At 71.5% G+C, this 112,640-nt stretch carries 100 protein-coding genes, 1 tRNA gene and 1 pseudogene (1 of these 102 running past the window's edge); 34 read left to right on the top strand and 68 right to left on the bottom strand.

Annotated features, from left to right (window positions below):
• Window positions 1–332: 332 nt before the first annotated feature.
• Entirely contained in the window at window positions 333–1,340 is a 1,008-nt protein-coding gene (locus ACIQMX_RS30310; protein WP_402482829.1) for a stage II sporulation protein M, read from the bottom strand.
• A gap of 119 nt (window positions 1,341–1,459) precedes the next feature.
• Between ACIQMX_RS30310 and ACIQMX_RS30315 the strand changes: the two genes are divergently transcribed.
• The gene (locus ACIQMX_RS30315; protein WP_402482832.1) at window positions 1,460–2,395 is read left to right on the top strand and encodes an RDD family protein; all 936 of its coding nucleotides are present in this window, start codon (window positions 1,460–1,462) and stop codon (window positions 2,393–2,395) included.
• 17 nt (window positions 2,396–2,412) lie between these two features.
• Here the strand turns inward: ACIQMX_RS30315 and ACIQMX_RS30320 are convergent, their stop codons facing one another.
• The 8 genes from ACIQMX_RS30320 to ACIQMX_RS30355 all read right to left on the bottom strand — a co-directional run bounded on the left by ACIQMX_RS30320 (window position 2,413) and on the right by ACIQMX_RS30355 (window position 11,174).
• The gene (locus ACIQMX_RS30320; protein ID WP_363067616.1) at window positions 2,413–3,024 is read right to left on the bottom strand and encodes a hypothetical protein; all 612 of its coding nucleotides are present in this window, start codon (window positions 3,022–3,024) and stop codon (window positions 2,413–2,415) included.
• 213 nt (window positions 3,025–3,237) lie between these two features.
• A complete protein-coding gene (gene ahcY / locus ACIQMX_RS30325) occupies window positions 3,238–4,695 on the bottom strand; it encodes an adenosylhomocysteinase (protein WP_363067614.1) in 1,458 nt (485 codons plus the stop codon).
• A gap of 252 nt (window positions 4,696–4,947) precedes the next feature.
• The gene (locus tag ACIQMX_RS30330) at window positions 4,948–5,982 is read right to left on the bottom strand and encodes a cation diffusion facilitator family transporter (protein WP_363067612.1); all 1,035 of its coding nucleotides are present in this window, start codon (window positions 5,980–5,982) and stop codon (window positions 4,948–4,950) included.
• Between the two features lie 88 nt (window positions 5,983–6,070).
• A complete protein-coding gene (gene manA, locus ACIQMX_RS30335) occupies window positions 6,071–7,315 on the bottom strand; it encodes a mannose-6-phosphate isomerase, class I (RefSeq protein WP_402482836.1) in 1,245 nt (414 codons plus the stop codon).
• A 115-nt stretch (window positions 7,316–7,430) separates the two neighbouring features.
• Complete coding sequence (locus tag ACIQMX_RS30340) at window positions 7,431–8,564, bottom strand: SIS domain-containing protein (RefSeq protein WP_363067608.1); 1,134 nt, start codon at window positions 8,562–8,564, stop codon at window positions 7,431–7,433.
• Window positions 8,565–8,627: 63 nt separating this feature from the next.
• Window positions 8,628–8,810, bottom strand: a complete 183-nt coding sequence (locus ACIQMX_RS30345; protein WP_363067606.1) for a Trm112 family protein — start codon at window positions 8,808–8,810, stop codon at window positions 8,628–8,630.
• Between the two features lie 532 nt (window positions 8,811–9,342).
• Complete coding sequence (locus tag ACIQMX_RS30350) at window positions 9,343–10,716, bottom strand: phosphomannomutase/phosphoglucomutase (RefSeq protein WP_402482841.1); 1,374 nt, start codon at window positions 10,714–10,716, stop codon at window positions 9,343–9,345.
• Window positions 10,717–10,796: 80 nt separating this feature from the next.
• Window positions 10,797–11,174 carry a DUF3499 domain-containing protein gene (locus ACIQMX_RS30355; protein ID WP_402482844.1) on the bottom strand — a complete coding sequence of 126 codons (378 nt, stop codon included), beginning with the start codon at window positions 11,172–11,174 and terminating at the stop codon, window positions 10,797–10,799.
• Between the two features lie 323 nt (window positions 11,175–11,497).
• On the opposite strand from ACIQMX_RS30355, the gene ACIQMX_RS30360 reads away from it, so the two are divergent.
• Entirely contained in the window at window positions 11,498–11,926 is a 429-nt protein-coding gene (locus tag ACIQMX_RS30360; RefSeq protein WP_363067601.1) for a metallopeptidase family protein, read from the top strand.
• Window positions 11,927–12,053: 127 nt separating this feature from the next.
• Here the strand turns inward: ACIQMX_RS30360 and ACIQMX_RS30365 are convergent, their stop codons facing one another.
• The 3 genes from ACIQMX_RS30365 to ACIQMX_RS30375 form a co-directional block, all read right to left on the bottom strand.
• Complete coding sequence (locus ACIQMX_RS30365; RefSeq protein WP_363067599.1) at window positions 12,054–13,568, bottom strand: DUF5719 family protein; 1,515 nt, start codon at window positions 13,566–13,568, stop codon at window positions 12,054–12,056.
• Entirely contained in the window at window positions 13,565–17,515 is a 3,951-nt protein-coding gene (locus tag ACIQMX_RS30370; RefSeq protein WP_402482848.1) for a glycosyltransferase, read from the bottom strand. The genes ACIQMX_RS30365 and ACIQMX_RS30370 overlap by 4 nt, the downstream gene beginning before the upstream one ends.
• Before the next feature lie 343 nt (window positions 17,516–17,858).
• Window positions 17,859–18,122, bottom strand: a complete 264-nt coding sequence (locus ACIQMX_RS30375; protein WP_018103995.1) for a WhiB family transcriptional regulator — start codon at window positions 18,120–18,122, stop codon at window positions 17,859–17,861.
• A gap of 706 nt (window positions 18,123–18,828) precedes the next feature.
• Between ACIQMX_RS30375 and ACIQMX_RS30380 the strand changes: the two genes are divergently transcribed.
• The 3 genes from ACIQMX_RS30380 to ACIQMX_RS30390 all read left to right on the top strand — a co-directional run bounded on the left by ACIQMX_RS30380 (window position 18,829) and on the right by ACIQMX_RS30390 (window position 21,789).
• Window positions 18,829–19,317: a cysteine dioxygenase family protein gene (locus ACIQMX_RS30380; RefSeq protein ID WP_363067595.1), complete on the top strand. Its 489-nt coding sequence runs from the start codon at window positions 18,829–18,831 to the stop codon at window positions 19,315–19,317.
• 199 nt (window positions 19,318–19,516) lie between these two features.
• Window positions 19,517–20,473: a 2-phospho-L-lactate transferase gene (cofD, locus tag ACIQMX_RS30385; RefSeq protein WP_363067593.1), complete on the top strand. Its 957-nt coding sequence runs from the start codon at window positions 19,517–19,519 to the stop codon at window positions 20,471–20,473.
• Window positions 20,470–21,789, top strand: a complete 1,320-nt coding sequence (locus ACIQMX_RS30390) for a coenzyme F420-0:L-glutamate ligase (protein ID WP_363067591.1) — start codon at window positions 20,470–20,472, stop codon at window positions 21,787–21,789. Before cofD ends, ACIQMX_RS30390 begins: the two co-directional genes overlap by 4 nt.
• A 199-nt stretch (window positions 21,790–21,988) precedes the next feature.
• Here ACIQMX_RS30390 and ACIQMX_RS30395 read toward each other — a convergent pair whose 3' ends face one another.
• From ACIQMX_RS30395 to ACIQMX_RS30405, 3 genes are all read right to left on the bottom strand, one after another.
• Window positions 21,989–22,972, bottom strand: coding sequence for a DNA-3-methyladenine glycosylase 2 family protein (locus tag ACIQMX_RS30395; protein ID WP_363067589.1), 984 nt, complete (start codon window positions 22,970–22,972; stop codon window positions 21,989–21,991).
• An 89-nt stretch (window positions 22,973–23,061) separates the two neighbouring features.
• Window positions 23,062–24,153: an NDP-sugar synthase gene (locus ACIQMX_RS30400; protein WP_363067587.1), complete on the bottom strand. Its 1,092-nt coding sequence runs from the start codon at window positions 24,151–24,153 to the stop codon at window positions 23,062–23,064.
• A 150-nt stretch (window positions 24,154–24,303) separates the two neighbouring features.
• Entirely contained in the window at window positions 24,304–25,629 is a 1,326-nt protein-coding gene (locus ACIQMX_RS30405; RefSeq protein WP_363067585.1) for an N-acetylmuramoyl-L-alanine amidase, read from the bottom strand.
• Between the two features lie 138 nt (window positions 25,630–25,767).
• On the opposite strand from ACIQMX_RS30405, the gene ACIQMX_RS30410 reads away from it, so the two are divergent.
• From ACIQMX_RS30410 to ACIQMX_RS30425, 4 genes are all read left to right on the top strand, one after another.
• On the top strand, window positions 25,768–26,517 hold the full coding sequence (locus ACIQMX_RS30410; protein WP_402482855.1) for a TIGR03089 family protein: 750 nt from the start codon (window positions 25,768–25,770) through the stop codon (window positions 26,515–26,517).
• A gap of 222 nt (window positions 26,518–26,739) precedes the next feature.
• Complete coding sequence (locus ACIQMX_RS30415) at window positions 26,740–28,104, top strand: LCP family protein (RefSeq protein ID WP_402482857.1); 1,365 nt, start codon at window positions 26,740–26,742, stop codon at window positions 28,102–28,104.
• A gap of 223 nt (window positions 28,105–28,327) precedes the next feature.
• On the top strand, window positions 28,328–30,094 hold the full coding sequence (locus ACIQMX_RS30420; protein WP_402482860.1) for an LCP family protein: 1,767 nt from the start codon (window positions 28,328–28,330) through the stop codon (window positions 30,092–30,094).
• A gap of 49 nt (window positions 30,095–30,143) precedes the next feature.
• Complete coding sequence (locus ACIQMX_RS30425; protein WP_402482863.1) at window positions 30,144–31,859, top strand: LCP family protein; 1,716 nt, start codon at window positions 30,144–30,146, stop codon at window positions 31,857–31,859.
• A 76-nt stretch (window positions 31,860–31,935) separates the two neighbouring features.
• On the opposite strand, the gene ACIQMX_RS30430 is transcribed toward ACIQMX_RS30425, so the two are convergent.
• Window positions 31,936–32,967 (bottom strand): glycosyltransferase family 2 protein, encoded by a 1,032-nt coding sequence (locus ACIQMX_RS30430; protein WP_363067575.1) that lies wholly within the window; start codon window positions 32,965–32,967, stop codon window positions 31,936–31,938.
• 284 nt (window positions 32,968–33,251) lie between these two features.
• Between ACIQMX_RS30430 and ACIQMX_RS30435 the strand changes: the two genes are divergently transcribed.
• The gene (locus ACIQMX_RS30435; protein ID WP_402482866.1) at window positions 33,252–34,616 is read left to right on the top strand and encodes an LCP family protein; all 1,365 of its coding nucleotides are present in this window, start codon (window positions 33,252–33,254) and stop codon (window positions 34,614–34,616) included.
• Window positions 34,617–34,718: 102 nt separating this feature from the next.
• On the opposite strand, the gene ACIQMX_RS30440 is transcribed toward ACIQMX_RS30435, so the two are convergent.
• The gene (locus ACIQMX_RS30440; protein WP_148018987.1) at window positions 34,719–35,267 is read right to left on the bottom strand and encodes an acyl-CoA thioesterase; all 549 of its coding nucleotides are present in this window, start codon (window positions 35,265–35,267) and stop codon (window positions 34,719–34,721) included.
• A gap of 140 nt (window positions 35,268–35,407) precedes the next feature.
• Here ACIQMX_RS30440 and ACIQMX_RS30445 point away from each other — a divergent pair, with 140 nt between their 5' ends.
• A complete protein-coding gene (locus ACIQMX_RS30445; RefSeq protein WP_363067571.1) occupies window positions 35,408–36,703 on the top strand; it encodes an LCP family protein in 1,296 nt (431 codons plus the stop codon).
• A 63-nt stretch (window positions 36,704–36,766) separates the two neighbouring features.
• Here the strand turns inward: ACIQMX_RS30445 and ACIQMX_RS30450 are convergent.
• The 7 genes and pseudogenes from ACIQMX_RS30450 to ACIQMX_RS30480 all read right to left on the bottom strand — a co-directional run bounded on the left by ACIQMX_RS30450 (window position 36,767) and on the right by ACIQMX_RS30480 (window position 41,222).
• Window positions 36,767–37,571 (bottom strand): annotated as a pseudogene (locus ACIQMX_RS30450) (class I SAM-dependent methyltransferase).
• Complete coding sequence (locus tag ACIQMX_RS30455; protein ID WP_402482869.1) at window positions 37,568–38,044, bottom strand: hypothetical protein; 477 nt, start codon at window positions 38,042–38,044, stop codon at window positions 37,568–37,570. The pseudogene ACIQMX_RS30450 and the gene ACIQMX_RS30455 overlap by 4 nt, the downstream one beginning before the upstream one ends.
• Before the next feature lie 82 nt (window positions 38,045–38,126).
• Window positions 38,127–38,582 carry a hypothetical protein gene (locus ACIQMX_RS30460; protein ID WP_402482872.1) on the bottom strand — a complete coding sequence of 152 codons (456 nt, stop codon included), beginning with the start codon at window positions 38,580–38,582 and terminating at the stop codon, window positions 38,127–38,129.
• A gap of 242 nt (window positions 38,583–38,824) precedes the next feature.
• Window positions 38,825–39,496, bottom strand: a complete 672-nt coding sequence (locus ACIQMX_RS30465) for an enoyl-CoA hydratase-related protein (RefSeq protein WP_363067565.1) — start codon at window positions 39,494–39,496, stop codon at window positions 38,825–38,827.
• Between the two features lie 178 nt (window positions 39,497–39,674).
• Complete coding sequence (locus tag ACIQMX_RS30470; protein ID WP_363067563.1) at window positions 39,675–40,130, bottom strand: hypothetical protein; 456 nt, start codon at window positions 40,128–40,130, stop codon at window positions 39,675–39,677.
• Between the two features lie 7 nt (window positions 40,131–40,137).
• Window positions 40,138–40,347 carry a DUF397 domain-containing protein gene (locus ACIQMX_RS30475; RefSeq protein ID WP_363067561.1) on the bottom strand — a complete coding sequence of 70 codons (210 nt, stop codon included), beginning with the start codon at window positions 40,345–40,347 and terminating at the stop codon, window positions 40,138–40,140.
• Window positions 40,344–41,222: a helix-turn-helix transcriptional regulator gene (locus ACIQMX_RS30480; RefSeq protein WP_363067559.1), complete on the bottom strand. Its 879-nt coding sequence runs from the start codon at window positions 41,220–41,222 to the stop codon at window positions 40,344–40,346. Before ACIQMX_RS30480 ends, ACIQMX_RS30475 begins: the two co-directional genes overlap by 4 nt.
• Window positions 41,223–41,622: 400 nt before the next feature.
• Here ACIQMX_RS30480 and ACIQMX_RS30485 point away from each other — a divergent pair, with 400 nt between their 5' ends.
• From ACIQMX_RS30485 to ACIQMX_RS30495, 3 genes are all read left to right on the top strand, one after another.
• Window positions 41,623–42,630, top strand: a complete 1,008-nt coding sequence (locus ACIQMX_RS30485; RefSeq protein ID WP_402482877.1) for a helix-turn-helix domain-containing protein — start codon at window positions 41,623–41,625, stop codon at window positions 42,628–42,630.
• 52 nt (window positions 42,631–42,682) lie between these two features.
• On the top strand, window positions 42,683–43,270 hold the full coding sequence (locus tag ACIQMX_RS30490) for a Uma2 family endonuclease (protein ID WP_402482879.1): 588 nt from the start codon (window positions 42,683–42,685) through the stop codon (window positions 43,268–43,270).
• A gap of 64 nt (window positions 43,271–43,334) precedes the next feature.
• Window positions 43,335–44,006 carry a DNA alkylation repair protein gene (locus ACIQMX_RS30495; protein ID WP_402482882.1) on the top strand — a complete coding sequence of 224 codons (672 nt, stop codon included), beginning with the start codon at window positions 43,335–43,337 and terminating at the stop codon, window positions 44,004–44,006.
• A gap of 86 nt (window positions 44,007–44,092) precedes the next feature.
• Here the strand turns inward: ACIQMX_RS30495 and ACIQMX_RS30500 are convergent, their stop codons facing one another.
• From ACIQMX_RS30500 to ACIQMX_RS30520, 5 genes are read right to left on the bottom strand one after another with little or no spacing between them, the layout of a single operon-like run.
• Window positions 44,093–45,040, bottom strand: coding sequence for a hypothetical protein (locus ACIQMX_RS30500; RefSeq protein ID WP_402482885.1), 948 nt, complete (start codon window positions 45,038–45,040; stop codon window positions 44,093–44,095).
• A complete protein-coding gene (locus tag ACIQMX_RS30505; protein WP_402482887.1) occupies window positions 45,037–46,287 on the bottom strand; it encodes a protein phosphatase 2C domain-containing protein in 1,251 nt (416 codons plus the stop codon). Before ACIQMX_RS30505 ends, ACIQMX_RS30500 begins: the two co-directional genes overlap by 4 nt.
• Window positions 46,288–46,294: 7 nt before the next feature.
• The gene (locus ACIQMX_RS30510) at window positions 46,295–46,960 is read right to left on the bottom strand and encodes a VWA domain-containing protein (protein ID WP_363067547.1); all 666 of its coding nucleotides are present in this window, start codon (window positions 46,958–46,960) and stop codon (window positions 46,295–46,297) included.
• 25 nt (window positions 46,961–46,985) lie between these two features.
• Window positions 46,986–47,471 (bottom strand): hypothetical protein, encoded by a 486-nt coding sequence (locus ACIQMX_RS30515; RefSeq protein ID WP_363067545.1) that lies wholly within the window; start codon window positions 47,469–47,471, stop codon window positions 46,986–46,988.
• Window positions 47,468–48,736 carry a methyl-accepting chemotaxis protein gene (locus tag ACIQMX_RS30520; RefSeq protein WP_363067543.1) on the bottom strand — a complete coding sequence of 423 codons (1,269 nt, stop codon included), beginning with the start codon at window positions 48,734–48,736 and terminating at the stop codon, window positions 47,468–47,470. Before ACIQMX_RS30520 ends, ACIQMX_RS30515 begins: the two co-directional genes overlap by 4 nt.
• Window positions 48,737–48,936: 200 nt before the next feature.
• Here ACIQMX_RS30520 and ACIQMX_RS30525 point away from each other — a divergent pair, with 200 nt between their 5' ends.
• Window positions 48,937–49,656 carry a tellurium resistance protein TerA gene (locus ACIQMX_RS30525; protein ID WP_402482892.1) on the top strand — a complete coding sequence of 240 codons (720 nt, stop codon included), beginning with the start codon at window positions 48,937–48,939 and terminating at the stop codon, window positions 49,654–49,656.
• A gap of 114 nt (window positions 49,657–49,770) precedes the next feature.
• Here ACIQMX_RS30525 and ACIQMX_RS30530 read toward each other — a convergent pair whose 3' ends face one another.
• On the bottom strand, window positions 49,771–50,928 hold the full coding sequence (locus ACIQMX_RS30530) for an acyl-CoA dehydrogenase family protein (protein ID WP_363067658.1): 1,158 nt from the start codon (window positions 50,926–50,928) through the stop codon (window positions 49,771–49,773).
• A 174-nt stretch (window positions 50,929–51,102) separates the two neighbouring features.
• On the opposite strand from ACIQMX_RS30530, the gene ACIQMX_RS30535 reads away from it, so the two are divergent.
• Window positions 51,103–52,446 (top strand): UDP-glucose/GDP-mannose dehydrogenase family protein, encoded by a 1,344-nt coding sequence (locus ACIQMX_RS30535; RefSeq protein ID WP_363067539.1) that lies wholly within the window; start codon window positions 51,103–51,105, stop codon window positions 52,444–52,446.
• Window positions 52,447–52,483: 37 nt separating this feature from the next.
• Here ACIQMX_RS30535 and ACIQMX_RS30540 read toward each other — a convergent pair whose 3' ends face one another.
• Window positions 52,484–52,996 carry a CGNR zinc finger domain-containing protein gene (locus tag ACIQMX_RS30540; RefSeq protein WP_363067537.1) on the bottom strand — a complete coding sequence of 171 codons (513 nt, stop codon included), beginning with the start codon at window positions 52,994–52,996 and terminating at the stop codon, window positions 52,484–52,486.
• 102 nt (window positions 52,997–53,098) lie between these two features.
• Here ACIQMX_RS30540 and ACIQMX_RS30545 point away from each other — a divergent pair, with 102 nt between their 5' ends.
• Complete coding sequence (locus ACIQMX_RS30545) at window positions 53,099–53,458, top strand: VOC family protein (RefSeq protein ID WP_363067535.1); 360 nt, start codon at window positions 53,099–53,101, stop codon at window positions 53,456–53,458.
• A 27-nt stretch (window positions 53,459–53,485) separates the two neighbouring features.
• Here ACIQMX_RS30545 and ACIQMX_RS30550 read toward each other — a convergent pair whose 3' ends face one another.
• Genes ACIQMX_RS30550 through ACIQMX_RS30560 form a run of 3 tightly spaced genes read right to left on the bottom strand, consistent with a single transcriptional unit; the run spans window position 53,486 to window position 56,363 of the window.
• Window positions 53,486–54,682 (bottom strand): dipeptidase, encoded by a 1,197-nt coding sequence (locus tag ACIQMX_RS30550; RefSeq protein ID WP_402482897.1) that lies wholly within the window; start codon window positions 54,680–54,682, stop codon window positions 53,486–53,488.
• 5 nt (window positions 54,683–54,687) lie between these two features.
• Window positions 54,688–55,227, bottom strand: coding sequence for a 5-(carboxyamino)imidazole ribonucleotide mutase (gene purE, locus ACIQMX_RS30555; protein ID WP_402482900.1), 540 nt, complete (start codon window positions 55,225–55,227; stop codon window positions 54,688–54,690).
• Window positions 55,224–56,363, bottom strand: coding sequence for a 5-(carboxyamino)imidazole ribonucleotide synthase (locus tag ACIQMX_RS30560; protein ID WP_363067529.1), 1,140 nt, complete (start codon window positions 56,361–56,363; stop codon window positions 55,224–55,226). Before ACIQMX_RS30560 ends, purE begins: the two co-directional genes overlap by 4 nt.
• A 201-nt stretch (window positions 56,364–56,564) precedes the next feature.
• Between ACIQMX_RS30560 and ACIQMX_RS30565 the strand changes: the two genes are divergently transcribed.
• Window positions 56,565–57,104: a GtrA family protein gene (locus ACIQMX_RS30565; protein ID WP_363067656.1), complete on the top strand. Its 540-nt coding sequence runs from the start codon at window positions 56,565–56,567 to the stop codon at window positions 57,102–57,104.
• Window positions 57,105–57,108: 4 nt separating this feature from the next.
• On the opposite strand, the gene ACIQMX_RS30570 is transcribed toward ACIQMX_RS30565, so the two are convergent.
• Together ACIQMX_RS30570 and ACIQMX_RS30575 are read right to left on the bottom strand one after the other, a co-directional pair.
• Window positions 57,109–58,374 (bottom strand): ATP-binding protein, encoded by a 1,266-nt coding sequence (locus ACIQMX_RS30570; RefSeq protein ID WP_363067527.1) that lies wholly within the window; start codon window positions 58,372–58,374, stop codon window positions 57,109–57,111.
• 15 nt (window positions 58,375–58,389) lie between these two features.
• Window positions 58,390–59,067 (bottom strand): response regulator transcription factor, encoded by a 678-nt coding sequence (locus ACIQMX_RS30575; RefSeq protein WP_363067525.1) that lies wholly within the window; start codon window positions 59,065–59,067, stop codon window positions 58,390–58,392.
• A gap of 421 nt (window positions 59,068–59,488) precedes the next feature.
• Between ACIQMX_RS30575 and ACIQMX_RS30580 the strand changes: the two genes are divergently transcribed.
• Complete coding sequence (locus ACIQMX_RS30580; protein ID WP_402482904.1) at window positions 59,489–60,985, top strand: peptide MFS transporter; 1,497 nt, start codon at window positions 59,489–59,491, stop codon at window positions 60,983–60,985.
• 106 nt (window positions 60,986–61,091) lie between these two features.
• On the opposite strand, the gene ACIQMX_RS30585 is transcribed toward ACIQMX_RS30580, so the two are convergent.
• The 6 genes from ACIQMX_RS30585 to ACIQMX_RS30610 all read right to left on the bottom strand — a co-directional run bounded on the left by ACIQMX_RS30585 (window position 61,092) and on the right by ACIQMX_RS30610 (window position 66,682).
• Complete coding sequence (locus ACIQMX_RS30585) at window positions 61,092–62,438, bottom strand: hypothetical protein (RefSeq protein WP_402483218.1); 1,347 nt, start codon at window positions 62,436–62,438, stop codon at window positions 61,092–61,094.
• 38 nt (window positions 62,439–62,476) lie between these two features.
• Entirely contained in the window at window positions 62,477–63,598 is a 1,122-nt protein-coding gene (locus ACIQMX_RS30590) for a hypothetical protein (protein ID WP_402482906.1), read from the bottom strand.
• Window positions 63,595–64,638 (bottom strand): hypothetical protein, encoded by a 1,044-nt coding sequence (locus ACIQMX_RS30595; protein WP_402482908.1) that lies wholly within the window; start codon window positions 64,636–64,638, stop codon window positions 63,595–63,597. The genes ACIQMX_RS30590 and ACIQMX_RS30595 overlap by 4 nt, the downstream gene beginning before the upstream one ends.
• Window positions 64,639–64,682: 44 nt before the next feature.
• Window positions 64,683–65,348 carry a peptidase gene (locus ACIQMX_RS30600; RefSeq protein ID WP_363067519.1) on the bottom strand — a complete coding sequence of 222 codons (666 nt, stop codon included), beginning with the start codon at window positions 65,346–65,348 and terminating at the stop codon, window positions 64,683–64,685.
• A 188-nt stretch (window positions 65,349–65,536) separates the two neighbouring features.
• Window positions 65,537–66,085 (bottom strand): ATP-binding protein, encoded by a 549-nt coding sequence (locus tag ACIQMX_RS30605; RefSeq protein ID WP_402482911.1) that lies wholly within the window; start codon window positions 66,083–66,085, stop codon window positions 65,537–65,539.
• A 228-nt stretch (window positions 66,086–66,313) separates the two neighbouring features.
• Window positions 66,314–66,682 (bottom strand): STAS domain-containing protein, encoded by a 369-nt coding sequence (locus tag ACIQMX_RS30610; protein ID WP_363067515.1) that lies wholly within the window; start codon window positions 66,680–66,682, stop codon window positions 66,314–66,316.
• Between the two features lie 281 nt (window positions 66,683–66,963).
• On the opposite strand from ACIQMX_RS30610, the gene ACIQMX_RS30615 reads away from it, so the two are divergent.
• Window positions 66,964–67,947: an RNA polymerase sigma factor SigF gene (locus ACIQMX_RS30615; protein WP_402483221.1), complete on the top strand. Its 984-nt coding sequence runs from the start codon at window positions 66,964–66,966 to the stop codon at window positions 67,945–67,947.
• 97 nt (window positions 67,948–68,044) lie between these two features.
• Here the strand turns inward: ACIQMX_RS30615 and hutI are convergent, their stop codons facing one another.
• Genes hutI through hutU form a run of 4 tightly spaced genes read right to left on the bottom strand, consistent with a single transcriptional unit; the run spans window position 68,045 to window position 73,819 of the window.
• Window positions 68,045–69,232 carry an imidazolonepropionase gene (gene hutI / locus ACIQMX_RS30620; RefSeq protein WP_402482914.1) on the bottom strand — a complete coding sequence of 396 codons (1,188 nt, stop codon included), beginning with the start codon at window positions 69,230–69,232 and terminating at the stop codon, window positions 68,045–68,047.
• 53 nt (window positions 69,233–69,285) lie between these two features.
• Complete coding sequence (locus tag ACIQMX_RS30625) at window positions 69,286–70,848, bottom strand: formimidoylglutamate deiminase (protein WP_402483224.1); 1,563 nt, start codon at window positions 70,846–70,848, stop codon at window positions 69,286–69,288.
• Complete coding sequence (locus tag ACIQMX_RS30630) at window positions 70,845–72,059, bottom strand: allantoate amidohydrolase (RefSeq protein WP_363067646.1); 1,215 nt, start codon at window positions 72,057–72,059, stop codon at window positions 70,845–70,847. The genes ACIQMX_RS30625 and ACIQMX_RS30630 overlap by 4 nt, the downstream gene beginning before the upstream one ends.
• 17 nt (window positions 72,060–72,076) lie before the next feature.
• Window positions 72,077–73,819 carry a urocanate hydratase gene (hutU, locus tag ACIQMX_RS30635; RefSeq protein ID WP_363067511.1) on the bottom strand — a complete coding sequence of 581 codons (1,743 nt, stop codon included), beginning with the start codon at window positions 73,817–73,819 and terminating at the stop codon, window positions 72,077–72,079.
• 263 nt (window positions 73,820–74,082) lie between these two features.
• Between hutU and ACIQMX_RS30640 the strand changes: the two genes are divergently transcribed.
• From ACIQMX_RS30640 to ACIQMX_RS30655, 4 genes are all read left to right on the top strand, one after another.
• The gene (locus ACIQMX_RS30640) at window positions 74,083–74,502 is read left to right on the top strand and encodes a hypothetical protein (RefSeq protein ID WP_402482917.1); all 420 of its coding nucleotides are present in this window, start codon (window positions 74,083–74,085) and stop codon (window positions 74,500–74,502) included.
• Window positions 74,499–75,266 (top strand): transcriptional regulator, encoded by a 768-nt coding sequence (locus ACIQMX_RS30645; protein ID WP_363067507.1) that lies wholly within the window; start codon window positions 74,499–74,501, stop codon window positions 75,264–75,266. Before ACIQMX_RS30640 ends, ACIQMX_RS30645 begins: the two co-directional genes overlap by 4 nt.
• Before the next feature lie 38 nt (window positions 75,267–75,304).
• Entirely contained in the window at window positions 75,305–75,775 is a 471-nt protein-coding gene (locus ACIQMX_RS30650) for a roadblock/LC7 domain-containing protein (RefSeq protein WP_363067505.1), read from the top strand.
• Window positions 75,776–75,873: 98 nt separating this feature from the next.
• Entirely contained in the window at window positions 75,874–76,248 is a 375-nt protein-coding gene (locus ACIQMX_RS30655) for a hypothetical protein (protein ID WP_326661485.1), read from the top strand.
• 25 nt (window positions 76,249–76,273) lie between these two features.
• Here the strand turns inward: ACIQMX_RS30655 and ACIQMX_RS30660 are convergent, their stop codons facing one another.
• Complete coding sequence (locus ACIQMX_RS30660; RefSeq protein ID WP_363067503.1) at window positions 76,274–76,810, bottom strand: hypothetical protein; 537 nt, start codon at window positions 76,808–76,810, stop codon at window positions 76,274–76,276.
• Window positions 76,811–76,950: 140 nt separating this feature from the next.
• The gene (locus ACIQMX_RS30665) at window positions 76,951–77,796 is read right to left on the bottom strand and encodes a MurR/RpiR family transcriptional regulator (RefSeq protein ID WP_363067501.1); all 846 of its coding nucleotides are present in this window, start codon (window positions 77,794–77,796) and stop codon (window positions 76,951–76,953) included.
• A 170-nt stretch (window positions 77,797–77,966) separates the two neighbouring features.
• Here ACIQMX_RS30665 and ACIQMX_RS30670 point away from each other — a divergent pair, with 170 nt between their 5' ends.
• Window positions 77,967–78,395, top strand: a complete 429-nt coding sequence (locus ACIQMX_RS30670; RefSeq protein WP_363067499.1) for a hypothetical protein — start codon at window positions 77,967–77,969, stop codon at window positions 78,393–78,395.
• Window positions 78,396–78,433: 38 nt separating this feature from the next.
• Here the strand turns inward: ACIQMX_RS30670 and ACIQMX_RS30675 are convergent, their stop codons facing one another.
• Entirely contained in the window at window positions 78,434–79,195 is a 762-nt protein-coding gene (locus ACIQMX_RS30675) for an SDR family oxidoreductase (protein ID WP_402482923.1), read from the bottom strand.
• Window positions 79,196–79,344: 149 nt separating this feature from the next.
• On the opposite strand from ACIQMX_RS30675, the gene ACIQMX_RS30680 reads away from it, so the two are divergent.
• Complete coding sequence (locus tag ACIQMX_RS30680) at window positions 79,345–80,208, top strand: helix-turn-helix transcriptional regulator (protein ID WP_363067495.1); 864 nt, start codon at window positions 79,345–79,347, stop codon at window positions 80,206–80,208.
• Window positions 80,209–80,474: 266 nt separating this feature from the next.
• Here ACIQMX_RS30680 and ACIQMX_RS30685 read toward each other — a convergent pair whose 3' ends face one another.
• The gene (locus tag ACIQMX_RS30685) at window positions 80,475–81,887 is read right to left on the bottom strand and encodes a cystathionine beta-synthase (protein WP_363067493.1); all 1,413 of its coding nucleotides are present in this window, start codon (window positions 81,885–81,887) and stop codon (window positions 80,475–80,477) included.
• Between the two features lie 163 nt (window positions 81,888–82,050).
• Here ACIQMX_RS30685 and ACIQMX_RS30690 point away from each other — a divergent pair, with 163 nt between their 5' ends.
• From ACIQMX_RS30690 to ACIQMX_RS30700, 3 genes are all read left to right on the top strand, one after another.
• Complete coding sequence (locus tag ACIQMX_RS30690; protein WP_363067644.1) at window positions 82,051–83,106, top strand: SGNH/GDSL hydrolase family protein; 1,056 nt, start codon at window positions 82,051–82,053, stop codon at window positions 83,104–83,106.
• Window positions 83,107–83,283: 177 nt separating this feature from the next.
• Window positions 83,284–84,504, top strand: a complete 1,221-nt coding sequence (locus ACIQMX_RS30695) for an acetyl-CoA C-acetyltransferase (RefSeq protein WP_402482927.1) — start codon at window positions 83,284–83,286, stop codon at window positions 84,502–84,504.
• Between the two features lie 359 nt (window positions 84,505–84,863).
• Window positions 84,864–85,733, top strand: a complete 870-nt coding sequence (locus ACIQMX_RS30700) for a hypothetical protein (protein ID WP_363067489.1) — start codon at window positions 84,864–84,866, stop codon at window positions 85,731–85,733.
• Window positions 85,734–85,844: 111 nt separating this feature from the next.
• Here the strand turns inward: ACIQMX_RS30700 and ACIQMX_RS30705 are convergent, their stop codons facing one another.
• Window positions 85,845–86,162 (bottom strand): hypothetical protein, encoded by a 318-nt coding sequence (locus ACIQMX_RS30705; RefSeq protein ID WP_402482930.1) that lies wholly within the window; start codon window positions 86,160–86,162, stop codon window positions 85,845–85,847.
• 136 nt (window positions 86,163–86,298) lie between these two features.
• A complete protein-coding gene (locus ACIQMX_RS30710) occupies window positions 86,299–87,186 on the bottom strand; it encodes a Bax inhibitor-1/YccA family protein (protein ID WP_363067485.1) in 888 nt (295 codons plus the stop codon).
• 402 nt (window positions 87,187–87,588) lie between these two features.
• Between ACIQMX_RS30710 and ACIQMX_RS30715 the strand changes: the two genes are divergently transcribed.
• A complete protein-coding gene (locus ACIQMX_RS30715) occupies window positions 87,589–88,524 on the top strand; it encodes an aldo/keto reductase (RefSeq protein ID WP_402482933.1) in 936 nt (311 codons plus the stop codon).
• Window positions 88,525–88,549: 25 nt separating this feature from the next.
• Window positions 88,550–88,894, top strand: a complete 345-nt coding sequence (locus ACIQMX_RS30720; protein ID WP_402482936.1) for a MerR family transcriptional regulator — start codon at window positions 88,550–88,552, stop codon at window positions 88,892–88,894.
• A 92-nt stretch (window positions 88,895–88,986) separates the two neighbouring features.
• Here the strand turns inward: ACIQMX_RS30720 and ACIQMX_RS30725 are convergent, their stop codons facing one another.
• The 15 genes from ACIQMX_RS30725 to ACIQMX_RS30795 form a co-directional block, all read right to left on the bottom strand.
• Complete coding sequence (locus ACIQMX_RS30725; protein ID WP_363067640.1) at window positions 88,987–89,376, bottom strand: DUF4259 domain-containing protein; 390 nt, start codon at window positions 89,374–89,376, stop codon at window positions 88,987–88,989.
• 86 nt (window positions 89,377–89,462) lie between these two features.
• Complete coding sequence (locus tag ACIQMX_RS30730; RefSeq protein ID WP_363067481.1) at window positions 89,463–89,876, bottom strand: DUF3592 domain-containing protein; 414 nt, start codon at window positions 89,874–89,876, stop codon at window positions 89,463–89,465.
• 9 nt (window positions 89,877–89,885) lie between these two features.
• Window positions 89,886–90,335, bottom strand: coding sequence for a hypothetical protein (locus tag ACIQMX_RS30735; RefSeq protein WP_363067480.1), 450 nt, complete (start codon window positions 90,333–90,335; stop codon window positions 89,886–89,888).
• 36 nt (window positions 90,336–90,371) lie between these two features.
• Window positions 90,372–90,962: a hypothetical protein gene (locus tag ACIQMX_RS30740; RefSeq protein ID WP_363067478.1), complete on the bottom strand. Its 591-nt coding sequence runs from the start codon at window positions 90,960–90,962 to the stop codon at window positions 90,372–90,374.
• A gap of 25 nt (window positions 90,963–90,987) precedes the next feature.
• Window positions 90,988–92,568, bottom strand: coding sequence for a hypothetical protein (locus ACIQMX_RS30745; RefSeq protein ID WP_363067476.1), 1,581 nt, complete (start codon window positions 92,566–92,568; stop codon window positions 90,988–90,990).
• A 218-nt stretch (window positions 92,569–92,786) separates the two neighbouring features.
• A complete protein-coding gene (locus tag ACIQMX_RS30750) occupies window positions 92,787–93,932 on the bottom strand; it encodes a PP2C family protein-serine/threonine phosphatase (RefSeq protein WP_363067474.1) in 1,146 nt (381 codons plus the stop codon).
• A 203-nt stretch (window positions 93,933–94,135) separates the two neighbouring features.
• A complete protein-coding gene (locus ACIQMX_RS30755; RefSeq protein WP_363067472.1) occupies window positions 94,136–97,525 on the bottom strand; it encodes a S8 family serine peptidase in 3,390 nt (1,129 codons plus the stop codon).
• Window positions 97,526–97,750: 225 nt separating this feature from the next.
• Window positions 97,751–98,779, bottom strand: coding sequence for a helix-turn-helix domain-containing protein (locus ACIQMX_RS30760; RefSeq protein ID WP_402482941.1), 1,029 nt, complete (start codon window positions 98,777–98,779; stop codon window positions 97,751–97,753).
• 260 nt (window positions 98,780–99,039) lie between these two features.
• Window positions 99,040–99,125 (bottom strand) — tRNA-Leu (locus ACIQMX_RS30765).
• A 248-nt stretch (window positions 99,126–99,373) separates the two neighbouring features.
• Window positions 99,374–101,782: a glycosyl hydrolase 2 galactose-binding domain-containing protein gene (locus ACIQMX_RS30770; RefSeq protein WP_402482944.1), complete on the bottom strand. Its 2,409-nt coding sequence runs from the start codon at window positions 101,780–101,782 to the stop codon at window positions 99,374–99,376.
• Window positions 101,779–102,687, bottom strand: a complete 909-nt coding sequence (locus tag ACIQMX_RS30775) for an ATP-binding cassette domain-containing protein (RefSeq protein ID WP_402482947.1) — start codon at window positions 102,685–102,687, stop codon at window positions 101,779–101,781. The genes ACIQMX_RS30770 and ACIQMX_RS30775 overlap by 4 nt, the downstream gene beginning before the upstream one ends.
• Entirely contained in the window at window positions 102,672–103,613 is a 942-nt protein-coding gene (locus ACIQMX_RS30780) for an ABC transporter ATP-binding protein (protein ID WP_402482949.1), read from the bottom strand. The genes ACIQMX_RS30775 and ACIQMX_RS30780 overlap by 16 nt, the downstream gene beginning before the upstream one ends.
• Before the next feature lie 44 nt (window positions 103,614–103,657).
• Window positions 103,658–104,560, bottom strand: coding sequence for an ABC transporter permease (locus ACIQMX_RS30785; protein ID WP_402482951.1), 903 nt, complete (start codon window positions 104,558–104,560; stop codon window positions 103,658–103,660).
• Window positions 104,557–105,552 (bottom strand): ABC transporter permease, encoded by a 996-nt coding sequence (locus ACIQMX_RS30790; RefSeq protein WP_363067460.1) that lies wholly within the window; start codon window positions 105,550–105,552, stop codon window positions 104,557–104,559. Before ACIQMX_RS30790 ends, ACIQMX_RS30785 begins: the two co-directional genes overlap by 4 nt.
• Before the next feature lie 185 nt (window positions 105,553–105,737).
• A complete protein-coding gene (locus ACIQMX_RS30795; protein ID WP_363067458.1) occupies window positions 105,738–107,474 on the bottom strand; it encodes an ABC transporter substrate-binding protein in 1,737 nt (578 codons plus the stop codon).
• A 223-nt stretch (window positions 107,475–107,697) separates the two neighbouring features.
• On the opposite strand from ACIQMX_RS30795, the gene ACIQMX_RS30800 reads away from it, so the two are divergent.
• The 3 genes from ACIQMX_RS30800 to ACIQMX_RS30810 all read left to right on the top strand — a co-directional run bounded on the left by ACIQMX_RS30800 (window position 107,698) and on the right by ACIQMX_RS30810 (window position 112,330).
• A complete protein-coding gene (locus ACIQMX_RS30800; RefSeq protein ID WP_363067456.1) occupies window positions 107,698–108,717 on the top strand; it encodes a LacI family DNA-binding transcriptional regulator in 1,020 nt (339 codons plus the stop codon).
• Window positions 108,718–108,930: 213 nt separating this feature from the next.
• Complete coding sequence (locus ACIQMX_RS30805) at window positions 108,931–109,701, top strand: ABC transporter ATP-binding protein (RefSeq protein ID WP_363067454.1); 771 nt, start codon at window positions 108,931–108,933, stop codon at window positions 109,699–109,701.
• A 100-nt stretch (window positions 109,702–109,801) separates the two neighbouring features.
• Window positions 109,802–112,330 carry an ABC transporter permease gene (locus ACIQMX_RS30810; RefSeq protein WP_402482956.1) on the top strand — a complete coding sequence of 843 codons (2,529 nt, stop codon included), beginning with the start codon at window positions 109,802–109,804 and terminating at the stop codon, window positions 112,328–112,330.
• 144 nt (window positions 112,331–112,474) lie between these two features.
• On the opposite strand, the gene ACIQMX_RS30815 is transcribed toward ACIQMX_RS30810, so the two are convergent.
• Window positions 112,475–112,640 carry the end of a class I SAM-dependent methyltransferase gene (locus ACIQMX_RS30815; RefSeq protein ID WP_402482959.1) on the bottom strand. Its footprint extends 1,139 nt past the window's final position, so 166 of the gene's 1,305 nt are visible here — the last part of the coding sequence; its start codon lies off the right edge, out of view; the stop codon is at window positions 112,475–112,477.

Raw genomic sequence — 112,640 nt, forward strand, 5'->3', positions numbered from 1 at the left:
CTTTCCAGCGGTTTCAACCTTACCAGAACCCGTGCGTACCGTTTCCGGTCCGAATTTGAATTCCGATGGCCGTTGAAGTGGCCTTGCCTTTCGGCTGATTCGACTTTATCAGAAGCAAAAATGCCGAGCTAATCGGCTTCTTGTTCCGGAGAGTGGGAATCAAATGGCTCTGCGGAAATTGAATTTCCGTTGAGAGCGAGGCAAACCTAACCGTTGGGCTCGGACTTGTCCAGTCCGAGGCAACCGTTCAAATCTACCTCCCCCAGTCCCCCGCGTCAACGGGTTCCTTTGGGGCTTGAGGAGACTAGCAGGTCAGCAGGACCGCTCGCACATCAGGCGGCCACCGGTAGCTCCGCGCTTCGCTCTCCCGCAGCGACGTCGCCTGCGTCGCCCGCTCGGGCCGCCCGGCCGCCCAAGAGGTAGACGTAAGCGAGGAAGGCCAGCTCAGCGGCGATTCCGATGGCGATGCGTGCCCAGGTGGGAAGGCCTGAAGGGGTGACGAAGCCTTCGATGACACCTGACACGAACAGGACGAGGGCAAGCCCGATGGCCATGCCGATGGCTGCCCGGCCCTGTTGGGCCAGGGCAGTACGCCGGGTGTGCGGGCCGGGATCGATGACCGTCCAGCCCAGGCGGAGGCCGGTTCCGGCCGCGACGAAGACGGCCGTGAGTTCCAGCAGTCCGTGGGGAAGGATCAGGCCGAGGAAGGTGTCGAGCCGGCCCGCAGAGGACATCAGGCCGATGCCCACCGCGAGGTTGAGCACGTTGACGAAAAGGATCCAGATCACCGGGACGCAGAGGAACGCGCCGAGCACCAGGCACATGGCGGCGGCCTGGGCGTTGTTCGTCCAGACCTGGGCGGCGAAGGAGGCCGCGGGGTGGCTGGAGTAGTACGTCTCGTACTCGCCTCCCGGGCTGGTCAGGCGGCGGAGGTCCTCCGGCGCCGCGATGGCGGCCTGGACCTCCGGATGGGTACCGATCCACCAGCCCATCAGTGCTGCCAGCAGCGCCGAGAGGACGGCGGTGGGTATCCACCAGTGCCTTGAGCGGTAGACCGCTGCGGGGAACCCCGCCGTCAGGAAGTTGACGGCGTCGCGCCAGGAGGCACGACGGGTGCCGGTCACTGTGGCCCGGGCCCGGGCCACCAGCTGCGTCAGGCGTGCGGTGAGCAGCGGGTCGGGGGCACTGGACTGGATCAGGGAGAGATGGGTGGCCGTGCGCTGGTAGAGGTCGACGAGTTCATCGGCCTCCGCTCCCGTGAGTTTGCGCCCGCGGTGCAGGAGGTGGTCCAGACGGTCCCACTCGATGCGGTGGGTGTTGACGAAGACGTCGAGGTCCATGGTCGGCTGCTGCTCCTGGCAGGGGTGCGTACGGGTCCGTACAACTGCGGCGCGTTGCGGGTCAGCTTGGCAGACTGTGGCCCCGAGGGGCAGGGATGGTCGGCGAAGGGCGGGCGGCAATGAGTGAGCTGGTGACCGGGGACGCGGTCGTGCTGGGGCTGCGGCCGGCGAAACTGCCGAGCCGTGCGCTGGCTCTCGTCATCGATCTGGTGGCGGTGGGGACGGTGTTCGTACTGGTGTCGATCGGGCTGGCCATCGCGACGGTCACGCTCGACGAAGCGGCCCTGGCGGCAGTGGCCGTCGCGACCTTTCTGCTGGTGCTGGTGGGGGTGCCTGTCGCTGTGGAGACGTTCACCCACGGCCGTTCGCTGGGCAAGCTCGCGTGCGGGCTTCGTGTGGTGCGGGACGACGGCGGGCCCATCCGGTTCCGGCATGCGCTGGTGCGCGGGGCAATGGGCGTGGTGGAGATTCTCGCGACGCTCGGTGCGGTCGCGGCCATCGCCTCGCTGGTCTCGGCGCGTGGCCGGCGGCTCGGAGACGTCTTCGCGGGGACGCTCGTCGTACGGGAACGGGTACCGGCGGGCAGGGCCGCGGCCGTTCCGCCGCCGCCTCCCTGGCTCGTCGGGCGGTTCGCCGGACTGGACCTGTCGGCGGTCCCGGACGACCTGTGGCTTGCCGTACGGCAGTACCTGACGCGGATGCACCAACTGGATGCCGCCGTGGGGCGTGCCATGTCGGAGCGGCTGGCCGGTGAGCTCGCTGCCAGGACCGGGGTGCCGGTCCCGGCGGAGGTGCCTGCCGCCGCGTTCCTGGCTGCCGTCGTGAACGAACGTCAGACGCGTGAGGCACGCCGGGCGTTCGCGGCAGCACCTGCTGCGGCGCCTCTGCCCCACCCGGTTCCTCAGCCTCACCCGGCCTCCGTGCCCCACTACGCTCCCCCGGCTCATCCCGCGCCGGTCACGCCTGTCCGGCCCGGCGGGCGGGACGGTGCGGCAGCGGATCCCGGGGCGGATGTGGTGCGGCCGCCCGCGGGCGGCTTCGCTCCGCCCGCGTAGGGATCCGACCGGCAGGCCTACCGGTCCGAGGGCGGGGACTCCAGCTCTTCGAGCTCGATGCCCGGGGCCGAGAGGACGACGTCGCCGGCGATGTGGACGGTGTGCTGTTCACCGGTGTCCAGGGCGCTGACCTGGTACGCGTCCACAGTCAGCGGCCCGTTGTCAGTGGGGTGCGCTTCACTGTTCACCAGGGCCCAGGACTGGTCGACGGTACGGGGGGCGAGCACCGGGTCCGTGAAGGTGACGAGGCGGACCCGGGTGGCCGGAGAAGTGGGGGTGAGACGCAGCAGCCGTGCGGTGGCGATGAGGAACGCGGGGGACGTGCCGCTGAAGCCGTGGGCGCGGACATTGCCTTCGGTGGCGTGGGTGCCGCTCGGGTCGGTGCGCACCCAGGTGACACCTTCGAGGGCTGCGCCGCGGACCTGCCAGCTCGCGGCATGGAGTTCGAGGCGAATGGGGCGGCCGAGCTCGTCGAGGGTGAGGTCGACGGATCCGAGGTGATCGCCGGACGGGGCGGTCGTCCGGGCGACGTAGCGCCAGCCCGAGGGGCCCGGTGCGCAGTGGAAGTGTTCTTCACCGAGGGGGGTGTGGTCGTGGAGATCGTGGAGCGAATATCGGCCGCGTGGCATGGGGTCCTTCGGGTTCCTCGGGCTGTGCGGGTGCGGTACGGCGCAGGCCCCCGACACGGGGGTGCGGGGGCCTGCGTTCGTAGCTGCTGCTGAGTCACCGGGTCTGCGGACGCGCGCGCGTCCGCAGACGATGCGGGGTCTGCCGGTGGCCGGTCCTCATCGACGGGCGGTGAGGTGCCCGGTCACCGGCGGGCCTTCGCGGGTGGTGAGGTCTCAGTACCGGTAGTGGTCGGACTTGTACGGTCCCTCGACCTCGACACCGATGTAGGCGGCCTGCTCGGGGCGGAGCGTCGTGAGCTTCACGCCGAGCGCGGCGAGGTGGAGGCGGGCGACCTTCTCGTCGAGGTGCTTGGGCAGCACGTAGACGTCGGTCGGGTACTCCTCGGGCTTGGTGAACAGCTCGATCTGGGCCAGGGTCTGGTCCGCGAACGAGTTGGACATCACGAACGACGGGTGACCGGTCGCGTTGCCCAGGTTCAGCAGGCGGCCCTCGGACAGCACGATGAGGACCTTGCCGTCGGGGAACGTCCAGGTGTGGACCTGCGGCTTGACCTCGTCCTTGACGATGCCGTCGATCTTCGCCAGGCCGGCCATGTCGATCTCGTTGTCGAAGTGGCCGATGTTCCCGACGATGGCCTGGTGCTTCATCCGGGCCATGTCGGCGGCCATGATGATGTCCTTGTTGCCCGTCGTGGTGACGAAGATGTCGGCCTGCTCGACGACGTCGTCGAGGGTGGCGACCTGATAGCCGTCCATCGCCGCCTGCAGGGCGCAGATCGGGTCGATCTCGGTGATGATCACTCGGGCGCCCTGGCCCCGCAGGGACTCCGCGCAGCCCTTGCCCACGTCGCCGTAACCGCAGACGACGGCGGTCTTGCCGCCGATCAGGACGTCGGTGGCACGGTTGATGCCGTCGATCAGCGAGTGGCGGCAGCCGTACTTGTTGTCGAACTTCGACTTGGTGACCGCGTCGTTGACGTTGATCGCCGGGAACAGGAGGGTGCCGTCACGGTGCATCTCGTACAGCCGGTGCACACCGGTCGTGGTCTCCTCCGTGACGCCACGGATCTCGGAGGAAAGCTGGGTCCACTTCTGCGGGGACTCGCCCAGCGTGCGGTTCAGCAGGGTGAGGATGTACGCGTACTCCTCGCTGTCCGCGGTCGACGGGTCCGGCGCCGCGCCCGCCTTCTCGAACTCCACGCCCTTGTGGACGAGGAGGGTGGCGTCACCACCGTCGTCGAGGATCATGTTCGGGCCGCCGGTGGGGGTGTTCGGCCAGGTCAGCGCCTGCTCCGTGCACCACCAGTACTCCTCCAGCGACTCGCCCTTCCAGGCGAAGACCGGGACACCCGCGGGGGCGTCCGGGGTGCCGTTCGGGCCCACCGCGATCGCCGCGGCGGCGTGGTCCTGCGTGGAGAAGATGTTGCAGGAGGCCCAGCGGACCTCCGCACCGAGCGCGACCAGGGTCTCGATCAGCACAGCCGTCTGCACGGTCATGTGCAGCGAACCGGTGATCCGGGCGCCGGCCAGCGGCTGCGCGGCGGCGTACTCCTTGCGGATCGACATCAGGCCGGGCATCTCGTGCTCGGCCAGGGTGATCTCCTTGCGGCCGAAGGCTGCGAGGGAGAGGTCGGCGACCTTGAAGTCCTGTCGATTGGCGACCGTCGTCATAACGGGCTGCTCCTCGTGATGGGTCGAGGGTGGGTAGGGCGGCTCTGCGGGACGCACGGGGCACACGAATGCCCGGGCGGTTCCGCAGCGCAGTCCGTCGGAGGCCCTCTCTCCCTCGGCCGGTCCGGCGTACGGACCGATCGACCGCCATCAGCAGCGACGTCTGACACTGTCTTCGAATCTACACCGAACGGCCCAGCCGCTCCCAGTCCACCGGGTCCGGAAGCGGCCTCGTCGGCGTATCGGAGGCGGTCAGTGACCGGATTCCGTCGGGTCGGCCGGGGTGTCGGGGGCGTCGCCCGGGGTGCCGTCGGCCGTCGGACCGGCCGGTGTTCCGCCCAGCGCCTTGGCCGGGTTGACGCCGGCCGCGGCCGCCGCCGCGTTGTAGATGTCCGGCTCCAGGTAGATGACACGCGCGATCGGCACGGCCTCGCGGATGCGGGACTCCGCGGCGTTGATGGCGTTGGCGACCTCCGTGGCGGTGTCGTCGTGCTGCACCGCGATCTTGGCGGCGACCAGGAGTTCCTCGGGGCCGAGGTGGAGCGTACGCATGTGGATGACGCCGGTGACGGTGTGGCCGTCGACGACCGCTTCCTTGATCTTGTCGACCTGGTCGGTTCCGGCGGCCTCACCGAGCAGCAGGGACTTGGTCTCGGCCGCCAGGACGATCGCGATGACGATCAGCAGGATGCCGATGCACAGGGTGCCGATGCCGTCCCACACGCCGTTGCCGGTGCCGAGGGCCAGGCCGACACCGGCGAGCGCGAGGATGAGGCCGATGAGCGCGCCGAGGTCCTCCAGCAGGACGACGGGGAGTTCGGGAGCCTTCGCGCGGCGGACGAACTGGGTCCAGGAGAGCGAGCCCCGGGTCTGGTTGGACTCCTTGATCGCCGTACGGAAGGAGAAGCCCTCGGCGATGATCGCGAAGACCAGGACACCCACCGGCCAGTACCAGGCCTCGATCGCGTGCGGGTGCTTGATCTTCTCGTAGCCCTCGTACACCGCGAACATGCCACCGACCGAGAACAGGACGATGGAGACGAGGAAGGCGTAGATGTAGCGCTCGCGCCCGTATCCGAAGGGGTGCTGGGGGGTGGCTTCGCGCTGGGCCTTCTTGCCGCCGAGCAGCAGCAGTCCCTGGTTGCCCGAGTCGGCGAGCGAGTGGACGCTCTCCGCGAGCATCGACGACGAGCCACTGAACAGGAACGCCACGAATTTGGCCACTGCGATCGCGAGGTTGGCGGCAAGTGCCGCCACGATCGCCTTGGTTCCGCCTGACGCACTCATGGGTGCCTGGTGTCCCTTCGTCGGTGCTGCGGCTCCGGCGGCCGCGGTACGGCCGGACATTGTTGCAGCCGCTGATGCGGACGGTACGTCAGGCCACCACAGTGGCACGGAACACTGTGCCCGTTCCGGACACTTCGGCCTTCTCGCCGGCCGGCACGAAGACCGATTCGCCCGGTCCGAGGCCGATCTCGCCCGCCTTCGGCGCACCCGCCGTGCAGAGCAGGATCTGGGGCGTGGCCGCGGTGAGGTCCACCGGGGCCGCACCCGGTGAGAGGTCGAAGCGGGAAAGCCTGAACTCGTCGACCGGCGTCTCGTACAGCTCCTCACCCGACGGGGACGCCTCGGGCCGCAGGATCCCCGGTTCGGTCGCCTCGAAGCGGACGATGCGCAGGAGCTCGGGTACGTCGATGTGCTTGGGCGTCAGCCCGCAGCGCAGCACGTTGTCCGAGTTGGCCATGATCTCGACGCCGAGGCCTTCGAGGTAGGCGTGCGGAACACCGGCGCCGAGGTACAGGGCCTCTCCGGGCTGGAGTTGTACGTAGTTCAGCAGCATGGCCGCGATGACACCGGCGTCGCCGGGGAAGTGGTGGGCGATGCGGGCGTACGGCGCGTAGGCGCCGCCGATCCGCTCGGCGGCGGCCGCCGCGGCCGCGACCGTCTCGGCCATCTGCGCCGGGTCCGCGGTGAGGATCGCGGTGAGGACCTCGCGCAGGGCGGCCTCTTCCGGGTGGGCGCGCAGCAGATCGGCGTACGGCTTGAGGGTGTCGACGCCCAGGCCCTCCAGCACCTCGGCCGCCTCGACGGGACGGCGGAAGCCGCACAGGCCGTCGAAGGGGGTCAGGGCGCAGATCAGTTCGGGCTTGTGGTTGGCGTCCTTGTACGTGCGGTGGGGGGCGTCGACCGGAACGGACCGGCGCTCCTCGTCCGCGTAGCCCCGCTGCGCCTGGGCGAGGTCGGGGTGGACCTGGAGGGAGAGCGGGGCTCCGGCGGCGAGCAGCTTGAGGAGGAAGGGAAGGCGGGGGCCGAACTTGTCGACGGCCGGCCGGCCGAGTTCTCCGGCCGGGTCGGCGGCGATGACGTCGGTGAGCGCTTGTTCGCCGGAGGGCGACGACGACGCGGGGGGCGTCGCGGCGGGTGTCGCGGCGGGCGTCGCGGGGGCAGCGGATGCTTCGGCCGCGGAACCGGTCCGGGTTATCCGGGAAGGGGCTCCGGGATGGGCGCCCATCCACATCTCCGCCTGCGGCTCGCCTGTGGGGGCGACACCCAGCAGGGCCGGAATGAGGGTGGTGGAGCCCCAGGCGTACGGGCGGACGGTGTTGGAGAGCCGGTCCATGGAATTCGTCCTCGTGCTGTGTGGGATGCGTGGGTCATGACGGTCGGTGTGGGCCCCGCCCGGACGCGGAGTGGTCGTGGGGCGGGGCGCCGCGCGGCCTCGGGTGTCACATGGTTCAGCCGCGGGCCGAGGCGAGAGCCACGTAGACGGCGGCGAAGTCGGTGACCGCGAGGAGTTCGGCGAGGGCTTCGAGCCTGGTGCCCTCCTCCGGTTCCAGTTCGCTGATCGCCGTGTCGTGGCCCAGGGCGAGCTCACGGGCCGCGGGGGCCGCGCTCAGGCCGCCGGTGGGCCGGTCGCGGAGCAGGACGACGCGGGCGTGGAGGGGTTCGGACTCCTCGACCCGGTCGCGGAAGAAGTCGTCGGGGTCGGCCCCGGCCGCGAAGGCACCGGCCAGCAGGCCGCCATGGGCGGGCAGTGCCTCGGGGAGTTCGGCCGCCAGGGCCGGGCGGCCGGAGAGCTCGGCCAGGACCGCGGCGAAGCGGCGTCCGACCGGGCCCGCGGCGTCGCCCTCCGTCCAGATGAGCGGCAGGCTGTCCGCGAGTTCGGCGGCCAGGGTCTTGGCCGGGTTGCTGTACGTGGCGATCGCCGGTCCGCAGCGCTCCGCCGTGCGGTCCAGGCGGTCGGCGACGCCCTGGAGCGCCTCGGCGGGCGCGGTGACCAGGCCGACGCGGTCGAGCAGCGCGAGCAGCGGGGTGAACAGGGCCCAGAGGGTGCCGGGGCCCGCGGCCGAGGTCTCGGCGTCGTACTCGCCGTGCGGGGCGGAGGCCATCGGCACGACGAGGCCGTGCACGCCGTCGACCGCTTCGCGCAGGGGTGACTGCCGGGGCGCCACGGCCACGACGGTGCAGCCGCGGCGGTACGCCTGTTCGGCGAGGAGGGCGAGGCCCGGCTCGGAGCCGTCCGCCGTGACGACGAGGAGCAGGTCGACGGAGCCGGCCCAGCCGGGCAGCGTCCACCGCATCGCGCCCGCGGCGGGTGCGACGCCGGTGGGGTGGATACGCGTGACCGGGGCGGAGGCGCCGGCCAGTGCGCCGATGAGGTCGGCGACGCCGGAAGCGGCGGTGCCGGAGCCCGCGACCAGGACGGCGCGTGGGCGGCCCTCCGGGTTCAGCGCGGTGATCCCGGCCTCCGTCGCGTGCCGGGCGGCGGTACGGACTCTGGCCCCGGCCTCGGCGGCGCCGCGGAGCAGGCCGCGGCGGTCGGCTCGGGCCAGGGCTTCCGGGGCGTCGAGCAACGACTCGTCGAGCATGGGGACGGTCCTCCGATCACGTGCCGATCACCGGGCGGGGTGCGGGGCTGGTGTGGGGCCCGGTTACGCGGGGCGGCGGGCCTCGTCGACGAGAAGGACGGGGATGCCGTCCCGTACGGGGTAGGCCAGGCCGCAGTCCGTGCCGGTGCAGAGCAGCTCGGGGCTGTCGGCCGCCGACCGGTCGTCGAGGGGGGAGTGGCAGGCCGGGCAGGCCAGGATCTCCAGGAGGCCGGCTTCGAGCGGCATGGGTGGGTGTCCCTTCGGGCGGACGGGCGGGGTGCGGTGGTGCGGTGCGGGTGGTGTGGTGCGGGTGGTGTGGTGCGGGTGCCGGGTGTACCGGGGTGTTCAGTTGATCTTGTTCGTGCCTCGCGGACGGGCGAGGTCAGCCTACCGCCGGGGTGGCGGGGGCGCGGCCCGGCCGGGCCGCGTGAGCGGTGGGTTCGGAGGGGGTGGGCGAGGTGGTGGCCGGAGGGTGCGCCTGCGGCGGGCCTCTTCCCCTCCCCGCCCCTTCCCGTAACCGGGGGCTCCGCCCCCGGACCCCCGCGCCTCAAACGCCGGCGGGGCTGGGTGTGGGGCCCTGCCCCGGACCCCGCTCCTCAAGCGCCGGAGGGGCTGGAAATACGGGGCGGAGCCGGAAGCACGCTGGGGGCCGGCAGTACGCGCGGCGGAGCCGGCAGCACGCGGGGAAGCCGACAGCACGGGGACCGGTCTGGAAGTAGGCAGGGCGGAGCCGGATGTACCCGGGGCCGGGATGGGCGGGGGGGGGGTGGGCCGGGGGTCAGTGGGGAAGCCTGCGGATCAGGGTCAGGACCTCGTCGCGTACCGCCGTCATCGTCTCCTCGTCGCCGGCCTCGACGTTCAGGCGCAGCAACGGTTCCGTGTTCGACGGGCGGAGGTTGAACCACCAGTCCGGCGAGGTGACCGTGAGGCCGTCCAGGTCGTCGGTGGTCACGTTCTCGCGGGTGGCGAAGGCGCTTCGGACGTCTGCCGTACGGGCCTGCTGGTCGTCGACCGTGGAGTTGATCTCGCCCGAGTCGGTGTAGCGGTCGTACTGGGCCACCAGCGCAGAGAGGGGCTCCTCCTGGCCGCCGAGGGCGGCCAGTACGTGGAGGGCGGCGAGCATGCCCGTATCGGCGTTCCAGAAGTCGCGGAAGTAGTAGTGCGCCGAGTGCTCGCCGCCGAAGATCGCGTTGTGTGCGGCCATCTCCGCCTTGATGAAGGAGTGGCCGACCCGCGTGCGGACGGGGGTGCCGCCGTGCTCGCGTACGACCTCCGGGACCGAGAGGGAGGAGATCAGGTTGTGGATGACCGTGCCCCGGCCGCCGTTGCGGGCCAGTTCGCGGGCCGCGACCAGGGCGGTGATCGCCGACGGGGAGACGCCCTCGCCGCGCTCGTCCACGACGAAGCAGCGGTCCGCGTCGCCGTCGAAGGCCAGTCCGAGGTCGGCGCCCTCGGCCACCACCCGGGCCCGGAGGTCGACGATGTTCGCGGGGTCGAGCGGGTTGGCCTCGTGGTTCGGGAACGTACCGTCCAGCTCGAAGTACATCGGGACGAGTTCCAGCCGCAGGCCCCCGAAGACCGTCGGGACCGTGTGGCCGCCCATCCCGTTGCCCGCGTCCACGACCACCTTGAGGGGGCGGATCCCGGACAGGTCGACGAGGGAGAGCAGGTGGGCGGCGTAGTCGGCGAGCGTCTCGCGTGCGGTGACCGTGCCGGGAGCGGCGGCCGGTCCGGGCGCGCCGGTCTCCGACCACTTCTCGACCAGGGTGCGGATCTCGGCGAGTCCGGTGTCCTGGCCCACCGGGGCCGCGCCCGCCCGGCACATCTTGATGCCGTTGTAGCGCGCCGGGTTGTGCGAGGCCGTGAACATCGCGCCCGGCAGGTCCAGCGCCCCCGACGCGTAGTACAGCTGGTCCGTCGAGCAGAGGCCGATCATGGTGACGTCGGCTCCACGGGCCGCCGCGCCCCGGGCGAAGGCTCCCGACAGGGCGGGGGACGTGGGGCGCATGTCATGGCCGATGACGATCGCGTCCGCGGCGGTCACCTCGACGAACGCCGCCCCGAACAGCTCGGCCATCGCCTCGTCCCACTGGTCGGGCACGACTCCGCGCACGTCGTAGGCCTTCACGAGCTGCGACAGATCTGCGGTCACGGGCCGGTCCTCCTGAGGTTTCTTCGGACCGCCAAACTACCCGGCGGCCCGGAACGCCTCACGCTCCGGGCGGTGGCCTCTCAGGAGTCGGGTGAGCGCAGCACCCGCAGGTGGCCCCTGCGGCCGACCTCCATCGGGTCGGCGGTACGCGGGCCGCCGCCCCTGGTGCCGTCGGCGCGGTCCTGGGGACGCGCGGCCTCCCGTACGGCGTTGGCCAGCGCTTCGAGGTCGTCACCGCTGGGCCGGGCGGGCGCGGAGGGGTCGGCGAGCCGGACGACCTCCCAGCCGCGGGGCGCGGTCAGGCGCTCGCTGTGCTCGGCACAGAGGTCGTAGCAATGGGGCTCGGCGTAGGTGGCGAGCGGGCCGAGGACCGCAGTCGAGTCGGCATAGACGTACGTCAGTGTCGCGACGGCAGGGCGGCCGCACGCGGTGCGCGAACAGCGACGTACAGGGCTCACGATGTTGGACGGTACCGCACTCTTGAGCGGGCTGCGACGACTCTCCCCCGGCTCACCCCACCGTGTCGCCCCGTGAGCCCGGGCACGGGCTCTTCCCGGGCAACTCCCCTGACCTGCACGGGAGGAGAGGCGTCCAGGTCATGACGGCAACGATTCCCGTCACCACTTGGCGCAAAACCTGTCATACGGCAGGGAATCAGCGATCGCCGGCTGGGCCGGAAACGCGCCATCCCATGGCCGGATCGGTCGGGAACGGACAGGCCGGTTTCCGCCCCGGTCGCCCTCGGGCCGCTCGTCCGCCGGAGGGTTACGCTGCGTCAGTGATGGACAGCTCTGTACCGCCCCACCCGTCCGAGCCCCGACCTCGGCGCCGAGACCGCCACGGCCGCGGCATGCGCGGCCCCGTCGCCCCTCCCCAGGTGCCGCTGTCGGTCAGCAGGGCGGACAGTTTCCGCGATCTGGTGCAGGACTCGGTGGAGCGGCTGGAGCGGCGCTGGCCGCAGCTGTCCGAGGTCGACTTCGTGGTCCTCGACGTGCCGGGAACCTCGGAGGAGACCGTGCCGCTGGGCAGCGCGTTGCCCGCGGAGAAGGACCGGCCGGCGCAGATCGTCATCTACCGGCGTCCCGTCGAGATCCGGACCAAGAACCGCGACGAGCGTGCGCTGCTGGTGCACGAGGTCGTGGTCGAGCAGGTCGCGGAGCTGCTCGGGCTCTCGCCCGAGTCGGTCGATCCCCGGTACGGGCAGGAGTAGGCGGAAGCGCGATGGCGGGCCGGGAAGCGGCCCGCCATCGCGGTGTCAGTCATTCAGCCGTGTCAGCCGTCCCGGGCCGTGTCAGTCGTCCCGGACGGTGCCGGCCCTCCCGGACCGCGTCACCGCGTCAGTCGTCCAGGACCGACAGGTCCTGTTCTGCCGCCGGTACCTCGACCGTTCCGCGGTCGTCGGACAGCGTCTGGACCGTGAACATCGGGATGCCGCCCATCGGGACCGTCAGCGTGCGGGCGGCGTGGACCGGGCCGCCCGACTGCGTCTCGACGGTCAGCGCGTACGTGCCCTTGAGCCCCGCCGGTACGGGCGGGACGACCGCGAGGGTCGTGCCGGCGGCGACCTGGTAGGTCTTGCTGACCGGGGTGCCGCCCTGGCTGCCCGCCGAAGCCGTGACCTTCACGGTGCCTGCGGCGCCCGGGGCCGTGAGCGAGAGGACCGACCCCTTCGCCCGGTTGTCGGCGACGGTCGCCTGCGCGCCCACCGGGCCTGTCGCCGGGATGTAGCCGACCTCCTGCTTGTCGCCCTTGCCGCGGACCACCCGCAGGGCGGCCACCACCGGGGTGGCCCTGCCGTCCCCGGTGGGGGTCAGGAGCAGGGAGCCGGGCTCGCCCCGGGTCAGGGCCTTCAGGTCGACGCCCACGGTCATCTGCGACTTCACGTGGAGTTCCTCGTGACCCACCGGTGAGATCGAGCCCGTCTTGCCGAGCAGTTTCACCGTGAGGTCGGCGTCGTCCTCGCCGGGGGCGAAGGCCACCAGCCGCACCGAGGTCGCGTCCGCCGGGATGCCGGGCAGGACGACGGCGCCCGTCGGCTCGGTGGAGGCGGCGAGCCAGTCGCTGCCGGCCTTGTCGTCCGCGGTCCTGACGACCGCCCCGACGCGTCCGCTCCGGGTGGTGACGTGGACGGTCACATCGTCGTCGGCCTTGCTGGTCAGCGTCGAGATGAGGACACGGACACCGGACCGGGCCGGCACCGTGATGTCCTCGCCCACGTCGGACTTGAGCGGGCCTTCCGGGCCGAACAGCTCGATGTCGGCGACGGCGGCGGTGTCGTCCGGGTTGGTGAGGTGGACGTAGTCCTCGCGGGACTTCGCCGTGCTCGCGGCCGGGAACCAGAAGTCGGTGTCGGGCACGGTGCAGCCGACCCCGAGCAGCCCGCGGGAGTCGCCCGCCTCGACGGTGGTGGTCTGCTGGGCGGTCCAGCCGGGGGCCAGCCGGCCCGTGGCGGTGCCGACGAGGGCGGGGGCGTCCGCGCCGGACACCTCTGCGGTGGCGGGCTTGCCGGGTTCCTTGAGGAGGACGACCGGCTTGTCCGGGTCCGCCTTTTCGGTCTTCTTGTCCTTGCTCTTCCCGGTGTCCTTGGCGGCCGTGGACAGGAGTTCGGCCGTACCGGCCGGTCCCGCGGCCGCGCCGCTCTTCGCCGCGGGCGTGAAGGAGGTGTACTCCGTCTCCGCGAGGTCGGACAGGCCGGGCGCCGGGCAGAGCAGGCTGGAGCGTTCGACGGGCAGCCGGGTGGCCGCCTTCGCCGTGGTCGTACCGCCGCCGTCCGGCGCGGTGACCGCGGCGAATCCGGTGACGGCGGCGAGGGCGACGGCCCCGGCGATGAGGGACAGGCTGGTGGACTTCACTCGGACTCGCCTCGCGATGCGTTACGGGTCGGCCACGGGTTCTGGCCCGGGGCCGGGTTCCCGTCGGGGTTCTCGTCGGGATTCTGCGGGTCGTACGCGCCCTGCTCGCCGTAGGCGCCCTGGGTGCCGTACTGGCCCGTGCCGTACTGACCGGCGTCGTACGGGGCGTTGCCGTACTGGCCGTCGGGGTCGTACTGACCGCTGTTGTCCTGCGGAAGGCTGCCGTACTGGCCCTGGGCGTACGGGGGGTACTCGCCCTGCTGCTGCTGTGGGTAGCCGTACGCGTCGTAGCCCGCGGCGCCCTCGGGCTGCTGCGGGGCGGCACCGTACTGGCCGTCCTGGTACTGGCCCTCCTGGTACTGGGGGTAGCCGGCGCCCTGGTACTGCTGGGCGTCCCACTCCCCGTACTGCTGCTGGGGCACCGCCGCGTACTGGCCGGTGTCGGCCTCGGCCTGCTGGGGGACGAAGGCCGTGTCGCCGTCGGCCTGCTGCGGGACCGCCGTGTACTGGCCCGTGTCGCCGTCGGCCTGCTGGGGGACGAAGGCGTCCTGGCCGGCTTCGAGCGGCTCCTGCCCGGTGGGCAGGCCGGTCTGCTGGGCGGGGAAGTGTTCCGCCCGCTCCCCCGCGGCCACGGGCTCGCCGGCGTCGAAGCTCTCGCCGTCGGTGCCCTCGCCCTCCGCCAGCGCGGCCGCTCGCAGCCTGCGGGCCCGGCGTCCCTCACCGGCGACCGGCTCGGCGGGGACCGGTGCGTCCTCCTCGGGCAGGTCGTCGTCGATCTCCCGGCGGCGGCCCGGCAGGGCCAGGACCAGGAGGACCACGGTGAGCGCGGCCTGGACCCAGATCCACACGGAGTGCGTGAAGGACGTCTCGTACGTGAGGTCCAGGCTGCCGCCCTCGGTGGGCAGCTCGAAGCCCTGCGCCCAGCCGTCGACGGTCTTGCGGGTCAGCGGCCGCCCGTCGAGCGTGGCCTGCCAGCCGGGGTCGGCGGCGTCGGCGATCCGCAGCACGCGTCCCGCGCCGCCCGCCGGGATGTCGGTGTGCGCCTCGACGGGCGCGGAGCCCACCGGGAGCTGCTCGTCGGCGGCGGACGACGGGACGATCATGATCCGGGCGACCTGGCGGTCCACCTGCCAGAGCGCGCTGCCGTCCAGCTGGCTGAGGCGCCGCAGGCCCGGGGTCGCGTCGAGGACCCGGCTCATCTGCTTCGGCGCCCCGTCCCGGACGAGGACGTAACGGATCGCGAAGCCGCGGAGCTGGCTGCCCTGGTCGGCGCCGGAGCCCGCGACGAGGTTGGCGACGACCTTGTCGAGGTGGCTGTTGCCCTCGCCCGCCGCGGCCAGTTCGGCGTCGCCCAGTCGCGCGCCGGAGCCGCGGACGAGGGTGTACGCGACGGAGCTGGGCGAGGTGCCGCCGAGCACCAGGGTGCGCGGCTGGTCCCGGGTGCCGCTCTCCTCGGCGACGAACGCGGGCACCTGCACCGGGTCGCGGCGCTCCAGCGGCCCCGCGGCGCCGCCGATCATCCAGCCGGCGGCGGCCAGTACGGGGGCCACCCCGGCGGCCAGCGCGATCAGGACTGCGACCGGCTGGCGCCAGCCGAAGCTGAGCTCGGCGACGCGGATGCGGGCGCCGTCCGCGCCGACCAGCGCGGCGGCGATGAGCGCGGCGCCGTAGACGAGGGTGGCGGGTCCCGCCCAGCCGGAGCCGTTGGCGAGCCCGGCGAAGGCCAGGGCCACCAGGGCGACGGCCCACGCGGTCCGGGCGGCGAACTGCCGCTCCCCGCGCAGCAGCGCGGCCAGGGCCGCGAGGACGATGCCGAGGAGCAGGACGCCACCGGCCGCCTTGGGACCGCCGGGGCTGATCCCGAGCAGGTCCAGCGCGGAGGCCGAGCCCGAACCGCCCTCCAGTCCCGCTTCCTTCAGGAAGGACGAGGGGCTCGCCAGGAGCGAGAGCGACCAGGGCGCCAGGACCAGCAGCGGGGTGCCGACCGCGGCGAGGAAGCGGAGACCGTAGGCCGTGATGTCGCTGCGGCGCAGTGCCAGCACGCCGATGCCGAGGACGACGGCGAGCGGCCAGACGATGGGGGTGAACGCCATCGCGAGGGTGAGCAGCAGGGTGTACGCCCAGGTGGCGCGCCAGCTGCCGCGGCTGTCACCGCCGCCGCTCCGCATGCCGTGCGCGGAGACGGCCGCGCGGGCGATCAGCGGAAGCAGGACGGCGAGGACGGCGGTGCCGAGGCGGCCGGTCGCCAGGGCGCCGGTCGCGGCGGGCAGGAAGGCGTACGCGACGCTGGCCCAGGCCCGCAGCAGCCGGGAGGGAAGCAGCGGGCGGGAGACGAAGTACGCGGTGAGTCCGGCGAGCGGGACCGAGCAGACCAGCAGCAGGGTGAGTGCGAAGCCGGTGGAGCCGAGGAACAGCGCGGACAGGGCCGAGATGACGGCCAGGTAGGGCGGTGCGGTCTGGGTGCCGCCGGTGCCGACGGTGTGCCATCCGTCGGCGTAGCGGCCCCACAGGTCGGAGACGTCGCCGGGCGCGGGCAGCAGGACGCCGCCGGCCAGCGCTCCGCCGCCGAGGAGGCTGCGGCAGGCGACGAGGGAGACGAGGAGCAGGAGGGCGAAGAGCACGGGGCCGGGTTTGCGCCCGACGCGCTTGAGCCTGGCGAACTGGTCGATCTCCAGGAAGTCGGCGTCGTCGCCGCCGGGGCCGGACTCGACGGCGCCGTGCCGGGAGCCGCTGGATTCGGTCTCCGCGCCGCCGCCGAAGTTCCCGGCGACCTGTTCGACGGTCGCGCGGACGGTGGCGCCGGGGGCGGGGAAGAGCCCGCGCAGCTCGGCCGGGTCGACGGCGCCCTTGCCGCGGTCGCGCCGGGCGGTGAGGATCCGGCCGGGGCGCAGCAGGGTGCCGAGGAGGCCGGTGACCTCGTCGAGTGCCTGGCCCGGCACCTTGCCGACGAGATAGGCGAGCGTACGCAGCAGAGTGCCGAGCACGAGCCGGAGCAGTACCCAGGGCAGCCGTTTGCCGGGGGCGTTGACGAGCATCGTGTAGACGGCGCCGGCCTTGTCGACGCGGTGCGGGCTGGAGACCGAGCGGCCCGCGCAGTCGATGGGGCGGCGTTCGCGGGCGGATGCCTCGGCGTGCCGCAGGACGGCGTCGGGGGCGATCAGCACCCGGTGTCCTGCCATGTGGGCGCGCCAGCACAGGTCGACGTCGTCGCGCATCAGGGGCAGCCTGCGGTCGAAGCCGCCGAGCTCCTCCCAGACGTCCCGGCGGATCAGCATGCCCGCGCTGGAGACGGACAGGACGGTGCGGACCTGGTCGTGCTGGCCCTGGTCCTGCTCGCGCCGGTCCAGGCCGGTCCAGCGGCGCCCGCTGTTGGCGATCGATACGCCGACTTCGAGGAGTTGCCGGCGGTCGTACCAGCCGCGGAGTTTGGGGCCGACGATCGCGGCGTGCTGGTCGTTGTCGACGACGCGCAGCATCTCGGCGAGGGTGTCGGGCTCGGGTGCGCAGTCGTCGTGGAGCAGCCAGAGCCACTGCACCGGTTCACCGTGCGGCAGGTCCGGCAGGTCGTAGGCGTCGTCGCGCCAGGACCTGGTGACGGGGTCCCAGCCGCTCGGCCGCTTCAGGTACGGCAGGTCGTCCGGGGTGAGGACGCCGGCGGTACGGCTCGCCTCGTCGACGGCCGTGCCGAAGCCCGTACGCCGCGCGAGGTGCAGGACGCGGTCGGCGCCGAGTGCCTCGGTGACCAGGCGCGCGGAGTCGTCGGCGCTGCCGGTGTCGGCGGCGACGACGTTCTGTACGGGGCGTTCCTGCCCGAGCAGCCCGGCGAGCACGTCGGGCAGCCAGCGTGCGCCGTCGTGGGAGACGAGCACGGCGGTGACGACGTGCCGGGGGAACTCTGGGGCGGCGGCAGCCGCGTACGGCGCCGTTGCTTGGCTGTGCACGGACATCGAGGTACGGGCCCTCCGGCCGGGTCCGGGGGACGTCCCCCGGGGGCTGCATCGGTGTACACGCGCGCCCTGTCGGGTCGTTGGCGCGTCTCGGACGGGGCCCCACACTAACGGTACGGATAACCGGGGTGGCGCGGAGCGGCTGAACGAGAGCGGCGGCACAGCGGTGGAGGGCGGTCGGCGCCCGGCGGCGGAAGGGTCCGGGTACGGCGATGGCCCGCCGCCTGCGGTCAGGTCGCAGGCGGCGGGCCATGGGCGGCGCCGGGCCGGGCGGCGGCCCGCTCCCCCGGCCCCGGCTGCTCGCGGGCGGAACCCGGGGCGGAGCGTTCGCTGAGGGGCCGGGTCAGACCGCGGCCTTCTTGAGACGCCGTCGCTCCCGCTCGGAGAGGCCGCCCCAGATACCGAATCGCTCGTCCTTGGACAGGGCGTACTCCAGGCATTCGGACCGGACTTCACAGGCGAGGCAGACCTTCTTGGCCTCGCGGGTGGATCCGCCCTTCTCGGGGAAGAAGGACTCGGGATCGGTCTGGGCGCACAGTGCGCGCTCCTGCCAGCCGAGTTCCTCGTCCGCGTCCTCGACCAGCAGTTGCTGGAACAGCTCGGTCATGTGCGCCCCTCGTCTGTCTCTTGCGTCCCCGTGATGCAGCCGTTATCGAATCGGCCGAACGACACGAGTGAAATTACAAGTGTGTAGCTTCGGGCCAGTCAAGCTCAGATCTGCTATTGGGCCCGGTATTCACTCTGCGGAACCAAGCGTATGCGTAAAGTGTGCAAATCACCAAAAACCTGACATATGCCAGGGGTCTCGCGGCGCCCCCGCCCGCCACAGGGAAGAACTCCCGGGAGGGTGTGCACGTTGCGATTCGATCACCGAAGCGACCAAGATCACAGTCGGGTCACAGCCGCTCGACCGCGTTTGCCGCAGCGGCTGTTGCGCCACATCTCCGGTGCGGGGGGTGCATAAACCTTTCTCCGCATGGAGTAACCGGATGAGGTGAAACATTAGGCCTAAATCGGGCATTGGGTTGACAGTCGGCGATTCTCCGGCTCTTCTTGATGTCATGCCAGCGACCTCAGCCATGCGCACCACCCACATCCGTGGGTTCCGCAGCGCTGTCCAGGCCCGCTGTTGCTGTTCCAGCTGTCTCAGCTGTTGAAGCCTCCGCGCTCCAGCCCGACACGGCTCATCCCGGACCCCCGGACCCTCCCCCACGCGGCTTCACGCCTCTGCGGTCACCCGGTCCCCCAGGTCCTGCGACACCCCTGCATCCGCACAGCACCACTTGCACCCCTGCCGAGGAACCACCGCACCCATGAACAGCGACAGCGACCTCCAGATCGCCGGAGACCTCCTCGAGGTCCAGCACCTCCTGCGCCCCGCCCGCGAGCACCCCTCCACCGTCGCGGAATTCGTCGGGCTCGCCCGCACCATCGCCGCCGACCGCTCCCAGTGGGCCCACCTCGTCCGGTACGACGCCACCACCCGCTGGTACCACCGGCTCCGCACCGGACCCGGCTACGAGGTCTGGCTGCTCAGCTGGGTCCCCGGCCAGGGCAGCGGCCTGCACGACCACGGGCCGTCCTCCGGCGTACTCACCGTGCTGGACGGCGAACTGACGGAGCGTACGGACCGCGGCCCGCGGACTCTGGACGCCGGTTCCCAGCGTGTCTTCGCCCCCGGCTACGTCCACGAGGTGGCCAACGACTCCCTCGGACCGGCCGTCAGCCTGCACGTCTACTACCCGGGTCTGACCGACATGCCCATGCACGCCACCCAGTGCGCGGCGGCCGTCGCCCTCTGAAGGACCGCCGCCGGCAACCGGGCACCGTCCGCCGGCCCACCCGTCACCCGCCACCACCCCGTCATGGATCAGGCTCCGCCTGACAGTCCCACCCGTCACCCGCCACCACCCCGACAAGGATCAGGCTCCGCCTGACAGTCCCACCCGTCACCCGCCACCACCCCGTCAAGGATCAGGCTCCGCCTGACAGACTGATTGCATGCGCATTGTGGTTCTGGCCGGCGGTATCGGTGGTGCTCGTTTTCTGCGTGGCCTCAAGGAGGCCGCGCCCGACGCGGACATCACGGTGATCGGCAACACCGGTGACGACATCCATCTGTTCGGCCTCAAGGTCTGCCCCGACCTCGACACCGTGATGTACACCCTCGGCGGTGGCATCAACGAGGAGCAGGGCTGGGGCCGTACCGACGAGAGCTTCCACGTCAAGGAGGAACTCGCGGCGTACGGCGTCGGCCCCGAGTGGTTCGGGCTCGGCGACCGTGACTTCGCCACCCACATCGTCCGTACGCAGATGCTCGGCGCGGGCTACCCGCTGAGCGCCGTCACCGAGGCGCTCTGTGCGCGCTGGAAGCCGGGCGTCCGGCTGCTTCCGATGTCCGACGACCGGGTCGAGACGCACGTGGCGGTCGACGTCGACGGCGAGAGCAGGGCCATTCACTTCCAGGAGTACTGGGTGAAGCTGCGCGCCTCCGTACCGGCGCAGGCGATCGTGCCCGTCGGCGCCGAGCAGGCCAAGCCGGCACCGGGCGTCCTGGAGGCGATCTCCGGGGCCGACGTCATCCTCTTCCCGCCGTCAAACCCTGTGGTGTCCGTCGGGACCATCCTCGCCGTGCCCGGGATCCGGGAGGCCATCGCCGAGGCCGGGGTGCCGGTCGTCGGCCTCTCCCCCATCGTCGGTGACGCGCCGGTGCGCGGGATGGCGGACAAGGTCCTCGCCGCGGTGGGCGTCGAGTCGACGGCCGCGGCGGTCGCCCGGCACTACGGTTCCGGGCTGCTCGACGGCTGGCTCGTCGACACCGTCGACGCGGGCGCGGTGGACGAGGTGGAGGCGGCGGGCATCCGCTGCCGCTCCGTACCGCTGATGATGACCGATGTCGCCACGACCGCCGAGATGGCACGGCAGGCGCTGGCGCTCGCCGAGGAGGTACGGGCATGAGCGCGACCGACCCGGCCGCAGCGCCCTCGTACCGGGTGTGGGCGCTGCCCGGAATGCCCGAGGTGCGGGCCGGGGACGACCTCGCGAAGCTGATCGCCGCCACCGAGCCGGGTCTCGCCGACGGTGACGTACTGCTCGTCACCTCGAAGATCGTCTCCAAGGCCGAGGGCCGGATCGTCGAGGCCACCGACCGGGAGGCGGCGATCGACGCCGAGACGGTACGGGTGGTGGCGCGGCGCGGCACGCTGCGCATCGTGGAGAACCGGCAGGGTCTGGTGATGGCCGCCGCCGGGGTCGACGCGTCGAACACCCCCGCCGGGACCGTCCTGCTGCTGCCCGAGGACCCGGACGCCTCGGCGCGGGCGATCCGGGAGGGGCTGCGGGACACGCTCGGTGTCGATGTCGGCGTCGTCGTCACGGACACCTTCGGGCGGCCGTGGCGCAACGGACTGACCGATGTCGCGATCGGTGCGGCCGGGGTGCGGGTGCTCGACGATCTGCGCGGCGGCAGCGACGCGTACGGCAATCCGCTGAGCGCGACCGTGGTCGCCACCGCGGACGAGCTGGCCTCGGCCGGCGACCTGGTCAAGGGCAAGGCGGACGGGCTGCCCGTCGCGGTCGTGCGGGGGCTCGGCCATGTCATGGACCCGGCCGATACCGACGGGGCCCGCGCGATGGTGCGGGTCGCGGCCGACGACATGTTCCGGCTGGGCACGTCGGAAGCGGTACGGGAGGCGGTGACCCAGCGGCGTACGGTCCGCGAGTTCACCGACGAGCCGGTGGACCCGGGGGCGGTGCGGCGTGCGGTGGCCGCGGCGGTGACGGCGCCCGCGCCGCATCACACGACGCCGTGGCGGTTCGTGCTGCTGGAGTCGCCGGAGTCCCGGACCCGGCTGCTGGACGCGATGCGGGACGCGTGGACCGCCGACCTGCGGCGGGACGGCAAGAGCGAGGAGTCGATCGCCCGGCGGGTGAAGCGGGGCGATGTACTGCGCCGGGCGCCGTATCTGGTGGTGCCGTGCATGGTGATGGACGGCTCCCACACGTACGGGGACGCCCGGCGGGACGGGGCGGAGCGGGAGATGTTCGTGGTCGCCGCGGGCGCCGGGATCCAGAACTTCCTGGTGGCGCTGGCGGGCGAGCGGCTCGGCTCTGCGTGGGTGTCCTCGACGATGTTCTGCCGGGACGTCGTGCGGGAGGTGCTGTCGTTGCCCGCGTCGTGGGACCCGTTGGGGGCGGTGGCCGTGGGGCGGGCCGCGGTGCCGCCTTCGGTTCGGGCGGGGCGCGATGCGGAGGGGTTTGTCGCCGTGCGGTGAGGCGGTGGCCTGTGCGGGGGCGCGGTGTGGTGGGTGGTGCGGGGCGCCTGCGGCGGGCCTTGTCCCCTGCCCGCCCCTTCCCGGAACCGGGGGCGCTGCCCCCGGACCCCCGGTCCTCGATCGCCGGACGGGCTTGATTTTCGACCCGGTCCGCGAAGAGCAGCCGGGGCGGGCTTGATGTCGCCTGACGCGGGCCCTGTCACAGACGGGCGATGTTGCGCGGCTGCATGCGCGGGGCCCGGCGGGACGGAGTGTTGTCCGAGAGCATGATCAGGCGGGTGGCCCGGTGGCGTTGGCCCTCGTACGGGGCGAGCAGGGTCAGCATCTCCTCGTCGTCGGCGTTCCGGTTGCCGGCCAGGGCGTGGCCGACGATGCCGGGCAGGTGGAGGTCGCCGACCGTCACCGCGTCCGCCGCGCCGTTCGCCCGTTGCAGGGTCTCGGCGGCCGTCCAGGGGCCGATGCCGGGGATCGCCTGGAGGCGGGTCATGGCCTCGGGCAGGTCCATGGCGGACGCCTCCTCCATGCGACGGGCCACCCGGACCGCGCGCAGGATCGTCGCCGAGCGCTTGCTGTCCACGCCCGCGCGGTGCCACTCCCAGGACGGGATCAGCGACCAGGTACGGGCGTCCGGCATGACGTAGAGGCCGTACTCCTGAGGGCCCGGCGCCGGTTCTCCGTAGGTACGGACCAGCAGCCGCCAGGCGCGGTACGCCTCGTCCGTGGTGACCTTCTGCTCCAGTACCGACGGGATCAGGGACTCCAGCACCAGACCGGTGCGCAGCAGTCGCAGGCCCGGGCGGCGGTGGTGGGTCACGGCGAGCAGCCGGTGGCGGGGGTTGAAGGCCGCGGGGTCGTCCGCCTCGCCGAGCAGGGTGGGCAGCTGGTCCAGCAGCCAGGACGCGCCGGGCCCCCAGGCCGCGGCCCGGATGCGGCCGTCACGCGCGACGACATGGAGCGTGCCGGGGCCCTCGGGGGTGCGGCTGGCCCGCCGGACCGAGCCGTCGGCGGACATCCGGAACGTGGGGTCGGCGGGGCCCCGGCGCAGCGGGCCGAGGACGAGCCGCAGGTCGAGCGGGCCCGGCGGGGTCCAGTCGCGGGTCAGCGGCGCCGGTACGGGCGTCGCCGCCGCCTGGTGCGGGACGGCCGCGCGCGGGGCGCTGCGGGGAGCGAATCGTCCTGCCACGGATGAGGTCCTCGGTAGTCGGGGGTGCCTGTCGAGGGTACGGCGAATTCCGGCCACTCGGGGAGACCACGGCCCGGTGGCCGGTCCGGTCATTCGTCCGAGGAGAACCGCACCGAGGCGGCGGGCAGGCGTGCCCCGCACCAGATGCGGACACCGTCGCGCAGTTCGTTGTCGGCGCCGACCTCGGCCCCGTCGCCGACGACCGCGCCCGCCAGCACCGTACGGCTGCCGATTCTGGCGCCCGCCCCGACCATGGAGTCCGTGATCACGGCGCCCGGCTCGACGACGGCGCCCGCGAGCACGGTGGAGCCGTCGATCCTGGCGCCCGCGCCGATGACGGCGTCGGCGCCGATGACCGTACCTCCGGAGAGTTTGGCGTCGGGGGCGACGGAGGCGGTCGGCAGGACGAGGCGGTCGCCGCAGCGGCCGGGGACGGCCGGGGAGGGCGCGCGGCCGAGGACCAGGTCGGCGGAGCCGCGTATGAACGCCTGCGGAGTACCCAGATCCAGCCAGTACGTGGAGTCGACCATGCCCTGGAGGTGCGCGCCGTCGGCGAGGAGTCCGGGGAAGGTCTCGCGTTCCACGGAGACCGGGCGGCCTGCCGGGATGGTGTCGATGACCGACCTGCGGAAGATGTACGCCCCCGCGTTGATCTGGTCGGTGACGATCTCCTCGGGTGTCTGCGGCTTCTCCAGGAACGCGGTGACCCGGCCGGTGTCGTCCGTCGGCACGAGGCCGAAGGCGCGCGGGTCCTCGACCCGGGTCAGGTGGAGCGAGACGTCGGCTCCGGAGTCGGCGTGGGTGGAGACCAGGGCCCGGATGTCGAGGCCGGTGAGGATGTCGCCGTTGAAGATGAGGACCGGTTCGTCCGGCCCCGAGGTGAGCCGCCGGGCGACGTTGCGGATGGCGCCGCCGGTGCCGAGCGGTTCGCGTTCGGTGACGTACTCGATGTGGAGGCCCAGGGACGAACCGTCACCGAAGTACGGCTCGAAGACCTCCGCCAGGTACGACGTCGCGAGGACGATGTGCTCGACCCCGGCGGCCCGGGCGCGCGCCAGCTGGTGCGTGAGGAAAGGGACGCCCGCTGCCGGAACCATGGGTTTCGGAGTGTGCACCGTGAGCGGGCGCAGCCGGGTTCCCTTGCCGCCGACCAGGAGGATCGCTTCTTTTGCCTCTGTCACAGCACTGTCTCTGCTTCCTGCTGGGGCCGGGCCGTCGAACAACCGCTTCTTTCGGCTGGCCAGTGTATGCAGACCGGTGGAGGGTCCCTCGGTCAGCAGCCCGCAGCAGGTCTCCGGCGCGTCCGGCGCCGGTGCACGGCTCCTTGCGCGTCAGCGGCCCTGCAGCTTGGCCGAACTGGTCCGGGCCGTGCCGAGCTTCTTGTAGAGACGCGCTCCGGGGCATTCGGTTGCGAATCCGTCCCGATGGCCGGAGATGACGTTGAGTTTGACCTTCTTGCCCTTCTTGTACTTGTTGCTGCCGCCCGAGGTCAGGGTGACCTTGCCCTTCGGGTTGGCGCCGAACAGGCCGAGCTTCCAGGCGGTGAGCTTGGAGACGGCGTTGACGGCGGCGGCCGGGGGGTTCGACTTGGAGAAGGTTCCGAGCACGGCGATGCCCATGGTGTTGGTGTTGAAGCCGAGGGTGTGGGCGCCCATGACGGCCTTCGTCACGCCTCCGGCACGGCCCTCGTAGATGTTTCCGCACTTGTCGACGGCGAAGTTGTAGCCGATGTCGCGCCAGCCGCTGCTCTTGACGTGGTAGCGGTAGATGCCGCGCAGGACGGAGGGCGCCTGGGAGCACGTGTAGTTGTTGCCGGTGGCGCTGTGGTGGACGAAGGCGGCCTTGACGCTCTTCGTGTACGCGAAGCCGCTCTCGCGGAGCTTCTCGTCGGCGCCCCAGCCCTTGCGGGTGATGATGCGCGGCCGGGGGCCGATGTACGGCTTGGCGGCGGGCTGGAGCCCGGCGGCCTCCTCGGTCTCGGCCCTGGTCAGGGCGGGGAGAGCGGCAGCGTTCTGCGTGGTGCGGTCGGCGCCCGCCGCGCCCGTGGCGGGGAGTTCCCGGGGGTCCTCGCCGGGGTCGACGAGTTCCAGGCGCAGGCCGGCGGGGAGCGGTACGGGGGCCTCGGCGCTCTCGTCGGGGCCGGGGGTTTCCGGGCGCACCCGGACCTCGACGCCGTCGGAGTCGCCGACCCAGAGCGGGGCGGTGGAGCCGCGGGCCGCGCCCGAGTCGCGCTCGGCGGTCCCGGCGTCGGCCGAGTGCTCGGCGTTGTGCGTCTCCAGGTCCTGCCAGTCGGACCAGTGGTCGGTGCCGGTGGCCCGGGTACGGACCTGGGCGGTCCCGTGGAGCTCGGTGTTCACGTCGTCCCAGACGACGCCGACCAGGGAGAACGGCTGGACGTCGCGCTCGGGCAGTCCTTGTTCGGCTGCCGCGGCGGCTGGTGCGCCGGTGGCGCGTACGGAGGGTGAGGCCTGCGGATTCAGGGCCAGGGACTGCGTCGAACCGGGCATCTGGGCCGGTTCGGACGCCTCGGCGGGGACGGAGCCCGCGGTGGCCGGGTGGGCGGGGGTGTCGGGGGCGGCGCCCGCGGGCGCGGCGAGCGGCAGCATGAGAGCTGCCGCGCAGGTGACACCGATGGAGGATGCAAGGAAGGCACGCATACAAATGATCCTGGGCACAAGCGCGCCACTCCGGCGACCCGGACTTTTCCACCCAATTGACGGCCCGTCTGCCGAACCGGTGTACGCGGCTCCCGCCGCACCCGGCCCCTCCCGGCACCGCCGCGTACCCTTCTGCGAATGAACGCCAGCGACCGCACCCCTGCCGACCTGCTGCGTTCCGCGCTCGCCGCGGACCCGGCCCGCCCCATGGTCACTTTCTACGACGACGCCACCGGAGAGCGCGTCGAACTGTCGGTGGCCACCTTCGCCAATTGGGTGGCCAAGACGGCGAACCTGCTGCAGGGCGACCTCGCCGCCGAACCCGGCGACCGGCTCGCGCTGCTGCTGCCCGCGCACTGGCAGTCCGCGGTCTGGCTGCTGGCCTGCGCCTCGGTCGGCGTGGTCGCCGATGTCCAGGGGGATCCCGCCGCCGCCGACCTCGTCGTCTCCGGGCCGGACAGCCTGGACGCCGCGCGGGCCTGCCGCGGTGAGCGGATCGCGCTGGCGCTGCGTCCGCTGGGCGGGAGGTTCCCGCAGGCTCCCGAGGGCTTCGCGGACTACGCGGTCGAGGTGCCGGGCCAGGGCGACCGGTTCGCCCCGTTCGCGCCCGTCGACCCGGATGCCCCGGCGCTGACCGTGGGCGGTGCCGGGTTCACCGGGGCCGAGTTGGTCGCGCGGGGCCGGGCGGACGGTGCGGCGCTGGGCCTGGGCGCCGGATCGCGAGTGCTGTCGGGGCGTACGTACGACACCTGGGACGGTCTCAGCGCGGGGCTCTTCGCGCCGCTCGCCACCGGGGGTTCGGTGGTCCTGTGCCGGCATCTCGGGGAACTGGGCGAGGACGGGCTGGCGCAGCGCGTCGAGAGCGAGCGGGTCACGCTGAGCGTGTGAGGACCGGCGGGCGGCCGGCCTGCGCCAACACCCCGGTATGACAAGCGGTCCGAGGACCACCCGTCCGGCCCAGCGTGGGCCGAGCCCTCCCGTCGATGCGTCAACTCCGGTACATGATCTGCGGTACAGACCACTCAAGGCACAACCAAGCGTGAGGTTCAGCCGTCTACTTCTGCGACCGGCGGCCCCTCGCGCTGCCGAACGTGAAGGATGGACGCAGACGTGACCGAAAGCGCCGGCTCGCCGGACGGGCCCGACGACGCGGCCACGGGCGGGGACCGGACGCCCGACCACCCGGCCGCGGGCGAGGACCGGGCGCCGGACGGGCCGCCCGGTGCGGGGTCCGGTGACAGCGACGCCCCGAAGGACGCCCCGGGCGGTGAGACGCGCAGCGGCTCCGGCAGCGGGCCCTCGCCGGGAGCTCCGCCACCGGGTCCCGGCGGACCGGACCGGACCGTCGACATCGTCGTCAAGCGCAAGCGTCACTGGGTGCGTTGGACCGCGCTCGGCGCCTCGTTCGTGGTGCTCGTCGCCGCGGGCGCCGGCTGGTGGCTGTACAAGAAGCTGGACGGCAACATCCGGACGGACACCTCCGCGGCCGCCGAACTCCGGGCGTACGAGAAGGAGCGCCCCTCCTCCGTCGTCCACAACGCGCAGAACATCCTGCTGATCGGCTCGGACAGCCGCGCCGGGGACAACCGCAAGTACGGACGCGACAACGGCGGCAGCCAGCGCTCGGACACCACGATCCTGTTGCACCTGGCCGCGAACCGGAAGAGCGCCACGGCCATGTCGATCCCGCGCGACTTGATGGTGAACATCCCGGAGTGCCACAAGCCGGACAAAACTGTCAGCAAACCGCAATTCGCCCAGTTCAACTGGGCCTTCGAGTCCGGCGGAACCGCCTGCACCATCCGCACGGTCGAGAAGATGACCGGCATCCGCATCGACCACCACATGGTCGTGGACTTCAGCGGCTTCAAGAACATGGTCGACGCGGTGGACGGGGTCGAGATCTGCCTCAAGGAGCCGATCGACGACAGCGCCGCACACCTCAAGCTCGCGGCGGGCCGCCACAAGCTCAACGGTGAGCAGGCGCTGGGGTACGTACGGGCCCGCAAGTCCATCGGCAACGGCAGCGACACCGAACGCATGGACCGCCAGCAGCAGTTCCTGGGCGCCCTGGTGAACAAGGTGCAGAGCAACGGGGTCCTGCTCAATCCCACCCGGCTGTATCCGGTGCTGGACGCGGCGACCAAGGCGCTGACCACCGACCCGGGGCTGGACAGCCTCAAGGACCTCTACGACCTGGTGCGCGGCATGCGCAACGTACCGACCGACAAGGTGCAGTTCCTGACCGTCCCGCGGCGGCCGTACTCCGCCAACGCAAACCGGGATGAACTGGTACAGCCCGATGCGGACAAGCTCTTCCGGCAACTGCGCGACGACAAACCGGTCGCCGTTGTGCCCGCAGATCAGCTCAAGGATGACGGCGGAAAAAACACTGACACCGCCGACGCCTCCGGACCGACCCCCACACCCACCTACTCGGGGAACAATGCGGCAACGGACCTGTGTAAGCAGTAAAGCAATGACCAAGTGGACATCAACGTTCGGCGTGCAATGGGAGGAATGCCCGGTTGTAAGGGCCGTGGAATATGTCACGCCCGTCGCTCACCGGCGAACGGGACGGATAGTGTGACGCGATCCGGTGCTTCCGGCCACCCGGCCGCGCACTTCCGGAGCGAAAGACTGAGCGCCTTATCGGGGGAGGCGCCTCGCGTGGCACCGACGGAGGACTCAAGCGACCGTGGATGCACAAGGCCGTGGGCGGGCGGAAGAAATCGATCCCGCAGACCAATGGGTTCTCAACCCGGACACCGGCGACTACGAACTGCGACTGAACAATTCCGGAGGGGATTCAGGCAGTACGTCAGGCGTTTCGGCTCCACGGGGTTCCGGTCGAAGAGGTGCCGGCCGTGAGGGAGACGGCGCGCGTCGCGGTACGCCGGGCGAAGGCGGGCGCCGCAGCCGTGAGGTGCCGCGGCAGGGCGGCCGCCGTGCGGCCCAGGGTGCGCGCGGCCAGGAGGCCGCCGCCGCCGCAGACACCGGCGCGGGCCGGCGCAAGCGCAAGGCCCCCAAGGCGCGCCGCAAGAAGGTCCTGCTCTGGACGGGCGGCGTGATGGCCTTCCTGCTCGTCGCGGTCTCGGCCGGCGGGTACTGGCTGTACCAGCACTTCAACGGCAACCTGAGCTCCGTGGACATCGGCGACCGCGGCAACAAGGACGTCGTCACCGCCAACGCGCCCCTCAACATATTGATCATCGGTACCGACAAACGGACCGGTAAGGGCAACGAGGGCTACGGCGACAAGGGCAGCACCGGGCACGCCGACACGAACATCCTGTTCCACGTGTCCGAGGACCGCACCAACGCCACGGCGATGAGCATCCCCCGCGACCTCATCACCAACATTCCGGACTGCAAGACCAAGCAGGCGGACGGCTCCGAGAAGACCATCCCCGGCACCCAGAACGTCCGGTTCAACACCAGCCTCGGCCAGGACGGGCGCGACCCCGGCTGCACGATGGACACCGTCAAGGAGCTCACCGGCCTCAGCGTCGACCACTTCATGATGGTCGACTTCAACGCGGTCAAGACCCTGTCCACGGCGGTCGGCGGCGTCGACATCTGCCTGGCCCACGCGGTCAACGACGACAAGTCGCACCTCAACCTGTCGGCGGGCCCGCACAACGTCCAGGGCGAGGAGGCGCTGGCCTTCGTACGGACCCGGCACGCCTACGCCAACGGGAGCGACCTCGACCGGATCAAGGGCCAGCAGCAGTTCATCGGCTCGATGGTCCGGGAGATGAAGTCGAACGACACGCTGACGAGCCCGAAGAAGCTGTACAAGCTGGCGGACGCGGCGACCAAGGCCCTGACGGTCGACTCCGCCATCGACTCGGTGCCGAAGCTGACGACGCTCGCCAAGGAACTCACCAAGATCGAGACGAAGAACATCACGTTCGTCACGCTGCCGGTGATCGACAACCCGGCGGAGCCCAAGCCGATCACGGTGGTCGTGGACCCGGTGAAGGCGCCCCAGCTGCTGTCGATGATGCAGGAGGACACCTCGCTGACCGAGGTGGCCGCGCAGAAGAAGGCCGCCAAGAGCAAGCAGGACGCGCTGCTCAAGGGCACGAAGGCGGCGGCGGCCGATGTGCGTGTCGACGTCTACAACGGCGGCGAGGTCCCCGGCGGTGCCCAGCAGACCGTCAGCTGGCTCCAGAACGACAAGGGCGTCCTGAAGTCCACGAACAAGGCCAACGCCCCGGCGAAGGCCGCCAAGACGACACTCGAGTACGCCCCGAACCAGGCAGATCAGGCCCGGGCGCTTGCCGAGATGATGGGGCTTCCTGCCACGGCGATGAAGCCGGGCACCAAGGACGCCGTGGGACTGCAGGCGATGGTGCTGACGCTGGGGGCGGACTTCAAGGGCGCGGGCACCCCCATCACCGGGCCGACGAAGATCGACATTCCGAAGGCCAGTGCCGACAAGGAAGTGTGCGCCAAGTGACACCGGGTCACTGCGCGATACCGCGAGTCTGAACAGCAGGGGGGTCCTGGTGGGACGGAGCAGTACGCCCGGGGAGGGGACGCGACCACGCGTCCGTCATGCCGGCCAACTCGGCTGGGACGACGGCCTCTACGAGGGCGGGGACAAGGACGGGTCCGGGGACGGCGGCGAGGACGCCGCGAGACCCGGGACCGGCGAGAGCGGGCACGGCGGCGGCGGCCGACGGGCAGCGGGCCACGGCGGGCGCCGGGGCCGGCCCCGGCGTGCCGCCAAGAAGAAGCACCGCGTCCTGCGCTGGACAGCCTTCTCTCTCGCGTTCCTCATACTCGGCACCGGCGCGGCCGGTTACCTCTGGTACGAGCACCTGAACAGCAACCTCCGCAAGGGGGAGCGCAGCGCGGGCAACGGCGCGGCGAAGAAGAAGGCGCCGAACGCCGCGGGCCAGACCCCGCTGAACATCCTGCTGATCGGCTCCGACAGCCGCAACAGCGCGGAGAACCTCAAGCTCGGCGGTTCGAAGAAGAGCGTCGGCGGAACCCCGCTCGCCGATGTGCAGATGCTGCTCCACGTGTCGGCCGACCGGAAGAACGCCGCGGTCATCAGCATCCCGCGCGACACCCGCGTGAACATCCCGGCCTGCGAGAACCCCGACACCCACCAGAAGTACCCCGCCAGCAACGGCATCATCAACGAGTCGCTCCGCGGCGGACCCGGCTGCACGCTGGACACCTGGGAGCAGCTCACCAAGGTCTACATCGACCACTGGATGATGGTCGACTTCGCCGGCGTGGTGGACATGGCCGACGCCGTGGGCGGGGCCTGGGTGTGTGTGAAACAGGACGTCAACGACGTGCCCAAGCCGAACGTGCCCGGCGGCTCCTATCTGCGGCTGACGCAGGGCAGGCACAAGATCCAGGGCGAGACCGCCCTGAAGTGGCTGCGCACCCGGCACGCCTTCGAGAGCGACATCGGCCGCTCCAAGGCCCAGCACATGTATCTGAACTCCGTGCTGCGCGAGCTGAAGAGCCAGAACGCGTTCACGGACACCGGGCGCCTGATGAACCTCGCCGAGACCGCGACCAAGTCGCTCCAGGTCTCGGAGGAGATCGGCACGGTGAAGAAGCTGTTCGACCTCGGCATGCAGCTCAAGGACGTGCCGCTGGAGAAGATGAACATGCTGACGATGCCGCGGATCCCCGACCCCCAGAACCCCGAGGCCCACGTCCTGCCGAAGCCCGGCGCCGCCGACAAGCTCTGGGCGCTGATGCGCGACGACCAGTCGCTCGACCCCAAGGACCGCGCCAAGGCGGCGAAGAAGGCCGCGGCCGGACCGAAGGCCGGAGCACCCGCCTCGCTCGGCGTGACCGTCGTCAACGGCACCTCGGGCGACGGCCAGGCGTCCACCGACGGCCGTGCCGGTGCCGTCCGTGACCTGCTGAAGGCCAAGGGCTTCACCGAGGCGGACACCTCGACCGAGCTCGGGTCGGCGCTGACGACCGAGGTGACGTACCCGCACAGCGCCGGCGCTCAGGGCAAGGCGGACGCGCTGTCGGTCGCCAAGGCACTGGGGATGCCGGCCAGCGCGGTGACGGAGACGCCGGACGGGGCCGGGCTGACGCTCACGGTCGGCTCGGACTGGCGGACCGGTTCCACGTTCCCGAAGGTCGTGGAGGACGACAGCGACCCGCTGGAGGGCACCGAGTCGGTCAACGGCGCCAAGACGGACGACTGCATGGACGTGTACTGGCCGTACCGCCAGATGTAGCGGACGCGCCGCACCGACGAGAGGGGGCGCCCGGTTCTTGACCGGGCGCCCCCTCTCGTCCGTCCGTGCCGGCCGCTCAGGCCACCGGCGTGCCCGGCCCGGTGAGTGCCGGCCGCCGGCTGGCGATCACGCGCTTGGCCAGCGAGCGCGGGCTCGTCAGGAAGCCGTAGCCCCACGACATGTGCATGGTCGCCAGGGCCACCGGGATCTGCGCCCGCGCCTTCAGCGACAGGCCCTTGCCGGCCGGGACCGAGCCCGCGACGATCGCCGCGACGTATCCGGCCGGGACGACCAGCGCCCACGGGGTCACCGCCGCGCCCACCACGAGGCCCGCCGCGATCGCGACGACGGCGGTCGGCGGGGCGAGGTAGCGGAGGTTGATCGAGCCGGGGTGGTAGCGGGCGACGACGTGGCGCCAGCGGCCGTAGTCCTTGTACTGCTTGGCGAGCGCCCGGACGGAGGGGCGCGGGCGGTACTGCACCCGCAGCTCGGGCGAGAACCAGATCAGGCCGCCGGCCTCGCGGATACGGAAGTTCAGCTCCCAGTCCTGGGCCCGGATGAACTCGATGTTGTACCCGTCCGCCCGCTCCAAGGCCTCCCGGCGGAAGACGCCCAGGAACACGGTCTCGGCCGGTCCCGCCTCGCCGCCCGTGTGGAAGGCCGCGTTGCCGACGCCGATCTTCGACGTCATGGCCGCGGCGACGGCGTCCTCCCAGGCGTTCTCGCCCTCGGCGTGCATGATGCCGCCGACGTTCTGCGCGCCCGTCTCCTCCAGGAGCCGTACGGCGGTCGCGATGTAGTTCGGCGACAGCATCCCGTGGCCGTCGACGCGCACGACCACCGGGTGGCGGGAGGCCTTGATCGCGGCGTTGAGCGCGGCCGGGGTGCGGCCGGTGGGATTCGGCACGGTCTGGACCCGGGGGTCCTCCGCGACCAGCTCGGCGGCGATCTCGTCCGTACGGTCCGTGGACGGGCCCAGCGCGATCACCACCTCCATCTCGCCGTCGTACTCCTGCTCCAGGATGTGCCGGACGGAGTTCCGGAGATGCCGCTCCTCGTTGAGTACCGGCATGATCACGGAGACGGCGGGGTGCTGCGCGGCAGACATGTGGTCCTCGGGGGGTCCTCGGGGGCGCCGGGGGTCTCGCACCCCACCAGGCGGGCGTATTCGGCCGCCACGTTACCGCGAATGGGGGACAGCGGCGCGCGCCGCCGGCCCGCTGCCCGGGATGGAGATCGTATGGGCCTACCGTGCGAACGGTCCCCCTTGCACCGCGGAGGTGTCCCCCCGTGCCCACGCCGCACCGCTCCCCCCGTCCGCCGAGGCCCCGCGCCGCTCCCCCGCAGCCCAGACGGGCCAGGAGGAAGCGGGACGAGAGGCCGCGCTGGGGCATGCGGGTGGCGACCACGCTCTCCGTCCTCGTACTCGGCGCGGGCGGCATCGGCCACGCCGTGGTGACCAATCTGGAGTCCGGGATCGACCGGATCGACCCGTTCAAGGACATGAAGAACCGGCCCGCGGGCGGCCACGGCATGAATCTGCTGCTGGTCGGCACCGACGGCCGCGACAAGATCACCAAGGACGAGAAGAAGAAGTACCGGCTGGGCGGTGCGCCCTGCCACTGCACCGACACGATCATGCTCGTGCACCTGTCCGCGGACAAGGAGCGCGCCAGCGTCGTCAGCCTGCCGCGCGACAGCTACGCCGAGATCCCCGAGCACCGGGACGCGACGACGGGCAAGGAACACGCGGCCCACCCGGTGAAGCTGAACGCCGCCTATGCCGAGGGCGGGCCGAATCTGACCGTGCGGACCGTCGAACACATGACCGGCGTGAAGGTCGACCACTATCTGGAGGTCGACTTCACCAGCTTCATGACGACGGTCGACACGCTCGGCGGCGTGAAGATCTGCACCGCCCGGCCGATGAAGGACTCCTACACCGGTCTCGATCTCGCGGCCGGCACCCATGAGCTGGACGGCGGCCAGGCGCTCCAGTACGTACGCTCCCGGCACATCGACGGCGCCGCCGACCTGGGCCGGATGCAGCGCCAGCAGAAGTTTATGGCCTCGTTGATCAAGCAGGCGACGAGCAGCGGGGTGCTGCTGAACCCGGTGAAGTTCCGTGAGGTCGCCTCGACGATGCTGAAGTCGGTCCGGGCCGACAAGGGCTTCGGTACGGAGCAGATGCTGGAGCTCGGCCAGGCGATGCGGGGCTTCACCGCCGCCTCGTCCGAATTCACCTCGGTGCCGATGGGGGACGTCGCGTACCAGGTCAAGGGCATCGGCTCGACGGTCAGATGGGACGCGAAGAAGTCGAAGCAGCTGTTCCAGGCGCTGCGGGACGACAAGCCGCTGACCGCCGCGCGGCCCAAGCAGGCCCCGGCGAAGAAGGTCGACGTCCCGCCCAAGCAGATCCGGGTCCAGGTCTACAACGGGACCTCGAAGGACGGTCTCGGCTCCACGGTCGACACCGCGCTGCACGCCACGGGCTTCGACACCACCCGCGCCCCGCTCACCGCACCGCAGCGCGACCTGGAACACACCCTGGTCACGTACGACCCGCGCTGGGACCGGTCCGCGAAGTCACTGGCGGCGGCGTTGCCGGGGGCCGAACTGAAGGCCGTGAAGGGGCAGGGCGGCACGATGAAGGTGACGGCGGGCGCGGACTACCGGAAGGTCGAGCGGGTCCGGGCCGAGGAGCCCGATCCGGGCAGGTTCGGCGCGGTGAAGGGCGACGAGGTGGTCTGCCCATAGGCCCGGGCCCGGGCCCGGTTCCGTTCAGTCCTCGACGCCGTCGAGGGCCGTGCGGACCGGGGCTCAGTCCTCGATGCCGTCGTGGGCCGCGGTCCGGGCGGCTCAGTCCTCGATGCCGTCGGCCGCGCGCTTCTCGCGCAGTTCCTTGATCGCGCGGCGCCGGGCGAGGCGGTGGGTACGGCGGATCTGCGCCTCCTGGTAGCGCCGGTTGTCGCGCTCCGTCTCCGGGATCACGGGCGGCACCCGGCGCGGCCTGCCGTCCGCGTCGACCGCCGCGAACACCAGGTACGCGCTGCCGACCTGCGAGGCGGGGGTCGACTCGTTCCAGCGCTCGGCCATGACGCGGACGCCGACCTCCATGGAGGAGCGGCCGGTCCAGTTCACCTGGGCGCGGACGTGAACAAGGTCACCGACGCGGACCGGCTCCAGGAAGACCATCTCGTCCATCGAGGCGGTCACCGCGGGCCCGCCGGAGTGCCGGCCGGCCACCGCGCCCGCCGCGTCGTCGACCAGTTTCATGATCACGCCGCCGTGCACCGTACCCAGCAGATTGGTGTCGCTGCCAGTCATGATGTGGCTGAGGGTGGTCCGGGAGGCCGCGGTGGGCTTGCCCGGAATGTCGCCCTCCGGGCGTGGGGCCTGATCTGTCATGCCCTCCACCTTATGCGGGCATCATGGGGTCATATGCCGGGGTCGGGAGCGCGTCGCAATGCATCAGCTTCGCAACAGCCCTGGTCCGATTTCCCTTACACCCTGTAAGAGCGGTGGCCCGGACCGGCACACTGGATCGTATGAACGATTGGCCCGAGGGTTGGACCGACGACCAGCGAAGCGGAAACCGTTACGGGCAGGGAAGCGCGAGCGACCGGCCCGAGAGCGCCCGCTCGATGCCGCACGTCCAGCGCCGCCCCGCCCCGCCCCAGCAGCGCCCCGCGCCGCCGAGGCAGCGGCCGGTGCCGCAGCAGTCCAGCGGCTACGGCGACGCCCCTGAGTACGACAGCGGCTACAACACGGGACAGGTCTACGGCGGCGGCCAGGGCGGCCGCGGCGGTGGCGGTCACGGCGGCGGGCCCGGCGACGGCGGATACGTGCAGGGCCGCCCGGGGGCCGCGCCCGACTGGCGCCGCCGGATCAAGATCGGCGCGCTGGCTCTCGTGGTCGTGGTGCTGGCCGTCTCCGTCGGCACGTACTTCTGGGCCGACTCCAAGCTGAAGCGCGACGTCGACCTCTCCAAGGTCATCGAGCGGCCGAAGGCGGGCGACGGCACGAACTACCTGATCGTCGGGTCGGACAGCCGCGAGGGCATGACGTCCGAGGACAAGAAGAGGCTCCACACCGGTTCCGCCGAGGGCAAGCGGACCGACTCGATGATGATCCTGCACGACGGCTCCAACGGCCCGACGCTGGTCTCGCTGCCCCGTGACTCGAACGTCGAGATCCCCTCCTTCGTCGGCTCCGAGTCCGGCAAGAAGTTCCCGGGCACGGGCCGCACGACGAAGCTGAACGCCGCGTACGCCGAGGACGGCCCCGAGCTCCTCGTCCGTACCGTCGAGTTCAACACCGGGCTGCACATCGACCACTACGTCGAGATCGGCTTCGGCGGCTTCGCCAAGATCGTGGACGCGATCGGCGGCGTGGAACTGGACATCCCCAAGGCGTTCAAGGACAAGTACTCCGGCGCCGACTTCCAGGCCGGCAAGCAGACGCTCGACGGCCAGCAGGCCCTCGCCTTCGTCCGGACCCGGCACGCCTTCACCTCGGACCTGGACCGTACGAAGAACCAGCAGAAGTTCCTCGCGGCGCTGGCGAGCCAGACGGCGACGGCGTCGACGATCCTCAACCCGTTCAAGCTCTACCCGACGATGGGCGCCGGTCTCGACACCCTCATCGTGGACAAGGACATGTCGCTCTGGTCCCTGAGCCAGATGTTCTTCGCCATGAAGGGCGTCACGGGCGGTGACGGGGCGTCGCTGAACATCCCGATCTCCGGCTCCACCGGTGGCAACCTGGTCTGGGACAAGGCCAAGGTCAAGCAGCTGGTCGAGCAGCTCAACAACGACGAGAAGGTCACGGTCACCGGCAACTGACCGGGTACGCCGCACACGACAAGAGCCCGGACGGTCGGACCGTCCGGGCTCTTCGCTGTGCGGCTACACCGTGCCGTGAGCGAGCACCGCCACGTGCGGCAGCGCCAACAGCCCGTCCTCGCCCTCGAATTCCTTGCACAGCACGTCGTACTCCCGCTTCGCGGCGGCCGCCCCCTGCGGCCCCCGGCTGTTGACCAGCTGTCCGATCGCGGCGACCCCGGAGGCAGGTCCGGCCCACCAGGCCTCGGCATCGACCCGGTGGTCCCAGGACAGCGACGCGCCGTGTACGTCCCCGAGTCCGGCCGACGTGCAGGGCGCCCAGCCCGGCCGGGGTGCGCGGGAAGTCGTGCTCCCGGTCGACCGTGGCCAGCCAGCCGGGCCGGGTCAGTCCGGCGGCCGCGGCGGCGCGGCCGATCAACGCCTGGCCGGGCGCGTTGGGCACCTGCCAGACCGTGACCGCGATCCGGCCGCCGGGGCGGGTGATCCGGCGCAGTTCGACGAGGGCGTCCAGCGGCCGGCCGACGTGGTTGAGCACGAAGTTCGCCACGACGGCGTCGAACTCACCGTCCGGGTAGGGAAGCTGGGGCAGCGAACCGATGCGGACGTCGACTCCGGGCGCCGCCCGCCGGGTTGCCGCGACCATGCCCGGTTCGGCGTCCACGGCCCGTACGGCGGCGCCCCGTCCGACGCCGGCCACCGTCACGCTTCCGCTGCCGCACCCCACATCGAGCAGACGGGTCCCGGCGGCGGTGGACGCCGCGTCCAGCAGGGCGGGCACCGTGTGGGCGCAGAGCCTGCCGAAGGAACGGGCGTAGCTCTCGGCGCGCCCGTCCCAGATCCGGCGCTCACTCACATCGAACGCGGTCACGCCACACCTCCGGCCGGGCCCTGCGGTTCAACTTCGTCCAGGTCCTCGTGGAGCGCGTCCAGGATCCGCCCGGTCGGCTCTCCCTCCGGGGACAGTTCGGCCAGACACCAGCCGGGCAACTGCGCCTCGGTCTCGGGCGGAAGGTCGCCGTCGGCCGGGTCCGCCAGCCCGTACAGCAGGCCGAACGCGGTCTCCTTCGCGACCTCCCGGGCTATCTCCCCCAGCTCACCGGGCGTCAGTCCGAGCCGCACCGCCCGCTCGACGGCCCCGCTCGCCGGGCCTTCCTTCCGGTAGGCCGCGATCCAGTCGGGAGCCGCCGAGCTCCATGCGTCGATGTCCTGCCAGACCAGGCGCAGGAAGCGGTACCGGGCCAGCTGAGGAATGTTCTCCTCGGCCTCCGACTCGGCCCAGCCCGAGGCGTCCTCGGCCCCCAGCGCCTCGAACAGGCCGGTGAGCTTGTCGATGTCCGTCATGCACAGGCAAGGTACGCCACGGGGCCGCGAGGCCCGCGTCCGGACCGGGTGTTGTGCGCGTGCGCGCCGCCCGTCGTCCGGCTCAGCCGAACATCGAGGCGGCGATCAGCCCCACGACGATGGCCGCGGCACACACCAGGACGGTCGTCCCCCGCCTGCGCCCGGTCTTGCGGGAACCCTGCCGCGGCCGGGCGGCGCGCGTCGGCCCGGGCGCCGGCGCCTCCGCCGCCCTCGCGCCGGCCGTCTCGGCCAGCAGGCCGCGGCAGCAGGCCGCGAGACGGGCGATGTCGCCGTCCAGCGGGACGGTGGTCTCGGCGCGCGCCGGGGCGGTCGTGCCGCCGTCCAGGATGCGCCCCGCCCGCACCCTGACCCGGCCGCGCCCGTGGGACGCGAGGCTGATCCAGCGTCCGGCGTCCTCGCCGCGGATCACCGCGGTGCCGTCGCGCTCCCGGTAGACGGTGTGCTGCCGCCAGAGCAGTTTCGCCAGCGGTACGGGGAGGTCGGCCACCGTCGCGGCCTGCCGTCTGTCGTCGCTCAACGGCACGGGACCGCCCGACGGCCGGTGTCCCGCGCAGCTCGTCTTCGGAACTCCGCGGGAACGTGGGCGTGCGGGTGGATCGGCCGGGGTCCGTGCCCCGGTATGTACGTGGTCAACTCGCCGGTCCTTTCGGGTCGCGCCGGTCGGCGCGATCACCGCAGGATTGTAGAGGCGCGACAACCATGCATGTGTAGAGGGCAGTTGACGGGCCACGCATTCGCCGCCCGCGGCCCGGCGGCGGCTCAGCCGAGCGGGTCGGTGGTGTCGCGCAGGGTGGCCAGGGCCGGTGCGTACATGCGGGCCTTGATGGTGCCGACGGTGTCACCGGCCTTGTTCACCTGCGCCTGCGCGAGCTCGATCGCGGTGGAACGCACGGCGTCCTCGCCGACCGCCCGGTCGACGATGCCGGCCGCCGCCGCCTCGGACCCGCCGTAGCGGTGGGCGGTGAGCATCGCCTCGTGCGCGGTCTGCGGGGCCAGCCGGGACTGGATGAGCGCGGCCATGCCGGGCGTGAAGGGAATGTTGATGTCCGCTTCGGGCAGGCACCAGTAGCCGCGGTCGGCACGCATGACGCGGAAGTCGTGGGCGAGCGAGAACATCGCACCGGCGGCGAAGGTGTGTCCCTGGAGCGCGGCCACCGTGATGACCGGCAGCGACAGCATCCGGGCGAGGAGTCCGTGGACCGAGACGACGTAGTCCTGGTGCTGGTCGGCATGGGCGAACAGCCAGTCCAGGTCCAGCCCGTTCGAGTAGAACTTGCCGGTCGCGGCGGTGACCAGGGCGCGGGGGCCCTCCGCCTTCTCCACCTCGTCGAGCGCGGCGTCGACGGCCGCGAGCCAGTCGGGATGGAAGCGGTTCTCCCCGTCCCCGAGGTCGAGGACGAAAACGTTGTCGTGACGGTCGAGCGAGGGCACGGTGGCTCCTTCGGGCCGAGCGGACGGCGGGAGTGGCTGCGCGCTGCGGCCGGAACGAGGAAGCGGCCCAACCCACGCGAGCTACCTGTCGGTAACTTATGGGGTGGGGCCGGGACAGGCAAGAGGGCCTGGCGTGATCGTTTGCCGGCCGGCCCCCCGGCTCCCGTGAGTGCCGGGCTCAGCTGCGGAAGTTGCGGGCCAGCCAGGGGCTGAGCATCGTGCGCGGGACGAGCTCCTTGTACGTCTCGTCACCGGGCAGCGGAACGACGAGCCACTGGCCGGGCGGGAACAGCCTTCCCTTCACGTACGCGATGCCGCCGTACACGGAGCGGAGGAACGCGGGTACGGAGTCGCGGGGGACGTCCTCGAACTCCACTCCGTCGACGGTGATCTTCGCGTCGTCCTCGGGAAAGACCTGGACGGTGACGGCGGGCGCACCACCCAGCTCGATGAACGCCTCGTGCGGCAGCGAGCCGTCCGTGTCGAGTACGGCGAACGCCCCGGCGGAGGCGCGGCGGGAGGTCTGGTCGGCACCGATGTCGTCGGTGACGGTCATCTCCAGGTTGTACGCGCGCGCGACCTCACGGACCGCGGCGACGGCGGACTCGGTGCTCGGCAGACGAGGATGCCCCATGCGGTCCTCAGCCCTGCGCCGCGTACGCGACGAAGGCCGCCCAGGCGGCCGGGTCGCAGGCGAGGCGGGGGCCTTGGGCGCGCTTGGAATCGCGGACGTGGACGGTGTGCGGGGCGGCGGCGACCTCGACGCAGTCGTTGCCGTCACCGCTGCTGCTGTAGCTGCTCCTGAACCACGACGGCTCGGCCGCATGCACGGCAGAGGGCTTGTCGATCATGACTCTCCCAGCAGTTGCTCGATGAAGGCCAGTGACTCCCTGGGCGAGAGGGCCTGGGCCCGGATCATCCCATAGCGCAACTCAAGGATCCTGAGCTGCTTGGGGTCCGAGACCGGACGGCCACCGAACGCGCCCTCGGAGCGGCCCACCGCACTGCCGTCGGGGAACTTCAGCACCTCGATCAGGCCGCCCGTGCCCGGATGTTCCTCACGGTGGGTCGGCATCACCTGGATCGACACGTTGCGCAACCTCCCTACTTCCAGCAGGCGTTCGAGCTGGCCGCGCCGCGCCGCCGCACCACCGACGGGACGTCGCAGCGTGACCTCCTCCTGTACGAAGCTGAGCGACGGGAGCGGGTCGCGGTCGAAGAGGGACCGTCGGGCCATGCGCGCAGCCATCACGCGCTCCATCTCGTCCACGGTGTACGCCGGAAGCCATGAGGAGAACAAGGCCCGCATATGGTCCTCGGTCTGCAGGAGTCCGTTGATGTTGTGGTGGTGATACGCCTCCACCTGAACGGCTCTGGCTTCCAGCTTCGCCAGATCCCGCACCTTCTTCGGGTACCGGACCTCCGCCACATCCCGCTTCATCGCGGCGATCTTGCCGCCCGCGCCCAGCACCTCGTCCGACCGGTCCAGGAACTCCGGCCGCGGGATGCGCCGCCCGCCCTCCACCTTGTAGACCAGGTCCTCCCCGTACCCGATCGCGGCCCCGAACTCACAGGCCCGCATCCCCGCCGCCTCCCGCCACGCCCTGATCTGGCGTCCCACCGCGGCCACCACCGCGGCGCCCGACTCGTCATCGGGGTCGACCTCCCAGCCTGGCTCGTCCGCCCCGCCGTCACCCTGCTCCGTACCGTCGCCAACCACGGTCATGCGTGCCCCACTTCCGACGTGCGTGCCGTTCTTTCCTCAACGGCATCCGTTGCCCGCGCGTCACTCCGGACAACCGGGACAGCGCCGGACACTTCCCGGACAACTGCCACCGGGTCGCGGATGCCCACGACTTACGCGGCCACGACCCGGTTGCCCACGACGCGGCCGCCCGCGACGCCTAAAGGCTTTTAAAGAACTCAGGGAAATAACCCCACCAAACCCGACCCCACCCCCGTCCTGACCTGCGTCACTCTCGCGAGTGAACAATGGCAACTGGGCTGGATTCGAGGCGGGTTGGCTGGCATATGCTCGCCGCGACAACCCAAGAACTGAGACGGCCCCCGCCGAGACTGAGAATCTCAACCGGGGGCCTGACCACGAGGAAGCAGAGACCTTCCCAATGGATACCCCGCAGATTATCGCGCCCCCGTGCGCCCAGCCCGGCTCCCCCGGCAGCCATGACGTCACGCCGACATCCGGCGTCCTCCACGTCAACACCCGCCACAACTCCGGCTTCGTGATCATCGGCAACCACCTCGCCCAGCACGACGGCCTCTCCCTCATCGCGATCGGGCTCGCCGTCCACATCCAGTCCCTGCCCACCGGGGCGAAAGTCGGCATCAAGGTCCTCACGGAGCGCTTCCCCGAAAGCGAAGCCCGCATCACCGCCGCCCTGCACGAGCTCGAAGCCAAGGGCTACCTCCACCGCAGCCGCGTACGCCTCCCCAGCGGCCGCGTCATCACCCGCACCATCTCCTACAACCAGCCAGGCACCACCGCACCCCCGGCCGCCCCCGCACCGCCACGGCCCCGGCCACGCCGCACCAAACCCCCGACCGTGCCCGCCGCGCCGCCACCTCCCACGCCGCGGCGCGAGGCAGCCGCCCCGCCCCCGCCCCACGTCGAGGCATCGCCCCCGCCCGCTGCCCCGAAGCCCCCGCCGTCGGCCGCTCTCCCGTACGTACCGACCCCCACGGCCCCCAGGAAGCAGCCCCCGCCGCTCCCCCAGCCCCACACACCCACCCCGGAACTCCTCCGAACCGCCGAAGCCGTCCTCACCGACCTCCGCCGCCACGCACCCCAACTCACCCTCGCGGAGGAGGACATCCCGGCCCTGGTCCCCGGCATCGCCGCCTGGCTGGAGCGCGACATCCACCCCGACACCATCCGTCACACCCTCACCGACCAACTCCCCACCCCCGTCAAACACCCCGCGAAGTTCGTCCGCCACCGCATCACCACCCTCCTGCCACCCCCACTCCCCGGCACCACCGACCTCACCCCGCCACCCCGCCGTAAACCCCTCACCATCCCGCTCCAGAACTGCGACACCTGCGACCGAGCCTTCCGCGCCCCCCACCCCGGACACTGCCGCGACTGCCGGACCGATCTCGGACAGGCCGCCTAGCATGAACGTGACGACCCCCCTTGCCTCCGGGCACAGACGAGGAGCGCACGCCATGGCCATCGCGTCGGACGATGCACCGCGGGACTCGGCCCGATACCGGGCCATGCGCGAGATCGTCGAGCAGATGCAGGACAGCGTTCCCGGAAAGCTTGAGATCACCAAGGAAGGGATCGTGCACGACATGATGGCCCCGGGGCGTCCCCACGAGCTGACCACGGCGCGTGTGAGTCGTCGCCTGGAGAAGCTCATGCCGGACGACATCGTCGCGCACACGGGAACTCCGGACGTCGAGGAGGAACCGGCGGGCATCCTGCGTCACCCGGACGTCATGGTGATCGCCGAGGCAGACATGGAGGGGCAGGGATCCTTCGATCCCCGCACACTCATCGCCGCCGTCGAGGTCGTCTCGCAGTCGAACCCGGACAACGACTGGGTGAGCAAGATGCGCGACTATCCACTGCTCGGCATCCCCGTCTACGCCGTCTTCGACCCGCGCTCGGGTACGGGGGCCGTCCTGTCCGACATCCACCCGACGCCGCAGGGCCCTCGCTATGCCACGCGCAAGGACTTCGTCTACGGCGAGGACGTCACCATCGCCGAGTGGACCATCGCGACGACCGACCTGCCCCGTTACGCCTGACGGCGGGCACACCGGGCACGGCCGTACGCTGAAGCCCGTACGCGAGGAGGAACGGGAGGCTCCGGTGACCGGGACGACAGTGGACGAGGTAAGGGCCGAGCTCGCCGCGCTCGACGACCCGAAGGCGCGCGCGGTCAACGAGCGGCACGGCGACGACCACGGAGTGAACCTCGGCAAGCTGCGGGCGATCGCGAAGCGGCTGAAGACGCAGCAGGAGCTCGCGGTCGGACTCTGGGCGACGGGCGACACCGCCGCACGGCTGCTGGCGCTCCTGATCTGCCGCCCGAAGGTGTTCACCCGTGACGAGCTGGACTCCATGCTGCGCGAGGCCCGGGCACCCAAGGTCCACGACTGGCTCGTGAACTACGTGGTGAAGAAGAGCCCGCACGCCGAGGAGCTGCGCCTCGCCTGGTCCGCCGATCCGGACCCGGTGGTCGCCGGTGCGGGCTGGGCACTGACCACCGAGCGCGTGGCGAAGAAGCCCGAGGGCCTCGATCTCGACGCACTCCTCGCCGTCATCGAGGCCGAGATGAAGGACGCCCCGGACCGCCTCCAGTGGGCCATGAACCACTGCCTGGCCCAGATCGGGATCGAGCACCCCGAGCACCGCGCCCGTGCGATCGGCATCGGCGAGCGGCTGGAGGTCCTCAAGGACTACCCGACGTCCCCGGGCTGCACGTCACCGTTCGCGCCCGTCTGGATCACCGAGCTCGTACGGCGGCGCGAGGGCGCGTAGGCGGTGCGGGTGCGCAGTCGCGGGTGTACCGGTCCGCGCCCCCGGCTCCGTTCGGTCCCGTCTGCCCTGCCGGTCCCGTCGTCCCGTCAGTCCCGGAAGTTGATCGTGCCCCGTCGGCGCTCGCCGTCGAACTTCGAGCGGTCGATCGCCGGACGCGGGGCCGGACGGGCGGCGATCAGCCTGATCACCTCGCGGCCGGCCAGCGCGGTGCGCCACTGCCCCATGTCGGGACGCGCACCGCAGGGTCCGTTCGCCTGCTGCCAGAGCCGGCCGACGGCCGCCTGCCGCCGGTCGTCCAGCACACCCGGCACCGGGACCAGCGGCTTCCCGGGCGAGACATAGGCGTCCTGGGCCAGCACCCGGCCGATCACCAGCGCCGCCTTGTAGCGGTCGCTGTCGACCGAGACCGTTCCCGGCGGGGCGAGCGGGTCGTGCCAGTCGGGAGTGTCCGCCTGTTCCAGCACCGGGCGCCGCCCGGAGAGCCGGATGCCGTCGCAGTCCAGGAGGTAGGCGGCGGGGGCAGGGCGTACGGTCCACAGGATGTTGGCCTGGGAGAGGTCGCCGATCACCAGGCCCAGTGCGTGCAGCCACTCGAAGTGGGTCACCAACGCCACGGCCAGCGCGTACCGTTCGGCCGGCGAGGGCTGCTGGACCGCCTGCCAGGCGGCCTTGGGCGGCCTCAGGGCGTAGGAGAGCTCGACGAGCTTGCTCTCGCCCTTCGCCGTCGTCCAGGTCATCGCCTCGGGCGCCCGGTGCATGAGGAAGCCGATGGCCCCGGCCCCGTCCACCACCCTGCACAGCGGCCATGCCGCCTCGCGGTCGAGCCGGTCGCGGTCGGCCGGGCCCAGGGCCTGCCGCAGCGAGACGAGCGCGGCCAGAGCCGCACCGTCGACCTTGCGCGGTTCCCGGTAGCTCTTGTAGAGCAGCGCGCCGGGCCCGCCGATCGCGTGGACCTCTCCCTGTCCGCCGTCGCCGACCTTCTCGAACACCTTCAGGGAGCCGTACGGGACGTCCAGGCCGTCGTGCACGCTCACGCGGGGCACTCCCACAGCACGACGACGCTCCGGTCGTCGTCGTACGACTTGACCCGGAACTGGCTCTGCCACAGGAAGTCGGCGGGGCCCGGCACCGTGCCGGTCCCCCACGCCTCATTCAGGAAGTCGCGCATGCCCTGGTCCCCGGACAGCGGTGTGGACAGCCCGTCCGTGCTGAGCACGAGGACGTCGCCCGGCGCCGCGGGACCGAGCAGCCGCGTGACCGCGGTACGGGCGAGCGGCAAAGCGGCGGTACGGGTGTCGATCATCCCCGACGCCTCCGGGTCCTCCTCCTGCGTGACGTCGAGATACCAGGCCCCGTTCCGCAGCAGCGCCGTTCCGCCGTCGCCCACGGCCATGAACCCGCGGGTGCGGACGGCGGGGTCGAGCGGCACCAGCAGGATCCGCAGCGTGGTCGCGTACGCCTCCGGCCGGAACTGCCCCTCCCGATGGGCCAGATCGGCGAGGAGCACGGCGATGCTGCCGACCGCCTCGTCCGCCCGCGCGGTGAAGGCGGCCAGGTCCTCGGCGCGCAGGGCGTCGAGCAGGTCGCCCGCCACCCGGTCCAGATACACGGCCGCCTGCCGGCACACCTCGTTGGAACCGACATGGGAGCGGGCCGCCGACCCGACGCCGTCGGCGACCGCGAGCAGCAGCAGCTCCCCGCTGTCCGGACTGCCGATCCGGGTGACGCACAGCGCGTCCTGACGGGGCTCGCCCAGATAGCGGTGGGAGTCCCCGCGCACGGACGCGGCCCTGACGACCAGCGGGCCGTAGGCCGCGCCGTCCACCACGATGTCGGGCAGGGTCGCCGCCGCCGGGTCCTCGCCCGCGCTGCGCAGGCCTTGCGGGACCGGGGCGTAGCTCGGCGGCCGCTTCCCGCTGTGCCGCGGGTCCCCGAGCAGCGGAACGGACTGCGCTTTCGGCGCCACGGCCTCCGGCACGGGGTCCGGCACTGGGGCCGCAAGGCGCGGGGAGACGGGTGCGGCGGACACCGGAGCCGCAGCCGCAGCCGCACCATGGGGCTGCTGGGGCTGCTGAGGCGGCAGCGGGCCGGGCAGCTGCTGCTGTGACAGTGGCGGATGCGAATGCGGTGACTGTGACGGATGCGGCGGCTGCGGTGTCTGCTGGTGCCCCGTCGACACCACCGCCTCGACCGAACTCCACGTGTCCCGCAACGGGTCGTCGCTTGCGCCGGGCTCGCCGGATCCGGTCGTCGCCCCGCCCATCCCCTGCTGCTGCATCATCCCGTCCTCAGAGCTTGTCGAGGGACACGGTCGAGAAGCCCGGCACCGTCTCGTCCACCGCCAGCGTGAAGCCGGACCCGCCGTCGACGGAGATGCTGCTCGCCGACCGCACGATGGAACGGGTGAGACTGGAGGCGAACTCGCGCAGCGCCTGGGCCGGTGACACCATCGCGTCCTTCTGCATGAACGCCCGGAAGTTGGCCACCTGGGCGATCGTGGCCTCCTCGGCGTCCCCGATGCCGAAGGCGATGATCTTCGGGCAGAACCGGGAGAGTTCCAGTTCCTTGAGCGCCTGCTCCCAGCCGTCGTCGGTGGGGATCCCGTCGGAGAGGAAGAAGGCCACCGGGCGGTAGACCTCGTGCCCCTGGCCCTTGAGGGCGGCCACGTCGGCCTCGATGCAGCGCAGCAGGGTGCGGAAGGCGTCGCCGTACGACGTCAGGCCGCCGGCCGCCAGCGCCGGGACCTGGTCGATGTCGCTCAGGTCGACGAGCGGCTGCAGCACGGTGGCGTTGTCCGAGAACCCGATCAGGCAGAACCGGGTCTTGTCGGCGACCGTCGGATTGGTGCTGATCTCGTGGTGCAGCTCGGGAAGCGCGTTGTTGATGGCGTCTATCGGTCCGCCGGACATCGAGCCCGACTCGTCGCAGAGCAGGTAGAACGGAAGGATCTGCACGGTCTCGTACCTCCGGTGGTGCCGGTCAGTAGGTGTAGAAGTAGATCTCGATGTCGGCGTGGCCCGAGGAGGACCCGCCCTTCCAGAAGTCGCGCGTGGTGGCTCCCTTGAACATGTCCGGACGCGCCTTCGCCAGGAGGGAGTTGACCTCGTGGGCATAGGCTCCGCCGGCCCCCGGATCCGCGTGGCGTCCGAAGGTGAGGACGAACGCGGCCTGACGGCCCCGGTAGGCGGCCGTCGCGGCGCGCAGCCGCTGCTCGATGCGCTGCCGGTCCCCCGGCGCCGCGTCGATGGAGACCGTCACCGGCTTGTTCCGTACCGCGCGCGGGCCCTTGGGCTTCGGCTTCGCCGAGGGTTTCGGCTTGCCCGACGCGGAGGCCGCGGGCTTCGCCGCCGCTTCGGCGGCCAGCGGGTCACCGCGGTCTCCCATCGCCACGAGGGCGAGCACGAGCAGCATGTCGGCGAACAGCCATCCCGCCAGGTGCAGCGGGTTGAAGCGGGGCGCCCTCATCGTGCGGGTCCGCGCGGCGGGACGGCGTCCTCGGGCTCGGGCTCCTTCTCCAGCCATACCGGTGGACGGTCCCGCCGGCCGGCCGGCGCCGGCACGGTCCGCAGCGCGTCCACGAGTCCGCCGAACCGCTCCGCCACCTCCTGCAGCGCTCCGGCCTGGTCCGCCAGTCCGCGCACGACGTCCTGCGACGCCGCGACGCCGCGGGCCGACTCCTCGGCGACATCGCCGAGCCTGGTCAGTACCTGCGCGGAGACGTCGGAGGCCACCTCGATGCCGGTCGTGAACGAACGCTGGGACGCGGCCAGCGTGTTGACCGAGTCCTCGACGCGGTCGCCGGCCGAGTCGAGCACGTCGCGCACCGCGCCGCTGACGTCCCGGACGTCCTCCAGCGCCTTGCGGACCATGGCACCGCTGCCGCTCACCGCGGACTCGACCTGCTTGCCGCCGTCCCGGACGGCCTCCGCGATACGGTCCGCCGCGTCCTCCAACGGACGTACGGAGCTGTCGATCCCGGCGAGGCGTCCTTCGGCCTTCTCCACCGCGCCGCCCACCACGACCGCCGCGGAGGCGAGTTGCTTCTGCGCCTCGGCCGCGCGATCGCCGAGACGGGTCAGCGTGGCGGCCGCCTCGGTGAGCTCGGCGGCGAACCGTACGGGGGACGACAGCCGGTGGGTGTTCAGCACGAGCTGAGCTCGCGTCAGTACCGGGACGAGGCGCTTGCGGAGCTGCTCGGCGTCGCGCTCGGCGCTCTCCTCGCGGCGGGTGACGGAGGACTTGCGCAGGCCGTGGACCAGCACGAGCGCGAAGAGCAGGGCGATCGCGGACGTCGCCCCCATCGCGACGTGCCCGAAGGTGAACGCACCGGTCAGATGGCCCTCGAAACCGGACTGCCACAGTTGCAGGAAGGGCCTGGAGGCGGCCTTCGGGTCGGCGCCGGTCAGGGCCTGGTAGGCGCTGGACGCCTGCGTCAGGCCGTACCACGTCATCATGAGCGGCACGAAGACCAGCGCCCCGAGCAGCGCCTCCAGCCAGGACCACGCCCGGTGTTCCTCGGTGCCCGCGCCCACGGGCTCGACGCTCTCCGGCCGGGCGTAGGCGTGCAGCAGGTCCAGGTCCGCCCACGGGTCGAGATCCTGCGTCGTGCCGGTGAACGCGTCCGCGAGTGCGGTGAGTTCGGATCTTCTGGGAGTGAGTCCGGGCTCGGAGGCGAGCTCTCGGATCTTCCGCGCAATATCCTGACGGTCCATCAAGGCGCTTACGGACATGCCCATCCCTCTGAGAGAAACTCAGGGGGCCTCCCCACTTCGCGCCGTTCGCTCCCCAGCGATCACAGAACGCCCGCCCCCCGCACGGCGGTACTCACATGCAGTACCTCCGTGGGCGCAGAGCGTACCGCAGGGTCCATCGGCTCAGGCTTACAATCCAGACCCTCGTTCCCGACGGAACACCTGGCGCTGGGGGCCTCATGGGTACCGATGACCGACCGCGTGGCGTGATCCGGCTGGGTGGACCGGCCCGCGTCTCCCGGACCGTTCCCACACGGACGCCCGCGACCGGCGGCGATGCGCGTCCGGCCGAACTGACGCGGGCCGCGCCGGACGGCCGGTTCGGCGGAAGGGGTGCACTTCAGGCCAATCTCAACTGGCTGCCGGGTCCGGGTGCCGATGTGAACCTGTGCTGCCTCGTCTCGTTCAGGGACGGGAGCGTCCAGGTGGTGCAGGCGCTGGGCGACGACTACGGTTCGCTCACCGCGTGGCCGTACGTCGCCCTCGACCAGGACGACCGGACGGGGGAGTCGTCCGACGGCGAGACGCTCCGGGTGAACCCGCAGCACCGCGCGCTCTTCGACCGGCTGCTGTTCTTCGTGTACCTCTACGAGGGCGCCGCCGACTTCCGCCGGCTCGGCGCGGCGGTGACGGTCACCGCGCCGGGCGACGCGGGACGCCGGATCCTGCTCGACGAATCCCCCGCGGGGTCGGTCGCCTGCGCCATCGCCCTGGTCACCCCGGACACCGACGGCTTCCGGGTCCGCCGGGAGGTCCGCTGGTTCCCCGGCTGTCCGGAGGCGTCGCCCCACGAGCAGATCGACCGGGCGTACGGCTTCGGGATCGAGTGGACCAGGATGGAGAAGCCACCCCGCCGGCCGGTGGACCCGCGGCGCGGCGGTCCGGGCCGCACGCGATGACGGCCGCTGCCTCACGCCCCGCCCACGGCCCGGACGGCACGCGACGCGCCCCGCACCCGGAACGGTCCGGGTGCGGGGCGCTGGGCCGTACGGGTGCGCGGGCGCGCGACGCCGTTACGGGAGGTTGCGGGCCATCACGATCCGCTGGACCTGGTTCGTGCCCTCGTAGATCTGGGTGATCTTCGCGTCGCGCATCATCCGCTCCACCGGGTAGTCCCGCGTGTAGCCGTAGCCGCCGAGCAGCTGGACCGCGTCCGTGGTGATCTCCATCGCGACGTCGGAGGCGAAGCACTTGGCCGCGGCGCCGAAGAACGTGAGGTCGCCGTCGAGGCGCTCGGACTTGGCGGCGGCCGAGTAGGTGAGCTGGCGGGCCGCCTCCAGCTTCATGGCCATGTCGGCCAGCATGAACTGGACGCCCTGGAAGTCGCCGATCGGCTTGCCGAACTGCTTGCGCTCCTGGACGTAGCCCTTGGCGTAGTCGAGGGCGCCCTGGGCGACGCCGAGCGCCTGGGCCGCGATCGTGATGCGGGTGTGGTCCAGGGTCTTCATCGCCGTGGCGAAGCCGGTGCCCTCCTCGCCGATCATGCGGTCGGCGGGGATGCGGACGTTGTCGAAGTAGACCTCGCGGGTCGGCGAGCCCTTGATGCCGAGCTTCTTCTCCGGGGCGCCGAAGGAGACGCCCTCGTCCGACTTCTCGACGACGAAGGCCGAGATGCCCTTGGAGCGCTTGGTCGGGTCGGTGACCGCCATGACCGTGTAGTACTCGGAGACGCCGGCGTTGGTGATCCAGCGCTTCACGCCGTTGAGGACCCAGAAGTCACCGTCTCGGACGGCCCTGGTCTTCATGCCGGCGGCGTCGGAGCCGGCGTCCGGCTCGGAGAGGGCGTACGAGAACATCGCGTCGCCCTTGGCGAGCGGGCCCAGGTACTTCTTCTTCAGGTCCTCGGAGCCGGACAGGATCACCGGGAGCGAGCCGAGCTTGTTCACGGCGGGGATGAGGGAGGAGGAGACGCAGGCGCGGGCCACCTCCTCGATCACGATGACCGTGGCGAGCGCGTCGGCGCCGGCGCCGCCGTACTCCTCCGGGACGTGGACCGCATGCAGGTCGGCGGCGGTGAGGGCGTCCAGCGCCTCCTGCGGGAAGCGGGCCTCCTCGTCGACCGCTGCCGCGAACGGGGCGATCTTCGCCTCGGCGAGCGCACGCACCGTCTCACGGAGCATGTCGTGCTCCTCGGCCGGACGGTACAGGTCGAAATCGGTCGAACCCGCCAAGACGCTCACTCCCCATGATGCTAACTACCGTTAAGTAACCCAATTTTAGGCGCCTTCCCCGGCACAGGCATACGTGCTGGGGCCGTGAGCTTCACGACAGCCGGAATGGGACGTTTCAAAGGCAGGACTATGCTCGTTCACCGCACGTCTGTCCGCATCTCACAGGAGCACTACATGGCCCTCAGGATCACTGTGATCGGCACCGGCTATCTCGGCGCCACCCACGCCGCGGCCATGGCGGAACTGGGCTTCGAGGTCCTCGGGCTCGACATCGTGCCCGAGAAGATCGAGATGCTGTCCGCCGGCCGGGTCCCGATGTACGAGCCGGGGCTGGAAGAGATCCTGAAGAAGCACGTCGCGGGAATCGACGGGTCCAGCGGGCGCCTGCGGTTCACCACCTCCTGGGAAGAGGTCGCGGAATTCGGCGATGTGCATTTCGTCTGCACCAATACGCCGCAGAAGCACGGCGAGTACGCGTGCGACATGAGCTATGTCGAGAGCGCCTTCGACTCGCTGGCGCCTCTGCTGACCCGGCCCGCCCTGGTCGTCGGCAAGTCCACCGTGCCGGTCGGCTCCGCGGCCCGGCTCGCGGCCCGGCTCGTCGAGCTCGCGCCCGTGGGCGAGGGTGCCGAGCTGGCCTGGAACCCGGAGTTCCTGCGCGAGGGCTTCGCCGTCAACGACACGCTGCACCCGGACCGGATCGTCGTCGGCGTGGAGAGCGAGCGCGCCGAGAAGCTGCTGCGCGAGGTGTACGCCGGGCCGCTCGCGGAAGGGTCCCCGTTCGTGGTGACGGACTTCCCGACCGCCGAACTGGTGAAGACCTCCGCCAACTCCTTCCTCGCCACCAAGATCTCGTTCATCAACGCCATGGCGGAGGTCTGCGAGGCCGCCGACGGCGACGTGGTGAAGCTGGCCGAGGCGATCGGGCACGACGAGCGCATCGGGAAGAAGTTCCTGCGGGCGGGCATCGGCTTCGGCGGCGGCTGCCTCCCCAAGGACATCCGCGCCTTCATGGCGCGCGCCGGTGAGCTGGGCGCCGACCAGGCACTGACCTTCCTCCGCGAGGTCGACTCCATCAACATGCGCCGTCGCGGTCACATGGTGGAGCTGGCCCGGGAGGCCGTGGGCGGCGGCTCGTTCCTCGGCAAGCGGGTCGCCGTGCTGGGCGCGACGTTCAAGCCGGACTCGGACGACGTACGCGACTCGCCCGCTCTGAACGTCGCCGGGCAGATCCACCTCCAGGGCGGCCAGGTCACGGTCTTCGACCCGAAGGGCATGGACAACGCCCGGCGGCTCTTCCCCACCCTGGGATACGCGGACACCGCCCTGGACGCGGTGCGCGGCGCGGATGTCGTGCTGCACCTCACCGAGTGGAGCGAGTTCCGCGAGCTGGACCCGGAGGCGCTGGGCGAGGCCGCCGGCCACCGCATCATCCTGGACGGGCGCAACGCCCTGGACCCGGTGGTGTGGCGCGGCGCCGGGTGGACGTACCGGGCGATGGGACGGCCGAAGGCCTGAGGGCTTCCCGGCCCCGCCCGAGGGCCGGCGCGGCGCCTCAGCCGCGCTTCGCGCGGTACGTGCGCATCTTCGCGCGGGCGCCGCAGACCGACATCGAGCACCAGCGGCGGCGCCCCGCCGGGCTGCGGTCGTAGTACGCCCAGCGGCAGTCCGCCGCCTCGCACACCTTGAGCCGGACCCAGGTGCCGTCGGCCGCCGCGGCGGCGATCGCCGCCGCGATCCGCGCGGTCAGCCCGGGCGGCTCCTCCACGGGACACAGCGACGCGGCGCCCTGCGCGTCCACGGTGACGCGCAGGGGCGCGTCCGCGAGCAGACCGTCGAGCAGCGGAACCGAGGCGCCTGCGGGCGGGCCGTGGCCGGCGTGGACGAGGCAGACACGGCGCAGGGCCTCGCGCAGGTCGCGGGCCGCCGGGACGTCCGGCCCGGTGATCGCGAGCGCGGCGCGCCCGGCGGCGGTGTCGAGGGCGTCCGCGCCGGTCTCGACGTTCAGGGTGTTGACCAGGGCCTCGACCAGCGCGAGTCCACCGGGTGCGGAATCCCTCTCATTCATGGTTGCGACGTTACCTCCACTGCGGGAGCATGCAGTAACGGTGACCGGTTGGGCCGCTTTACCGGTAACCGCATGCCCGCTACTGCCCGAGGAGGAAACGTCATGGCCGTCGCCAAACTGGGTGCCGTCGTCCTGGACTGCCCGGACCCCGTCGCCCTGGCCGGTTTCTACGCCGAGTTGCTCGGCGGAGAGGTCGAGCAGCAGGAGGACTGGGTGGACCTCGCCGGCGTCACCGGCGCGCCGCTCGCCTTCCAGGCCGCGCCCGGCTTCGTACCGCCGCGGTGGCCGCGCCCGGACGCCTCGCAGCAGTTCCATCTGGACCTGACCGTGGAGGACCTGGACGCGGCGGAGAAGCAGGTGCTGGCGCTGGGGGCGACCGTGCTCGACGCGGAGGACCGGCAGCGGACCTTCCGGGTGTACGCCGATCCGGCGGGGCACCCGTTCTGTCTCTGCGCCTGCTGAGACCCGGCCGGCGGACGCCCCGGGGGTTCAGGCCTTCGGGACGTCCAGCTGTTCGATCGTGGCGTGGGACGGGCCGCGGCGCGTGCGCAGGTCCCGGGCCACGTCCTCGGCGGCGCGCAGGACCCGTACCGCGTTCTGCCAGGTGAGCTTCGCCAGGTCGGCGGCGGACCAGCCGCGGCCCAGGAGCTCCGCGATCAGGTTCGGGTAGCCGGCGACGTCTTCGAGGCCCTGCGGAAGGAACGCGGTGCCGTCGTAGTCGCCGCCGATGCCGATGTGGTCGATCCCGGCGACCTCGCGCATGTGGTCGAGGTGGTCGGCGATCGTGGCCACGGTCGCCATCGGGCGCGGGTTCGCCGCCTCGAACGCGGCATGGATCTTCATCCCGCGCTCGGTGGTGTCCAGGTGGTGCAGTCCCTGCGCGCGCATGTTCTCGTCGGCGGACTTCGTCCAGGCGACGGCCTCCGGCAGCACGAACTTCGGTACGAAGGTCGCCATGGCGATGCCCCCGTTGGCCGGGAGCCGGCCGAGGACGTCGTCGGGGATGTTGCGCGGGTGGTCGCAGATCGCCCGCGCCGAGGAGTGCGAGAAGACCACCGGCGCGGTCGAGGTGTCGAGCGCGTCGCGCATGGTCGTCGCCGCGACGTGCGAGAGGTCGACCAGCATGCCGGTGCGGTTCATCTCCCGTACGACCTCGTGGCCGAAGGGCGAGAGGCCGCCGACGCCCGGGTCGTCCGTCGCCGAGTCCGCCCAGGCGATGTTGTCGTTGTGGGTCAGCGTCATGTAGCGGACGCCCAGGGTGTGCAGGGCGCGCAGGGTGCCCAGCGAGTTGTGGATGGAGTGGCCGCCCTCGGCCCCCATCAGGGAGGCGATCCGGCCCTCGGACCGGGCCGTCTCCATGTCGTCGGCCGTCAGGGCGCGGCGCAGGTCGGCGGGGTGGCGCTCCAGCAGTTCGGCGACGGCGTCGATCTGTTCCAGGGTGGCGCTGACGGCGTCGTCGCCCGCCATGTCGGACCGTACGTACACGGACCAGAACTGGGCTCCGACTCCCCCGGCGCGCAGCCGGGGGATGTCGGTGTGCAGATGGGCCGACTGGTCGGTGGCGATGTCGCGGGCGTCCAAGTCGTAGCCGACCTGTTCGCGCAGCGCCCACGGCAGGTCGTTGTGGCCGTCGACGACGGGGTACTCGGCGAGGAGTTCCCGGGCGCGGTCCAGTCGGTCCGTCACGGTTCCTACTTTCCGAAGCCGAAGGTGTCGGGGTTGCCGACCTTGCTGCGCAGGCGCTTGCCCTTCTCGGTGGCCTGGTCGTTCAGGTCCGAGAGGAACTCGGTCATGCGGGCCCGCAGCTCGGCGTCGTGCGCGGCGAGGATCCGGACGGCCAGCAGACCTGCGTTGCGCGCGCCCGCGATGGAGACGGTGGCGACCGGGATGCCGGCGGGCATCTGGACGATGGACATGAGGCTGTCCATGCCGTCCAGGTACTTCAGCGGGACCGGCACGCCGATGACGGGCAGCGGGGTGACGGAGGCGAGCATGCCGGGGAGGTGGGCGGCGCCGCCCGCTCCGGCGATGACCGCCCGGAGGCCACGGCCGGCGGCCTCCTCGCCGTACGCGATCATCTCGCGCGGCATGCGGTGGGCGGAGACGACGTCGACCTCGTAGGGGATCTCGAACTCGTCGAGCGCCTTGGCCGCCGCTTCCATGACGGGCCAGTCGGAGTCCGAGCCCATGACGATGCCGACGACGGGTGCGGCGGAGGCGGGGGCAGTCATTCGGTGATCGTTCCTCGCAGGTAGTCGGCTGCGTGCCGGGCGCGCTCGCGCACGTCCGCCAGATCGTCGCCGTAGGTGTTGACGTGACCGACCTTGCGGCCGGGCTTCACGTCCTTGCCGTACATGTGGATCTTGAGCTGCGGGTCGCGGGCCATGCAGTGCAGGTACGCCTGGTACATGTCCGGGAAGTCGCCGCCGAGCACGTTGGACATGACCGTCCAGGTGGCGCGGGGGCGCGGGTCGCCGAGCGGGAGGTCCAGTACGGCCCGGACGTGGTTGGCGAACTGCGAGGTGATCGCGCCGTCCTGGGTCCAGTGCCCGGAGTTGTGCGGCCGCATCGCCAGTTCGTTGACGAGGATGTGCCCGTCACGGGTCTCGAAGAGTTCGACGGCGAGGTGCCCGACGACGCCGAGCTCGGACGCGATACGGAGGGCGAGCTGCTGGGCCTCGCCCGCGAGCCGCTCGTCCAGCTCCGGGGCCGGGGCGATGACCGTGTCGCAGACTCCGTCGACCTGGATCGACTCGACGACCGGGTAGGCGACGGCCTGGCCGTGCGGTGAGCGGACGATGTTGGCCGCCAGCTCCCGTACGAAGTCGACCTTCTCCTCGGCGAGGACCGGGACACCGGCCCGGAAGGGGTCGGCCGCCTCCGCCTCGGAGCGGACCACCCAGACGCCCTTGCCGTCGTAGCCGCCGCGCACGGTCTTGAGGATGACGGGGAAGCCCCCGGCCTCCTCGGCGAAGGCCGCGGCGTCGGCCGGGTCCTTCACGATGCGGTGGCGGGGGCAGGGCGCGCCGATCTCGGTGAGCTTCGCGCGCATCACCCCCTTGTCCTGGGCGTGCACCAGCGCGTCGGGGCCGGGGCGCACGGGGATGCCGTCCGCCTCCAGGGCCCGCAGATGCTCGGTGGGCACGTGCTCGTGATCGAAGGTGATCACGTCACAGCCGCGCGCGAAGGCGCGCAGCGTGTCCAGGTCGCGATAGTCGCCGACGACGACCTCGCTGACCACTTGGGCCGCCGAGTCCTGAGCGGTGTCACTGAGGAGCTTGAACTTGATGCCGAGGGGGATGCCCGCCTCGTGGGTCATACGGGCGAGCTGACCGCCGCCGACCATGCCGACTACCGGAAACGTCACTCCTCCAGGGTATCCGCACCCTTCGGGGGCACCGGACGATGCCCCCGGACCCCGGCCCGCGGCGGGCCGGGGAGACGGCTCCGGGTGTCACGGCCCCGCCACACCCGTCCCGGTACTCACGGGCGGCCGACGGGCCGCCTGGTTAGCATGGCTGGGTTGACGGAACCTGAAGCCGAACCGACAGACGGGCTGAGCGATCACATGAGCGAACGGGGCGCACTGCGGGCCCGGCTGGATCTGCTGGCCCGGGAGGTCGCCAAGTTCGGCGTGGTCGGCGCGGTCGGCCTGGTCGTCAATATCGGCGTATCGAACCTGCTGTGGCGCTACACGGACATTCCCACGGTGCGGGCCGGACTGATGGCGACGTTCGTCGCGATCCTCTGCAACTACGTCGGCTTCCGCTACTGGACGTACCGGGACCGTGACAAGAGCGGCCGGACCCGGGAGCTGACGCTGTTCCTGCTGTTCAGCGCGGTGGGTGCGGTCATCGAGACCGGCGTGCTGTACGCGGCGACGTACGGGTTCGGCTGGAACACCCCGGTCCAGAGCAATGTCTTCAAGATCCTCGGAATCGGCATCGCGACGATGTTCCGCTTCTGGTCCTACCGGACGTGGGTCTTCAGGGCGCTGCCTGACAAAGACGTGGCCGTGAGCGCGGAGGACGTCGCCCAGGCCGTTTCCGTACCGGCACCGGCGCCCGCCGCCGCCGTGCGGGTCGAGGCGGATTCCGCCCGGCGGTAGCCGGTCAGCGCACCGGGCGTTCCGGTTCGTCCCTGTCCAGGGCGACCTGGCTGAGGAAGAGCGCGAAGACCGGGGGCTGCTGCTGGAGCAGTTCGAGACGGCCGCCGTCCGCTTCCGCCAGGTCGCGGGCCACCGCGAGGCCGATGCCCGTGGAGTTGCGGCCGCTGATGGTCCGCTCGAAGATCCGCGCCCCCAGGTCGACCGGGACGCCCGCTCCCTCGTCCGTCACCTCGATGACCGCCTGATTGCCGGTGACGCGGGTGCGCAGCGCGACCGTGCCGCCGCCGTGCATGAGTGAGTTCTCGATCAGCGCGGCGAGTACCTGGGCCACCGCGCCCGGTGTGCCGACGGCCCGCAGCCCCTTCTTGCCGGAGCGGACGACGGCACGGCCCTCGCTCCGGTAGGCGGGGCGCCATTCCTCGATCTGCTGCTTGACGATCTCGTCGAGGTCGAAGACGACGGCGGAGCCGGTCCGCGGGTCCCGGGCGTTGGTCAGCAGCCGCTGGACCACATCCGTGAGCCGCTCGACCTGGGTGAGCGCGATGTTCGCCTCCTCCTTCACCGTCTCCGGGTCGTCGGTGACGGAGATCTCCTCGATCCGCATGGAGAGCGCGGTGAGCGGCGTACGGAGCTGGTGGGAGGCGTCGGCGGCGAGCCTGCGCTCGGCGGTGAGCATCCGGGCGATGCGTTCCGCGGAGGAGTCCAGCACGTCGGCGACGCGGTCCAGTTCCGGCACCCCGTAGCGCTTGTGGCGCGGGCGCGGGTCGCCCGATCCCAGACGTTCCGCGGTCTCGGCGAGGTCGGTGAGCGGCGAGGTCAGTTTGTTGGCCTGGCGTACGGCCAGGAGCACGGCGGAGACGATGGCCAGCAGCGCCACCGCGCCGATGATCATCAGGGTGCGGCCGACCTCGCGGGTGACGGAGGAGCGGGACTCCTCGACGGTGACCTTCTCGCCGTGCTCACCCTCCTCCGTGGCGCTGATCACGCTGCCGCTGGGGCGGTCGCCGACTTCGATGGGGGCACGGCCGGGCATCTCGACCAGGGCGTAGCGCGAGTCGTCGATCTGTTCGGCCAGCACGCCGGGGTTGATCCGCTCGGCGCCCAGGAGCCGGCTCTCGATCACGCTGATCAGCCGCAGCGCCTCGGAGTCGACGCTCTCCTGGGCGCTGCTGCTGATGGTGCGGGTCTCGACGATGACGAGGGAGACGCCGAAGACGGCGATCACCACGAGCACCACGGCGAGGGTGGAGTTGATCAGGCGTCGGCGCATGACTGCTTCTGTACGTCAGCTCTTCTCGAAGCGGAAGCCGACGCCCCGGACGGTGGCGATGTAGCGGGGATTGGCGGCGTCGTCCCCGAGCTTCTTGCGGAGCCAGGAGATGTGCATGTCGAGGGTCTTGGTCGACGACCACCAGGTGGTGTCCCAGACCTCGCGCATCAGCTGGTCCCGCGTGACGACCCGGCCCGCGTCCCGGACCAGGACCCGCAGCAGGTCGAACTCCTTGGCGGTGAGCTGGAGTTCCTCGTCGCCCATCCAGGCCCGGTGCGACTCGACGTCGATCCTGACGCCGTGGGTGGCGGGCTGCGGGGCGGGCTCGTTGGCGCCGCGGCGCAGCAGGGCCCGGACCCGGGCCAGGAGCTCGGCGAGCCGGAAGGGCTTGGTGACGTAGTCGTCGGCGCCGGCGTCGAGGCCGACGACCGTGTCCACCTCGTCGGCCCGGGCGGTGAGCACCAGGACCGGCACGGTGTGGCCTTCGGCACGGAGCCTGCGGGCGACTTCGAGGCCGTCCATCCCGGGCAGTCCCAGGTCGAGCACGACCAGGTCGATGCCGCCCTGGAGGCCGGCGTCGAGCGCGGTCGGGCCGTCTTCGCGGACCTCGACCTCGTAGCCCTCCCGACGCAGGGCGCGGGCCAGCGGCTCCGAGATGGATGCGTCGTCCTCGGCGAGCAGTACACGGGTCATGCAGTGATGGTAGTCCGCGCGGACGACAACGAGTGAGGTGATCGACAAGCCCTGCGGGTCTGCGATCCATTCACGCCTGGACCTTCGAATATGGGAGCGTGGTTGCACCTTGACCTGTGATCCATCTCTCAAGTCCTTCCATATGCCGCGCTGTCGTGTCGTATGGTGTTTCAACGCCTGTTGCACTACTGAAGGACCTTTGGGCAGCTATGAGCGCCTGGGGTCCTTCTTCGTGTGCGGGGCTGGTACCCGCCAGTCCGGATTTTTCAGTGAATGACCTGTGGGCCGGGCCCGGTGCGCCGATGAAGGCGCTCCGGGTGTGGATCCCGACGCGGTGGGCGTACCCGTGTCGGTGCCGGCCTCCCCCCACCGGGCGCGTACGGCTTACGGGCGACGCGTCCCGAGCAAGCAAGGATCGATCATGGCGTCCAGCCTGACGAAGGACCCGGCGAGCACCGCGGGTGGCGAGAAGACCTTCTTCGGCCACCCCCGCGGCCTGGCCACGCTCTTCATGACCGAGATGTGGGAGCGTTACAGCTTCTACGGCATGAAGGCACTGCTCCCGCTGTACCTGATCGCGCCCGGCGGCATGCACATGAGCGCCACCACGGCGACGGCGATCTACTCCGTCTACATGGCGATGGTCTACCTGCTCGCCATGCCCGGCGGCTGGATGGCCGACCGCTTCTGGGGGCCGCGCAAGACGGTCGCCATCGGTGGCGGTGTCGTCATCCTCGGCCACATCACGCTCGCCCTGCCCAACTCGGCGTCCTTCTTCGCGGGCCTCGTGCTCGTGGCGCTGGGATCCGGCCTGCTGAAGGCGAACATCTCCACGATGGTCGGCCACCTCTACAACGGCCCGGACGACCCGCGCCGTGACGGTGGCTTCACGCTCTTCTACATCGGCATCAACATCGGTGCCTTCCTCGCCCCGCTGACCATCGGCACGATCGGCGAGAACGTCAACTGGCACTTCGGCTTCGCGCTCGCCGCGATCGGCATGGCCCTGGGTCTCGCCCAGTTCATGCTCGGCACCCGCCACCTGAGCCCGGAGAGCGACGTCGTCTCCACTCCGGCGACGGAGCAGGAGAAGCGCTCGGTCCTGCGCAAGGGCCTGGTCTGGCTGATCGTCGCGGCGGTGTTCTACAGCCTCCTCGCGATCACCGGCAACTTCGCCGACTGGGCGCTGCTGCCGATCACCATCGCCGGGCTGATCATCCCGGTCGCCGTCCTGGTCCGCATGAAGCGCGACAAGGACCTGACGGTCACCGAGCAGTCCAAGCTGTCGGGCTACATCTGGTTCTTCGTGGTCGCCGCCGTCTTCTGGATGATCTACGACCAGAACGGCTCGACCCTGTCGATCTTCGGTGAGAACTCGACGACGAACAGCCTGTTCGGCCTCGACTTCCCGACGTCCTGGTACCAGTCGCTGAACCCGATCTTCATCATGGCGATCGCCCCTGTGGTCGCCTCGGGCTGGCTGTGGCTGAACAAGCGCGGCAAGGAGCCGAGCACCGCCGTCAAGTTCGCCTCCAGCCTGGTGCTGATCGGCATCTCGTTCGTCGTCTTCATGATCCCGCTGATCGACACCGCGGCCAACGGCGGCCGGGTCAGTCCGATGTGGCTGGTGGCGATCTACTTCATCCAGACCGTCGCCGAGCTCTGCCTGTCCCCGGTGGGCCTGTCGGTGACCACGAAGATGGCTCCGGCGAAGTACAGCTCCCAGATGATGGGTGTCTGGTTCCTGGCGGTCACCGCGGGCGACTCCGTGACCGGCCTCCTCACGTCCCCACAGCTCGGGGTCGATCTGAACACCTCGGGCGCCGTCGCCTTCGAGGCGGTCCTCGCGGTCATCGCCGGTGTCGGCATCTGGATGTACCGCAAGAAGGTCACGCAGCACATGAGCGACGAGGGCTGACGCCCGCGTCCTCCGCGCACGCAGGGGCCGCCGCACCGTTTCCACGGTGCGGCGGCCCCTTCCGTGTGCGTACGGGCTCCGGATGCGTACGGGATCCGGCCTCAGCTCACCGGCCCGCGCGCAGCCGTCGCCACGGGGTGAACGTGAAGACGGCGCCGCCCAGCAGGATCGCCGTACCGGCGACCAGGCCGAGTGCGCGCAGGGCGCCGTCGTCCTCGGCACCCGTCGCCGCGAGCCCGCCGCCGGACGCGGTGCCGCCGCCCGCCGCCGCTCCGCCTGCTCCACCGGAGCCCGCGGTGTCACCGCCGGACGCACCGCCTTCCTGGGCGGTGGTGTCGAGTTCGAGGGATGCCTGCGGGGTGCCCTTGACCGTGCACGGGATGGTGATCTTCGAGCCTCCCAGCATGACGTCGATCGTCAGGGCGCCGGGGGTGAGCGTGGACTTGCCGGACGCGCCCGGCTTGTACGTGCCGGTCATGTCGGTGAGGCTGACCGGCTTGTCCTTCTCCAGCGCCTTGGGGTTCCCGGGTCCGGTGACGGTCACGGAACCCTTGTCGGCCCCGCCGATGACGATGTTCATGGACGGTTTGAGCGCACCGGCGGGCAGCGGAGCCGGGCTGTCCATCACGTCCTTGGCGGTCTTGACCGTGAGCGCGTAGCTCCCGCCCTTCTTCTTGGCGTTGATCGTCACCTTCGAGGCGATGCCCTCCTGCGGCCCCGGCGACTGGCAGGCGAAGTTCACGACGACTTCCTTGCCCGGGAAGTCGGTCGCTCCGCCGGAGCCACCGGTGCTGCCCCCGGCCGTCGTACCACCGCTGTCGCTGCCGCCGGACGTCGTGCCGCCCGCGGTCGTGCCGCCGCTGGTCGTGCCGCCCGCGGTGGTCCCTCCGGCCGTCGTGCCGCCCGTGGTCGTGCCGCCGGCCGTCGTACCCCCGGTGGTGGATCCGCCGCCGGCCGTGACCTTGATCGTCGCGCCCGGCTGGACCGTCTCCTTCGGGGTGCACTTGGTGTCCGTGGAGATCGGCTTGGAGACGTTGAGGGCGTACGCGTCCGGGGTCAGCGTCAGATCTCCCGCCTTCTCCAGCTTCAGCGTGCCCTTCATGTCCGACATGACCATCGGACTCTTCTTGGGGATGGGCGGATTCTGCCGCGGTCCCTCCATCTTCAGCTCGCCACTGGCGGCTCCGCCCAGCTTGATGGTGCCGGTCGGCTTGACGGTGTCCTTCTCGAGATCGAGGACATCGGGGTTGTCGGAGGCGCCCTGGACCGTCTTCCACACGACCTCGACGGTGTCGCCGACCTTGGCCTCGGCGGGCGCGGTCAGCTGCACCTTGGTGGTGCCCTGGACGGGCGGCAGTCCGGAGATGGCCGGGGGTATGCACTCCGTCTTGTACGAGATCTCGGCGGCCTGGGCCGGGCTCGCGGCCAGCAGCATGCCCGCCCCGCCGATCATCATCGCGACTCCCGCCGCGACCGTCCTGCGTTGCGTACTCACGAATGTCCCTTCGTCGTCGGTCTGTGCTCTGACGGTGCGGAATCAGGGGTGAACCACGGCAGCGTGGCCGTGGTGGTGCCCGCCGGGGGCGGTGCGGGGCCCGCGGCCGGGGCCGGGGCGCGCCGCAGCTTCGGGAGCCGCACGGCGGTGCCGGTGCGCGGGGACGAACGGCGGCTCGCGGCGTGTCCGGTGCGCGGCCGCACCTTGTCGACGACCGCCATGCCGATACGGAACACGGCCGCGGGCACGACGAGGCAGAGCAGGATCCAGAAGAGCGTCACGCCCCACGGACGCCCGACCCCCCACGGCTGCTCGGCCAGCACCTTCGTGCCGTACTTCAGTGAGATCTGGTAGTCGCCGTGGGCACCGGCCGTCAGCTCGACGGGCAGTTCGATACGGGCCTTGCGGCCGGGCTCGACGGTTCCGCGCCACTGCCGCTCCTCCCACTGCGCGGCGTAGACGCCGTGCGCGGTGCCGACCCGGAAGACCGGGTCCTTGACGGGCGCCGAGCCCAGGTTGCCGACGGTGAACACGAGCCGGCGCGACGGCGGGGCGCCGAACCAGGTCAGCAGCCCGCTGTCGCCCTCCAGCCGCATGGCCGCGAGCACGGCGAGCTTCCCGTCGCCGGTCTCCTTGGGGAGCGCGGCGACGGGATGCCCGGCGACCACGAGCACCGCGTCGGCCAGGGCCTGTTCGCCGGTGACCGTGGCGACGTGGACCACGCACGGGCACGGCGCGGGCGGCTCGGTGACGGGCATCTTCCTGGTGAAGGCACCCTTCTTGTCGGTGGTGACGGCGCGGCCCTCCGCGTTGGCGCAGGAGTTGGTGCCGCCGATCACGCCCCGCTCGGGGGTGGACTGCCCGCAGATCAGCATCATGAGGAGCGTGTCGGGCCGCCAGCCCTTGCCCTTGACGGTGATGTCGCCGCCCTTGCCCGCCTGCTTCTGCGAGAGCGTGACCACGGGTTGCGGGTCCGCCGCGCTGCGCCCCTCGGCCCGGGCCCCGGTCGCGGTCAGCAGCAGGGCGGGCAGTATCGCGGCCAGCAGTACGGCGAGCAGCGCGGCCGCCCGCCCGCGGCGCTCGCTCCGGAATGCCGCCGGTCCGGTCCGTCCAGTCACGATTCCGCTCCCGCCTTCACCAAGTGCCTCTCGTCGGAGTGCTGTCGATGGTCCGGGGCCGGAGCGGCCCCGTCGTCGTGGGTGCTCCGCCTCGTCGCCCGCCTGCGCCGGAGGCCGTACACACCGGCGGCCGCGGCGGCCAGGAGGAGCAGTGCGCCGCCGGTCACGGGTGCCCAGGGCACGAAGGCGGCCGAGACGGTCGCCTCACCGTGCGCGCCGCCCGCCGCCGTGACGCGCAGCCGTACGGTGACGGAGTCGAGGGCGGGGGCGTCCGGCCACGGTTCGGTGAGCCGCGCCCGCTGTCCGGGCAGGAGTTCCACCGGCAGGGTGCGGGCGTCGCGCCGCAGCAGTGTCCCGAACACGCCGTCCGCGCCGACGGACAGGCGCGGCACCAGGACCGCGTTGCCCCGGTTGACCAGCGTGTAGTGGATGGCCCCGCCGCCCACCGAGACGTCCTCGACGGTGAGGGCGGCCAGCGTGGGCCCGCCGACCCGTAGCTGGACCCGTACGCCCACCGAGCGGCCGCCGCTCTCGGCGACGATCGCGCCGGGGTGGTCGCCGGGCAGCGCGTCCCGGGGCACGGTGAAGGAGACCGGCACGTCGGCCCTGGTCCGGCCGGGCACCGTCACCTCGGTCCTCGCGGTCCGCAGCCAGGCCCCGGTCCCGGTGGAACCGTGCGCTCCGCGCACCGCGAAGCCGCCGTCGCCCGTGTTGTAGGCGTCGGCGCCGCGCAGCCGTACCGTGACCGGCTCCGGCCCCGGGTTGGTGACCGAGAGCCGGTCCTCCAGGACGGTGCCGGGCAGACCCTCCAGGTAGAAGAACCCTCTGGCCTCGTCCCGTCCGGAACCGTTCCCCGCCGGCTGCGCCGTCCACACCGGTCCGGCCTGCTGCTCGGTGGCATCGGCCACCGCCACCGCGCCGAAGGCGCACCACAGGACGGCGAGCAGCGGCAGGGCACGGGCCAGCCGCCGTGCGGCGGACGGCTGTCCGGCGACGGGGGCCGGGGCGGGGCGGGTGGGGTGACCGGTCAACGGCGGCATGGGCGGCTCCCTGGTGCGTGACGGCGGCGGCGGTTCGCGCGGGGTCAGCCCGTGGCCCGCTGCCCCCGCCTGGTCAGCCACAGCACGCCCGCCGCACCGGTCAGCAGCACCGTGCCGCCGAGGGTGCCGAGCGCCACGGCCGAGTCCAGCGGGCCGGTCTTGGGCAGCGACGTGTCCGTGTCGGGCGTGGTCGCGCCGCCGCCCGCCGCGGTGACGTCGAGGGAGAGCGAGGGGCCCGGGCTGTTCGCCGGGGTGCAGGTCGTCGTCGTACCGAGCGCCTTGATGGTGAGCACCCCGGCGGTGAAGTCGACCTTGCCGCTCTTCTTCGGGGTGTAGGTACCCGTCAGGTCACTGATCTTGATGGGGCTGTTGGCGGGAATGGCCGCGGAGTTGGCCGGTCCGGCGACCTGGACCTGCCCGGGGTCGGCGCCGCCCACCTTGATCACGGCGCTGGGGTTCATCGCACCCTTGCCCAGTTCGACCGGGCTGGAGGAGACGCCCTTCTGGAAGGACATGGTGAGCTTGTAGCCGCTGCCGCTCTTGACGCTCTTGATGTCGATCGGCGAAACGGCCGCCTTGTCGCCGATCGGGGTCTTGCACTTGTAGTTGACGTCGACGACCGTCGCGTGGGCGGCGGGCGCGGCCAGCAGCACCACCGCGCCGGCCAGCCCGGACGCCAGCGCGAGAGCTGTTCGCTTCTGGTTCGACACCTCGAGTTCCCCTCATGCCGGGAGTCGCCGCGCGCCGCTCGGGTGCGGCACAAGTAACTGACGACACATCAGATTGGCCGTCAAGGTACGCCCGGGGCCTTGTGGAGGGAAGACAAAGAGCGCGCCGATCCGGCGCGCTCTTCGAGGGGCATCAGGCCCGGGGGCAGGCAGGGAAAACCTGCGCGGGGCTACGCGGGGGCGGCCAGCTCCGCCCAGACGGTCTTGCCGGGCTCACCCGGCACCCGTACGACTCCCCAGTCCAGGCAGAGCCGCTGCACGATGAACATGCCGTGCCCACCGGGCCGTCCGGCGCGGTGCGGGGTACGGGGAGCGGGCTGTCCGGCCCCGCCGTCGGCGACCTCCACCCGCAGCGCCTTCGGCGTGCGGGCGATGCGGAGCTCGTCGGGGCCGTCCGCATGCAGGCAGGCGTTGGTGACCAGCTCGGAGACGACCAGCAGGACGTCTTCGGCGGCTGCACGGCGGTCGGCGGTCGACGCGGGGAGCCAGCCCCAGTCGTGGAGCGCCTGGCGGGCGAAATCACGGGCCGTCGGCACGATGCCGCTGGCCTCCCGCAGCAACAGCGTGCGCCACTGCCGCCCCGCGGGCTCCTCGTGCGCGGCGGAGGGAACGCCGGTATCCGCGTCCGCGCGAATGCCCGCTTCGGCGCGTGCACCCACGCCTGCGTCCTCCGGCTCGCGGCCGAGGTCGCCCGGCGGATGCTGCCGGGTGGTGCTCATCAGCGCTTCACCTCACCGATTCACCGTGTCGCCATTGATATAGATACAGAAACGCATACTGATACGGACACCGATCCGGGTACCGCACCGACACGAAACGCGCAGGTCTCCCACGGCTCGCCGAGGTGTCTCCTGCCCGACGGTTTCGCGACAACACCCGATTCGTTCACGCGGACCGCGTAACACGGGCGACAGAAGGGGCGCCCGGGGTGTCGAACCTCGGCACGATCAGGTGTCCAGGGCCTCTTCGAGGGAGTCGTGGACGGTGAAGACCGCCTCCGCCCCGGTGATCTCGAAGACCCGCGCCACCACCGGCAGCATTCCGGCCAAATGAACCCCTCCCCCGGCCGCCTCCGCCTTGAGGCGGGCACCGAGCAGCACATTGAGCCCGGTGGAATCACAGAATTCGAGTCGCGAGCAGTCGACCACAAGGCGCGCACGCCCCTGCTCGACCGCGTGCTCCAAGGGCTCGCGCAGCAGGTCCGCGGTGTGGTGATCGAGCTCACCCACCGGCGTCACAACCTCGCTGCGGCCCTCGGTCCGGGCCTCGACCTGAAGCCGACCCCGGTTCGCGCTGCCGACCGTCCCGCGGTCCATGCCCGTCCCTCTTCGTCTCGTCACTGTCCGCATCAATGCGCATGCAGATGAGTTGCAGCTCTCGCTGACGTGTCTAAAACACTACGCGTTCCGTGCGCCACGCGGTAGCCGAAGAACTCAACAAACCGGACATATAGCGTCAATTGGCGCTTGTAACGACCCGTAGGTACCGGGTAAGGGTAGGGGGACACCCAAAACACGGCCGGCTTCGGAGGCGCCGCTTCACCGCAGGAACACGTATGGGCATCGGCAGCCATATGCCGAGAACGATGGAGGAGACCATGTCACCCCGGCTCGACGAACCGCGTACCCACAACGCGACGTCAGCATGTCCTCAGGGACTGACCGAATCAGACTCCCCTGCTGCGGCCGTCCTGGACGGCACGCGCAACAGCACCACCAGCAGTGGCAGTGACACCAGCAGTACCGAAGACAACAGCGGCACCGAAGGCGTGACCGGTCTCGAAGGACTTCCCGAGATCCCGCCCTACGCCGAAGTGGGGGCCTTGGACGCCAGGGCCCTGTCGAAGACGCTCTTCGCCCGGCTGGAATCCCTCGAAGAGGGCACGCACGAGTACTCCTACGTGCGCAACACGCTCGTCGAACTGAATCTGGCCCTGGTCAAGTTCGCCGCCTCCCGGTTCCGCTCGCGCAGCGAACCGATGGAGGACATCATCCAGGTCGGCACCATCGGCCTGATCAAGGCGATCGACCGGTTCGAGCTCAGCCGCGGCGTCGAGTTCCCGACGTTCGCGATGCCGACCATCATCGGCGAGATCAAGCGCTTCTTCCGCGACACCAGCTGGTCCGTGCGCGTACCGCGCCGCCTGCAGGAGCTGCGGCTCGACCTGGCCAGGGCGGGCGACGAGCTCGCCCAGCGGCTGGACCGCTCGCCCACGGTGGGCGAGCTCGCCGACCGCCTCGGCATCACCCACGACGAGGTCGTCGAGGGCATGGCCGCGAGCAACGCGTACACCGCGAGCTCGCTGGACGCCAAGCCCGAGGACGACGAGAACGAGGGCGCGCTGGCGGACCGGATCGGCTACGAGGACCACGGGCTCGAAGGCATCGAGTACGTGGAGTCCCTGAAGCCTCTGATCGCCGCGCTGCCGGGCCGCGACCGGACGATCCTCTCGCTCCGGTTCGTCGCCAACATGACGCAGTCGGAGATCGGCGAGGAGCTCGGCATCTCGCAGATGCACGTGTCCCGGCTGCTCTCCCGCACCCTGGTCAAGCTCCGCAAGGGACTGACCCTGGAGGAGTGAGCGAGCTCCCGCGACGCGCTTGCGGGGCTGCCGCACCGACGGCCGGATCAAGGACCTGCCCCGCCCGGGGCAGGTCCTTCCGCGTTCCCGACGCCGGTCAGGAAGAGCGGGGCGCCACGACCCGCTCGCCGCGCCGCCAGACCTCGTGGACCAGCGGGACGCCGGGCCGGTAGGCGAGGTGGACGTGGCTGGGGGCGTCGAGGACCACCAGGTCGGCGAGGGCGCCGGGGGCGATCCGGCCGATGTCGTCGCGGCGCAGGGCCGCCGCGCCGCCCGCCGTGGCGGACCAGAGCGCCTCGTCGGGGGTCATGCCCATGTCGCGGACGGCGAGGGCGATGCAGAACGGCACGGACGACGTGAACGAGGAGCCCGGGTTGCAGTCCGTGGAGAGGGCGACGGTGGCTCCCGCGTCGAGGAGGCGGCGGGCGTCGGGCCAGGCGGCCCGGGTGGAGAACTCGGCGCCGGGCAGCAGCGTGGCGACGGTCTCCGACCGGGCCAGGGCGTCGACGTCGGCGTCGGTGAGGTGGGTGCAGTGGTCGGCCGAGGCGGCGTCGAGCTCGACGGCGAGCTGGACCCCGGGGCCGTGCCCGAGCTGGTTGGCGTGCACCCGCGGGTGGAGGCCCTTCGCGCGGCCCGCCGTCAGGACCGCCCGGGCCTGGTCGCCGTCGAAGGCGCCCTTCTCGCAGAAGACGTCGATCCAACGGGCGTACGGGGCACAGGCGTCGAGCATCGGACCGGTGACCAGGTCGACATACCCGGCCGGATCGTCCGCGTAGTCCGGGGAGACGATGTGGGCCCCGAGGAAGGTGACCTCGTCGGTGTGACGGGCGGCGATACGCAGGGCGCGCGCCTCGTCCTCGACGGTGAGTCCGTAGCCGGACTTGGTCTCGAACGTCGTGGTGCCCTGGCGCAGCGCCTCGGCGAGGTAGCGGGCGACGTTGGCGGAGAGCTCCTCGTCGGTCGCGGCGCGGGTGGCGGCGACGGTGGTCCTGATGCCGCCCGCGCTGTAGGCGCGGCCGGACATCCGGGCGTTGAACTCCTGGGTGCGGTCGCCCGCGAAGACGAGGTGGGAGTGGGAGTCGACGAAGCCCGGGATCACGGCCCGGCCGCCCGCGTCGACGGCGTTGTCAGTGGCGGGTGCTTTGCTTGATTCACCGGTCCAGACGATCCGGTCGTCCTCGATGACGACGGCCGCGTCCTGGATCAGTCCGAGGGGGGAACTGTCGCCGAGGGAGGGGTCGTTGGTGACCAGTGCGGAGATGTGGGTGATCGCGGTCGTCGTCATCGGGGGGCTGCTCTCCTTGCGTGGGTACGGCGGAGTGGCCACCGCCTGGGTGCTCAGTGGTGCAGGGCCGCGATGGCTCGGGCGAGCGCTCCGGGGACGTCGTCGACCGACGCGTGGTGTCCGTCGCGGACGAGGTGCCGGCCCGCGACCACGGTGTGGCGCACATCGGCGGCGGAGGCGGCGAATACCGCTGTCTCGGCCGCCAGCCGGGGCACTGGTCCCGCTGTTCTGACGGAGTCGAGGGCGACGGTCACGAGGTCGGCGGGGGCGCCGGGCTCCAGGACGCCGGCGTCCGGCCGGCCGAGCGCGGCGTGGCCGTCGGCGGAGGCGGCGCGCAGCAGTGCGGCGGCCGTCCAGTGGCCTCGGGTGCGGGTGCGCAGGCGCTCGTTGAGCTCCATCGCGCGGGCCTCTTCGAAGAGGTCGATCACGGCGTGGCTGTCGCTGCCCAGCGAGAGCGGCGATCCGGCTCGCTGGAGGGCGACGGCCGGGCCGATGCCGTCGGCCAGGTCGCGTTCGGTGGTCGGGCACATGCAGGTGCCCGTGGCCGTCGAGCCGATGAGTTCGATGTCCTCGCCGGTGAGGTGGGTGTTGTGGACGCCGGTGGTGCGCGGGCCGAGGACCCCGTGGTCGGCGAGGAGCCGGGTGGGGGTGCGGCCGTGGGCGGCGAGGCAGGCGTCGTTCTCCGCGGTCTGCTCGGAGAGGTGGACGTGGAGCGGGGCGCCCCGCTGCTCGGCCCACTGGGCGACGGTGGCCAGCTGGTCGGCCGGGACGGCCCGCACGGAGTGGACGGCGGCGCCGATCAGGGTGTTCTCGTCGCCCTTGAGGAGACCGGCGCGTTCCGCCCAGGCGTCGGCGGTCGTGTCGGAGAAGCGCAGCTGGTGCCGGTCGGGCTGCTCGTACCGGTTGGGCCTGCGGCCGAATCCGGCGGCGAGATAGGCGGTGTCCAGCAGGGTGATCCGGATGCCGGCCTCGCGGGCGGCCGCGATCAGGGCCTCGCCCATCGCGTTCGGGTTGTCGTAGGGGACGCCGCCCGGCGCGTGGTGCAGATAGTGGAATTCGCCGACCGCGGTGATGCCGGCCAGCGCCATCTCGGCGTACACGGCACGGGCCAGGTCGTAGTACGTGTCGGGGGTGAGCCGGGACGCGACCTGGTACATGGTCTCGCGCCAGGTCCAGAAGGTGCCGGAGCCGACCTGGACGGTGGAGCGCAGGGCGCGGTGGAAGGCGTGCGAATGGGCGTTGGCGAGTCCGGGCAGGGTGAGCCCGCGCAGCACGATCGCGCCGGGCGGCGGCGCCTCGACGCCGGTCCGCACCCCGGCGATCCGCCCGCCGGACACCTCCAGGACGACGTCCGGCTCGACATGGGTGCCGAGCCAGGCGTGGGAGAGCCAGTACGTCACGGGGGCGGGCTTGCCCGAGGGCACCGCGGCGAGCCCTGTCGTTGGCGCCGTCGCCGGGCCCGCCGCCGGGTCCGCCGTCGGTTCCGTGGCGAGCCCCGCAGTCGGCTCCGCGGCACGTTCCGCCGTCGGCGGCTGCGCGGTGAGCTCCGCGGCACGATCAGCCGTCGGTTCCGTGGCGAGCCCCGCAGTCGGCTCCGGCATCCGCTCCGTCGTCATCGGCACGCGAGACCTTCCAGTACGTCGGCGAGTGCGATCACCCCGGCCACGCAGTCGTCCTCGGCGGCGTACTCGGCCGGCGAGTGCGAGATCCCGGTGGGGTTCCGTACGAACAGCATGGCGGTAGGAACCGAAGCGGACAAAATACCCGCGTCGTGTCCGGCACCGGTGCCGAGCACGGGGACGTCGCGCCCGGTGTCGCGGAGGGCCGACCCCTTCAGGATCGCGCCCAGCTCGTCGCGCAGGGCGTGCTGGAACTCCACGACGGGCGTGAAGGACTCCCGCACGACGTCGAGGTCGATCCCGGCCCGCCCGGCGTGTTCCCGGGCGGCCCGCTCGATGCCGGCGACGACGGTGTCCAGGGTGTCCTGGTCGGCGGCGCGGGAGTCGAGCCAGCCGCGCACGAGGGAGGGGATGGCGTTGACGCCGTTCGGCTCGACGGCGATCTTGCCGAAGGTGGCCAGCGCTCCGGCCAGTTCCGCCTCCCGGCGGGCCGCGAGCACCGTCTCGGCGTACGTGAGCATCGGGTCGCGGCGGTCGGCGAGCCGGGTGGTGCCCGCGTGGTTGGCCTCGCCCCGGAAGTCGAAGCGCCAGCGTCCGTGCGGCCAGATCGCGGAGGCGATGCCGACCGGGTCGCCGCTCAGGTCGAGGGCGCGGCCCTGCTCGACATGGAGTTCGACGAACGCACCGACACGGGCGAGCCGCTCGGGGTCCGGGCCGATGGCGTCGGGGTCGTACCCGGCCGCTTCCATGGCCTGCGGCAGGGTGATGCCGTCACCGTCCCGCAGCCGGTGCGCGGCCTCGACCGTCAGCTGCCCGGCGGCGAGCCGGGAGCCGACGCAGGCGAGCCCGAAGCGGGCCCCTTCCTCGTCACCGAAGTTGGTGATCGCCAGCGGCCGGTTGAACTCCACTCCCCTGCGGCGGAGTTCATCGAGCGCGGCGAAGGAGGAGACGACCCCGAGCGGTCCGTCAAAGGCTCCGCCGTCCGGCACGGAGTCGAGGTGCGAGCCGGTGACGACGGCGTCCCCCGCGAGAGGGTCGCCGAGCCAGGCCCACTGGTTGCCGTTGCGGTCCACCTCGCAGTCCAGGCCGCGGGCCTCGGCCTGCATCCGGAACCAGAGGCGGCAGTCGGCGTCGGCCCCGGTCCAGGCGTAACGCCGGTAGCCGCCGGACCCGGCATCGCGGCCGATGTTCCGCAACGACGCCCACATCGCGTGGAAGGTGGGGCTCACGCGGCGGTCCCGTCCGTGCCGGCCACGTCGCCCTCACCGGATGCGAGGGTCCCGTCCGCGCCCGCGTCACCCGCGCCGGACGAGTCGCCCTCGCGCATCGGAACCCTGACGCCGCGCTCCGCGGCGACCGACTCCGCGATGTCGTAGCCGGCGTCGACGTGCCGGATGACGCCCATGCCCGGGTCGTTGGTGAGCACCCGGCGGATCTTCTCGCCCGCCAGCTTCGTGCCGTCGGCGACGGTGACCTGTCCGGCGTGGATGGAGCGGCCCATGCCGACCCCGCCCCCGTGGTGGATGGAGACCCAGGAGGCACCGGAAGCCACGTTGACCATGGCGTTCAGCAGCGGCCAGTCGGCGATCGCGTCGGATCCGTCGAGCATGGCCTCGGTCTCGCGGTACGGAGAGGCGACCGAGCCGCAGTCCAGGTGGTCACGGCCGATGGCCAGCGGGGCGACCAGATCACCGCGGGCGACCATGTCGTTGAAGCGCTCACCGGCCTTGTCCCGCTCGCCCTGGCCGAGCCAGCAGATGCGGGCGGGCAGGCCCTGGAAGTGGACGCGCTCGCCGGCCATCTTGATCCAGCGGTGCAGCGACTCGTTCTCCGGGAAGAGCTCCAGCATCGCCTTGTCGGTCCGGTGGATGTCGGAGGCCTCACCGGAGAGCGCCGCCCAGCGGAACGGGCCCTTGCCCTCGCAGAACAGCGGCCGGATGTAGGCGGGCACGAAGCCGGGGAAGTCGAACGCGCGCCCGTATCCGGCGAGCTGGGCCTCGCCGCGGATCGAGTTGCCGTAGTCGAAGACCTCCGCGCCGGCGTCCATGAAGCCGACCATCGCCTCGACGTGCCGGGCCATCGACTCCCGCGCGCGCTGGGTGAAGTCGGCGGGCTTGTCGGCGGCGTACGAGGCCATGTCGTCGAAGTCGACGCCGAGCGGGAGGTAGGCGAGCGGGTCGTGCGCGCTGGTCTGGTCGGTGACGATGTCGACCGGGGCGCCCTCGGCGAGCATCCGGGGCAGCAGCTCGGCCGCGTTGCCGAGCAGTCCGATGGACAGCGGCTTGCGCGCGTCCCTCGCCTCGGTGGCCAGCTGGAGCGCGTGTTCCAGGCTGTCGGCCCGCACATCCAGGAAGCGGTGCTCGATGCGGCGCTCGATGGCGCGCGGGTCGCAGTCGATACAGATCGCGACGCCGTCGTTCATCGTCACGGCGAGCGGCTGGGCGCCGCCCATCCCGCCCAGTCCGGCGGTCAGCGTGATCGTCCCGGCCAGCGTGCCGCCGAACTTCTTCGCGGCGACGGCGGCGAACGTCTCGTACGTGCCCTGGAGGATGCCCTGCGTGCCGATGTAGATCCACGAACCGGCGGTCATCTGGCCGTACATGGTGAGCCCGAGCGCCTCCAGGCGGCGGAACTCCTCCCAGTTCGCCCAGTCGCCGACCAGGTTGGAGTTGGCGATCAGGACCCGCGGGGCCCACTCGTGCGTCTGCATGACACCGACCGGCCGGCCCGACTGGACGAGCATCGTCTCGTCCTGCTTGAGCGTCCGCAGCGTGCGGACCATCGCGTCGAACGAGCGCCAGTCCCGGGCGGCCTTGCCGGTGCCGCCGTAGACGACGAGCTTGTCGGGATGCTCGGCGACCTCGGGGTCGAGGTTGTTCTGCAGCATGCGCAGCGCGGCTTCCTGCTGCCATCCCAGGGCGCTCAGTTCGGTACCGCGCGGTGCCCGTACGGGGCGGGGTCCTGACATGGCAATGCCTCCTCGCGACTGTGAATTTTCTATTCACATCTTGAGTGGCTGAATAGCTCCAGTCAACAGGGCATGGCGGACGGCCGTTCCGTACGCCCCGACGCACCCCATAACGGCCCACAGCGGCCCACAGCAGCACGCGGCGGGGCATTCTCCCGAACCTTCCGCATGTACCTATGGAAAATGCCAGAACCTCCACTTGGACCGAGCACGTTGCGTAACCTCTGGGTCACAGCCGCACGCAGCGTCGGAGGGGAGTCCGCGTGCCCGGAATCGACGAGTGCCTGCTCGACGTCATGAGACTGCCCGGTGCCCGTGGCGCCGCCGTGGTCGACTGGACGAGCGGTCTCGCCCTCGGCACCATCGGTGACTCGCCCAACGGCGATCACGAGGCCACCGCCGCGGAGACGGCGGAGGTGGCGCGGATGGCGGCCGAACAGCCCGCCTTCGCGGCCGGCTTACCGGAGACGCCGCCCGCCGGGGACGGCAAGGGACTCGCGGGGCCGCCGCCCGTCGAGGACGTCATCGTCACCACCCGCGCCGGCTACCACATCCTCAGGTTCGTCGAGACGGACTTCGACAGCAGCGTCTTCCTCCACCTGTGGCTGGACCGCGCGGAGGGCAATCTGGCCCTGGCCCGGATACGCCTGGGCGAGATGGCCGAGCGGCTGGTCCTCGCATGAGAGCCGCCGCCCCGGCCCCCGTCCTCTCGCCCATGCTCCAGCGCCTCGCCGCCGAACGGGCCACCGGTGCCCTGATGCGCGACCGAGGCACCCTCTACCTGGCCGACGGCAAGGTGGTGCACGCCGAGAGCCCCGCCACTCCCGGCATCGACGTCCTGCTCACCCGGGGCGGCGCGCTGCGCCGCGAGGGCTGGTGGGACGCGGTCGCCCAGGCCGGTGCCGGTCAGCGGGTGGGCCGCTACCTGGTGGACAGCGGCCGGGTGCCGGGCGGCGCCCTGGAGCTGTGCCACCTGGGCGCCCTGTACGACGCGGCGTTCTTCGCCCTCGCCCCGACCCGGGCCCCGGCCCGCTTCCGCTACGGGGTCGCCCACTGGATCGGCCCGGTCCGGCCCGTCCCCGTGGACGCCGTGCAGCGCGAGACGCTCCGGCGCCGGGAGCTGCTCGACCGGATCTGGCCGGAGTCCGTGACCGACAGCGCCCCGCTCGTGGGCACCGGCCGCCCCGCCGACTCACCCGTACCGCCCTACCGGCGCCGGGTACTGGAGCGCGTGGACGGGGTGCGTACGGCGACGGACATCGCGCAGGAACTGGGCAGGTCGGCGTTCCACATCCTGGTCGACCTGCGGCGGCTGGCGGCCGCCGGACTCGTCGCCGCCGTACGGGAGCCGGCGGACCCGGCCGGCCGCATCGCGCTCCCCGAGGTCACGGCCGACCCCGACGTCGCCCTGTTGCGCCGGCTCCGAGACGCATTGGAGGCCCTGTGATACGCGCGCTCAGACAGCGTGCCGGGAGGAGACAGCTGATGGTGCCCGAGGCCGAAGTCCAGGATGTCCTGGCCGAGCTCCAGCGGTTACGGGCCCGGGTTCCGCTTCTCTCCGGGGCCCTGGCGGCCAGCACCGACGGCCTCGTCCTGGCCCATGACACCCCGGGAGTGGAGGCGGAGGGCGTCGCGGCGCTGACCGCGGCCGCGCTCGGCGTCTCGATCCGGATGACGGACGCGACCGGCCGCGGCGGCTTCCGCGAACTCCTCGTACGCGGCGAGACGGGCTACATCGCGACGTACGCCGCCGGCTCGTCGGCCGTGCTGACCCTGCTCGCCGAGGACCGGATCAACGTCGGCCGGCTCCATCTGGAGGGCCGCAGGTCCGGCTCCCGCATCGGCGAGCTCGTCGACGCCGCCCTGGAACGCACCCCGCAGCCCGTACCGGGCACCCGGGCCCCGGTGCCCCGCACCCCGCAACAACCCGGGGCACTGCCGCACCGCCCGACATGACTCCGGACGAACAACCGCACGAACCCGGCACGACCCAGAACACGACCCAGAAACGGAACCGGTCCTCCCGACCGGTCAGGGAAAGGAAACGAGCACTCATGGCGAACACCGAAGCGTCACTGAAGGAAGCGATGTCGTCCATCGAGGGCACCACCGGTGTCGCCCTCGTCGACTACACGAGCGGCATGGCGCTGGGCACCCTCGGCGGCGGCAAGGACTTCAACCTGGAGGTCGCGGCCGCGGGCAACACCGATGTCGTACGCGCCAAGCTCCGCACCATGGAGCACCTCGGCATCCAGGACGAGATCGAGGACATCCTGATCACGCTGGGCACGCAGTACCACCTGATCCGGCTGCTCAAGACCCGCGGCAACAACGGTCTGTTCCTGTACCTCGTGCTGGACGCCGGCCGGGCGAACCTGGCCATGGCCCGCCACCAGCTGAAGAAGATCGAGGCCGACCTGGAGATCTGAGGCCCCGCGTCCCGGACTCCCGGCGTCAGCGGGAGCGCCGCGCCCCACCGGGCGCGGCGTCGCCCGCGGCGGGCCCCGTCGTCCGGTAGGCCTCGACCTGCTTGCCGGCGGGACGCCCGCGCCCCACCAGGTCCGTTCGGACCCAGTACAGGACGTCGTCCCGGCGCTCCCGCTGCCCGATCCGGACGGCCTTGGCCCAGAGCCCGGCACCGGCCCCGGCGAGCAGCAGCCCGCCGGCCCCGGGCACGGCGAACGCACTGGCGACCGCCGCGAGGAACGCCCCGAGCAGCCACCAGCGGTGTGCCCGGCGCCAGTTGCGTACGGTCACCGCCCGGTCCTGGAGGAAGTCGGTACGTCCGGCCCGGGTGGCGCCCCGGGCGAGCGAGGCGTACCGACCCCCGCGCGACAGCGCCACGACGGCCAGGGCGACCAGGAACAGCGCCGCCCCGGCCAGCAGTCCGATGCGGCGGCCGGTGAGTCCCGGCACCAGGGCCCCGATGGCCGCGGCGACCAGGCCCGGCCACCACAGGGGCGCCGCTCCGGCCCGTACGATCACGGCCACTCTCGCCAACGACTGCGCTCCGCGCCCCACGCCCGTACCCCTCTCGACGGCCCCTGTGCCCGATTCCGTGGGCGCAGATTAAGGGCCGTACATGAGCGGCGTCTGAGAAACGGCGGGGATGCCCGCGGCCGGCGCCCGGCTCACTCGACGAACAGGCCCCGCGCCGCGGCCCGCGCGTCGAACTCCTCCAGCCTGGCCTGCGCGTCGGGCAGGTCGTCGCACATGGCCTCCAGCAGCACCCGCCCCAGCAGCATCGGCGCGCAGGCGGTGTCGAAGGCGAGCCCCGTTCCCACCGCGGCGGGGATCAGCAGATCGCTGTGCGCGGCCACCGGCGCGAACGCGGAGTCCGCGACCGAGACCACGGCCAGCCCCTGGTCCCGGGCGTGGGCGAGGGCCTCGACGACCTCGCGGGGGTGGCGCGGCAGCGCGAAGCAGATCAGCGCACTGGCACCGGCCCGCCGGGCCGCGTCGATCCGGTCGTGCAGCATGCTGCCGCCCTCGTCGAGGACCCGGACGTCGGGGTGCACCTTGGCGGCGAAGTATCCGAAACCGCGGGCCTGCGACGAAGCGGCGCGCAGCCCGAGCACGAGCAGGGGCCGCGAGGCGGCGAGGAGCCGGCCGGCCCGTTCGACGGGACCCGGGTCGGCGAGCAGTTCGGCGAGGTGGCGCAGGTTCTCGATCTCGCCGAGCACTGCCTGCTGGTACTCGTTGTACGTGTCCTCCCCGTCGCCCTCGGCGGCCCCGGCCGGGGCGACCTCACGCAGGTGCTTGCGCAGCGCGGGATAGCCGTCGAACCCGAGGGCGACGGCGAACCGGGTGACGGAGGGCTGGCTGACCCCGGCCAGTTCGGCCAGTTCCACGCTGGAGAGGAACGGGGCGTCGCCGGCCCTGCGCACCATCGAGTGCGCGATGCGCCGCTGCGTGGGCGTGAGCCTGCGCCCCTCGAACAGCTGCTGCACCCGCGCGGCCGGGCTGCTCCCGCTCATGCTGTCCCCTCGGTAGATCGGTCGTGCCGGGATCCGGCACCGACGAATCCATTCAGCCAGCAAGCCGTCTGCATGTCCATATGCAGACGGGTCGCCGGCCCGCGCGCCCGGGCGGAAACAGGGGGGCTAGCCCCACTGACCCGGCCGTCCCCGCTTCGTACCGTGGAACCATGGACGCACCCGACACCGAGCTCAAGAAGGAGCTCAAGGCCACCTTGCACGCCCGAAGCGAGCTGGGGGCCGAGTACGAGTCCGCGCTCGTCGAGTCGTTTCTCGAGAAGGTCGAACAGCGCCTCGACGGCACGCTCGACCGCCGGGTCAGGCGCCATCTGGCCGAGCGGCAGATCAGCGTCGCCCGCGAGGCGCGCACCCCGCAGCTGCCCCTGGGGAACTTCGGTGAGCGCTTCGGGTTCGGGATCATCTCCCTGGTCCTGGCGATCCCGCTGTCCGCCATCGGTGTCGCGAACGCGGGGATCGAGGGGCTCGTCGTGGCCTGGCTCGGCATCGTCGGCGTCAACGTCGTCCAGGCCGTCCACAGCGGGCGGACCTCCAGGCGCCGGGAGAACGAGCGACGGCCGGCGTCCGACTGGGAGGACTGAGCGCGAGGCCGGTGCCGGCCGGCGCCGCGACGCCGGGCTCAGGCCTGGCGGGTCGGCAGCACGACGATCTGGCGCAGGTTGATGTGGCGTGCGCGGCTGGTCGTGTACGCGATGAGGTCGGCGATCTCGTCACCGGAGAGCCCGCCGAGCGCGTCGAACATGCCGTCCAGCTGACCGCTGAGTTCCGCGTTGTCGACATGGCCGGCCAGCTCGGAGTCGGTGAGGCCGGGCTCGATGTTGGTGACGCGGACGTCACGCGGGCCGAGTTCGGTGCGCAGCGAGGCCGACAGATACGTGAGCGCGGCCTTCGTGGCCCCGTACACGGCGTAGTTGGGGAACGTGATGTGCGCGCCGATCGACGAGATGTTGACCAGGTCGGCGGTGCGGCCCCCGGCGGCGGCCGCCACCAGGTCGGCCGTGAAGGCCCGGATGATCCGCAGGGCACCCGTCACGTTCGTGTCGAGCATCCGCTGCCATTCGTCTGCGCGGCCCGCGTCCACCGGGTTCGGCAGCATCACACCGGCCGCGTTGACCACCAGGTCCACCGGGCCGAACTCCGTACGCACCCGCTCGGCGGCGGCGTCCACGGACGCCTGGTCGGTGACGTCGGTGACCACGACGAGGGCCCGGCCGCCGTCGGCGGTGATCTTTCCGGCGAGCTCCGTCAGCCGGTCCTCGCGGCGGGCCAGCAGCGCCACCCGCACCCCTTGGGCGGCGAGCAGCCGTGCCGTCGCGTTCCCCATGCCGCTGGCGGCTCCGGTGATGACCGCGGTGCGGCCCGCGAGCGTCGGGTACGTCATGTCGGTACTCCTCGGTGCTGTTGCCCCGGGGCGCTTCCCCTGGGCCGGTCCCCACTCTGTGGCGTTGCGCGGCGGCCACCCAGGGGTGCGTCGTTCCTGGGTCCGGCAGTACCAGGCTGGGAATCGGCCGGTCTCCTACGATCGGCGGCATGGACGGCGACCTCGGAGACTTCCTCCGCTCACGACGTGCCCGCATCCGGCCCGAGGACGTGGGGCTGAACTCCTACGGCCGCAGGCGCGTCCCCGGGCTCCGGCGCGAGGAGGTTGCCCAGCTTGCCGGGGTCAGCGTCGACTACTACATCCGCCTCGAACAGGGCCGCGGCCCCAGCGTCTCGGACGCCGTGCTCGACGCGATAGCCCGGGTGCTCCGGCTGGACGACACGGAACACGCCTACCTGCGCACGGTGGCCCGGCCCGCATCGCGCAAGGCCGCTCCGCCCGCCGCGCAGCGGGTACGGCCGGGGCTGCGGCTGCTCCTGGACACGCTCGACCCGGCGCCCGCCTTCGTCCTGGGCCGCCGGATGGACGTCCTGGCGTGGAACGCGCTGGGTGACGCGGTCGTCGGCTTCTCCCGGATGGCCGCCGCCGAGCGGAACATGCCGCGGCAGACGTTCCTGGAACCGGCGGCGCGGGAGCTGTACCCGGACTGGCCGGCCGTGGCGGCGGAGACGGTCGCACATCTGCGGCTGGACGCGGGACTGCACCCGGACGACAGGCAGCTCGCCACCCTGGTCGGCGAACTGTCCATGAAGAGCGAGGACTTCCGCCGGCTGTGGGCGGACCACCAGGTGAAGGCGAAGACGTACGGCGTGAAGCGGATCGACCACCCGGTCGTGGGCGGGCTGACGCTGCCGTACGAGACGCTCGGCGTGCCCGGCGACCCCGGCCAGTCCCTGGTGGTCTACACGCCTGAGCCCGGTTCGGAGACGGCGGAGCGCATCGCCCTGCTGGCGAGCTGGGCGGCCGCGCCGCAGGACGGGGACGAGGAGGGTGCGCGCGGTCTCCGCGCATAGATTTGTCGCGGGGACCGCCGCACCCCCGGTTTCCCAGGGGGCGGGACGACGGCGGTCCCCGCGATGGACGCGGTCCGGGTCAGGGCCGGTCGCGCATCCGGGCGACGGTGGAGGTCCGGGAGCCGCTCCGTAGTCCGTGTCGCCGTATCGGGTGCCGGCGGGTCTCCCTGCCGACACCCACCAATCTGCCCGAGCCGTGTTAAGCCGGTGCTGCGGCCACGTGTCGCGCTCGTACCGTTTTCGCGAAGCGCGCGTTCCGGCCGGGGTTACGCCTTGGAGCCGGGCGCGGGCGCTTCCTTGGCGAGGAAGGCCAGCAGGTCCTGCCGGCTGACGACGCCCTTCGGCTTGCCCTCCACGAGCACGATCGCCGCGTCGGCCGCGCCCGTGCCGCCGAGCACCGCCATCAGGTCCTCGACCGGTTCGCCGGAGCCGACCTGCGGCAGCGGCGGCGACATGTGCTTCTCCAGCGGGTCGGTGAGCGAGGCCTGCTGGGCGAAGAGCGCGTTCAGCAGCTCCCGCTCGACGACCGACCCGATGACCTCGGCGGCCATCACGTCCGGGTGTCCGGCACCGGGCTTCACGATCGGCATCTGCGAGACGCCGTACTCGCGCAGCACGTCGATCGCCTCGCCGACGGTCTCCTCCGGGTGCATGTGGACGAGCGTCGGGATCGGGCCCGCCTTGTAGTCGAGGACGTCGGCGACGCGGGCGGACGGGCCGGTGTCCTCCAGGAAGCCGTAGTCGGCCATCCATTCGTCGTTGAAGATCTTGCTGAGGTAGCCGCGGCCGCTGTCCGGCAGCAGGACGACGACCACGTCGTCGGGTCCGAGGCGCTTGGCGACCTCCAGGGCGCCCACGACCGCCATGCCGCAGGAACCGCCGACCAGCAGCCCTTCCTCCTTGGCGAGCCGGCGGGTCATCTGGAAGGAGTCCTTGTCGGACACGGCGACGATCTCGTCCGTGACCGTCCGGTCGTACGCCGACGGCCAGAAGTCCTCGCCGACGCCCTCGACCAGGTACGGCCGGCCGGAGCCGCCGGAGTAGACCGAGCCCTCCGGGTCCGCGCCGATGACCTGGACGGCGCCGCCGCTGGCCTCCTTCAGGTAGCGGCCGGTCCCGCTGATCGTGCCGCCGGTGCCGACGCCCGCGACGAAGTGCGTGATCTTCCCGTCCGTCTGCTCCCACAGCTCGGGACCGGTGGTCTCGTAGTGGGAGCGCGGGTTGTTCGGGTTGGAGTACTGGTCGGGCTTCCAGGCGCCGGGCGTCTCACGCACCAGCCGGTCCGAGACGTTGTAGTACGAGTCCGGGTGCTCCGGGTCGACCGCCGTCGGGCAGACGACGACCTCGGCACCGTAGGCGCGCAGCACGTTGATCTTGTCCGTGGACACCTTGTCCGGGCAGACGAAGATGCACTTGTAGCCCTTCTGCTGCGCGACGATCGCCAGGCCCACGCCCGTGTTGCCGCTCGTCGGCTCGACGATCGTGCCGCCGGGCTGCAGCTCGCCGCTCTGTTCGGCGGCCTCGATCATGCGCAGGGCGATCCGGTCCTTGACCGATCCGCCGGGGTTGAAGTACTCGACCTTGGCCAGGACCGTCGCCTGGATGCCGGCCGTCACACTGCGCAGCCTCACCAGCGGGGTATTGCCTACGAGACTGATCATCGAATCGTGGAATTGCACCGTGTACTCCGGGGTCTCCGAGATGGTGCCGCAAGAGTATGCGTACGGGCACGAGATTGGGCGAAGCGATTGAACGACGGCCCCTTGGGGGCAGTTAGCTCTGTGTACGGCGGTAGGGCAGTACGGCAAGGAGGAGGTGGACCGGACTGTGTCGAGGGCAAGGGTGGCACGGCGGATCGCGGCGGGCGCGGCCTACGGCGGTGGCAGCATCGGGCTGCTGGGCGCCGCGGCGGTGGGCGTCCTGCTGGCGGAGGTCCAGCTGGCGAAGCGGCAGGTGGGAGGCGGCACCGCGCCGGTGCCGCCGAGCGCCGACGGCCGGTACGGGGTGGCGTTCACCGGCCCCGCGGAGCCGTTGAAGTTCGGGCTGCTCGGGGATTCCACGGCGGCCGGGCAGGGGGTGCGCCGGGCCGGGCAGACCCCGGGGGCGCTGCTCGCCTCGGGGCTCGCGGCGGTGTCGGAGCGGCCGGTGGATCTGCGGAACGTCGCGCAGCCGGGGGCCAGGTCGGACGATCTGGAGCGGCAGGTCTCGCTGCTGCTCGCGGACCCGGCGCGGGTGCCGGACGTCTGCGTGATCATGATCGGCGCCAACGACGTGACACACCGGATGCCCGCCACCCAGTCGGTGCGCTGTCTGACGACGGCGGTGCGCAGGCTGCGTACGGCGGGGGCCGAGGTCGTCGTGGGCACCTGCCCGGACCTCGGCACGATCGAGCCGGTCTACCAGCCGCTGCGGTGGATGGCCCGCCGGGTGAGCCGGCAGCTGGCGGCGGCGCAGACGATCGGCTCGGTGGAACAGGGCGGGCGCACGGTGTCGCTGGGCGACCTGCTGGGCCCGGAGTTCGAGGCGAACCCGCGCGAGCTGTTCGGCCCGGACAACTACCACCCGTCGGCGGAGGGGTACGCGACGGCGGCCATGGCGGTCCTGCCGACGCTCTGCGCGGTGCTCGGCCTGTGGCCGGAGACCGACCGGCTGGACGGGGCGCGGCGCGAGGACATGCTGCCGGTGGCCAAGGCGGCGTCCCAGGCGGCCAAGGAGGCCGGTACGGAGGTCACCGGGGCCCGGGCGCCCTGGGCGCTCCTCAAGCACCGCAGGCGGCGGCGTCTGCCCGCGCCGACGGAGCCGCATCCGCACCCGGAGATGCACGGGGAGGCGGGCGGTTCGACGCGGGTGGAACGGCATCCGAGCAGCGGCACGGACCCCTCGCCGCGGCACGCCTGAGGGTGTGCCGCGGCGGGCCCGGCACCCTTTCGCACCCCGCTCGGCAACAACGAACTGAGCGGTTGCTTAGAAAAGAGGCCCGCATCACACGCCCTGTCGGGTGACCTCGGCAGTACGTCCGGGTAACTTCCAGAGCAGTCCTGCCAGACAGCCTTCCAGCCCTCATGGAGCCGCGTGATGCCCGAAGCCGTGATCGTCTCTGCTGCCCGTTCGCCCATCGGCCGGGCCTTCAAGGGTTCGCTGAAGGACCTGCGCGCGGACGACCTGACCGCCACGATCATCCAGACCGCCCTCGCCAAGGTCCCCGAGCTGGACCCGAGGGACATCGACGACCTGATGCTCGGCTGCGGCCTCCCCGGCGGCGAACAGGGCAACAACCTGGGCCGCATCATCGCCGTGCAGATGGGCATGGACCACCTTCCCGGCTGTACGGTCACGCGCTACTGCTCGTCCTCCCTCCAGACCAGCCGCATGGCGCTGCACGCCATCAAGGCCGGCGAGGGCGACGTCTTCATCTCCGCCGGCGTGGAGATGGTGTCCCGCTTCGCGAAGGGCAACTCCGACAGCCTGCCCGACACCCGCAACCCGCTCTTCGCCGACGCCGAGGCCCGCACCGCGGCCCGCGCCGAGGAGTCCGGCGCGAGCTGGCACGACCCGCGCGAGGACGGCCTGGTCCCGGACGCGTACATCGCGATGGGGCAGACGGCGGAGAACCTGGCGCGGATCAAGGGCGTCACCCGTCAGGACATGGACGAGTTCGGCGTCCGCTCGCAGAACCTCGCCGAGCAAGCCCTGAAGAACGGTTTCTGGGAGCGCGAGATCACTCCGGTGACGACCCCGGACGGCACGGTGGTGTCCAAGGACGACGGTCCGCGTGCGGGCGTCACCCTGGAGGGCGTGCAGGGTCTGAAGCCGGTCTTCCGCCCCGACGGCCTGGTCACCGCCGCCAACTGCTGCCCGCTCAACGACGGGGCCGCGGCGCTCGTGATCATGTCCGACACCAAGGCGCGCGAGCTGGGCCTGACCCCGCTGGCGCGGATCGTCTCCACCGGCGTCTCGGGCCTCTCGCCCGAGATCATGGGCTACGGGCCGGTCGAGGCGAGCAAGCAGGCGCTGAAGCGGGCCGGGCTGACGATCGACGACATCGACCTGGCCGAGATCAACGAGGCGTTCGCCGCCCAGGTGATCCCGTCCTACCGCGACCTGGGTCTGCCGCTGGACAAGGTCAACGTCAACGGCGGCGCCATCGCCGTCGGCCACCCCTTCGGCATGACCGGCGCCCGGATCACCGGCACGCTGATCAACAGCCTGCAGTTCCACGACAAGCAGTTCGGCCTGGAGACCATGTGCGTGGGCGGCGGCCAGGGCATGGCGATGGTCATCGAGCGACTGAGCTGACCCGGAACGAGTGAGGCGAGAAGCCGGGGCGGACGCCGCCCCGGCTTCTCGCAACCCGGGGAAATCCCGTGACGCTCCGGATTCACCGGATCACCGCTCGGGGCGCCCGCCGGGCCCACACCGCCTTCCGGGCCCTCCGGCCGGACGAAGTGGCCGGTTCCGAGCCCCGACCGTGACCGAATCTCCCCCAGGATGTGACCTATCTCCTGGGGGATAGCCATTCCCGCAGGTCACACCCACACCAGGGCTAAACCCCAGGCACAAAGACCTGTCCAATTCGTGACGTAATGCACTGACACAGGGTGCCGGTACAGGACAAGCTGATGTAGGAAGTCGGAGGATCGATTGAAACCGGGAGTATGTCAGTGAGCGCCATGCCTCTTGCCCTGTTGCTGACCACCGCCGCCGCCACGGCCGTGGGCGCTGCCGCTCTGCACGCCGCTCACGGGCTGCGCCGGCAGGTGTCCGCCCTGCGGAGGGAGCTGGCCGACGGCCGCGCCCACAGTGCGGCCGTACCCGCTCAGAGCCGTACCGAAGCCACCCCTGCCGCGGAAATCCGTGCGGCGGTCGCCGAGGCGCTGGCCGAGGAGCGGGAGCGCGAGCTCGCCGAGGCCCGGGCCTTCTGGGCCACGCAGGAGGCGCGCGACGCCGCCGACGCCCCGTCCCTGCTGGGCGGTCTGGCCGGGCTGGGCGAGGACGCCCCGTTCTTCATGCCGCGCCAGAGCGACTTCGCCGGTCTGGAGTCGATGGACCTCGACGCCACGGAGGCGTTCGAGGAACTGACGGAGCTGGCCGAGCTCACGGAACTGGCCGACATGGCCGATCTCCCGGAGACCGCCGAGTTCGCCGAGGACTCCCCCGAGCTGGCCGCGGCACGCCGCCGCCACCCCTCGCACCCCGACTTCGTGCCGGTGCAGACGCCCGTCGTCACCGACCACGAGCGCACGGTGAACCGGCTGGAGGAGCTCGCCGACAGCCGGACCGAGCTCTCCGACGTGCGTCCCGGACCGCTGGGCACGCTCGATGTGTACGTCTTCGCCGACGGCACCACGCTCTGTATGACCCCCGGCCACCGCGAGACGGCCGAGCAGCTGGCCGCGTCCCTGCGGGCCGGTGAGCACCCGGTGCTCCTGGGCGGTTCCGGCGTCTCCGGCGCGTACGCGCTGACGTTCTCGTGCGGCAAGGACAACGTCTACATACTGGCCGACCGCGTCATCGCGAGCTTCTAGCCCGCGGACCGGTCTCCGGCCCCACACCCCCGGTGCCCAGCGGCTCTCGCCGGCCGCTGCCCCAGGACCGGGCGCGCTCGGCGCGCCCGTGACGAACGCCCGCGCGCACCCTTATGCGAAGGCCCGCGCGGCCGCTTCCTCGACGAACTGCACGGCCTCGTCCAGCTCCGCGGACGGGGCCATTTCCAGTGCCACGGCCAGATCCCGCCCCGCGACGGCGAGCTGGTCGCCGATGGCGAAGATCCCGGCGTCCGGCATGATCCGCGGCTGCCCGTCCGGCGCCTCCACACGCTGGGCCCGCACCGCGAGCTCCCTGGCCGCAGCCAGCCCTTCGGCCGCGGCTCCCCGCTGCAGCCTGCTCTGCGGGGCGGCGCGCAGCCGGTCGGCGAATCGGTCCACGGCGGTGATCAGGAGCGTCGTATCGAGCACTCCGCGACCCTACGCGCCCCTGCGGGACGGTTGCCAACGGGCCGGTGGCGCTGCGGTGAGGCGCACGACGGGAAACGGCCCGCAGGCTCCGTCCTTCCGGAGCCTGCGGGCCGTTCCTGCGATCGGACCGGCGTGACTAGTCGTCGCCGCTGAGGATGGAGAGCAGGCGCAGCATCTCCAGGTAGATCCACACCAGGGTCATGGTGAGGCCGAAGGCCGCCAGCCAGGACTCCTCGCGCGGGGCGCCGTACGCGATGCCGTCCTCGACCTGCTTGAAGTCCAGGGCCAGGAAGCACGCGCCGAGGATGATCCCGATGACACCGAAGAGGATGCCGAGGCCGCCGCTGCGGAAGCCCAGGCCGTCACCGCCACCGAACGCGGCGAACAGCAGGTTGACCACCATCAGGAGCATGAAGCCCATGGCGGCGGCCATCACGAAGCCGTAGAACCGGCGGGTGACGCGGATCCAGCGCATCTTGTACGCGAGCAGCACACCGGCGAAGACACACATGGTGCCCAGCACGGCCTGCATCACGACGCCCGGTGAGATGTACGTGCTCACCGCGCTGGAGATGACTCCGAGGAACACGCCCTCGAAGGCCGCGTACGCGATGATCAGCGCGGGGACGGGCTTGCGCTTGAACGACTGGACGAGCGACAGCACGAAGGCGATGATCGCGGCGCCGATGGCGATGCCGTACGACTTGCCCAGGTTGGCCTCGTCGACCGGCAGAAGCGCCCAGGCGAGCGCGGCACCGAGCACGACCGTGCCCAGCGTCATCGCCGTGCGGGTGACGACGTCGTCGATCGTCATCACACCGGAACGCGCCGGCGCCTGCGGGGCGCCGTACTGGGCGTCCGGCTGCGCGTAGGGGTTGGTGGCGTACGGGTTCGGGGCGGTGCCCTGCGCGTACGGGTTGGCACCCGCTACGGGGGCCCCGGCCTGCGGTGACGCGTTGAAGCCCGCGTAACCGTTGTCGCGGCTGAAGCCCCGTCGCGAGAAGACCGGGTTGCTGCTCCTCATCTCACTCCTCCATGGCCACCCAGCGTGGCCTTGCAACAAGAGTAATGGGTAGGCAAAACAATCTCCCTAGTGCCAGGGGAGGATCTTTCCGCGACCGGCCGGCGGGCCGCGGTCGCCCCGCTTCCCGCGCCGCACGCTCCACCCGGTCCGGGTGGCCCGCCCACCGGGCACGGTCGCCGGGCGCCGTGTCGCGGCCCTTCTCCCGCTGCCTCGTGACGCCGTCGAACAGTTCCCGTACGACGTCGGTGCGGACCGCGTGGCGCCGGGCCCCGGCGGTCGTGTGGACGAGGACCCGGTGGAGCGTCAGCACCCTGCCCTCTCCGCCCGGTCCGGAAGCGGGACCGGGACCGCTCGTCACGCTCGCTTGACCTGGAGCGCGCTCCAGATCCGACGATGGACGCCATGAACACCACTGAGCCCCAGATCGTCCTCGGCACCATGGACTTCGGCACCCGTGTCGCCCCGGAGCGGGCCTTCGCGATCCTCGACGCCTTCGTCGCCGGCGGCGGCGTCTGGCTGGACACCGCGAACTGCTACTCCTTCTGGAACGACCCCGCCGGTGTCGGCGGCGCCTCCGAGCGGGTCATCGGCGCATGGCTCCGGGCCCGCCCCGGCGTCCGCGACCGGGTGCGGATCGCCACGAAGGTCCGCCACAACCCGCTCGTCCCGCACGCGCCGGAAAGCGCCGAAGGACTCTCGGCGCGCGCCGTTCACGCGGGCGTCGAGGAGAGCCTGGGACGTCTCGGTGTGGACCACGTCGATCTGCTCTGGGCCCACGCCGAGGACCGCACCGTGCCGCTGGAGGAAACCGTCGGGGCCTTCGGCGAACTGGCCGCGAAGGGAGTGGCCCTGCGGATCGGGGCGGCGAACCATGCCGCCTGGCGCGTCGAGCGCGCCCGGTCACTGGCCCGGGAGCAGGGCGTCGAGCCGTGGACGTCCCTGCAACTGCGCCACTCGCTCGTCCAGCCGCGCCCGCTCACCCCCGTCGCTGAGGGCGGCCACCGCATGCTGACCGCCGAGGACCTCGACCTCGCGCGCGCGGAGGGGCTCGCCGTCTGGTCGTACAGCTCCCTGCTGTGGGGTTCCTACGTGCGCCCGGACAAGCCGCTTCCGGCAACCTACGATCATCCCGGGACCACCCGGGTGCTCGCGGTCCTGGACACCATCGCCGACGACGTCACGGCCACGAAGAACCAGGTCGTCCTCGCGTGGCTGATGCTCCAGGGAATCGATCCCATCGTCGGCGCGAGCCGGGTGGAGCAGATCGAGGAAGCACTCGCCGCACGCCGTGTGCGGCTCGGTGACGAGCACCTGGCACGCCTCGCCGAAGCCCGGTAGCGGCGGCGACAGAAGGAGTTCCCTGATGAGCCTCACCCCGGCCGCCGCCGCCGACCGCACGGGTGTCTCCATCGACACCCTGCGCTACTACGAGCGCGAAGGGCTCATCGGCCCGATCCGGCGCTCGGGAGGCGGGCGCAGGGAGTACACCGAGGACGACGTCTTCTGGATCGGACTCGTCACGTGCTTCCGCGATGCCGGTCTCGGCATCGCGGACCTGCGGGGGTTCGTCGCCATTCTGCGCGCCGAACACCCGCCTCAGGAGCGCGTCGCCTTCCTCCGCGAGCGCCGTACCGCCCTGGAGCAGCGGGTGGCGGCGCTGCAGCGGGCCATGGGGGTGCTCGACGACAAGATCGCCTACTACAGCTGAGCTCCGGGAGCACGCCCGGTCGGCAGTCCTCCGCAGCGCCGCCGACGACGCCGCCGCCGCCGGAAAGGGTGTCAGAAGGCGTCAGAGAGGTGTCACTCCGCCACGACCGCGCCCGCCGCCACCGCCGACGCCTCGGCCAGACGCTCGAACGTCTCGTTGAGCACCGCTCTGCGTTCGTCCTTGTAGTCCGGCTCCGGCTCCAGGCCGTCGATCGTCGACTCCCACACGGCCAGGAACTTCTTCTGCCAGGCCCGGATCACCTCGGGCGCCGGGAGGCTCACCCCCACCCAGCCCTGCCGGTCCAGGACGAGCAGCAGTTCCAGGTTGCAGGGGACGGTGACACCCCCGTACTCATCCGGTTCGAGCTCCACGGGGTCGCCGGCCATCGCCTCCGTCACCTCGGCCACCAGCCTTGCGGCCAGGTCCCCGAGGTGGTCCGCCGCCGTGTCGTTGTCGAAGTTGCCCGCGCCCCACGTGCCCACTGTTCCGCCTCCGCGTCGTGCGTCGTCGTTTCCGTACACGGATCACAGCAGAGGGCACTGACAGTCGACGCGCCGACGGCGGCCGGTCAGGAGAACAGGTTCTCCGGGAAGTCCGTGAGGAACATCAGCAGCACCAGCCCCATCAGCACCAACGAGACGGCCCCCTCGGTCAGCGCCGCGCGCGGGCTGCCCGCCAGGGTGGCCGTCCGGTGCGGGTCGGCGGGGTCGTAGCGGACCGTGACCCGCGCCCCCTCGTGGAAACGCTTGTTGCCGGTGTTCCGGAACTCGACCCATTCCCCGTTCTGCGCGGTGAACGCGAACACGTGCCAGGACCGCCGGTCGCCCGATGAGCCCGTCGCCGTGTCCCGCTCGTCCACCCGGATGCAGCGCGCCGGGGCGGACACGCCGGAGCGTGCGCCGCGGAGCTGCTGGAAGGTGCGGCCCAGTGATCTGAGCGCCACCAGCGCGACCACACCGATGAGTACGAGCGAGGTGTCCATGGTGTCCTTCTAACCGTTGCGCAGCCTGTCGACGAGGAAGCCCACCGCACACCCAACCACCAGGACCACCAACTGCACCAGGAACGTGATGACGGTGAGATCACTTCCCTGCGAGAAGAAGATCACCAGCTGGAGCGCGACGGCGGGAGTGAACGCCGCGATGAAGTGCCGTACCTGCGACTCCCGCGACGCGCCCCGGTGCACGGCCGCGGCGGCCCACACGCCCAGCGCCACACAGGCCGCGGACGGCAGGTGCAGCAGCAGGATGGTGCGGACCGGCGAGGCCATGCCCGTGACGTCGTCGCCCGTGATGACGTCCCAGACGAGAACGGCCAGGGCGAGCTGCGTCATCAGCGTCACGAGGATGCCCGCGGCCCAGGGCAGCATGAAGTTCATCAGCCGCGGCCGGTCCTGGGCGGAGGCGGGGGCGTACCCGCGGTATGGGTCGTATCTGGACATCTCGCTGCCTCTTCGTCGTCGCCCGGCGTTCGGGCGCTACTTCACCTGGATGCTGTCGACGATCTTCGTCCGGTCCGCGTCGCTGAGCTTGCCCTCCTGGGCGTCGATGCGGACGGAGTAGATCTTTCCTTCGGAGTCGACGCCCGTGATGACCACGCCGTCGACCTTTGCGCCCTTCGGGGGCGACTGCGGCACCCCGGTGCCGGTGTAGGTGAAGTCGATGCGCTTGGCATCCTTCGCACCCTCGATGCCCGCGTCCTTCGTGCTCTTCACCTCGGTGGTCGCCATGAGGAGCGCCCGGCCGACCGAGGCGGCGTCGTCACCGGTCGAGGCCTGGGCGAAGCCGCTCTGGATCGAGACCTTCACCGTCGGCCGGTCACCCTCGCTCTGCAGGGCGGCGGCGTCGTTGAGCTTGCCGCGCTCCGCCTTGCTCTGCTCGGTGAGGCCCGGCGGGTAGGCGAGCGACACCGTGGGTCCCGCGAGCTTCTTCCAGCCGCTGGGCGCGGCGGGCGCGGCGGTGTCCGATCCGCTCTCCCCGCCGCAGGCGGCGAGCATCAGACCGGCGGTGAGGACGGCGGTCGTGACGGCGGCAGTCCGGGCCGTCCGCCGGACGGAAAGCTTGGTCATGATCAGGTCTCCTTGTACCGGTGAATCACTTGGCACAGTAGCTGTACGGGAAGAACGCGCGCTGGCCTCCGGAGGGGGCCCCGAGGAACTCGGCCTTCGTCAGGCTCTTCTCCGACTCGGAGGTCGTGTAGGCACCGTTGATGCCGGCGATCTCCAGGTTGATGTCGAGACCGATCTCCTCGGACGAGGACGAGCCGTCGTACTCCTGCTTGCTGACCTGGCCGTGGTTGAACGCGTAGTGGCCGAACGGGTCGCCCGCGCCGGGGTCCTTGGTCGGCACCGGCGTTCCGGTGAACAGGTAGTTGAAGGCGCTGTTCATGCCCTGGCCGGAGAACATCTGGGCCTTGATGGCGTCGGACTCCGCCTGGGACAGGTTCTTGTCGTCCAGGGGGACGGTGGTGGTGATGACCTGGGTGGTCGTCCCGCCGCCCTTCGCGTTGCCGTTCACGTCGCCCTTGAGACCGGCGCTGGCCTCCGCCTTGCCCTCCAGGGTCCGCGTCATCGTGATGCTCTTGACCTTGCCGGTCTTGCTGTCGACCGTGACGGTGATGGCACCCGCCGCCGAACCGGCGGCCTCCGCGCCCGCCTTGGCCGGACCGGCCTCGCCCTTCGCGTACGCGCCGCCGGTGGCCTTGGCCTGGTACGTGTAGGCGTCGGTGTTGTTGATGTGGTTCTGCGTCAGCGTGACCTCGTGCGACCCGGAGATCTTCACGCCGGCCTCGACGGTGGCGCCGGGCTTCGGGGCCGGGGTGGTCGTGCCGTCCGGGTTGGTCGTGTCGGGGGCGTTCATCCCCGCGCCGAACTGGAAACCGGCCTGGGCGGCGACTTCGAGGCTGATCTTCTGCGTGGTGATGTGCTTGTTGCCGAGCTTGTCCTCGATGTTGTCCTTGAGGCGGCTCTCCTTGGCCTTCGGACCCTTGCCGAACCAGCTGGCTATCTCGGTGGAACCGCCGATGATGGGGCTGAGGTTGGAGAGCTTGTTCAGCCGGCTGAGCTTCTTGTACTCCTCCAGGTCCTTGCGGAACTGGTCCGCTTCCTCCTGGCTGTCGAAGACCCAGGTGTCGCCCGTGGTGACGGTGAGGCCGGCGCCGAGCTCGACCTTGTCCTTGCCCACGTCACCGATCTTGATGCGGGCCTTGGGCTTCTCCGTGCCCTTGATCGAGCCGGCGTCGGTGAAGGTGAGGGAGACCTGCTCGTCGTTGTCGTCGATCTTGCCGTCTTTGTTGACGTCCGTCTTGGCCTTGGTCGTCGTCTCCTCGAAACCGAACTCGCCACCGAACTCGATGCCGAGCGTCTCGAACGAGACCCCGAACTTGCCGCCCTGCGTGCCGGCCTTGGTCACGGTGGCGCAGGTGAGGGGCTCGAACGCGGCGTTGGGATCGCCGCTCGCCTCGCCTCCCTTGCCGCCGCATCCGGCGCTGCCGCCGCCGATCGACGAGACGAGGCACTGGATCCGGTCGGTGAGCTTCCCGCCGAGGCCGGCCGCCGCCATACCGCCGACCAGGGCGACAATGACGAGAATCGTGCCGAGGTACTCGAACGCGGTGGCTCCCCGGTCACCCCATCTGCTGCTGGGTATGGGCTCCCGGTACCTCGTCCGCGGCATGGCTTGTCCTCCCGTATGGCCTTAGGGCAGGGAGGTTACGAGAGGTACACCCGTTGCGGCACGGGCCCGTGGGCCCAAATACGGGACCTCATTGCGGACGTACGAGCAAACGGCAGTGGGCCCCAGTGGGTCCGGGCGGGGCATAGCGGAGATTTCGCGGAGCCGGGCCGCGGCAGCACCCGGGTCCGGGCACACGTGCGGCGGACCGGAACCCTGCCCTACGGAGCCCGGTGCGGTGCGCGGCGGACGGCGAGGACCGCGAGGTCGTCCTGCTGCACCCCGTCGGTGAACTCCCGCATGTCGTCGACGAGTGCGCCGGTCAGCCGGCCCGCGGTGATGTCCACGCGGCCGCCGAGCCGCTCCTGAAGCGGATAGAAGTCGCCCTCGCGCGAACGGGCCTCGGTCAGGCCGTCGGTGCACAGCAGCAGCGTGGACCCGGCCGGGAAGGCGAACCAGGCCACCGTGCGTGGTGCGTCGACCAGACTCGCCAGGCCCAGCGGCACGTGCTCGTCGCCCTCGCCGACGACGGTGACGGCACCCTCGTGCAGCAGGTAGGGCGGGATGTGGCCGCACCCCACGACCTGGGTGTCGGTGCCCGTGCCCACCCCCAGGACGAGCGCGGTGACGAACCGTTCGGGCTCGCCGCGCTGTCCGGCGTAGTCGTTGTGCCGGACGACCGCCGCCTCCAGCGCGTCGACGAGCGCGGTCACCGTCGGCTCGCGGTGGGCGGCTTCCCGGAAGGCCCCGACCACGTCGATGGCCATACCGATGGCGGGCAGGCCCTTGCCCTGGACATCGCCGATCAGGATCCGGGTGCCCCAGGCAGTGGCCACCACGTCGTAGATGTCGCCCCCGACGAGCTTGTCCTCCTGCAAGGGCTCGTACACGCCGTCGACCAGGACGTCCTCGGTGAGCAGCGGAAGCGGCCGCAGGATCTGCCTCTGCATCGCCGCGGCGGTGGACCGCAGCCGCACCAGGGCGCCCTCACGCGTGATGCGCACCCGCGCGCCGTAGACGGCCAGCATGCCGAAGGCGACGGCGAACACCGTCAGGATCACCCGGTCGAGGAACCGCTCCCCGGGCTGGAAGACCGCCGGCGCGATGACGACGAGACTCACCCAGGCGGAGACCATCGCCGTCTGGCGCGGGCTGCACAGCGCGGCGGCGAACGCCGGGAGGAACACCAGCAGTCCGAGAAGGATCACCGCGGTCCCGGTCAGCAGACCGAAGACCACCACCACGGCCGTCGCCGCCAGGGTCGCCAGGACGACGCTGCGGGTGGAGGGCGTGCGGATGGCGACGTCCTCGTCGCCGTCCGACGCGATCTGTGCCGAGGACTTCGCCGCGCGCAGCGGACCGGACATGCGGGGATCCTTCGGCGACGGGGCGTCGCGCATGCGTGTGCCGCACGCGGAAACGGACAGGGCGGCCTCGATCCTCCCTTCCCGTGACGTGGCCGTGAGGAGGCTGGCCGCCGTCCGGACGAAGTGCGTCCGGACGGGTGAGGCGCGGAAGGCCGGTCCGGTCCCCACGGGCGGGGACCGGACCGGCCGGGGCGTGGTGCCCGTTACCGCACGTCGTAGGCGCGGGTGAGGGTCTGTGTGACCGTGTTGTGGCGGGAATCGGTGAGGGCGGCCTTCAGCATGACCTGCTCACCGGAGGCGCCGGTGTGGTCGACGAGGGCCGTCCACTTGCCGTCCCTGTGCTGGATCGGCGCCTGGGTCCAGGTGGCACCGCCGTCGTAGGAGTAGGACAGCGAGGCCTCGGTGATCGTGCCCGGGGTGTATCCGGCGTGGCCCTCGGCCGACAGGCCGACCTTGATGCCGCCGCGTGCGGGCAGGGTGTTCATGCCGTCCGCCGGCAGGTCGTACGACGGGAAGAGGATCGGCAGGCCGCGGGAGTAGACGTCCGGCTCCAGACGGGAGCGGAAGCCCCAGGTGGTGGTGACCGCGGTGGAGCGCAGCCAGGGCTTGTCCGAGGTGGGGATCTTCTCCAGGTTCTGGGTGAGCTCGTACGCGGAGTCCCCGGCCGGGACCCTGAACACGTCGTACGGATAGGCGCTGGTGGCGATCTGCTCACCGTCGCGCTTCAGCGCGAGGTTGCCGAGGTCGCCGAACGACCCGCCGTAGGACCAGTGGTCACCGGATCCGTCGACCCACAGGGCGCTCTGGAAACCGATCAGGTCGCCCTGCCGCTCGGCCGCCAGCGCCAGGTCGCCGGCGCGGTCCCGGGCAGCGCCCGGCCGCAGGGGGCCGCCGTACCACTCCTCGGCGCGCCGTTCCCCGGCCCGGTACGTGCGGTCCCGGTCGCTCATGAACGCGGCGAACGGGAAGCTGGACAGCGCACCGTGCAGCCAGACGTCGTCTCCGGGGGTGTAGTAGGCGGTACGGGTGCCGGGCACCGTGACCGGGTCGAGCAGGTTGACCGTGATGGAGGTGTTGGGGTTCCAGGACGGGACGATGAACAGTCCGTCGAGGTAGTCGGCCGCCTTGCCGAGGGCGTTCCACTTCTCGGTGACCCGGGCCAGCCCGGAGTCGCCCACCCGGTAGGTCCGGTCGGACGTGATCGGACCCTCGTTCGGGAACGTGAGGTTGTAGACGTAGGGCGAGCCGCCCTCCGAGCCGGTCGCGCGCCAGGTGGGACGGAACTCGAAGAAGCCGTTCTTCGCGCGCCCGTCGACGGAGGCGTAGAACTTCTGCACGTCACCGCCCGCCATCAGCGAGCCGCTCAGCTGCCAGGTGTCGTCCCAGGTGCGGGCGTAGCTGAACGTGGTGTGGCCGATCTCCGAGGGCCGGTCGGTGTGCACGCTCAGCCGGTGGGCCTTGCGGGCGTCGAGGACGACGGTGGTGTCACCGGTGACACGGAGCTGCGGGCGCCCGAGGTAGGCCATCGATTCGGGGGCGTTGCCCGCGTCGTACGAGGCCACGAACGCGGAGAGGGCGTAGTCGCCCGGGCGCACGCGGAAGGTCTGGTCGGCCGCGCCCTGGTTGCTGCGGCGCTCGCCGCTGTCGGTGTCGAGGCTGACCATGTCCAGGGAGGACGGGCCGGTCGCGGGCCTGCCGTTGCGGTCGATGACCTTGACGCGGAGGGTGACGGTCTCCGGCTCGACGTAGAGCGTGATCGGCACGGAGATGTGCGTACCGCCGCCGGCCGCCATGATCCTGCCGGTGACCGCTCCGTACTGGGAGGCCTTGAGACGGGCGGTGGGGTCGATGCGCACCGGCACCTCGACCGTGGAGCCCGCGGGGACGGTCACCTTGCCCTGCGCGGGCTTGATGACGGCGGAGGCGACAGCGCTGCCGTCGTTGCCGTGCACGCCTTCGGTCCTGAGGCCGAGAACGACCGCGTCGGTGCCGGTGTTGGTGAAGGGGACCTCCACGGTGGTGCGGTCCGAGGCGTCCTGCGGCCAGTTGTAGCTGCCGCCCTGGACGGCGGGCGCGGAGAGCACCTTCTGGTGCACCGCCGCGTGCACGTCGAGCACGCCGGCGCCGGTCTCGTCGGCGCCCGCGACCTTTCCACCGGTACGGGCGGAGGAGACGAGGGCCGCCTTGATCTGCTGCGCGGTCCAGTCCGGGTGGGACTGCCGGACGATGGCCGCGGCGCCCGCGACGTGCGGGGTCGCCATGGAGGTACCCGACATCGACCGGTAGGCGTACACGCCGCGCCCGCCCGCGGAGGCGGCCGAGATGTCGACCCCGGGTGCGGCGATCTCGGGCTTGAGGGTGTGGGTGACGGCCACCGGGCCGCGGCTGGAGAACTGCGCGGTGGTGTCGTCGCGGTCGACGGCGCCCACGGTCAGCACGCCGGGCGCGCAGCCGGGCGAGGAGACCGTCCCGGTGCCGGCGCCCGCGTTGCCCGCGGCGATCACGAACAGGCTGTGGGTGTTCCGGGAGAGCTCCTGCGCGGCCTGGGCGAGCGGATCGGCGCAGTCACCGATCTCGGAGTTGCCCAGGCTCATGGAGACGACATCGGCCTTCTGGTCGACGGCCCACTGCATACCGGCGATGATCCAGGAGCTCAGACCGGAGCCGCCGTCGTTGAGGACCTTGCCGATGAGCAGACCGGTTCCGGGGGCGACGCCCTTCTTCCGGCCCTGGCTTGCCGCACCGGAGCCGCCGACGGTGGAGGCGGTGTGGGTGCCGTGGCCCTGCCGGTCGGCGGTGTCGGGCGAGTCCGTGAAGTTCTCCGCCGCCTCGACCCGGTTCACCAGGTCGGGGTGTCCGGCGTCCACGCCGGTGTCCAGCACGGCGACCTTGGTGCCCTTGCCGTCGTAGCCCTCGGCCCAGGCCTCCGGCGCGTGGACCTGCTTCGTCGAACGGTCCAGCGTGGCCTTGACCTTGCCGTCCAGCCACAGCTTCTTCAGCGGGGCGGCAGCCCGTGAGCGGGGGGCGCTGACGTCCTGCCAGAAGGCGGCGGCGCCGTCCTTGCCGGCCTTGAGCGCGACGCCGTTCACCGCCGGGAGGCTCAGGCCCCGCTCGGCTCCACGGGGGGCCGCCGGTGCGAGGGCGGCGACGTCGACCCGGTTCTCGTACGTGGCGATGAGGGGCAGCTCGTCGGCGTGGGCGTCGTCGTAGCCCTGGCGTATGAGCCCGCTGACGTTGAACAGCTGCTCGTCGACCCTGCCCTCGGCGAGCGCCTGCGAGGCGTCCTCCGGGTAGACGTAGAGGTCCTTGCCCAGCTGGCGGGTCTGCATGAGCGGCTGCGATCCGTCCTTGCGCGGCAGGACGGCTGCCGAGCTGCGGCCCGACGGGTCCGTGGTCACCAGCACCTTGTCGCCGGTGACGAGGGTGACCGTCACCTGCCTGCCGGCGGAAGCCGCGGTTCCGCTGCCGATGAGGGGTCTGTTCCCCGAGGCGCCGTCGGTGGGTGTACCCGCCGCCCCGGACGGCGTGACCGTGGTCAAGGCCAGGACGGCGGCGGTCGCCGCGCCCCAGGCTATTCGCCCAATCGAATGCATGATTCTCCCTGCTCGAATCCATGAACATGCCGTGCTGCGGCTGCATCCTGGCAGGGATACGGGGCGCTCAGGGGGGCCGTGCCTGGCGGGTTTCCCACGTGGCGGAAGTCCGACATCCCGCCACAATTGGAGGGCGGGACCGTCGACTCGCTTACAGACTGGTGAAGTTGAGGGAACCGAGCGCTGTCGCAGCCCCGGTCCGGGTGCGCGGGTGCGCGCTCCGGCTCAGAGCCAGCCGACGCGTGAGGCGTGCCAGCCCAGCTGAAGCCGCGAATCGACGCCGGCGAGATCCATCAGGTGCCGCACGCGTCGCTCGACCGTACGGATCGACAGTCCCAGTTCGGAGGCGGCCCGCCGGTCGGAGAACCCTGTCAGCAGGAGGGCGAGGACCTCCAGCTCCTCGGCCGTCGGCTGATCGCCCGCCGGCTCCTCGCTCGCTCCCGCGCCAGTCGTGAACATCGGCCGGCCCTGGGCCCACTCCCTCTCGAAGAGATGGACCAGGGCTGTCAGCAGGCCGCTGGGATGAACCACGATCGCGCTCGGCTCGCCCCCGGACTCCGTCATGTCCAGCGGCACCATGGCGCGCTCGCGGTCCGAGACGACCATCTTCAGCGGCAGCGAGTCGGCCAGCCGCAGCGCGAGGCCCGCCGCCACGGCCTCCCGCACGTCCTGCACGATCTCATGCCCTGCGAGGTAGTCCTTGTCGGCCACGACGCGGAAGTCGACCCCCCGTTCGAGCGCGGAGCTCTCCGACGTGTCGGTGTCCGCGCGCGGCACGGCGGTGGGAGCACCGACGAGGAAGACGAGCAACTCCCGCTGGGCCCCGCGCTGGAGCTGGAGGAACCGGTGAGCGACCTGCTCCACGCCCACGACCACCTCCACGACGCCGCCGGCCGTGCGCGCGGCAGTGGTGCGGTACTGCTCGGTCAGCTTGGAGAAGGCGGTCTCGGCCAGGTGCAGGGCGTTGCGCTGCTCGGCGAGGAGAGGGGCCAGAGCCACCGACGGTGGCGTGAGCCGGTAGCGGGAGGGCGGCAGAACGTCCTTGCCGCCGGCCGGGTCCGGAGCGGCGGTCACGGCCTCACGGGTGACGGCGACGACCAGACCGCGTGCGGCGAGGTCGAGCAGGATCCTGTCGCAGGCGGCCTCACCGAGTCCGGACTGCAGGGCGAGGTCCCGGGCGGAGGCGGACGGGCGGACCAGCAGCGCCGTGTAGACGGCCTCTTCGGCCGGGCCCAGTCCCAGCGCCTGCAGCATCCGACTCCCCTCGGGCGGCGCCGGTGTCCGGCCCTGGCGCAGCTCGCGCGAACCGCGCGGATCCCTCTCGCCCGAACCCTATCCCCCGCTCCCCCGGCAGAGGGTCCCCGTGCCGTCGGAAAGTGCGGCCGCTCGCCGGGGGCGCGCCTTCCCGGCCCGGTACACAAGGGGGGTGCGCGCTGCGGCAGGCGGCCTGCGTGCGGATGCCCGGACGGCGGACCGCCAACGGCCGGCCGGCTCCCCCTGGACGAACCGCGTGGTGGTGCCCGGAACCGGACTCGAACCGGTACGCCCCCGAGGGGCAGCGAGGTTTAAGCTCGCCGTGTCTGCATTCCACCATCCGGGCTTGGCGCGCGGCTCCGCGTTGGCACATGACCCTATCCGGGGGCTCCCCCCGGCCGGACGGACAGTGGCGCGATGTTGTCTTATTTTATTGATCGCTTGAGGGTCCGTCAGCACACGTCCGCGGCATAGTCATATGGCTGGGCGGGGTGGCGGGTGCGGCGGCCGCGTATCCGAATTGACGGAAAGTCGCCGCACCCACACAGCCGATTCGCCAGGGGCGCGCCATGGATCGCCAGGGGCGCGCCACCCCTACCGGGCGAGGCCCTCGTTCACGCACCTCAGCACCGGGTGCGCGCCCAGCGCCTCCGGGTCCGCCAGGACCGCTCCTGTGATCATGAACACCGCGCTCTCCCCGGGCAGCAGCGTGACGAGCATCTCGTCCACCTCGGCCGCCGGGTCGAGCCGGTCCGGGAAGAGCGCGAGGTCCCGCAGCAGGGTGCGGGCCGTCACCTCGACACGGTAGCCGGGCGCCCCGCCCCCGTTCTCCGTCACCGTGACGTCGTACCGGGCCTGCGGCAGCGCGAGGCGGGTGTCCTCCTCGTAGAACTCCACCGCCCGGGTACCGCCCAGGCGTGCGACCAGGAGCTCGCGGGTCCGGTCGGCGGGCTCGGCGACCGACGGCGGCAGCGGGACCCGGGAGACCGCGCGCGCGGCCGTGCTCACGACCACCTCCTCCTCGGCCAGTACGGCCCCGTCCAGTCCGTGGCGGGTGAGGCGCAGGGTGCCCGCCCAGGGCGTGGGGGCGTCGTTGACGAGATGGACGGCGCCGTCGCGCACGGCGATCAGACGGTCCGCGTACACGGCCCGCAGGGCGTACCAGAGCGGCTTGCGGCGGCCGTCGCCGTCGACGGCCGACCAGGAGACGACCGGCCAGCAGTCGTTGAGCTGCCACACGATCGTGCCCATGCAGTACGGCGTGTGGGAGCGGAAGTGCCGGATGCCGAAGGCGACCGCGCGGGCCTGGTTGAGCTGGGTGAGCCAGTGCCAGTCGTCGAAGTCCGCGCCGGGCTGCGGCAGGTGGTCGCCCAGGCCCCGCAGCAGCTTGGCGTTGCCGTCCTCGGCCTTCTGGTGGTGGGCCAGCAGCGGGGCGTCGGGGGCCGGCGGGCCGCTGATCGCGCGGCGCAGGGTGGCGTACGCGGGCGGGCCCTGGAAGCCGAACTCGGCGACGAAGCGGGGCACGCGGTCGGCGTAGGCCCGGTAGTCGGCCCGGTTCCACACGTCCCAGATGTGGATGGTGCCGTGCGCCGGGTCCTGCGGGTGGATGTCCTCGGTGCCGGAGTAGGGCGAGCCGGGCCAGTAGGGGCGGGTCGGGTCGGTCCCGGCGACGATCGCGGGGAGCAGCTCGTGGTAGTAGCCGTGGCCCCAGGTGCGGTCGCCCAGTTCCTTCTGCCAACCCCAGTCGGCGTGGCCCTCCAGGTTCTCGTTGTTGCCGCACCACAGGACGAGTGCGGGGTGCGGGGAGAGGCGGATGACGTTCTCCCGGGCCTCGGCCGCCACCTCGTCCCACAGCGGCTGCTCCTGCGGATAGGCGGCGCAGGCGAAGGGGAAGTCCTGCCAGACCAGCAGGCCCTTCTCGTCGGCCAGTTCGTAGAAGTCGTCGCTCTCGTAGAGGCCGCCGCCCCAGATCCTGATCAGGTTGACCCCGGCCGCGACCGCCTGGTCGAGGCGGTCGGAGATCCGCTGCCGGGTGACGCGGGCGGGGAAGCAGTCCTCGGGGATCCAGTTGACGCCGCGTACGAAGACGGGCTCGCCGTTGACGACGAAGCGGAACGCCTCGCGCTCCAGCACGACCCCGCGGAAGCCGGTCCTGCCCTGCCATGCGCGTGCGCCGAGGCGGACGGTGACGTCGTACAGGCGCTGCTCGCCGTGACTGTGGGGCCACCAGAGCTCCGCTCCGGGGACGGCGAGGGTGGCGGTGGCCCGGTCCTCACCGGCGAGGACGGTGAACGGGGCGCGCTCGCCCGCGACCTCCACCACGGCTTCGAGGGCCTCCTGGCCGGACCGGTCGACGTCGAGGGTGACGGTCAGGCGCGGCACCCCCGCCTCGTCGAGATCCGGGAGCAGGGTGACCGACGCGATCCGCGGACCGCTCCACGTCTCCAGGGCCACCGGCCGCCAGATGCCGGACGTGACGAGCGTCGGCCCCCAGTCCCAGCCGAAGTTGCACGCCATCTTGCGGATGAAGGCGTACGGCTCCGCATAGGCGCCGGGCCGGTCGCCGAGCCGGTCGCGCAGTTCCTCGGCGTAGGTGTACGGGGCGGTGAACCGTACGTCGAGGGTGTTGGCGCCCTCGGCCAGCAGGGCGCGGACGGGGAAGCGGTAGCTGCGGTGCTGGTTGGCGGTGCGGCCCACCTCGATGCCGTTGAGCAGGACGGCGGCGACGGTGTCGAGGCCGTCGAAGCACAGGTCGGCGTGGTCGTGCCCGTCCGGCGTCCAGTCGAACGTGGTCCGGTACGTCCAGTCGGTGCGGCCGATCCAGGTCAGCCGGTCCTCGTTGTCGTCCAGGTACGGGTCGTCGATCAGCCCCGCCGCGAGCAGGTCCGTGTGGACGCAGCCGGGCACGGTGGCGGGGACGCCCCCTGTGGGGAGCCCCACGGGCACGGCACTGTCCGCGCCGAGCGTCCAGCCTTCGTGGAGGGGCAGGTGGCGAAGGGTCACGCGGAGGTCCTTCCGCAGTCGGGGAGCTGGGCACAGGCGACGAAGTGGTCCGGCTCGGTCTCGTACAGGTCGGTGTCCCGGTCTCCGCCTTCGTGGAAGGCGCAGCTCTCCAGCGGCTCGGGCGGGTCCCACGGGGTGTTGAGCCGGGGCACGGCGGCCAGCAGGGTGCGGGTGTAGGGGTGGAGCGGGTTGCCGAACACCTTCTGGGTGTCGCCGCGTTCGACGACCCGGCCGCGGCGCAGTACCACGGTCTTCTCCGCCAGGTAGGTGCCGAGCGCGAGGTCGTGGGTGATGTAGAGGACGCCGAGGCCGCGTTCCTTGAGGGCGGCCAGGAGGTTGAGGACGTCGATGCGGGTGGAGGCGTCGAGCATGCTGGTGATCTCGTCGGCGACCAGGAAGCTCAGGTCGAGCAGGAGGGCGCGGGCGATGAGGAGGCGTTGCAGCTGGCCGCCGCTGAGCTGGTGCGGGTAGCGGCCGAGGACCTGCCCGGGGTCCAGGCGGACGTCCCGTACGGCCTTCTCGACGCGGTCGGCCCACTCCTTGTCGGAGACGCCCGGGTGGTAGGCGCGGCGGATCATGTCGAAGACGCGGTCGGCCCGGAAGACCGGGTTGTAGCAGGAGAAGGGGTCCTGGAAGACGCCCTGGACGCGGCGGTAGAAGTCCTTGCCCGGGCGGACGGGGCGGCCGTCCAGGGTGAGGCTGCCGGAGCTGACGCCGGTCAGGCCGAGGATCATCCGGCCGATGGTGGACTTCCCGCTGCCGCTCTCGCCGATGAGGGAGACGACCTCGCCGGGTTCGGCGGTGAAGGACACCCGGTCCACCGCGGTGACGGAACCGCCGCCGAACGCGCCGGCGCGGTAGGTCTTGGTGACGTGGTCGAGGGTCAGCATCAGGCCTTCCAGCATGCGACGGAGTGACGGGGGGCGATCTCCAGGACCGGAGGTTCCTCGGCGCACTGCTCGTCGGCGAGCGGGCAGCGGGCGCGGAAGCGGCAGCCGGCCGGGGGGTTCAGGAGGGAGGGCGGGGCGCCCGCGATGCCCTTGAGGGGCTTGTCGGCGTACCGGGCGCCGACCTCGGGCAGCGAGCCGAGCAGGAGCTTGGTGTACGGGTGGCGGGGCGCGGTCGTCAGGACCTTCGTGGGCGCCTTCTCGGCAAGCCTGCCCGCGTACATCACCATGATCGAGTCGGCGATGTGCGAGGTGAGTCCGAGGTCGTGCGTCACGAAGATCATGCTGGTGACCAGGCCCTTGTCGCGCAGCCCGGTGAGCGCTCCGACGACGGCGCGCTGGGTGGAGACGTCGAGGGCCGAGGTGACCTCGTCGGCGATGAGGACGGACGGGTCGAGGAGGGTGGAGATCACCATGACGGTGCGCTGTTTCATGCCGCCGGACAGCTCGATCGGATAGCGGTTCAGGACGTCGTGGTCCAGGCCCACCAGATCGAGGCGGCGGTGCAGTTCGGGCGTGTCCACGCTGACGCCGCGGGAGGCGAGCAGCTCGCGGATCATGCGTCCGATGCGCCGGGTCGGGTTGAGGGCGCTCATGGAGTACTGCGGTACGAGCGATATCCGGTGGAAGCGGAAGGCGTTCATCGCCCGGTCGTCGGCGACCGGCACGTCGTCACCGTCGAGGGTGACGGTGCCGCCCGCGTGCCGCATCCGGCCGTCGAGGCGGATCAGCGACTTGCCGAGCGTCGTCTTGCCGCAGCCGGACTCGCCCGCCAGGCCCAGGATCTCCCCGTCGGCCAGGTCGAAGGAGACACCGTCCAGGGCCCGGACCTCGCCGCGCAGGGTGCGGTAGTGGACCCGCAGGTCGGTCACGGTCAGGGTCATGTGCTCAGGGCCTCTCCGGGTCGGGTCACGGTGGACGTCATGGCTCAGGCCTCCCGGAGTTTCGGGTTGAAGACCTCGTCGAGGCCGACGTTGGCGACGTAGAGCGCGCCGACGATCGCGGTGATCCCGGCGCCCGGCGGGACGAACCACCACCACATGCCGAGTTGGAGCGCGCTCCACTGCTGGGCGCTCTGCAGCATCATCCCGAGCGAGACGCCCTCGGTGGGGCCGAGCCCGATGAAGTCGAGGGAGGAGGCGATCAGCACGGAGCCGCCGAAGAGCAGGATGAACATCATGAAGAGGTACGAGCTCATGTTGGGCGCGATCTCGCGGAAGACGATCCGCCAGGTGCCGCTGCCGCTGAGCCGGGCCAGGTCCACGAACTCGCGGGTGCGCAGCGAGAACGTCTGCGCGCGGATCGCGCGCGCCGCCCAGGGCCACGAGGTGAGCCCGATGAACAGGCCCTGCACGGGCACCGAGCGGACGCCGAGGTAGGCGTTGATGATGAGCAGCACGGCGAGCGCGGGCAGCACCAGGACCACGTTGGTGAGCATGTTGAGGATCTCGTCGACCGCTCCGCCGCGGTAGCCGGCGAGGAAGCCCACGAGCATGGCGATGACGGCGGCGATGGCCCCGCCGACGACGCCGACCAGGAAGGTGGCGCGCAGCCCGTGCACGAACTGGGCGTACACGTCCTGGCCGAAGGTGGTGGTGCCCATCCAGTACGTGCCGTCCGGCGGCGCGGCCTGCGGGCCCACGTACTCGTTCGGGTCGGCGTTGTCGAGCAGCGGCGGCCCGATGATGCCGGTGAGCAGGAGCAGCACGACGACGGTGAACCCGATGAGGAGCTTGGGGTTGCGCACGGCGTAGTGGAGCGTCTCGCGGCCCGGGCGGGCGGCTGCGGTGGGGGCGGCGGTCTCGGCGGCCGGTTCGGGCACGGTGCTCATGACTGGCCTCCTGCCATGCCGGTACGGGTCCGGGGGTCGACGACGACGTACACGATGTCGATGAGGAAGTTGGCGATCAGTACGCCGATGACGATGAACAGGAACGCGCCCTGGAGCAGGAAGAAGTCCTGGTTCTGGATCGCGGCGAGGATCAGCGAGCCGAGTCCGGGATAGGCGAACACGATCTCGGTGACGAGGGCCCCGGCCACCAGGACGCCCAGCTGGAGGGCGAGGCCGGTGATCTGGGGCAGGACGGCGTTGCGGAAGGCGTAGCGGCGGATGAGCCGCTGCGGCGCGCCGAGGGCCGACAGGTAGGAGGAGTAGTCGGACTCCAGCTCGTAGATGATCATGTTGCGCATGCCGATGGCCCAGCCGCCGAGCGCGACCAGGAAGAGGGAGAGGAACGGCAGCACCCAGTGCTGGAGCAGGTCCACGGCGAAGGCGGTGGACCAGCTCGGCTGGATGTCGAGGCTGTAGCCGCCGGAGAGCGGGAACCAGCCCGCCTTCGAGCCGAGCGCCCAGGCGAGGATGACGGCGATCCACATGTACGGCATCGCGGTCAGCAGGTAGCCCGCCGGCAGCACGGTGTTGTCGAGCACCTTGCGGCGGGCGGCCAGCGCCCCGGCCCAGTTGCCGACGAACCAGCTGAGCAGGACGGACGGGATCATCAGCCCCAGCGTGTACGGGAGTGCGTCGAGCAGCACGTCGGCCACGGGCTTGGGGAACACCCAGATGGACAGCCCGAAGTCGCCCTGGAGCAGGGCGCCCCAGAAGTGCAGGTACTGCTGCCAGACGGGTTCGTCGAAGCCGAAGAGGTTGTTGTAGTAGGCGCGCATGGCCTCGACGGCCTCGGGCTGCGAGACCCGGGCCCTGGCCACCATGGCGGCGACGGGGTCGCCGGGCATGAAGCGCGGGATCATCCAGTTGACGGTGACGGCGACGACGAAGGTCAGCGCGTAGATCAGAAGTTTGCGGGCGAAGTAGCGGCGCAAGGGAGCTCCCCGGAGAGAGCCCCGCCGTGCGGGCCGCGGTCGGGGCGGCGTGCGCGCGGCGGGGCGGTCATGGAATCGAGAACGGCCGGCGACGCGCGGCCGGCCGCCCCCTCGGAACGGCCGGCGCGGAACCGGTCCTTCCCGGAACGGCCGGCGCGGGGCCGGTCCTTCTCAGAACGGCCGTGTCACTTGACGGGCTTGATCTGGGTGAGGGCTTCAAAGCCGCCCATCTCCAGCCAGTTGCGCCACAGCGCCGGTGCGTACTTGGGCGCACCGGCGGCGTCCGACGGCCAGTTCGTCCAGCTTCCGGTGGTGGACTGGGCCCAGAGGCCGTTGTACCAGAGCGGAATGACCGGCATCTCCTTGAGCTGGATCGCCTGGATCTTCGAGATGACCTTCTTCATGCCCTCGGTGTCGTCCGTCTTCACGCCGCCGAGTTCCTGGACGAGCTTCCAGGCCTCCTCGTTCTCGTAGCGGCCGAAGTTGACGGTGTTCTGCTGCTTCTGGACGGGCAGCTGGAACATGTACTCGTAGTACGTCCACGGGGTGCTGGAGAGCTGGCGCTCGTTGTTGACGACGAGGTCGAAGTTGCCCTTGCCGCGCGTCTCGTTGAGGGCGTTCGCGTCGGGGAACTCGGTGGTGATGGAGATGCCCGCGTCCTTGGCGGAGGAGGCGATGACCTTGGCGGCCTCCATCCAGTCGGTCCAGCCGGTGGGCACGGCCAGCTTCAGACTGATCTTGGAGCCGTCCTTGTTCTCCACCAGGCCGTCGCCGTTGGTGTCCTTGTACCCGGCGTCCGCGAGGATCTGCTTGGCCTTGTCGGTGTCGAAGGAGAAGCCTTCCCTGGCGACCAGGTCCTGGTCGACGAACTTGTCCCACTGCGGGAGCAGACCCGTCGGGTTGGCGGGCTTCACCAGCTCCCCGTACACGCCCTTGACGATCTTCCCGGTGTCGACGGAGGCGGCGAGCGCGCGGCGGAAGGCCGCGTCGTTCATCGGCTTCCTCGTCGTGTTGGGCACCAGCCAGGCCGTGTTGGCGGACAGCATGTAGGGCGGCTTGTCGTAGTACGAGACGACCTTCTTGCTCTTGATCAGCGAGGAGGCGCCGGGCAGGAAGTTGTTGCTGAGGTCCAGCTGGCCCTGGCCCAGCTGACCGATGACGACCTCGTTGCTCGGGTTGGAGACGTCGACGATGTAGCGGGGCGCGGGCTTCATGGAGAGCGCCTTGACGCCCCACCAGTCGTCGCGCCGCTGCCACACGACCCGGTCCTGGGACTTGCTCTTGAGCGTGTACGCGCCGGTGCCGACGGGCTTGTCGTTGACGCCGTCGAGGATGTCCTTCTCGGAGCGCTTGCTCCAGATGTGCTCGGGGACGATCGGCTGCCCGTAGAGGGTGAAGTCCCACTCCTGGTAGCGGGCCTCCTTGAAGGTGAAGCGGACCGTCGTGGCGTCCACCGCCTTGGCGTCCGACAGCCAGCTCCACAGGGTGTGGAAGGACGAGGCCTCGATCTTGCCGATGCCGTAGGAGTACGCGACGTCCTTGGCGGTCAGCGGCTTGCCGTCCGACCACGTGATGCCCGGGCGGAGCTTCATCTCGTACGTCTTGTCGCCGGTCCAGCTGCCCGACTCCGCCAGCCAGGGCGTCAGCTTGCCCTCGTTGGGGTCGAAGTGGAACAGGGTCTCGTAGACCAGGCCCTTGGTACCGGTGGCGTGGTCCCAGTTGTGCAGCGGGTTGTAGTTGGCCGGCGGCCCCCACTGCGTACCGGTGGTGTAGAGCGTCTCGTTGCGCGGGAGCGCGCCACCCCCTCCGCCGCCCGCGCCGCCGGAGCCGCCCGCCGAGGAGCCGCCTCCCGTGCACGCGGTGGCGGCGAGTGCGATCACGGCGAGCGTGGCCGCGGTCCGTCCCCGGAATCCCGTGCCCATCGTCCCTCCTTCTCCCCGCCGTCACTGCCGAGCGGAGTTACTGAACCGGGTAAGTGCCGTGAAGCTAAGGCCGCACGGAGGGCATGTCAAGGGTGCGGGAGCGCTCCCATCCCTTTATTTTCATGGGCAGTTGAGCGATCATCGTCCCGGCGGCGAAGCCGCACGCGAGAGGGTCGGAGACCAAGGCGTTTCGTGTCAAACGAACCGGTTAAGCGAGGTCGCATTGCCCAGGCACCGTCCGACGATCGCCGATATAGCGCGCCGCGCCGGGGTTTCCAAGGTCGCGGTGTCCTACGCCCTGAACGACCGGCCCGGCGTCTCCCCCGCGACCCGCGCCACCATCAAGGCCATCGCGCAGGAGATCGGCTGGCGTCCCAACAGCGCCGCCCGCGCCCTCACCCGCGCCCGGGCCGACACCGTCGGCCTCGCCCTGTGCAGGCCCGCCCGGCTGCTCGGCATGGAGCCGTTCTACATGGAGCTGATCAGCGGCATCGAGAGCGAACTCTCGCCGCGCGGCTGCGCCCTGCTCCTCCAGGTCGTCAACGGTCCCGCGCAGGAGCTGGAGGTCTACCGGCGCTGGTGGGGCGAGGGCCGGGTGGACGGCGTGTTCCTCGCCGATCTGCGCAGCCCCGACCCGCGGATCGAGGGCGTCACCGGACTCGGCCTGCCGGCCGTGGTGATCGGCCACCCGTCGGCGGCCGGTCCGCTCCCCGCCGTATGGTCGGACGAGCACACGGCACTGCGCGACACCCTCGCGTACCTGACCGCGCTGGGCCACCGGTCCATCGCCCGGGTCGCCGGACTGCCCGGCCTCAACCACACGCAACTGCGCGACCGGGCCCAGGCCGGGATCTGCGCCGAACTGGGGCTCGGCGAGCCGGTCATCGTCCACACCGACTACTCCGGCCAGGACGGGGCGCACGCGACACGGCGGCTGATCAGCTCCCCGCGACGCCCCACCGCCGTCGTCTACGACAACGACATCATGGCCGTGGCCGGGCTTTCCGTGGCCCAGGAGATGGGGCTCGACGTACCGGCCGACCTCTCCCTCGTCGCCTGGGACGACTCCCAGCTCTCCCGTGTGGTCCGGCCGCCGCTCACCGCGCTGAGCCGCGACATCCCGGCGTACGGGGCGCACGCCGCGCGCACCCTGTTGTCCCTGGTCACCGACGGTACGGCGGCGGGATTCGAGGACGCGGCGGCCCGGCTCGTCCCGCGCGGGTCGACGTCCCCGCCGCAGTAGGCGGGAACGGCCTTCGGGGTCCATGTCATACCGCAGGAGGACGCCGGACCCCCCGCGATGCGACTCAAGGCTGCCCCCGGAACGGGCACCGGGACTGACGACCGGCGGCCGCCCGGCGGAGAGGATGGAGCGGTGCCCCTGCCCCGGGCCCCGCCGCCCGGCGAGGCCGCCGGGCGGGCCCCGTCCCCTGTGAACCCGACCCTGGAGTCTCCCGTGACCACCATGTCCACCGCTCACCGCGCCACCGCGGTGGCCGCCCGCGCCACGGAACTGTCGAAGGTCTACGGGGAGGGCGAGACCAAGGTGACGGCCCTGGACCGGGTCACCGTGGACTTCCCGCAGGGCGAGTTCACCGCGATCATGGGCCCGTCGGGCTCCGGCAAGTCCACGCTGATGCACTGCGTCGCCGGCCTCGACAGCTTCACCGGCGGTTCCGTGCGCATCGGCGAGACGGAGCTGGGCTCCCTCAAGGACAAGCAGCTCACCCAGCTGCGCCGGGACAAGATCGGTTTCATCTTCCAGGCGTTCAACCTGCTGCCGACGCTCTCCGCGCTGGAGAACATCACGCTGCCGATGGACATCGCGGGCCGCAAGCCCGACCAGGACTGGCTCCGCAAGGTCATCGAGATGGTGGGCCTCGCCGACCGGCTGAAGCACCGCCCGACCGAGCTCTCCGGCGGCCAGCAGCAGCGCGTCGCGGTGGCCCGCGCCCTGGCCTCGCAGCCCGAGATCATCTTCGGCGACGAGCCCACCGGAAACCTGGACTCCCGCTCCGGCGCCGAGGTGCTCGGCTTCCTGCGCAACTCGGTGCGCGAACTGGGCCAGACCGTGGTGATGGTGACCCACGACCCGGCCGCCGCCTCCTATGCGGACCGGGTGATCTTCCTGGCGGACGGGGCGATCGTGGACCAGATGATGCACCCCACCGCGGACGGGGTGCTGGACCGGATGAAGGCGTTCGACGCCAAGGGCCGCACCAGCTGAGCCCCGGCCCTCTCCGGGCCCCCGGGCCCTGTCCGGGGTTCCCCGGCAGGACCTCGTCGCCACCCCATCCGGAACCCCTCCCCCTCCAGGACTGACAGACATGTTCCGTACCGCCCTGCGCAATGTGCTCTCGCACAAGGCCAGGCTGCTGATGACCGTCCTCGCCGTGATGCTCGGCGTGGCCTTCGTCTCCGGCACCCTGGTCTTCACCGACACCCTCGGCAACGCCTTCCGCAACCAGTCGGCGAAGAGCTACGACGACATCGCCGTCGCCGTCACCACCCGCGCCGACCAGCGTGACGCGAAGACCGCGGCCATCGACGCCGCCACACTGAAGAAGATCCAGGCCCTGGACGGCGTCGCCTCCGCCACCGGCCGCGTCAACGGCTTCGCCGGAGTGGCCGACCCCGACGGCAAGCTCATCGGCAACGGCTGGTCCAACACCGGGTCCAACTTCACCCCCGGCAAGGACGGCCAGGACGCCCAGTACACCTTCACCGACGGCTCGGGTCCGACCGCCGCGGGCAGCGTCGCCCTGGACAAGGACACGGCGAGGAAGGGCGAGTACGAGGTCGGCGACAAGGTACGGGTCGCGACCAACGGACCGGTGAAGGAGTACACCCTGTCCGGGGTCTTCACCACCGAGGACGGCGCGGTCAACGCCGGCGGCAGCCTCGTCCTGTTCGACACCCCCGTCGCCCAGCAGCTGTTCCTGCGGCCGGGCGAGTTCAAGGACGTCAACGTCTCCGCCGCACCCGGCGCCTCCGACCAGCAGCTGCTGGCCGCCGTCGAGCCGCTGCTGCCCAAGGACGCCGAGGCCAAGACCGGCCAGGTCCGCGCGGACGAGCAGGCCGACCAGACCGAATCCGCCCTGAGCAGCCTCAACAAGCTGCTGCTCGCCTTCGCGGGCATCGCCCTCTTCGTCGGCATCTTCCTCATCGCCAACACCTTCAGCATGCTGGTCGCCCAGCGCACCAAGGAGCTCGCGCTGCTGCGCGCGGTCGGCGCCTCCCGCCGCCAGGTCAAGCGCTCCGTCCTGCTCGAAGCGGCCGTCGTCGGCCTGATCGCGTCCGTCGTCGGCTTCGCGCTGGGCCTCGGCCTCGCCACCGGGCTGCGCTCCGCGATGAGCCTGATCGGCGGGAAGATCCCGGCCGGACCGCTGGTCGTCTCGCCGGCCACCGTCGTCGCCGCCTTCGGCGTCGGCGTCCTGATCACCGTGCTGGCCGCCTGGCTGCCCGCCCGCCGGGCCGCGAAGATCCCGCCCGTCGCGGCGATGAACAGCCAGTACGCGGTGGCCACGGTGAAGTCCCTGGTGCTGCGCAACTCGATCGGTGCCGTCGTCACCCTGCTCGGCGGAGCGGCGGTCGTGGGCGGCGCGGCACAGGCCGGGTCGAACGGCCAGCTCCTCATCGCGGGCGGCGCCTTCCTGGCCCTGATCGGCATCATCATCCTGATCCCGCTGCTGTCCCGGCCGGTGATCGCCCTGGTGCGCCCGCTGCTGCGGCGGCTGTTCGGGGTCTCCGGCAAGCTGGCCGCGCAGAACGCGGTCCGCAACCCGCGGCGCACCGGCGCCACCGCGTCCGCGCTGGCGATCGGCCTCACTCTCGTCACCGGCATCTCGGTGCTCGGCGTCACCCTCGGCCAGGCGGTCGACAAGATGACGACGGACAACATCAGGGCCGACTACATGGTGTCGATGGCCAGCGGCGACGCGCTCGACGAGTCGGCGCTCACCGCCCTGGAGAAGGCCGCCGGCGTCACCGCCGTCTCGCCTCAGGAGGCGGTCTGGCTGGACATCGGCGACACCTCGCTCTCGGCGTCCGGCGTCACCCCCGGCGATGTGGAGAAGGTCCTCACCGTCGACACCCGCTCGGGCTCCCTGGACTCCCTGGCCAAGGGCGAGATCGCCGTCTCGGACAAGACCGCGAAGTCGCACGGCTGGAAGACCGGGGACAGCGTCCCGGTCACGTACGAGGACGACAAGAAGGGCAGCCTGAGGATCGGGGCCCTCTACAAGGACAACGAGTTCCTCTCGCCGGTCCTGATCCCCCGTGACGTCGTGGCCCCGCATCAGGCCCGTGCGGACATCCGGGAGATCTGGGTGAAGACGGACGGCGGCGCGAGCGCGGCGCACGAGCAGGCGCTGGTGGACGCGCTGGGCGACAACCCCGGCATGAGCGTCATGGACCGCAAGGACATCCGCGACATGTTCGGCGGCTCCATCAACCTCGCGATGAACATCATGTACGGCCTGCTGGCCATGGCGCTGATCATCGCGGTGCTCGGGGTCGTCAACACCCTGGCCATGTCGGTGTTCGAGCGTCAGCAGGAGATCGGCATGCTGCGGGCCATCGGCCTGGACCGGCGCAAGGTCAAGCGCATGATCAGGCTGGAGGCGGTGGTGATCTCGCTGTTCGGCGCGGTGGTCGGCATCGGGCTCGGCATGTTCCTCGGCTGGGCGATCGGACAGACCGTGGCGTCCCAGATCCCGCAGTACGTCCTGGTCGTGCCGTGGGGCCGGATCGCGGTCTTCCTGCTGCTGGCCGGGCTGGTGGGGGTGCTGGCCGCCCTGTGGCCGGCCCGCAGCGCCGCGAAGCTGAACATGCTCACGGCGATCAAGACGGAGTAGTCCGGAGCGGGACACGGAAGAGGGCCGGTACCCGCGGTGGCGGGTACCGGCCCTCGGCCGTCTCCGGTGGCCGGCCGCTCGCGTACGCCGACGGGGCGGCCGCTCGCGTACGCCCCGGACCGGCGGGCCGTGCGGGTCCGACGGTCAGCCCGTCGCACCGGCCTTCCAGTCGCGGGCGCGCAGCGGCATGCGGGCGCCTCCGCCGTCTGCCGGGCGGACCGCGAGGATCTGGTTCACGCCGATCTTGTTGTGCTCGAAGGACAGGGCGGAGGCGGCCATGTAGAGGCGCCAGACCCTGGCCCGGCCGGGC

This window comes from Streptomyces sp. NPDC091416 (genome assembly GCF_044756845.1).
Lineage (GTDB): Bacteria > Actinomycetota > Actinomycetes > Streptomycetales > Streptomycetaceae > Streptomyces.

What these genes read in the sequence shown, in the direction of transcription:
- ACIQMX_RS30695 (WP_402482927.1), top strand. Translation starts at nt 83,284, where the DNA reads ATGCCCGAAGCCGTGATCGTCTCTGCTGCCCGTTCGCCCATCGGCCGG.
- ACIQMX_RS30430 (WP_363067575.1), bottom strand. Translation starts at nt 32,967, where the DNA reads ATGTCTGCCGCGCAGCACCCCGCCGTCTCCGTGATCATGCCGGTACTC.
- ACIQMX_RS30440 (WP_148018987.1), bottom strand. Translation starts at nt 35,267, where the DNA reads ATGACAGATCAGGCCCCACGCCCGGAGGGCGACATTCCGGGCAAGCCC.
- ACIQMX_RS30730 (WP_363067481.1), bottom strand. Translation starts at nt 89,876, where the DNA reads ATGGACACCTCGCTCGTACTCATCGGTGTGGTCGCGCTGGTGGCGCTC.
- ACIQMX_RS30615 (WP_402483221.1), top strand. Translation starts at nt 66,964, where the DNA reads ATGTCACCCCGGCTCGACGAACCGCGTACCCACAACGCGACGTCAGCA.
- ACIQMX_RS30360 (WP_363067601.1), top strand. Translation starts at nt 11,498, where the DNA reads ATGGACAGCTCTGTACCGCCCCACCCGTCCGAGCCCCGACCTCGGCGC.
- ACIQMX_RS30795 (WP_363067458.1), bottom strand. Translation starts at nt 107,474, where the DNA reads ATGGGCACGGGATTCCGGGGACGGACCGCGGCCACGCTCGCCGTGATC.
- ACIQMX_RS30740 (WP_363067478.1), bottom strand. Translation starts at nt 90,962, where the DNA reads ATGACCAAGCTTTCCGTCCGGCGGACGGCCCGGACTGCCGCCGTCACG.
- ACIQMX_RS30520 (WP_363067543.1), bottom strand. Translation starts at nt 48,736, where the DNA reads ATGTCCGTAAGCGCCTTGATGGACCGTCAGGATATTGCGCGGAAGATC.
- ACIQMX_RS30475 (WP_363067561.1), bottom strand. Translation starts at nt 40,347, where the DNA reads ATGATCGACAAGCCCTCTGCCGTGCATGCGGCCGAGCCGTCGTGGTTC.
- ACIQMX_RS30780 (WP_402482949.1), bottom strand. Translation starts at nt 103,613, where the DNA reads ATGACCCTGACCGTGACCGACCTGCGGGTCCACTACCGCACCCTGCGC.
- ACIQMX_RS30745 (WP_363067476.1), bottom strand. Translation starts at nt 92,568, where the DNA reads ATGCCGCGGACGAGGTACCGGGAGCCCATACCCAGCAGCAGATGGGGT.
- ACIQMX_RS30310 (WP_402482829.1), bottom strand. Translation starts at nt 1,340, where the DNA reads ATGGACCTCGACGTCTTCGTCAACACCCACCGCATCGAGTGGGACCGT.
- ACIQMX_RS30485 (WP_402482877.1), top strand. Translation starts at nt 41,623, where the DNA reads ATGGATACCCCGCAGATTATCGCGCCCCCGTGCGCCCAGCCCGGCTCC.
- ACIQMX_RS30380 (WP_363067595.1), top strand. Translation starts at nt 18,829, where the DNA reads ATGAACAGCGACAGCGACCTCCAGATCGCCGGAGACCTCCTCGAGGTC.
- ACIQMX_RS30630 (WP_363067646.1), bottom strand. Translation starts at nt 72,059, where the DNA reads ATGTGGGCGTCGTTGCGGAACATCGGCCGCGATGCCGGGTCCGGCGGC.
- ACIQMX_RS30650 (WP_363067505.1), top strand. Translation starts at nt 75,305, where the DNA reads ATGGTGCCCGAGGCCGAAGTCCAGGATGTCCTGGCCGAGCTCCAGCGG.
- ACIQMX_RS30315 (WP_402482832.1), top strand. Translation starts at nt 1,460, where the DNA reads ATGAGTGAGCTGGTGACCGGGGACGCGGTCGTGCTGGGGCTGCGGCCG.
- ACIQMX_RS30760 (WP_402482941.1), bottom strand. Translation starts at nt 98,779, where the DNA reads ATGCTGCAGGCGCTGGGACTGGGCCCGGCCGAAGAGGCCGTCTACACG.
- ACIQMX_RS30545 (WP_363067535.1), top strand. Translation starts at nt 53,099, where the DNA reads ATGGCCGTCGCCAAACTGGGTGCCGTCGTCCTGGACTGCCCGGACCCC.
- ACIQMX_RS30710 (WP_363067485.1), bottom strand. Translation starts at nt 87,186, where the DNA reads ATGAGGAGCAGCAACCCGGTCTTCTCGCGACGGGGCTTCAGCCGCGAC.
- ACIQMX_RS30715 (WP_402482933.1), top strand. Translation starts at nt 87,589, where the DNA reads ATGAACACCACTGAGCCCCAGATCGTCCTCGGCACCATGGACTTCGGC.
- ACIQMX_RS30525 (WP_402482892.1), top strand. Translation starts at nt 48,937, where the DNA reads ATGGGTACCGATGACCGACCGCGTGGCGTGATCCGGCTGGGTGGACCG.
- ACIQMX_RS30810 (WP_402482956.1), top strand. Translation starts at nt 109,802, where the DNA reads ATGTTCCGTACCGCCCTGCGCAATGTGCTCTCGCACAAGGCCAGGCTG.
- ACIQMX_RS30470 (WP_363067563.1), bottom strand. Translation starts at nt 40,130, where the DNA reads ATGGGGCATCCTCGTCTGCCGAGCACCGAGTCCGCCGTCGCCGCGGTC.
- ACIQMX_RS30535 (WP_363067539.1), top strand. Translation starts at nt 51,103, where the DNA reads ATGGCCCTCAGGATCACTGTGATCGGCACCGGCTATCTCGGCGCCACC.
- ACIQMX_RS30665 (WP_363067501.1), bottom strand. Translation starts at nt 77,796, where the DNA reads ATGAGCGGGAGCAGCCCGGCCGCGCGGGTGCAGCAGCTGTTCGAGGGG.
- ACIQMX_RS30375 (WP_018103995.1), bottom strand. Translation starts at nt 18,122, where the DNA reads ATGACCGAGCTGTTCCAGCAACTGCTGGTCGAGGACGCGGACGAGGAA.
- ACIQMX_RS30410 (WP_402482855.1), top strand. Translation starts at nt 25,768, where the DNA reads ATGAACGCCAGCGACCGCACCCCTGCCGACCTGCTGCGTTCCGCGCTC.
- ACIQMX_RS30785 (WP_402482951.1), bottom strand. Translation starts at nt 104,560, where the DNA reads ATGAGCACCGTGCCCGAACCGGCCGCCGAGACCGCCGCCCCCACCGCA.
- ACIQMX_RS30750 (WP_363067474.1), bottom strand. Translation starts at nt 93,932, where the DNA reads ATGTCCGGTCCGCTGCGCGCGGCGAAGTCCTCGGCACAGATCGCGTCG.
- ACIQMX_RS30585 (WP_402483218.1), bottom strand. Translation starts at nt 62,438, where the DNA reads ATGATCGGCGGGGCGGGCATGCTGCTGGCCGCGAGCCCGGCCCAGGCC.
- ACIQMX_RS30700 (WP_363067489.1), top strand. Translation starts at nt 84,864, where the DNA reads ATGTCAGTGAGCGCCATGCCTCTTGCCCTGTTGCTGACCACCGCCGCC.
- ACIQMX_RS30370 (WP_402482848.1), bottom strand. Translation starts at nt 17,515, where the DNA reads ATGTCCGTGCACAGCCAAGCAACGGCGCCGTACGCGGCTGCCGCCGCC.
- ACIQMX_RS30645 (WP_363067507.1), top strand. Translation starts at nt 74,499, where the DNA reads ATGAGAGCCGCCGCCCCGGCCCCCGTCCTCTCGCCCATGCTCCAGCGC.
- ACIQMX_RS30735 (WP_363067480.1), bottom strand. Translation starts at nt 90,335, where the DNA reads ATGTCCAGATACGACCCATACCGCGGGTACGCCCCCGCCTCCGCCCAG.
- ACIQMX_RS30655 (WP_326661485.1), top strand. Translation starts at nt 75,874, where the DNA reads ATGGCGAACACCGAAGCGTCACTGAAGGAAGCGATGTCGTCCATCGAG.
- hutU (WP_363067511.1), bottom strand. Translation starts at nt 73,819, where the DNA reads ATGTCAGGACCCCGCCCCGTACGGGCACCGCGCGGTACCGAACTGAGC.
- ACIQMX_RS30445 (WP_363067571.1), top strand. Translation starts at nt 35,408, where the DNA reads ATGAACGATTGGCCCGAGGGTTGGACCGACGACCAGCGAAGCGGAAAC.
- ACIQMX_RS30595 (WP_402482908.1), bottom strand. Translation starts at nt 64,638, where the DNA reads ATGCCGCCGTTGACCGGTCACCCCACCCGCCCCGCCCCGGCCCCCGTC.
- ahcY (WP_363067614.1), bottom strand. Translation starts at nt 4,695, where the DNA reads ATGACGACGGTCGCCAATCGACAGGACTTCAAGGTCGCCGACCTCTCC.
- ACIQMX_RS30405 (WP_363067585.1), bottom strand. Translation starts at nt 25,629, where the DNA reads ATGCGTGCCTTCCTTGCATCCTCCATCGGTGTCACCTGCGCGGCAGCT.
- ACIQMX_RS30455 (WP_402482869.1), bottom strand. Translation starts at nt 38,044, where the DNA reads ATGACGGACATCGACAAGCTCACCGGCCTGTTCGAGGCGCTGGGGGCC.
- ACIQMX_RS30580 (WP_402482904.1), top strand. Translation starts at nt 59,489, where the DNA reads ATGGCGTCCAGCCTGACGAAGGACCCGGCGAGCACCGCGGGTGGCGAG.
- ACIQMX_RS30775 (WP_402482947.1), bottom strand. Translation starts at nt 102,687, where the DNA reads ATGCTGGAAGGCCTGATGCTGACCCTCGACCACGTCACCAAGACCTAC.
- ACIQMX_RS30680 (WP_363067495.1), top strand. Translation starts at nt 79,345, where the DNA reads ATGGACGGCGACCTCGGAGACTTCCTCCGCTCACGACGTGCCCGCATC.
- ACIQMX_RS30330 (WP_363067612.1), bottom strand. Translation starts at nt 5,982, where the DNA reads ATGAGTGCGTCAGGCGGAACCAAGGCGATCGTGGCGGCACTTGCCGCC.
- ACIQMX_RS30605 (WP_402482911.1), bottom strand. Translation starts at nt 66,085, where the DNA reads ATGAGCACCACCCGGCAGCATCCGCCGGGCGACCTCGGCCGCGAGCCG.
- ACIQMX_RS30340 (WP_363067608.1), bottom strand. Translation starts at nt 8,564, where the DNA reads ATGCTCGACGAGTCGTTGCTCGACGCCCCGGAAGCCCTGGCCCGAGCC.
- manA (WP_402482836.1), bottom strand. Translation starts at nt 7,315, where the DNA reads ATGGACCGGCTCTCCAACACCGTCCGCCCGTACGCCTGGGGCTCCACC.
- ACIQMX_RS30540 (WP_363067537.1), bottom strand. Translation starts at nt 52,996, where the DNA reads ATGAATGAGAGGGATTCCGCACCCGGTGGACTCGCGCTGGTCGAGGCC.
- hutI (WP_402482914.1), bottom strand. Translation starts at nt 69,232, where the DNA reads ATGACGACGACCGCGATCACCCACATCTCCGCACTGGTCACCAACGAC.
- ACIQMX_RS30670 (WP_363067499.1), top strand. Translation starts at nt 77,967, where the DNA reads ATGGACGCACCCGACACCGAGCTCAAGAAGGAGCTCAAGGCCACCTTG.
- ACIQMX_RS30490 (WP_402482879.1), top strand. Translation starts at nt 42,683, where the DNA reads ATGGCCATCGCGTCGGACGATGCACCGCGGGACTCGGCCCGATACCGG.
- purE (WP_402482900.1), bottom strand. Translation starts at nt 55,227, where the DNA reads ATGACTGCCCCCGCCTCCGCCGCACCCGTCGTCGGCATCGTCATGGGC.
- ACIQMX_RS30755 (WP_363067472.1), bottom strand. Translation starts at nt 97,525, where the DNA reads ATGCATTCGATTGGGCGAATAGCCTGGGGCGCGGCGACCGCCGCCGTC.
- ACIQMX_RS30565 (WP_363067656.1), top strand. Translation starts at nt 56,565, where the DNA reads ATGAGCGAACGGGGCGCACTGCGGGCCCGGCTGGATCTGCTGGCCCGG.
- ACIQMX_RS30515 (WP_363067545.1), bottom strand. Translation starts at nt 47,471, where the DNA reads ATGAGGGCGCCCCGCTTCAACCCGCTGCACCTGGCGGGATGGCTGTTC.
- ACIQMX_RS30575 (WP_363067525.1), bottom strand. Translation starts at nt 59,067, where the DNA reads ATGACCCGTGTACTGCTCGCCGAGGACGACGCATCCATCTCGGAGCCG.
- ACIQMX_RS30480 (WP_363067559.1), bottom strand. Translation starts at nt 41,222, where the DNA reads ATGACCGTGGTTGGCGACGGTACGGAGCAGGGTGACGGCGGGGCGGAC.
- ACIQMX_RS30675 (WP_402482923.1), bottom strand. Translation starts at nt 79,195, where the DNA reads ATGACGTACCCGACGCTCGCGGGCCGCACCGCGGTCATCACCGGAGCC.
- ACIQMX_RS30505 (WP_402482887.1), bottom strand. Translation starts at nt 46,287, where the DNA reads ATGATGCAGCAGCAGGGGATGGGCGGGGCGACGACCGGATCCGGCGAG.
- ACIQMX_RS30570 (WP_363067527.1), bottom strand. Translation starts at nt 58,374, where the DNA reads ATGCGCCGACGCCTGATCAACTCCACCCTCGCCGTGGTGCTCGTGGTG.
- ACIQMX_RS30320 (WP_363067616.1), bottom strand. Translation starts at nt 3,024, where the DNA reads ATGCCACGCGGCCGATATTCGCTCCACGATCTCCACGACCACACCCCC.
- ACIQMX_RS30345 (WP_363067606.1), bottom strand. Translation starts at nt 8,810, where the DNA reads ATGCCGCTCGAAGCCGGCCTCCTGGAGATCCTGGCCTGCCCGGCCTGC.
- ACIQMX_RS30625 (WP_402483224.1), bottom strand. Translation starts at nt 70,848, where the DNA reads ATGACGACGGAGCGGATGCCGGAGCCGACTGCGGGGCTCGCCACGGAA.
- ACIQMX_RS30720 (WP_402482936.1), top strand. Translation starts at nt 88,550, where the DNA reads ATGAGCCTCACCCCGGCCGCCGCCGCCGACCGCACGGGTGTCTCCATC.
- ACIQMX_RS30435 (WP_402482866.1), top strand. Translation starts at nt 33,252, where the DNA reads ATGCGGGTGGCGACCACGCTCTCCGTCCTCGTACTCGGCGCGGGCGGC.
- ACIQMX_RS30610 (WP_363067515.1), bottom strand. Translation starts at nt 66,682, where the DNA reads ATGGACCGCGGGACGGTCGGCAGCGCGAACCGGGGTCGGCTTCAGGTC.
- cofD (WP_363067593.1), top strand. Translation starts at nt 19,517, where the DNA reads ATGCGCATTGTGGTTCTGGCCGGCGGTATCGGTGGTGCTCGTTTTCTG.
- ACIQMX_RS30390 (WP_363067591.1), top strand. Translation starts at nt 20,470, where the DNA reads ATGAGCGCGACCGACCCGGCCGCAGCGCCCTCGTACCGGGTGTGGGCG.